At 61.8% G+C, this 111,005-nt stretch carries 110 protein-coding genes, 1 tRNA gene and 1 pseudogene (1 of these 112 running past the window's edge); 71 read left to right on the top strand and 41 right to left on the bottom strand.

All coding sequences use genetic code 11. The annotated features are described in order from the left end of the window. The 6 genes from dapB to QQK16_RS01120 all read left to right on the top strand — a co-directional run. Positions 1-328: the 3' portion of a 4-hydroxy-tetrahydrodipicolinate reductase gene (gene dapB / locus QQK16_RS01145; protein ID WP_284194590.1), read on the top strand. It extends 482 nt beyond the left edge of the window; only the last 328 of its 810 coding nucleotides appear in the window; the start codon falls outside the window, past its left edge; its stop codon occupies positions 326-328. Between the two features lie 149 nt (positions 329-477). Beyond that, positions 478-957 (top strand): ribonuclease E activity regulator RraA, encoded by a 480-nt coding sequence (gene rraA / locus QQK16_RS01140; RefSeq protein WP_284194589.1) that lies wholly within the window; start codon positions 478-480, stop codon positions 955-957. A gap of 71 nt (positions 958-1,028) precedes the next feature. Beyond that, positions 1,029-2,687, top strand: coding sequence for a response regulator (locus tag QQK16_RS01135; RefSeq protein ID WP_284194588.1), 1,659 nt, complete (start codon positions 1,029-1,031; stop codon positions 2,685-2,687). Between the two features lie 177 nt (positions 2,688-2,864). Next, a complete protein-coding gene (locus QQK16_RS01130; RefSeq protein ID WP_284194587.1) occupies positions 2,865-3,443 on the top strand; it encodes an RNA polymerase sigma factor in 579 nt (192 codons plus the stop codon). After that, positions 3,440-3,970, top strand: coding sequence for a hypothetical protein (locus QQK16_RS01125; RefSeq protein WP_284194586.1), 531 nt, complete (start codon positions 3,440-3,442; stop codon positions 3,968-3,970). The genes QQK16_RS01130 and QQK16_RS01125 overlap by 4 nt, the downstream gene beginning before the upstream one ends. A 10-nt stretch (positions 3,971-3,980) precedes the next feature. Then, positions 3,981-5,024, top strand: coding sequence for a hypothetical protein (locus QQK16_RS01120; protein ID WP_284194585.1), 1,044 nt, complete (start codon positions 3,981-3,983; stop codon positions 5,022-5,024). 30 nt (positions 5,025-5,054) lie between these two features. Here QQK16_RS01120 and QQK16_RS01115 read toward each other — a convergent pair whose 3' ends face one another. The 4 genes from QQK16_RS01115 to QQK16_RS01100 all read right to left on the bottom strand — a co-directional run bounded on the left by QQK16_RS01115 (position 5,055) and on the right by QQK16_RS01100 (position 8,825). Then, the gene (locus tag QQK16_RS01115) at positions 5,055-5,966 is read right to left on the bottom strand and encodes a GNAT family N-acetyltransferase (RefSeq protein ID WP_284194584.1); all 912 of its coding nucleotides are present in this window, start codon (positions 5,964-5,966) and stop codon (positions 5,055-5,057) included. Next, a complete protein-coding gene (locus QQK16_RS01110; protein WP_284194583.1) occupies positions 5,963-6,565 on the bottom strand; it encodes a DUF2087 domain-containing protein in 603 nt (200 codons plus the stop codon). The genes QQK16_RS01115 and QQK16_RS01110 overlap by 4 nt, the downstream gene beginning before the upstream one ends. Before the next feature lie 343 nt (positions 6,566-6,908). After that, positions 6,909-7,346, bottom strand: a complete 438-nt coding sequence (locus QQK16_RS01105) for a hypothetical protein (RefSeq protein WP_284194582.1) — start codon at positions 7,344-7,346, stop codon at positions 6,909-6,911. A gap of 90 nt (positions 7,347-7,436) precedes the next feature. Beyond that, entirely contained in the window at positions 7,437-8,825 is a 1,389-nt protein-coding gene (locus QQK16_RS01100) for an aminopeptidase P family protein (RefSeq protein WP_284194581.1), read from the bottom strand. Positions 8,826-9,112: 287 nt separating this feature from the next. Here QQK16_RS01100 and argJ point away from each other — a divergent pair, with 287 nt between their 5' ends. The 12 genes and pseudogenes from argJ to lipA all read left to right on the top strand — a co-directional run bounded on the left by argJ (position 9,113) and on the right by lipA (position 18,117). Next, a complete protein-coding gene (gene argJ, locus QQK16_RS01095) occupies positions 9,113-10,336 on the top strand; it encodes a bifunctional glutamate N-acetyltransferase/amino-acid acetyltransferase ArgJ (RefSeq protein ID WP_284194580.1) in 1,224 nt (407 codons plus the stop codon). Then, a complete protein-coding gene (locus tag QQK16_RS01090; protein WP_284194579.1) occupies positions 10,333-10,629 on the top strand; it encodes a hypothetical protein in 297 nt (98 codons plus the stop codon). The genes argJ and QQK16_RS01090 overlap by 4 nt, the downstream gene beginning before the upstream one ends. Further along, positions 10,619-11,461, top strand: a complete 843-nt coding sequence (locus tag QQK16_RS01085) for an ATP-binding protein (protein ID WP_284194578.1) — start codon at positions 10,619-10,621, stop codon at positions 11,459-11,461. The genes QQK16_RS01090 and QQK16_RS01085 overlap by 11 nt, the downstream gene beginning before the upstream one ends. Positions 11,462-11,495: 34 nt before the next feature. Then, complete coding sequence (locus QQK16_RS01080; protein ID WP_284194577.1) at positions 11,496-12,446, top strand: Nudix family hydrolase; 951 nt, start codon at positions 11,496-11,498, stop codon at positions 12,444-12,446. Beyond that, positions 12,443-12,862: a hypothetical protein gene (locus QQK16_RS01075; protein WP_284194576.1), complete on the top strand. Its 420-nt coding sequence runs from the start codon at positions 12,443-12,445 to the stop codon at positions 12,860-12,862. The genes QQK16_RS01080 and QQK16_RS01075 overlap by 4 nt, the downstream gene beginning before the upstream one ends. A gap of 209 nt (positions 12,863-13,071) precedes the next feature. Continuing rightward, positions 13,072-14,202: a D-alanyl-D-alanine carboxypeptidase family protein gene (locus QQK16_RS01070; protein ID WP_284194575.1), complete on the top strand. Its 1,131-nt coding sequence runs from the start codon at positions 13,072-13,074 to the stop codon at positions 14,200-14,202. Positions 14,203-14,235: 33 nt separating this feature from the next. Next, positions 14,236-14,703 carry a GNAT family N-acetyltransferase gene (locus tag QQK16_RS01065; protein ID WP_284194574.1) on the top strand — a complete coding sequence of 156 codons (468 nt, stop codon included), beginning with the start codon at positions 14,236-14,238 and terminating at the stop codon, positions 14,701-14,703. A gap of 51 nt (positions 14,704-14,754) precedes the next feature. Beyond that, positions 14,755-15,570: a D-amino acid aminotransferase gene (locus QQK16_RS01060; protein ID WP_284194573.1), complete on the top strand. Its 816-nt coding sequence runs from the start codon at positions 14,755-14,757 to the stop codon at positions 15,568-15,570. A 3-nt stretch (positions 15,571-15,573) separates the two neighbouring features. Beyond that, a complete protein-coding gene (locus tag QQK16_RS01055) occupies positions 15,574-15,843 on the top strand; it encodes a YbeD family protein (RefSeq protein ID WP_284194572.1) in 270 nt (89 codons plus the stop codon). Next, a pseudogene (locus QQK16_RS21205) lies at positions 15,840-16,220 on the top strand (GNAT family N-acetyltransferase); the annotation flags it as partial. The gene QQK16_RS01055 and the pseudogene QQK16_RS21205, both read left to right, overlap by 4 nt. A gap of 75 nt (positions 16,221-16,295) precedes the next feature. Next, entirely contained in the window at positions 16,296-16,970 is a 675-nt protein-coding gene (gene lipB, locus QQK16_RS21200) for a lipoyl(octanoyl) transferase LipB (protein WP_308446989.1), read from the top strand. A 175-nt stretch (positions 16,971-17,145) separates the two neighbouring features. Then, a complete protein-coding gene (lipA, locus tag QQK16_RS01045; protein WP_308446971.1) occupies positions 17,146-18,117 on the top strand; it encodes a lipoyl synthase in 972 nt (323 codons plus the stop codon). Between the two features lie 246 nt (positions 18,118-18,363). Here the strand turns inward: lipA and QQK16_RS01040 are convergent, their stop codons facing one another. After that, positions 18,364-19,500 (bottom strand): type III PLP-dependent enzyme, encoded by a 1,137-nt coding sequence (locus QQK16_RS01040; protein ID WP_284194570.1) that lies wholly within the window; start codon positions 19,498-19,500, stop codon positions 18,364-18,366. 156 nt (positions 19,501-19,656) lie between these two features. Between QQK16_RS01040 and QQK16_RS01035 the strand changes: the two genes are divergently transcribed. The 8 genes from QQK16_RS01035 (at position 19,657) to QQK16_RS01000 (ending at position 27,956) form a co-directional block, all read left to right on the top strand. After that, positions 19,657-20,946: an NAD(P)/FAD-dependent oxidoreductase gene (locus QQK16_RS01035; protein WP_284194569.1), complete on the top strand. Its 1,290-nt coding sequence runs from the start codon at positions 19,657-19,659 to the stop codon at positions 20,944-20,946. A gap of 257 nt (positions 20,947-21,203) precedes the next feature. Then, the gene (locus QQK16_RS01030) at positions 21,204-21,905 is read left to right on the top strand and encodes a hypothetical protein (protein WP_284194568.1); all 702 of its coding nucleotides are present in this window, start codon (positions 21,204-21,206) and stop codon (positions 21,903-21,905) included. Positions 21,906-21,930: 25 nt separating this feature from the next. Further along, positions 21,931-23,121 carry a transporter substrate-binding and LysM peptidoglycan-binding domain-containing protein gene (locus tag QQK16_RS01025; protein WP_284194567.1) on the top strand — a complete coding sequence of 397 codons (1,191 nt, stop codon included), beginning with the start codon at positions 21,931-21,933 and terminating at the stop codon, positions 23,119-23,121. Between the two features lie 9 nt (positions 23,122-23,130). Further along, entirely contained in the window at positions 23,131-23,985 is an 855-nt protein-coding gene (locus tag QQK16_RS01020) for a hypothetical protein (protein WP_284194566.1), read from the top strand. Positions 23,986-24,023: 38 nt separating this feature from the next. Next, on the top strand, positions 24,024-24,731 hold the full coding sequence (locus QQK16_RS01015) for a PspA/IM30 family protein (protein WP_284194565.1): 708 nt from the start codon (positions 24,024-24,026) through the stop codon (positions 24,729-24,731). A 15-nt stretch (positions 24,732-24,746) separates the two neighbouring features. Further along, a complete protein-coding gene (locus QQK16_RS01010) occupies positions 24,747-26,549 on the top strand; it encodes an ATP-binding protein (RefSeq protein ID WP_284194564.1) in 1,803 nt (600 codons plus the stop codon). A 9-nt stretch (positions 26,550-26,558) separates the two neighbouring features. Further along, complete coding sequence (locus QQK16_RS01005; protein ID WP_284194563.1) at positions 26,559-26,990, top strand: TerB family tellurite resistance protein; 432 nt, start codon at positions 26,559-26,561, stop codon at positions 26,988-26,990. Positions 26,991-27,134: 144 nt separating this feature from the next. Further along, the gene (locus tag QQK16_RS01000) at positions 27,135-27,956 is read left to right on the top strand and encodes a flagellin N-terminal helical domain-containing protein (RefSeq protein WP_284194562.1); all 822 of its coding nucleotides are present in this window, start codon (positions 27,135-27,137) and stop codon (positions 27,954-27,956) included. A gap of 5 nt (positions 27,957-27,961) precedes the next feature. On the opposite strand, the gene QQK16_RS00995 is transcribed toward QQK16_RS01000, so the two are convergent. Beyond that, on the bottom strand, positions 27,962-28,609 hold the full coding sequence (locus QQK16_RS00995) for a TetR family transcriptional regulator (protein ID WP_284194561.1): 648 nt from the start codon (positions 28,607-28,609) through the stop codon (positions 27,962-27,964). Positions 28,610-28,757: 148 nt separating this feature from the next. On the opposite strand from QQK16_RS00995, the gene QQK16_RS00990 reads away from it, so the two are divergent. Continuing rightward, complete coding sequence (locus tag QQK16_RS00990; protein WP_284194560.1) at positions 28,758-29,843, top strand: ferredoxin reductase; 1,086 nt, start codon at positions 28,758-28,760, stop codon at positions 29,841-29,843. Positions 29,844-29,854: 11 nt separating this feature from the next. Then, positions 29,855-30,931 (top strand): fatty acid desaturase family protein, encoded by a 1,077-nt coding sequence (locus QQK16_RS00985; RefSeq protein ID WP_284194559.1) that lies wholly within the window; start codon positions 29,855-29,857, stop codon positions 30,929-30,931. A 69-nt stretch (positions 30,932-31,000) separates the two neighbouring features. Here the strand turns inward: QQK16_RS00985 and QQK16_RS00980 are convergent, their stop codons facing one another. After that, positions 31,001-32,062: a S41 family peptidase gene (locus QQK16_RS00980; protein ID WP_284194558.1), complete on the bottom strand. Its 1,062-nt coding sequence runs from the start codon at positions 32,060-32,062 to the stop codon at positions 31,001-31,003. Between the two features lie 130 nt (positions 32,063-32,192). Between QQK16_RS00980 and QQK16_RS00975 the strand changes: the two genes are divergently transcribed. After that, the gene (locus QQK16_RS00975) at positions 32,193-32,636 is read left to right on the top strand and encodes an Lrp/AsnC family transcriptional regulator (RefSeq protein WP_284194557.1); all 444 of its coding nucleotides are present in this window, start codon (positions 32,193-32,195) and stop codon (positions 32,634-32,636) included. Between the two features lie 78 nt (positions 32,637-32,714). On the opposite strand, the gene QQK16_RS00970 is transcribed toward QQK16_RS00975, so the two are convergent. Beyond that, positions 32,715-33,989: a hypothetical protein gene (locus QQK16_RS00970; protein ID WP_284194556.1), complete on the bottom strand. Its 1,275-nt coding sequence runs from the start codon at positions 33,987-33,989 to the stop codon at positions 32,715-32,717. A gap of 147 nt (positions 33,990-34,136) precedes the next feature. On the opposite strand from QQK16_RS00970, the gene QQK16_RS00965 reads away from it, so the two are divergent. Then, positions 34,137-34,853 carry a transporter substrate-binding domain-containing protein gene (locus QQK16_RS00965; protein ID WP_284194555.1) on the top strand — a complete coding sequence of 239 codons (717 nt, stop codon included), beginning with the start codon at positions 34,137-34,139 and terminating at the stop codon, positions 34,851-34,853. 156 nt (positions 34,854-35,009) lie between these two features. On the opposite strand, the gene QQK16_RS00960 is transcribed toward QQK16_RS00965, so the two are convergent. Then, entirely contained in the window at positions 35,010-35,447 is a 438-nt protein-coding gene (locus QQK16_RS00960) for a T6SS immunity protein Tdi1 domain-containing protein (RefSeq protein WP_284194554.1), read from the bottom strand. 2 nt (positions 35,448-35,449) lie between these two features. After that, positions 35,450-37,051, bottom strand: coding sequence for an NAD(P)/FAD-dependent oxidoreductase (locus tag QQK16_RS00955; protein WP_284194553.1), 1,602 nt, complete (start codon positions 37,049-37,051; stop codon positions 35,450-35,452). Between the two features lie 253 nt (positions 37,052-37,304). Here QQK16_RS00955 and QQK16_RS00950 point away from each other — a divergent pair, with 253 nt between their 5' ends. Beyond that, entirely contained in the window at positions 37,305-39,515 is a 2,211-nt protein-coding gene (locus QQK16_RS00950) for a TonB-dependent receptor plug domain-containing protein (RefSeq protein WP_284194552.1), read from the top strand. 80 nt (positions 39,516-39,595) lie between these two features. Then, a complete protein-coding gene (locus QQK16_RS00945; protein WP_308446970.1) occupies positions 39,596-39,829 on the top strand; it encodes a DUF1289 domain-containing protein in 234 nt (77 codons plus the stop codon). A gap of 257 nt (positions 39,830-40,086) precedes the next feature. On the opposite strand, the gene QQK16_RS00940 is transcribed toward QQK16_RS00945, so the two are convergent. Further along, positions 40,087-41,202, bottom strand: coding sequence for an ABC transporter substrate-binding protein (locus QQK16_RS00940; protein ID WP_284194551.1), 1,116 nt, complete (start codon positions 41,200-41,202; stop codon positions 40,087-40,089). 93 nt (positions 41,203-41,295) lie between these two features. Beyond that, positions 41,296-42,516, bottom strand: coding sequence for a DUF805 domain-containing protein (locus QQK16_RS00935; RefSeq protein ID WP_284194550.1), 1,221 nt, complete (start codon positions 42,514-42,516; stop codon positions 41,296-41,298). A gap of 328 nt (positions 42,517-42,844) precedes the next feature. On the opposite strand from QQK16_RS00935, the gene QQK16_RS00930 reads away from it, so the two are divergent. Beyond that, entirely contained in the window at positions 42,845-43,009 is a 165-nt protein-coding gene (locus QQK16_RS00930) for a hypothetical protein (protein WP_284194549.1), read from the top strand. A 114-nt stretch (positions 43,010-43,123) separates the two neighbouring features. Here QQK16_RS00930 and QQK16_RS00925 read toward each other — a convergent pair whose 3' ends face one another. The 3 genes from QQK16_RS00925 to QQK16_RS00915 form a co-directional block, all read right to left on the bottom strand. After that, positions 43,124-44,218, bottom strand: coding sequence for a hypothetical protein (locus QQK16_RS00925; protein ID WP_284194548.1), 1,095 nt, complete (start codon positions 44,216-44,218; stop codon positions 43,124-43,126). Positions 44,219-44,312: 94 nt separating this feature from the next. Then, positions 44,313-45,716 carry a class II fumarate hydratase gene (fumC, locus tag QQK16_RS00920; RefSeq protein ID WP_284194547.1) on the bottom strand — a complete coding sequence of 468 codons (1,404 nt, stop codon included), beginning with the start codon at positions 45,714-45,716 and terminating at the stop codon, positions 44,313-44,315. A gap of 71 nt (positions 45,717-45,787) precedes the next feature. Next, entirely contained in the window at positions 45,788-46,555 is a 768-nt protein-coding gene (locus QQK16_RS00915) for a substrate-binding periplasmic protein (protein ID WP_284194546.1), read from the bottom strand. A gap of 156 nt (positions 46,556-46,711) precedes the next feature. Here QQK16_RS00915 and QQK16_RS00910 point away from each other — a divergent pair, with 156 nt between their 5' ends. Genes QQK16_RS00910 through QQK16_RS00900 form a run of 3 tightly spaced genes read left to right on the top strand, consistent with a single transcriptional unit; the run spans position 46,712 to position 48,212 of the window. Continuing rightward, on the top strand, positions 46,712-47,077 hold the full coding sequence (locus QQK16_RS00910) for a response regulator (RefSeq protein WP_284194545.1): 366 nt from the start codon (positions 46,712-46,714) through the stop codon (positions 47,075-47,077). Further along, positions 47,074-47,706: a chemotaxis protein CheX gene (locus QQK16_RS00905; protein WP_284194544.1), complete on the top strand. Its 633-nt coding sequence runs from the start codon at positions 47,074-47,076 to the stop codon at positions 47,704-47,706. Before QQK16_RS00910 ends, QQK16_RS00905 begins: the two co-directional genes overlap by 4 nt. Continuing rightward, complete coding sequence (locus tag QQK16_RS00900) at positions 47,703-48,212, top strand: acyl-CoA thioesterase (protein WP_439954221.1); 510 nt, start codon at positions 47,703-47,705, stop codon at positions 48,210-48,212. The genes QQK16_RS00905 and QQK16_RS00900 overlap by 4 nt, the downstream gene beginning before the upstream one ends. 34 nt (positions 48,213-48,246) lie before the next feature. Here the strand turns inward: QQK16_RS00900 and QQK16_RS00895 are convergent, their stop codons facing one another. Then, the gene (locus tag QQK16_RS00895; RefSeq protein WP_284194542.1) at positions 48,247-49,026 is read right to left on the bottom strand and encodes a zinc-dependent peptidase; all 780 of its coding nucleotides are present in this window, start codon (positions 49,024-49,026) and stop codon (positions 48,247-48,249) included. A 111-nt stretch (positions 49,027-49,137) separates the two neighbouring features. Between QQK16_RS00895 and QQK16_RS00890 the strand changes: the two genes are divergently transcribed. From QQK16_RS00890 to bufB, 3 genes are all read left to right on the top strand, one after another. Next, positions 49,138-49,569, top strand: coding sequence for a DUF3617 domain-containing protein (locus QQK16_RS00890; RefSeq protein WP_284194541.1), 432 nt, complete (start codon positions 49,138-49,140; stop codon positions 49,567-49,569). A gap of 166 nt (positions 49,570-49,735) precedes the next feature. Then, positions 49,736-50,023 (top strand): BufA2 family periplasmic bufferin-type metallophore, encoded by a 288-nt coding sequence (gene bufA2 / locus QQK16_RS00885; RefSeq protein ID WP_284194540.1) that lies wholly within the window; start codon positions 49,736-49,738, stop codon positions 50,021-50,023. Positions 50,024-50,164: 141 nt separating this feature from the next. Continuing rightward, the gene (gene bufB / locus QQK16_RS21195) at positions 50,165-51,877 is read left to right on the top strand and encodes an MNIO family bufferin maturase (RefSeq protein WP_308446969.1); all 1,713 of its coding nucleotides are present in this window, start codon (positions 50,165-50,167) and stop codon (positions 51,875-51,877) included. On the opposite strand, the gene QQK16_RS00870 is transcribed toward bufB, so the two are convergent. Together QQK16_RS00870 and QQK16_RS00865 are read right to left on the bottom strand one after the other, a co-directional pair. Next, on the bottom strand, positions 51,826-52,671 hold the full coding sequence (locus QQK16_RS00870) for a UDP-2,3-diacylglucosamine diphosphatase (RefSeq protein ID WP_308446968.1): 846 nt from the start codon (positions 52,669-52,671) through the stop codon (positions 51,826-51,828). The genes bufB and QQK16_RS00870 overlap by 52 nt on opposite strands. A 173-nt stretch (positions 52,672-52,844) precedes the next feature. Next, positions 52,845-53,423 carry a DUF5655 domain-containing protein gene (locus QQK16_RS00865; RefSeq protein WP_284194539.1) on the bottom strand — a complete coding sequence of 193 codons (579 nt, stop codon included), beginning with the start codon at positions 53,421-53,423 and terminating at the stop codon, positions 52,845-52,847. A 338-nt stretch (positions 53,424-53,761) separates the two neighbouring features. On the opposite strand from QQK16_RS00865, the gene QQK16_RS00860 reads away from it, so the two are divergent. The 5 genes from QQK16_RS00860 (at position 53,762) to QQK16_RS00840 (ending at position 56,547) form a co-directional block, all read left to right on the top strand. Continuing rightward, positions 53,762-54,586, top strand: coding sequence for a hypothetical protein (locus QQK16_RS00860; protein ID WP_284194538.1), 825 nt, complete (start codon positions 53,762-53,764; stop codon positions 54,584-54,586). After that, the gene (locus QQK16_RS00855) at positions 54,576-55,073 is read left to right on the top strand and encodes a hypothetical protein (RefSeq protein ID WP_284194537.1); all 498 of its coding nucleotides are present in this window, start codon (positions 54,576-54,578) and stop codon (positions 55,071-55,073) included. Before QQK16_RS00860 ends, QQK16_RS00855 begins: the two co-directional genes overlap by 11 nt. 70 nt (positions 55,074-55,143) lie before the next feature. After that, a complete protein-coding gene (locus tag QQK16_RS00850) occupies positions 55,144-55,365 on the top strand; it encodes a hypothetical protein (RefSeq protein WP_284194536.1) in 222 nt (73 codons plus the stop codon). Between the two features lie 50 nt (positions 55,366-55,415). After that, positions 55,416-55,748 (top strand): hypothetical protein, encoded by a 333-nt coding sequence (locus QQK16_RS00845; protein ID WP_284194535.1) that lies wholly within the window; start codon positions 55,416-55,418, stop codon positions 55,746-55,748. Positions 55,749-56,193: 445 nt separating this feature from the next. After that, entirely contained in the window at positions 56,194-56,547 is a 354-nt protein-coding gene (locus QQK16_RS00840; protein ID WP_284194534.1) for a hypothetical protein, read from the top strand. Between the two features lie 64 nt (positions 56,548-56,611). Here the strand turns inward: QQK16_RS00840 and htpG are convergent, their stop codons facing one another. Further along, positions 56,612-58,501: a molecular chaperone HtpG gene (gene htpG, locus QQK16_RS00835; RefSeq protein ID WP_284194533.1), complete on the bottom strand. Its 1,890-nt coding sequence runs from the start codon at positions 58,499-58,501 to the stop codon at positions 56,612-56,614. 351 nt (positions 58,502-58,852) lie between these two features. Continuing rightward, positions 58,853-59,866 carry an NADP-dependent oxidoreductase gene (locus QQK16_RS00830; RefSeq protein WP_284194532.1) on the bottom strand — a complete coding sequence of 338 codons (1,014 nt, stop codon included), beginning with the start codon at positions 59,864-59,866 and terminating at the stop codon, positions 58,853-58,855. Positions 59,867-59,996: 130 nt separating this feature from the next. Between QQK16_RS00830 and QQK16_RS00825 the strand changes: the two genes are divergently transcribed. Continuing rightward, positions 59,997-60,932, top strand: a complete 936-nt coding sequence (locus tag QQK16_RS00825; protein WP_284194531.1) for a LysR substrate-binding domain-containing protein — start codon at positions 59,997-59,999, stop codon at positions 60,930-60,932. A 99-nt stretch (positions 60,933-61,031) separates the two neighbouring features. Here QQK16_RS00825 and blaOXA read toward each other — a convergent pair whose 3' ends face one another. Continuing rightward, positions 61,032-61,829: a class D beta-lactamase gene (blaOXA, locus tag QQK16_RS00820; protein ID WP_284194530.1), complete on the bottom strand. Its 798-nt coding sequence runs from the start codon at positions 61,827-61,829 to the stop codon at positions 61,032-61,034. A gap of 168 nt (positions 61,830-61,997) precedes the next feature. Here blaOXA and QQK16_RS00815 point away from each other — a divergent pair, with 168 nt between their 5' ends. The 4 genes from QQK16_RS00815 to QQK16_RS00800 all read left to right on the top strand — a co-directional run bounded on the left by QQK16_RS00815 (position 61,998) and on the right by QQK16_RS00800 (position 68,704). Beyond that, positions 61,998-63,557, top strand: a complete 1,560-nt coding sequence (locus QQK16_RS00815) for a hypothetical protein (protein ID WP_284194529.1) — start codon at positions 61,998-62,000, stop codon at positions 63,555-63,557. Positions 63,558-63,677: 120 nt separating this feature from the next. Further along, on the top strand, positions 63,678-64,448 hold the full coding sequence (locus QQK16_RS00810; RefSeq protein ID WP_284194528.1) for a ParA family protein: 771 nt from the start codon (positions 63,678-63,680) through the stop codon (positions 64,446-64,448). Positions 64,449-64,469: 21 nt separating this feature from the next. After that, the gene (locus QQK16_RS00805) at positions 64,470-67,772 is read left to right on the top strand and encodes a PAS domain S-box protein (protein ID WP_284194527.1); all 3,303 of its coding nucleotides are present in this window, start codon (positions 64,470-64,472) and stop codon (positions 67,770-67,772) included. After that, positions 67,769-68,704, top strand: a complete 936-nt coding sequence (locus QQK16_RS00800; RefSeq protein WP_284194526.1) for a response regulator — start codon at positions 67,769-67,771, stop codon at positions 68,702-68,704. Before QQK16_RS00805 ends, QQK16_RS00800 begins: the two co-directional genes overlap by 4 nt. Positions 68,705-68,726: 22 nt before the next feature. On the opposite strand, the gene QQK16_RS00795 is transcribed toward QQK16_RS00800, so the two are convergent. Then, complete coding sequence (locus QQK16_RS00795) at positions 68,727-71,012, bottom strand: DNA internalization-related competence protein ComEC/Rec2 (RefSeq protein ID WP_284194525.1); 2,286 nt, start codon at positions 71,010-71,012, stop codon at positions 68,727-68,729. Between the two features lie 41 nt (positions 71,013-71,053). Between QQK16_RS00795 and QQK16_RS00790 the strand changes: the two genes are divergently transcribed. The 6 genes from QQK16_RS00790 to QQK16_RS00765 all read left to right on the top strand — a co-directional run bounded on the left by QQK16_RS00790 (position 71,054) and on the right by QQK16_RS00765 (position 76,964). Continuing rightward, positions 71,054-71,809: a class I SAM-dependent methyltransferase gene (locus QQK16_RS00790; protein ID WP_284194524.1), complete on the top strand. Its 756-nt coding sequence runs from the start codon at positions 71,054-71,056 to the stop codon at positions 71,807-71,809. Positions 71,810-72,108: 299 nt separating this feature from the next. Beyond that, entirely contained in the window at positions 72,109-73,509 is a 1,401-nt protein-coding gene (locus QQK16_RS00785) for an L-serine ammonia-lyase (protein WP_284194523.1), read from the top strand. A gap of 151 nt (positions 73,510-73,660) precedes the next feature. Beyond that, positions 73,661-74,020, top strand: coding sequence for a DUF4870 family protein (locus QQK16_RS00780; protein ID WP_284194522.1), 360 nt, complete (start codon positions 73,661-73,663; stop codon positions 74,018-74,020). Next, positions 74,017-74,469 carry a D-aminoacyl-tRNA deacylase gene (gene dtd, locus QQK16_RS00775; RefSeq protein ID WP_284194521.1) on the top strand — a complete coding sequence of 151 codons (453 nt, stop codon included), beginning with the start codon at positions 74,017-74,019 and terminating at the stop codon, positions 74,467-74,469. Before QQK16_RS00780 ends, dtd begins: the two co-directional genes overlap by 4 nt. Before the next feature lie 392 nt (positions 74,470-74,861). After that, positions 74,862-75,206 (top strand): hypothetical protein, encoded by a 345-nt coding sequence (locus QQK16_RS00770; RefSeq protein WP_284194520.1) that lies wholly within the window; start codon positions 74,862-74,864, stop codon positions 75,204-75,206. A gap of 366 nt (positions 75,207-75,572) precedes the next feature. Continuing rightward, positions 75,573-76,964: an MATE family efflux transporter gene (locus QQK16_RS00765; RefSeq protein ID WP_284194519.1), complete on the top strand. Its 1,392-nt coding sequence runs from the start codon at positions 75,573-75,575 to the stop codon at positions 76,962-76,964. Between the two features lie 58 nt (positions 76,965-77,022). Here the strand turns inward: QQK16_RS00765 and QQK16_RS00760 are convergent, their stop codons facing one another. After that, the gene (locus QQK16_RS00760; RefSeq protein WP_284194518.1) at positions 77,023-77,964 is read right to left on the bottom strand and encodes a hypothetical protein; all 942 of its coding nucleotides are present in this window, start codon (positions 77,962-77,964) and stop codon (positions 77,023-77,025) included. Between the two features lie 195 nt (positions 77,965-78,159). Further along, on the bottom strand, positions 78,160-79,089 hold the full coding sequence (gene cysK, locus QQK16_RS00755) for a cysteine synthase A (protein ID WP_284194517.1): 930 nt from the start codon (positions 79,087-79,089) through the stop codon (positions 78,160-78,162). A 237-nt stretch (positions 79,090-79,326) separates the two neighbouring features. Here cysK and QQK16_RS00750 point away from each other — a divergent pair, with 237 nt between their 5' ends. From QQK16_RS00750 to QQK16_RS00730, 5 genes are read left to right on the top strand one after another with little or no spacing between them, the layout of a single operon-like run. Next, the gene (locus tag QQK16_RS00750) at positions 79,327-80,550 is read left to right on the top strand and encodes a multifunctional CCA addition/repair protein (RefSeq protein ID WP_284194516.1); all 1,224 of its coding nucleotides are present in this window, start codon (positions 79,327-79,329) and stop codon (positions 80,548-80,550) included. Positions 80,551-80,602: 52 nt separating this feature from the next. Then, complete coding sequence (locus QQK16_RS00745; protein WP_284194515.1) at positions 80,603-80,947, top strand: phage holin family protein; 345 nt, start codon at positions 80,603-80,605, stop codon at positions 80,945-80,947. A 4-nt stretch (positions 80,948-80,951) separates the two neighbouring features. Further along, on the top strand, positions 80,952-81,329 hold the full coding sequence (locus QQK16_RS00740) for a hypothetical protein (RefSeq protein ID WP_284194514.1): 378 nt from the start codon (positions 80,952-80,954) through the stop codon (positions 81,327-81,329). A 17-nt stretch (positions 81,330-81,346) separates the two neighbouring features. Then, entirely contained in the window at positions 81,347-82,489 is a 1,143-nt protein-coding gene (locus tag QQK16_RS00735; RefSeq protein WP_284194513.1) for a 2-methylaconitate cis-trans isomerase PrpF family protein, read from the top strand. A 13-nt stretch (positions 82,490-82,502) separates the two neighbouring features. Next, positions 82,503-83,444, top strand: a complete 942-nt coding sequence (locus QQK16_RS00730; protein ID WP_284194512.1) for a 2-hydroxyacid dehydrogenase — start codon at positions 82,503-82,505, stop codon at positions 83,442-83,444. A 138-nt stretch (positions 83,445-83,582) separates the two neighbouring features. On the opposite strand, the gene QQK16_RS00725 is transcribed toward QQK16_RS00730, so the two are convergent. Both QQK16_RS00725 and QQK16_RS00720 read right to left on the bottom strand, forming a co-directional pair. Then, the gene (locus QQK16_RS00725; RefSeq protein WP_284194511.1) at positions 83,583-84,152 is read right to left on the bottom strand and encodes a glycine zipper 2TM domain-containing protein; all 570 of its coding nucleotides are present in this window, start codon (positions 84,150-84,152) and stop codon (positions 83,583-83,585) included. A 215-nt stretch (positions 84,153-84,367) separates the two neighbouring features. Further along, positions 84,368-85,882, bottom strand: a complete 1,515-nt coding sequence (locus QQK16_RS00720; protein WP_284194510.1) for a helicase HerA-like domain-containing protein — start codon at positions 85,880-85,882, stop codon at positions 84,368-84,370. 187 nt (positions 85,883-86,069) lie between these two features. On the opposite strand from QQK16_RS00720, the gene QQK16_RS00715 reads away from it, so the two are divergent. Then, positions 86,070-86,897, top strand: a complete 828-nt coding sequence (locus QQK16_RS00715) for a substrate-binding periplasmic protein (protein WP_284194509.1) — start codon at positions 86,070-86,072, stop codon at positions 86,895-86,897. A 90-nt stretch (positions 86,898-86,987) separates the two neighbouring features. Here QQK16_RS00715 and QQK16_RS00710 read toward each other — a convergent pair whose 3' ends face one another. After that, positions 86,988-88,235 (bottom strand): DUF1615 domain-containing protein, encoded by a 1,248-nt coding sequence (locus QQK16_RS00710; protein WP_284194508.1) that lies wholly within the window; start codon positions 88,233-88,235, stop codon positions 86,988-86,990. Positions 88,236-88,315: 80 nt separating this feature from the next. On the opposite strand from QQK16_RS00710, the gene QQK16_RS00705 reads away from it, so the two are divergent. From QQK16_RS00705 to QQK16_RS00685, 5 genes are all read left to right on the top strand, one after another. After that, entirely contained in the window at positions 88,316-89,299 is a 984-nt protein-coding gene (locus QQK16_RS00705; protein ID WP_284194507.1) for a serine/threonine protein kinase, read from the top strand. A 76-nt stretch (positions 89,300-89,375) separates the two neighbouring features. Next, positions 89,376-89,882, top strand: a complete 507-nt coding sequence (locus QQK16_RS00700; RefSeq protein ID WP_284194506.1) for a DUF1993 domain-containing protein — start codon at positions 89,376-89,378, stop codon at positions 89,880-89,882. 152 nt (positions 89,883-90,034) lie between these two features. Further along, positions 90,035-91,159 (top strand): sterol desaturase family protein, encoded by a 1,125-nt coding sequence (locus QQK16_RS00695; protein WP_284194505.1) that lies wholly within the window; start codon positions 90,035-90,037, stop codon positions 91,157-91,159. A 209-nt stretch (positions 91,160-91,368) separates the two neighbouring features. Continuing rightward, the gene (locus QQK16_RS00690; RefSeq protein WP_284194504.1) at positions 91,369-92,070 is read left to right on the top strand and encodes a DUF3592 domain-containing protein; all 702 of its coding nucleotides are present in this window, start codon (positions 91,369-91,371) and stop codon (positions 92,068-92,070) included. Between the two features lie 81 nt (positions 92,071-92,151). After that, positions 92,152-93,315, top strand: a complete 1,164-nt coding sequence (locus QQK16_RS00685; RefSeq protein ID WP_284194503.1) for an AAA family ATPase — start codon at positions 92,152-92,154, stop codon at positions 93,313-93,315. A gap of 64 nt (positions 93,316-93,379) precedes the next feature. Here QQK16_RS00685 and QQK16_RS00680 read toward each other — a convergent pair whose 3' ends face one another. After that, a complete protein-coding gene (locus QQK16_RS00680; RefSeq protein WP_284194502.1) occupies positions 93,380-94,930 on the bottom strand; it encodes a thioredoxin family protein in 1,551 nt (516 codons plus the stop codon). A 934-nt stretch (positions 94,931-95,864) separates the two neighbouring features. Then, positions 95,865-97,043, bottom strand: coding sequence for a PilT/PilU family type 4a pilus ATPase (locus tag QQK16_RS00675; RefSeq protein WP_284194501.1), 1,179 nt, complete (start codon positions 97,041-97,043; stop codon positions 95,865-95,867). A gap of 296 nt (positions 97,044-97,339) precedes the next feature. Here QQK16_RS00675 and QQK16_RS00670 point away from each other — a divergent pair, with 296 nt between their 5' ends. Continuing rightward, complete coding sequence (locus QQK16_RS00670) at positions 97,340-97,867, top strand: Crp/Fnr family transcriptional regulator (RefSeq protein ID WP_284194500.1); 528 nt, start codon at positions 97,340-97,342, stop codon at positions 97,865-97,867. Here QQK16_RS00670 and QQK16_RS00665 read toward each other — a convergent pair. After that, the gene (locus tag QQK16_RS00665; protein ID WP_284194499.1) at positions 97,864-98,511 is read right to left on the bottom strand and encodes an oxidoreductase; all 648 of its coding nucleotides are present in this window, start codon (positions 98,509-98,511) and stop codon (positions 97,864-97,866) included. The two genes, QQK16_RS00670 and QQK16_RS00665, sit on opposite strands and share 4 nt — an antisense overlap. Positions 98,512-98,514: 3 nt before the next feature. After that, positions 98,515-99,606: a threonine aldolase family protein gene (locus QQK16_RS00660; protein ID WP_284194498.1), complete on the bottom strand. Its 1,092-nt coding sequence runs from the start codon at positions 99,604-99,606 to the stop codon at positions 98,515-98,517. Between the two features lie 94 nt (positions 99,607-99,700). On the opposite strand from QQK16_RS00660, the gene QQK16_RS00655 reads away from it, so the two are divergent. Further along, positions 99,701-100,138, top strand: coding sequence for a DOPA 4,5-dioxygenase family protein (locus QQK16_RS00655; RefSeq protein WP_284194497.1), 438 nt, complete (start codon positions 99,701-99,703; stop codon positions 100,136-100,138). A 143-nt stretch (positions 100,139-100,281) separates the two neighbouring features. Continuing rightward, complete coding sequence (locus tag QQK16_RS00650) at positions 100,282-101,121, top strand: Tim44 domain-containing protein (protein ID WP_284194496.1); 840 nt, start codon at positions 100,282-100,284, stop codon at positions 101,119-101,121. Positions 101,122-101,187: 66 nt separating this feature from the next. On the opposite strand, the gene QQK16_RS00645 is transcribed toward QQK16_RS00650, so the two are convergent. Then, a complete protein-coding gene (locus QQK16_RS00645; RefSeq protein ID WP_308446967.1) occupies positions 101,188-101,421 on the bottom strand; it encodes a VF530 family protein in 234 nt (77 codons plus the stop codon). Next, a complete protein-coding gene (locus QQK16_RS00640) occupies positions 101,418-102,182 on the bottom strand; it encodes a hypothetical protein (RefSeq protein WP_284194494.1) in 765 nt (254 codons plus the stop codon). Before QQK16_RS00640 ends, QQK16_RS00645 begins: the two co-directional genes overlap by 4 nt. Before the next feature lie 132 nt (positions 102,183-102,314). On the opposite strand from QQK16_RS00640, the gene QQK16_RS00635 reads away from it, so the two are divergent. Next, positions 102,315-103,229 carry a pseudouridine synthase gene (locus QQK16_RS00635; RefSeq protein ID WP_284194493.1) on the top strand — a complete coding sequence of 305 codons (915 nt, stop codon included), beginning with the start codon at positions 102,315-102,317 and terminating at the stop codon, positions 103,227-103,229. 89 nt (positions 103,230-103,318) lie between these two features. Here the strand turns inward: QQK16_RS00635 and ettA are convergent, their stop codons facing one another. The 5 genes from ettA to QQK16_RS00610 form a co-directional block, all read right to left on the bottom strand. Next, on the bottom strand, positions 103,319-104,983 hold the full coding sequence (gene ettA / locus QQK16_RS00630) for an energy-dependent translational throttle protein EttA (RefSeq protein WP_284194492.1): 1,665 nt from the start codon (positions 104,981-104,983) through the stop codon (positions 103,319-103,321). A gap of 225 nt (positions 104,984-105,208) precedes the next feature. Further along, on the bottom strand, positions 105,209-105,973 hold the full coding sequence (locus tag QQK16_RS00625; RefSeq protein ID WP_284194491.1) for a hypothetical protein: 765 nt from the start codon (positions 105,971-105,973) through the stop codon (positions 105,209-105,211). 28 nt (positions 105,974-106,001) lie between these two features. Next, positions 106,002-106,760, bottom strand: coding sequence for a hypothetical protein (locus QQK16_RS00620; protein ID WP_284194490.1), 759 nt, complete (start codon positions 106,758-106,760; stop codon positions 106,002-106,004). 128 nt (positions 106,761-106,888) lie between these two features. After that, entirely contained in the window at positions 106,889-107,137 is a 249-nt protein-coding gene (locus QQK16_RS00615; protein WP_284194489.1) for a YfhL family 4Fe-4S dicluster ferredoxin, read from the bottom strand. Positions 107,138-107,308: 171 nt separating this feature from the next. Further along, positions 107,309-108,076, bottom strand: a complete 768-nt coding sequence (locus tag QQK16_RS00610) for a c-type cytochrome (protein WP_284194488.1) — start codon at positions 108,074-108,076, stop codon at positions 107,309-107,311. A gap of 224 nt (positions 108,077-108,300) precedes the next feature. Here QQK16_RS00610 and QQK16_RS00605 point away from each other — a divergent pair. Then, positions 108,301-108,377 (top strand) — tRNA-Arg (locus QQK16_RS00605). A gap of 58 nt (positions 108,378-108,435) precedes the next feature. Here QQK16_RS00605 and QQK16_RS00600 read toward each other — a convergent pair. The 3 genes from QQK16_RS00600 to QQK16_RS00590 all read right to left on the bottom strand — a co-directional run bounded on the left by QQK16_RS00600 (position 108,436) and on the right by QQK16_RS00590 (position 110,655). Further along, a complete protein-coding gene (locus QQK16_RS00600; protein WP_284194487.1) occupies positions 108,436-109,146 on the bottom strand; it encodes a peptidase E in 711 nt (236 codons plus the stop codon). Positions 109,147-109,152: 6 nt separating this feature from the next. Further along, complete coding sequence (mscL, locus tag QQK16_RS00595) at positions 109,153-109,605, bottom strand: large conductance mechanosensitive channel protein MscL (RefSeq protein ID WP_284194486.1); 453 nt, start codon at positions 109,603-109,605, stop codon at positions 109,153-109,155. Positions 109,606-109,737: 132 nt separating this feature from the next. Continuing rightward, positions 109,738-110,655, bottom strand: coding sequence for a porin (locus QQK16_RS00590; protein WP_284194485.1), 918 nt, complete (start codon positions 110,653-110,655; stop codon positions 109,738-109,740). Positions 110,656-111,005 lie beyond the last annotated feature (350 nt).

The following is a 111,005-nucleotide window of genomic DNA, read 5'->3' as shown; positions in this document are numbered from 1 at the left end:
GGTGGACGCCCCTTCCGGTACGGCACTGCGCATGGGTGAGGTAGTAGCCGATGCCCTGGGGCGCGACCTCAAGACCTGCGCGGTCTATGGCCGGGAAGGCGTGACCGGCGCACGTGATCCGTCCACCATCGGCTTTGCCACCGTGCGGGGCGGCGATGTGGTGGGCGACCACACGGTGATGTTCATGGCCGATGGCGAGCGAGTGGAAATCAGCCACAAGGCCAGCTCCCGCGCCACCTTTGCGCAAGGCGCCGTACGCGCTGCGCGCTGGCTGAAGCAGCAGCCGGCTGGGTTGTACGATATGCAGGATGTGCTGGGCCTGCGCTAAAACATGTTGGACTGAAGCATTGAGGGGCGATGGCGGGAAGTCGACACTTCTGTCGCCTGCCCAGCACGAGAGACAAAAAACGGGGAGCCATGTGCTCCCCGTTTTGCTAGGCTCCAGCTACCCCTTACATTTTGCATGGAGCCTGCGGCATGACCTTTCATACCACCGATATCAGTGATCATCAGGGCGAACGGGTGCAGGTGGCCGACCCCATCTTCCGCCATTTTGGCCAACGCGGACGGTTTGCCGGGCAGATTGCCACGCTCAAGGTATTCGAGGACAACAGCCTGGTGCGTGCTGCACTGGAAACCCAGGGTCATGGCCGGGTGTTGGTGGTGGATGGCGGCGGCAGCCTGCGCTGCGCCTTGGTCGGAGGGCAACTGGGTGAGCTGGCGGTGCAGAATGGCTGGTCTGGCATTGTGGTATGGGGCTGTGTACGTGATACGACCGAACTCCATGGCCACGATGTCGGCATCCTTGCGTTGGCTAGCCACCCGCGCAAGAGCGTGAAGAAAGGCGAGGGCAGCCGCGACCTGGTACTACACTTCGCAGGTGTCAGTTTTGTCCCTGGCCACTGGTTGTACGCCGACGAGGATGGCTTGCTGGTCGCGCCTGAACCCGTCATCTGATAACCCGGCCTGCGTGCCCTGGGCCGGCACGCACTGGCCCTGATGCGGCCCTTTGAAGCCAGGCAAACACCATGCATCAGCGTTCCCTTTCCGCCCTGGTGGCGGACCCATCATCCACCGTTAGGCTGTCCTTGCGCGCCATCTTGCAGGGTTGCGACGTGGGCCGCATTGATACCGCCTCGACCATCAGCGAAGCGCGCCGCCGATTGCTGGATGGCAAATACGATCTGGTGCTGTGCGAGTTCCATTTCGAATCAGAGGAGACAGGTCAGGATCTGCTGGAAGAGCTGCGCGAGAAGAAACTACTGCCGCTCTCCACGCTGTTCTTCATGGTCACCGCCGAAGCCAGCTACGCCAGGGTAGTGAATGTGGCGGAGGAAACCCCCGACGACTACATGCTCAAGCCGGTACAGGCAGGGGAGTTGTCGGAGCGGATAGAGAAGGCTTTCAATCGCCGCCAGGCGCTGATGGAAATCTATGAGGCGCTGAACGACAAGCATTACAACAAGGCGCTCAAGAGCGCACAGCAGATGATGGCGGTGAAAACGCCTTACCTGGGCGATATCGTCCGGCTGGCCGCCAATATCCTTTTCCGCTTGGGGCGGCTGGAAGAAGCGGCCACCATGTACAAGCGTATCCTGGCCACCCGTAATCCGGCCTGGGCCAAGCTGGGCTTGGCCAAGGTGGCCTTGCGCATGGGCGACAAGGCAACGGCCGAGGCGGCCATGCTCGATATCGTCAACCTGCATTTCCGCTACCTGCCGGTATACAACCAGTTGGCCGAGCTATATCTGTCGGAAGAGCGCTACGATGATGCGCTGGATATCACCGAGCAGGCGCTCAAGATCACGCCCAACAACCTCAAGCGCCTGCAGCGTGCGGGGCAGATAGCCTGGAGCCTGGGCGATACGACCAAGGCGGCCGAGCACCTGGGCCGTGCGGTGCGCTTGAATGGCAAGGCGGTAGACCTGGACTACCGCAGCATCTTCCACCTGGCCTTGTTGCAGTTCAACGCAGGCGGGTTGCCCGATGGCGCCAGCCTGGTCAAACAGCTGCTGGCCAAGTGCAAGGCCGAGGAGCTGGGGGTGGAGGGCCGTCGGGGGGAGTGGTATGCCGAGCTGGCGCAGGCGGCGGAATCAATCGCCCGCCGTGAGCCGCTGGCGGCCATTGATGTCATGCGGAAGCTGGCGACCCACTGGGATGCCCCGGATTTTGACTTTGCCTTTGCGCTGGATTACCTGGCCTTATTGGCACAATTGTATGCCGAGGATATCGCCAGCACGCTGATAGCCTGGATAGAGCCCATCGCCTTGCGGTTTGACAGCGGCCGCCATGCCGACCAGCTGCTGGTGCAGCCCTTGGTCAAGCACCCCAAGCTGGTGGGAGTGATCACAAGGGCGGGCGAGGTGATAGCCCAGACCACCAACCAGGCGGCCAAAATGATGGTGGAGGATAATACGCGCGCGGCGGCTGAGCTGTTGATCCAAGAGGGCCAGCGCACCCGCAACAACCGGCTGCTGGCGGCAGCGGCCAATGCCGCCGCAAAGAACTACCTGAGCTACAAGGAGCCAGCCTTCAGGCAGCAGGCCGAGACCTGCCTGGCCTTCATGGTGCCAGCCGACGACCAACTGACCTTGCGGCTGCGGGCACAGATGGGCAGCGTGAAGGTAGCCGATGACGCCGCGGAAACACCCGCCGCACCGACGCCGTCGGTAGAAGGTAGCGACTAAGCGCCGCTAACAAACCTATTGTGCGTGCTTGTGGGAGCTTGCCGTAGCCATGTACTGACTGCTGCACGCGCCATCGCCCGCACGCCTGGCAAGAACCACTACGCTGGAACTTTTTCGCCGCCAGCGCTGAATACGGGTAGAGGGTGCCGTGTCGGGCACCCATAACCCGAGCCCAAAGTGTCCGTCCTAGCCCATCCTACTGATGCCGAGCTGCACAACCGCCTGATGGCGGGCGACGAGGCGGCCTTTACCCAGGTCTATCGTCGCCACAAGGATGTGGTCTACCGCTTTGCGCTGATGCTGTGCGGCGCCAGCGGCCTGGCTGCCGATGCCACCCAGGAAACCTTCCTGCTGCTGATACGCGAGCCTGCCCGGTTTGATCCGGCGCGTGGTGCGCTGTCTGCCTTTTTGCTCGGTGTGGTGCGCAATCTGGTGCGACGGGGGCGCGACGACCTGGCTGTCGCGGCGCCAGACGAGGATGATTCGGTGCCTGACGGCAGCCACGACCCCACCCCGCTGGCGACACTGCTGGCAGGCGAGACACTCAACAGCCTGCACCAAGCCATTTTGTCCCTGCCGTTTGCCTACCGCGAAGCCCTGGTGCTGTGCGATCTGCAGGAACTGCCCTATCTCGATGCCGCCAACGTGATCGGCTGCCCTATCGGCACCGTGCGTTCGCGACTCAACCGCGCCCGCGCCAAGCTGGCTGAACTGCTGGCCGAACACGCGCCCTTGCGCCTGGAGACCACCTTATGACACCCGATGAGAAAACCCTGCATGCAGCCTATGCGCCGCTACGCCAGGCACTGGCCGCGACAGTGCCGCCTGCCGGCCTGGAGGCAGGTTTGCTGGCTGCCTTCCGCCAGCAGCATCCTCCCGTCAGCCGGTGGCAGCGGCTCATGCAGTGGCTACGGCAGGATAGGGGGCTATATCTGTCGCTGGGTGGGGGCTGTGTGGCCGCCCTGGCTGCCTTGATGTGGCTGCGCCCCATGCTGTGGAACGAGACACAGGCCTTGCAGGCGGCCCCTGCCGGCACTCTGGTGCCCACCGCCAGCACAGAGCTGACCACGGCTTTTTTCCCCCTGGGCGACCCTGCCCGTATCGAGGCCGCCCAGCATGCCCGCATGGTGAGAGTGTCCATGCCCCGGGCCTCGCTGGCGGCCTATGGCTTGCCAGTCAACCCGGAACTGGCCGACGAGGCCATCGAGGCCGACCTGCTGGTCGGCGACGATGGCGCTCCGCTGGCCTTGCGCTTTGTACGCGGTAAATACCAACTGATCTGAAAGGAATGCCATGACAACCCAACATCTGCCGCTGGGGCTGCTGCTCTGCCTGCTGGCCCCCCTGGCCCTGGCCGACGAGGTGGTGGAGGAACGTATCGTACTGGCCGGCGATCCAGCACCCACAGACGGCGGCAAGAGCACGATGGAGAAACGCATCATCATTACCCGGGTAGGTGGGGATGGCGTAGGCGCGCCACCTTTGCCGCCGCTCCCTCCGTTGCCGCCCACGCCGGAGATGATCAACCTGCACATGCCCGGCATGCCGTTTGCCGATGGCAATACGCTGGCCTTTGCCGGGAGCGAGTTCGGCTCCGCCGCCAACGTCAAGGGCGCACCCTACAGCGCCGAGGCCATCAGCGAGAAAGTACAGACCCTGCTGGATGGCAATCGCATCGTGAAGCGGTCGGTAACCCGCCTGTATCGCGATGGCGAGGGGCGCAGCCGGCAAGATACGCTGAACGACGATGGCACTGTCCGCAGCGCTTTCATATTCGACCCCGTTGGTGGCGCGCATTGGCTGCTGAGCCCAGCGCGCAAGGCGGCCACCAAGCTGCCTTTCCCCGCGATGCACAATTCGCGTGTCGAAGTGGGCCACCATGAGGCTGGGATGGAGGGCGCTGGCCAGGCCGGCAGGGAGGTGAGGGTAGAGCGCAATGTGGTGGTGTTGCGAGGCCAGGATGGCCAGGAGACGCGCCTGGAGCAGGGCAGCGAACCTGAATCCGGCGCAGCCCGCAAATCCCTGGGTAGCAAGGAGATGGAGGGGGTGAAGGTGGAAGGCAGCCAGTTAGTCCGTACCATACCGGCTGGCCGGATCGGCAATGAAAAACCTATCCAGATCGTGACGGAGCGCTGGTACGCACCTGAGCTGAAGGTGGTGCTGGCAACCCAGACCCGTGACCCCCGCAGTGGCGAAACCAGCTACAAGCTGACCAAGCTCAAGCGCAGCGAACCCGCCAGCGACCTTTTCAAGCCGCCGGCCGACTACAAGGTGCGTGATGTCATGGCCAAGCAACCCAAGGTGCCGGCTCCGCCCGCACCACCCAAAGCGCCTTGAATGCCAGCCGCCGTGGCGGCTGGCCTGGGGCTAGCAGAGGGATAGCTGATACACCGTGCGCCTGGGCAGGTGCTCGTACCCGCCCAGCCGCTCATGCAGTGCCATGGAGGCGCCGTTGCTGCTGGCCACCATGGCATGCAGATGGCTGACTCCCCGTCGCCGCAGCGCCTCGCCTGCTTGGGCATACAGCGCCGCAGCCAAGCCTCGGCCTTGCAGTGCCGGCATGACTCCGACGGCATCGACCTCTTCGCCGCTGACCAGCAAGAACGCCTGGTAGTGGCCCTGCTCATCGACCAGCACGCGGCTGACTGTCCAATCGGCAGCCGACCACTCCTCCTGCATGGCGGCCACGTCTGGCACGGGGGCGTTGGGTACCTGCTGGAAGCACTGGGCATAGCATGCACGCAGGGCAGGCCAGTCGATCTCGGCGTAGGGCAGGCTACGCAGCCCTGCTGGTAGCGTGGTGGTGCCGGCTATAGGCAGGGGGAGCGCCCAGTGAACGAACTCGAACACCGGCACGAAGCCGGCAGCCAGCAGTGCCGACTGCTTGGCCGATTCGGCGGCAAAGCTACCGATGCGTAGGCGTTTGGCGCCAGCCTCGCTCGCCACCGCGATGACCCGGGCAATCAGCAAGCTGGCTACCTCCTGGTCTGCCGCCAGTAGCGGTGCACCATAGCCGCAACCATCCTGCTCCACCCCCTGCAGCACCCAGCCAGCACAACCCACCGCCTGGCCACGGCGCCAAGCCAGGCAGGCATGCTGGCCATGGCCTCGTGCCACGTCGGTCAGCTCCTCGGCCAAGCCCGGTTGGGCATGGGGTGCCAGCAAGTCATCGCGCAGTTGCTGCAATGCCGGCAAGGCGGCTGCTTGCAGTGGGGTCAGGGTGATGGTGGACACGGTGGCGTTGTGGGGTCTGGGGCTGCAGAGTACCAGCGGGCTCATGCGGCGGCCCGCTGGCGGCAGAGCTGCATCAGCTCGCGTACATCGGCCGGCGGTGCCTGTTCCAGCCGGCGGTATCGGGCGCCATCGGGCGTGCGCTCCAGCAGGCGGTAGTTCACCAGCTCGCGCCGCAGCAGCACGTGGTCACCAAACGCCTCGCCCTGTCTGATGTAGTCATTCACTTCACGCTCAGTCATATCCTGTCGGGCCGGCAGGCGGGCCCAAACAGTCCAGAGCACGGGGAATTGTTCCGAGAACTTGCCCGGCCAGCGCAGCAGGCGCCCTTGCTCATCGAAATGGCGCAATAGCCGCTGGGTATTGGCAGGTGCCACCATCTTGCCCGCTACCAACCTGGGGCCGTTGAGTGGAGGAGCGGCGGCGGGAAGCGCGGCGACGGCCGGCGCGGCGGCCGCCGGTGCGGAGACTACCGCCTCGGCACTTTCGCGGAAATGCTGGAAGTTCTGATAGCCGGCAGCACGCGCCAGCATATTGAGCATCTGCAGATGGCCGGGTGGTGTGCTGGCATCTGCCCATTGCTTGACCAGCGAGCGGGCCAGGGAGGAGATATCGTCAGCGTAAAACGGAAAAACGGGACGAGACATGGTCGATTCCTTGTCGTCGTGCCTGCAGTCCAAGCTGCATGCCATGGTCGCCGTTGTGGCTTGGCACTCAGGTTTCGAGCCAAGCTGCGCCGAGAGGCGCATGGAGTGGTTTTGCCTGGCAGGTTTAGCGTGGTTCGCATGAACCGGCGACGCCTGGGTGAACTGCCGACCAGTGCGCAGGATAAACCGGAAGAGGCGCTTGACTCAAGCGTAGCGCTTAGAGCCGCTAACAAATACCTCTGGCGTTTTTGTGCGAGCTGGCCGTACCCACGTACTGTCTGCTGCGCGCTCCATCGCTCGCACGCTTAGCCAGAACCGCTACGCTGGGTTTTGTTAGCCGCTCTTAGTCCGTTTCATACCCAATGTGGATGGGGAGGTTGCGGCGCAGCATTTCAGTAATGACGGCTTGATTCACGGCCTCATCGTCAGAGGGTAGATGCGAAACCCCATTGATGCGGTGGATAGGTTGGTAGACGACATACGAGGCATCCTTGAGATGTGCGTTCAAACCCAGTTTTTTTGCTTTGTTATGAAGGCGCCGGGCCTCAAGATTGCCGTAGCGGCCGAGATCGAGTTCCCTTTCCTCTTGTGCCAAGGCTCTGACGGCTGCGGGGGCCATGGTGCTGAATTGAGGAAGTAAGCCACGTAAAGCGACCAACTCTTTGACTGATACGCCGGTTTCAGCAAAGCTGACAATGACATGTGCTTCGCTATGTATGCCTTGCGCCAATGCCCAGTCTCCGGACTCCCAAAGGTACGCTAGGTGGTTGATGTCAGGCACTTTGCATGTTCCGATAGATACGGTGGACAAGGGGTGGTTAGGCCACTTGTCCGCCGTAATTAAGGCAGATGCCGGCTGGTCTGATTCAAGTTAGGCACTCGCCAGCGCTTCAATCTCGGTAATGGTCTTGGGTATGGGTTTGCCCAGCACGCGCGCACCATCGGCTGTGATCAGCACGTCATCCTCGATACGTATGCCACCGAAGTCGGCGTACTGCCGCGCCACGTCGTAGTCTATCAAACCGGCATGGCGCTGCTCGGCTGCCCAGCGCTCGATCAGCGCGGGAATGAAGTAGGCGCCAGGCTCCACGGTCACGACCCAGCCTTCACGCAAGGGACGGCCCAGGCGCAGCGATTTGCGGCCGAATTCGCTGGCGCGCTCTACCCCTTCGCCGTAGCCCACCCAATTCTCGTTGAGCGCTTCCATATCGTGTACATCCAGGCCGATGTGGTGGCCCAACCCGTGCGGGAACACCAGGGCGTAAGCACCGCTGGCAACTACCTCGGCCGCATCGCCCTTGAACAGGCCGGTGGGGGCCAAGCCGCTGACCAGCACCCTGGCGGCCAGATCGTGTACCTCGCGGTAGGGTACGCCGGGTTTCATGGCATCAATGGCCGCCAGCTGTGCATCCAGCACGGCCTGGTAGACCTGCTTCTGCCGTTCGTTGAAACGGCCTGCCACCGGAATGGTGCGGGTGATGTCGCTGGCGTAGTGCAGCGGGCTCTCGGCGCCGGCATCGTTGACCACCAGATCACCAGCCTTGAGGGTGTAGCCATGGCCGTGGTTGTGCAGGATATGGCCGTCACGGCTGAAAATGACGGGGTAGGCCAGCGCACGGCCCTGGCTCTGCGCCAGGCCGGTCATCAAGCCGACCACCTCTTGCTCCTTTACCCCGGGGCGGGACGAACGCATGGCCAGCATATGCATGCGGTAGGCGACTTCCAGGGTGTTCTCCATCTCGGCGATTTCCTCGGCCGACTTGACCGAGCGCAGCGCGATGACCGCACGGGTCAGCGATTCGGATGCCGCATCGTCCACTGCTGCGACATAGAGCTGCAGCAGTTCCGCCAGCCAGACGCGGTGCTCGGCGCGGTAAGGCGGCAGATAGTGCACCTTGCGGCCACCATCGCGGGCGCGGCTCACCACGCCGTCGAGCTTGGACAGCGCCAGCGTCTGGCTGACTGCCACCGCCTGGGCCTGCTCGGCCAAGCTAGGCAGCGGGCCGGTCCAGACTATGCTGTCCAGGCCGCCATCGTCGCCAAACAGGGTGGCGCTGTCGGCCTCCACGTCTATCACGGCAGCCAGCCCCGGCAGGTCCAGCCCGAAGAAATACAGGAAGCTGGAGTCCTGGCGAAAGTGGTAGATGTTGTCGGTGTAGTTCATGGGGCTGTCGGCATTGCCTAGCAGCAGGATCAGGCCAGAACCGACCTGTTGGGCCAGTGCCGCGCGACGGGCGCGATAGATGTCGGGTGCGAACATGGGGCTACCTTGTGTAGAAGCGGAGCAAATGGGATGCGGCATGATAGCGCTCTGGCCGGGATGCTGCATGGGGATGGTCGGCCAAGTGGGTGAGATCGCCGCTGATAGCGCACAAACCAGGTAGGGGCTATCACTTGCGAACAATTGATACTGTTTCCGGTTGCGGCAATTACCCTAATTGCGCGTGCATTGCCTCGTTAATCCCCCTGTATTCCTGTAACAGCAACGGTACAATCATCGCCTTTTCGTACCGCAGCATTCGACTCAGAAAAGTCTAAGGAACCACCATGCCCGTCAACCTCACCGCCCCCGACCCCGCCAGCCTGCACGCCGTTCCCGGCATTACCCTGGGCATAGGCAGCGCCGGTATCAAGAAACCCGGCCGCAAGGATGTGCTGGTGATGCTGCTGGCAGAAGGTGCAAAAGTGGCCGGGGTGTTTACCCGCAATCGCTTTTGCGCCGCGCCGGTCCAACTGTGCCGCGATCATCTGGCCCAGGCTACGCCGCGTGCGCTGGTGGTCAACACCGGCAACGCCAATGCCGGTACCGGGTTGGATGGGCGCGAGCGGGCGCTCAAGGTGTGCGATGCACTGGCAGCGGAGCTGGGTGCCGAGCGCAGCCAGATACTGCCGTTCTCTACCGGGGTGATACTGGAGCCTCTGCCCTACGAGAAGATCGTGGCAGCGTTGCCAGGTGCAGTGGCCAATCTGTCGCCCGCCAACTGGGCCGATGCCGCCGAGGCCATCATGACCACCGATGTGGTGAGCAAGGCAGCCAGCCGGCAAGTACAGGTGGCAGGGCAGACCATTACCATCACCGGCATCGCCAAGGGCGCCGGCATGATTCACCCCAATATGGCGACCATGCTCGGCTATGTAGCGCTGGACGCCAAGCTGGCACAGCCGCTGCTGCAGGCCCTGGTCAAGCATGCGGCTGACCGCAGCTTCAACTGCATCACCATTGATGGCGACACCTCGACCAACGATAGCTTCATGCTGATTGCTACCGGCCAGACCGGCGCCGAGATCAGCGATGCCGACAGCGCTGAATACGCGCTGCTGCGTGATGCCGTGACGGCGGTGGCGCAGACCCTGGCACAAGCCATTGTCCGCGATGGTGAAGGCGCCACCAAGTTCATGACCGTGCAAGTGGAGGGTGGCCGTGACGAGAGCGAATGCAAGGCTGTGGGTTATGCCATAGGCCGCTCGCCACTGGTCAAGACAGCCTTTTTTGCTTCTGACCCCAATCTTGGCCGCATCCTGGCTGCCATAGGCTATGCCGGCATCGACGACCTGGATGTGGACAAGCTGGATCTTTATCTGGACGACGTGCTGGTCGCCACTCAGGGCGGTCGCAACCCGGCGTATCGCGAGGAAGACGGCCAGCGCGTGATGAACAAGGCCGAGATACTGATACGCGTGGTGCTGAACCGTGGCCCGGTGGCGGCCACGGTCTGGACCTGTGATTTCAGCTACGACTACGTCAAGATCAACGCGGACTACCGCTCGTGAGCCAGCGCAGCCTCGCGCCACAGATCATTACCGGGCTGGGCTTGATGCTGCTGACGGGCGCCTTGCTGCGGCAGGGGGTGGAGTGGGCCATGGTGGATGTCTGCCTGGACGGCGGCGGCGCTTATGACTATGCCCGCGCCGTCTGCCGCGAGCCCGGCTACAGTGCTGCCATACCCTCTTTGTGGCAACGCAACCCGGCCGTGGTGCTGCTGGCAAGCAGCGGTACGGTGCTGGCACTGCTGGGTGCTGGATTGATCTACCTGAGCCGCCGTGGAGGCGACGATGAATCTTGAGCAGCTGTTGGCCCGGCTGGAGGCCATACTGCCGCCAGCAGACGCCGCGCCCGATTGGTCTGCCACGGCTTTTCGCTGGCGCAAGCAGGCTGCCTTGGGCACCACTGTGGGCTGGCTGGAAGCCGTGCACCAACCGCATCGGCTGCGGCTGGCTGATCTGCAGAACATCGAACCGCAAAAGGCCGAGATCGTCCGCAATACCCACCAGTTCGTGCAGGGGCGGCTGGCCAACAATGTACTGCTGACCGGCGCACGCGGCACCGGCAAATCCTCGCTGGTCAAAGCCCTGTTGTATGAGTTTGCCGACCAGGGCCTGCGTCTGGTGGAGGTGGACAAGGACGATCTGTGTGACCTAGCCGATATCGTCGCCAAGCTGGCGCATCGCCCGGAGCGCTTTATCGTGTTTTGCGACGACCTGAGCTTTGAGGAGGGCGAGGGCGGTTACAAGGCGCTGAAGTCGGTACTGGACGGCAGTATTGCGGCAACCAGCAGCAATATCCTGATCTATGCCACCTCGAATCGCCGCCATCTGTTGCCCGAGTATTTTGACGAGAACAGACGTAGCCGCCATGTGGATGGTGAGGTGCACCCGGCAGATGCAGTAGAGGAAAAAATCAGCCTGTCCGAGCGCTTTGGTCTGTGGCTGAGTTTCTATCCCTTCAGCCAGGAGGAATATCTGGCTGCTGCGCGTCATTGGCTGGCCGAGTTTGGCCGGCATGAGTGGAACGAACCTCTGGAGCGTGCTGCGCTCAATTGGGCGCTGGGCCGTGGTTCACGCTCGGGCAGGGTGGCTTGGCAGTTTGCCCGTGATCGGGCAGGGCGCATCAGCTAGGGCGTAGCCGTCCATTACCTTTATCAGGGCAAAGATGACCGAAACCAAGACTACCCATGTTGCCGCCGGCATACTGATACGGCCTGATGGCCAGTTCCTGCTGGGCTCGCGCCCGGAAGGCAAGCCCTATGCCGGCTGGTGGGAGTTCCCAGGGGGCAAGCTGGAGGGGGGCGAGACGCCGCTGCAGGCGCTGGTGCGCGAGTTGCACGAGGAAATGGGCGTGACCGTTTCGGCGGCGCAGCCCTGGCTGGTGCAGACCTTCACCTATCCCCATGCCCATGTCAGGCTCAATTTCTTCAAGGTGACCGATTGGCAGGGTGAGCCCCACCCGCATGAAGGGCAGGCATTTGCTTGGCAGGTGCCGGGAGCCTTGACGGTGGACCCGGTGTTGCCCGCCAACACCCCCATCCTGCGTGGCTTGCAGTTGCCGGCGGTGTTGCCGTTTTCCAATGTGGCGGAATTGGGCGAGGCGGCCTGGCTTAGGCAGCTGGACCTGGCACTGGCGCAAGGCCTGCGCTGGCTGGTGCTGCGCGAGCCGCAACTGCCAGCGCAGGCCTACGCAGGCCTCGCAGCCGAGGTGCAGGCACGGTTGCAGCCCTATGGGGCTCGCCTGCTGGTGCATGGCCAACCGCAACGGGCGCACGACCTGGGCGCGGCCGGTGTGCATCTGCCTGCGCGGGTGCTGATGGAAACCACCGAACGGCCTGAGGGCTGGTGTGGTGCATCGGTACATAATGCAACAGAGCTGGCCAGGGTGGCTGAGCTGGGCCTGGATTACGCTGTGCTGGGGGCGATACAGCCTACACAGACCCATCCAGGCAGCGCTACGCTGGGCTGGGATGGCTTCGCCGCGCTGGTGGGGCAGGGCTGGCCCTTCCCTGTGTATGGCATTGGTGGTCTCAAGCAGGCCGATCTCGCCGCGGCACAGGCTGCAGGCGCCCAAGGCGTTGCCCTGCTGCGGGCCGCCTGGCAAGGGCTGTCATGAAGCACGCCGGCTGGTTATTGATGACAGTGGCCAGCCTGACGGCCCTGCTACTGCTGGCCAATCGCCTGCGGCCCGTGGCCCCGCCCTCGGTGCTGACGGCCAGTTGCGCTGATCTGACTCAGCCCTGCCGCATCCCCTATGGTACGCAGGTGGTGGAGGTCCGAGCCTTGCAGCTTCCCTCTGCCCTCAAGCCATTTCAGCTGGAGGTGCGCGGCCTGGCCGGGCCGATCACCGCTCGCTTTGGCATGGTAGGGATGGATATGGGCCCGATAGCGCTACCACTCAATGATGAGCCGGGCGGGGTGGCCGCAGCCCAGGTGGTGCTACCGCTCTGCGTACAGGGACGCCGCGACTGGCTGCTGTGGCTGGATAGCCAGGCCGGGCGGATAGAGGTACGGTTCGTGGCAGGGGCCTGATCCAGCCATCGGTGCAACTGGCACAACGTCCCGCCAGGTCCGCAGGGTGATACAGCCGGAACAACGCTGTGGCTGGGGAACATCGCCGCGCTGCGCGAGTCGCAACGGTATCGGCAATCTAATTGCGATTTCGGAATCGACCGCACCGGTTAGCGCGGGCGATTGCTTTATAATCCTGCGTTCTCGCATCATTCCGCCTTATATCCCGCATGAAAAATACCCTGATTGCCCTGGCCGTCGCCTTGTCCGTCCAGGCTGGTGCTGCTGCATTGCCCGTGCCGCCCGCCCCTGATCTGTCGGCAACTGCCTATTTGCTGCTGGACTTCAATAGCGGTACCACCCTGGCTGCCAAGGATGCCGACCGCCGTATTGAACCGGCCTCCCTGACCAAGTTGATGACGGCCTACCTGACCTTCCAGGCGTTGAAGGAAGGCCGCATCAAGATGGATCAGCAATTTACGGTATCGGAAAAAGGCTGGCGCACCGAAGGGTCGCGCATGTTTCTTGATCCCAAGAAGCCAGCCTCGGTCAGCGACATGATCAAGGGAATGATCGTGCAGAGCGGCAACGATGCCTGCGTGACGCTGGCCGAAGCCATCGCCGGCACCGAGGAAACCTTTGCCGGCATGATGAACCAGCAGGCAGCCCGGCTGGGCATGAAGAACACCCACTTCATGAACTCCACCGGCCTGCCTGATCCGCAGCACTACACCACAGCGCGCGACCTGGGCATCCTGGCAGCCGCCATCATCCGCGATTTTCCGCAGCACTATCCCATCTACTCGATGCGGGATTTCCGTTACAACAATATCTCCCAGCCCAATCGCAACCTGTTGCTGTACCGCGATCCACAAGTCGATGGCATGAAGACCGGCCACACCGACAGCGCAGGCTACTGCCTGGTGGCAAGCAAGCGCGACGGACAGCGGCGGGTGCTCAGTGTGGTGCTGGGTACGGATTCTGATGTGACCCGTGCCAATGAAAGCGCCCGCCTGCTAGGCTATGGCATGCAGTTCTTCGACGTGCCCAAGCTGTTCGCGGCCCGTCAGCCAGTGAGCCAGGTCAAGGTGTACAAGGGGGCCAGCAATACGGTGCCGGTCGGTTTTGATACCGATCAGTATGTGGCGGTGGCCAAGGGAGCCTCGGCCCGCCTGCAGAAACAGGTACTGCTCAAGCCGCATTTGACCGCGCCGGTGGCGGCAGGCCAGGTGGTGGGCAGCATCAAGTTGAGCGTGGATGGCCAGCCCTTGGCCGAGCTGCCGCTTAAGGTACTGACTGCCGTGCCAGAGGCTGGTTTCTTCGGTCGTAGTGTCGATAGCGTCAAGCTGTGGTTCAACTGAGCGCCTGTGCTGGACCGGAGTCATGGATAGGTCGTGAAAGCAGGGACAGACGCCAAGGTAGCTAAGCCGGGGTGGTCGCTGCGCCCGGTGGTTTTGGCCGATCAGGCGGGCTTGATCCGCCTATCGGCGCAATTGGGCTATCCCATTGAAAATCAGCTGCTTGGCCACAATTTGCAATTCATGCTGGCCAGACCAGACCACAGGGTGCTGGTAGTAGCCGATGCCCAGGGGCAGATACTGGGCTGGGTACATGGCTATGTGCGGGTGGTGCTGGAGGCGGAGCCGGCGGTGGAAGTGGGTGGCCTGGTGGTGGACGTCGCCTGCCGTGGCCAGGGGCTGGGGCGGGCGTTGATGGCCGGTCTGGAGGACTGGGCTCGCACCCAGGCTGTGGGCCGGATCACCCTGCGCTCTGGTATGGAGCGGCCCGAGGCACACTGTTTCTACCTGAGTTTGGGCTATACCGCTATCAAGCAGCAGCAGGCGTTTTCCAAGTCTCTCTAAGGGCTAGCAATGCTTTATCTGAATGGCCGGTTTTGCCGTGCTGAAGATGCCATGATCTCGGCGCTTGATCGCGGCTGCCTGTTTGGCGACGGGGTGTACGAGGTGATCCCTGTCTACTCGCGCAATCCGTTCCGGCTGGATGAGCATCTGGCCCGGCTGGACGCCAGCCTGGCAGCCATCTCGCTGCCCAACCCGCACACACCGCTGCAATGGGCAGAGCTGGTGCGCGAGGTGATACGACTGCAGGCCTACGATGATCAGTCCGTTTACCTGCATGTGACACGCGGCAATGCCGGCGAGCGGGATTTTCCCTTCCCTGCTGGCGTGGCCCCCACTGTGCTGATCAACCCCAGCCCGCTGGTCACGCCATCGCCCGAGGCCAAGGCAAAGGGTGTGCGCGCCATCAGTCATGCCGATTTCCGCTGGCTGCGTTGCGATATCAAATCGCTCAACCTGCTGCCCACGGTGCTGCTGCGCGAGGCGGCCAAACAGCAAGGCTGTGCCGAGTGCCTGATGTTCCGCGATGGCATGCTGTCTGAGGGTGCGGCAAGCAATGTATTTGTGGTGAAGCAGGGCGTGATCGCCTGCCCACCCAAGAACCATTTGATACTGCCGGGCATTACCTACGACCTGGTAATAGAGCTTGCGCGCCAGCATGGTGTACCCATGGAGGTACGCCCGGTGACCGAGGCAGAGGTGCGCAATGCCGATGAGCTGTGGATGACCAGCTCCACTCGGGAGGTGCTGGCCATCGTGGAACTCGATGGCCAGGCAGTGGGCGATGGCTGTGTCGGCCCCATGGCCAGGCAGTTGGACCAGTACTACCAGGATTTCAAACGCACCGTGATGCGGGCAGGAAAGGAATAGACGATGAGTGAACAGGATAAACCCCTGCTCGAGTTTCCAACGCGTTTCCCCATCAAGGTGATGGGTGCGCGGCATGATGAATTTTCGCAGACCATATTCGAGCTGGTACGGGTGCATGCGCCGGATATCGTGGCCGAGGATATCGAGCTGCGTATCAGTTCAGGCGGCAATTATGTGTCGCTGACTGTCACGGTGACGGCCATCTCGCAGGCCCAGCTGGATGAAATCTATCGCGCCGTGACCGGACACCCCATGGTGAAATACGTGCTATGAGTGCAGGCTTTAGCTTACGCCCGGCGCGGCCGGGAGCGGCCGCGGCACTTAGCGCCATTGCCCATGCAGCCAAGGCCCACTGGGGCTACCCGGCAGAATGGCTGGCGCTTTGGCGTGACGGATTGACCGTCACCGAGCCGGAGCTGGCTGCCAATTGGGCCGTGGTGGCCGAAACTGGCGGCGAAACGGTGGGTTTTGCCATGGTGGAACGGGTAGACGGCCTGGCCGAGCTGACCCATTGCTGGGTATTGCCGGGCACCATGGGACAAGGCCTGGGGCGCCAACTGCTGGCGGCTGCCAGGCAGCACCTGGGCCGCAGCGAGCCCTTGCTGATTGCCGCCGAACCCAAGGCTGAAACCTTCTATCACCGCTTTGGCGCCCGCACCATAGGCATGCTGCCATCCCAGCCCGAAGGCAGGCAACTGCCCTTGATGCTGCTGCAGGACGAGATCATGCTGGCCGGATCGACCGTAGCAAGCCGCTGGCTGGGGACGCAGGAATACATCCCGACCTGGCGTGCCATGCAGACCATGACCAGCCACCGCAATGGCAACACCACCGATGAGCTCTGGCTGCTGGAACACCCGCCGGTGTTTACGCAAGGCCAGGCCGGCAAGCCGGAACACGTGCTGCAAAGAAGCAATATCCCCATCGTGCCGATAGACCGTGGCGGCCAGGTGACCTACCACGGCCCAGGGCAACTGATAGGCTATCTGCTGATGGATCTGGGTCGCCGCAAGCTGGGTGTGCGCGAGATGGTGCGCCGTATCGAGCAAAGCATCATCGATCTGCTGGCAGACCACGGCATACGCGCCTATGGCAAGGAAGATGCCCCCGGCGTCTATGTGGATGAAGCCAAGATCGCTTCGCTGGGCCTGCGCATACGCGATGGCAAGTGCTATCACGGCCTGGCCCTGAATGTGGACATGGACCTGTCGCCGTTCAGCCAGATCAACCCCTGTGGTTACGCCGGTTTGCGGGTGATACAGCTGGCCGATTTCGGCATTCGGGAAACGCCGGCCTCGCTTGCGCCGCAATTGGCCGCTAAAATCAATGCCTTGCTGGGGCAGGAAGGTACTGCCTCGCCAGCAGACTACGCCCTGAGCGCCAAGCCGGCCGCTAGCTGAGCTGCTTATATAAGGGTGCAGCTGCAAGCTGCTTGGTCTACGCAAGGCGCAGCGCACATCTATCGTATCGGCCTTGCATGGCTGGGGGGCGAAGCGATACATCCTGTGCGCCATGTCGCGTTGCGATCCAGGGTGGCCTGCGGTCGTATCCATAACAAAGAAAGAACCCCCAAGCATGTCCTCGCCCGTCGTTACTACCCCGCCCGCCCGCGCCGAGCAAGGCGTCAAGCTCAAGGGCGAGGCCAAGACTGCCCGCATTCCCATCAAGATCGTGCCGCTGGACAAACCGCTGGAAAAACCAGACTGGATACGCGTCAAGGCGCCCAGTGGCAGCCGTTTTTACGAGATCAAGAACATCCTGCGCGAGCAGAAGCTGCACTCGGTGTGCGAAGAAGCCAGCTGCCCCAATATCGGCGAGTGCTTCGGCAAGGGTACGGCCACCTTCATGATCATGGGCGACATCTGTACCCGCCGTTGCCCCTTCTGCGATGTGGGCCACGGCCGCCCCAATCCGCTGGATACCAACGAACCGCGCCACCTGGCAGAGACCATCGCCGCACTGCGGCTCAAGTATGTGGTGATTACCTCGGTGGACCGGGACGACTTGCGCGACGGCGGTGCCCAGCATTTTGCCGATTGCATCAGCCTGACCCGCGAATTGTCGCCCGGCACCCAGATCGAAGTGCTGGTGCCGGATTTCCGCGGCCGGCTCGATATCGCCATCGATATCCTGACCAAGACGGCGCCAGACGTGATGAACCACAACCTGGAAACCGCGCCGCGCCTCTACAAGCAGGCACGGCCAGGCTCCGATTACCTGCATTCGCTCAAGCTGCTGAAGGACTACAAGGCGCTCAACCCGAATGTAGCGACCAAGAGCGGCATTATGGTGGGCCTGGGCGAGACCGATGAAGAGGTGCTGGAAGTGATGCGCGACATGCGCGCCCACGATATCGACATGATCACCATAGGCCAGTACCTGGCACCGTCGAACTCCCACCTGCCAGTGCTGCGCTATGTCACCCCCGACCAGTTCAAGGCATTCGAGGCCGAGGCCTACCGCATGGGCTTCAAGCATGCTGCCGTCGGCGCGCTGGTGCGTAGCTCCTACCATGCAGATCAGCAGGCGCATGACGCAGGTTTGTAATGCAGGCACCTTCGCTCAGCGCGACGATGATAGCGATAAAAGCGACTGAGTATGAGCGGTTGTATGGATAGTAAGGGAAGCCGCCGTTGGCGGCTTTCTTCTGCGTGAGGGTGTCCAGTGGAGTTACGACGACGTTTGACAACTTGACAGTTGCATTAGCGTTTTGAAACCGCCGTGCCTGGATGGTCTCAACGCGGTGCTAAACACAAGACGGCCCCCTGCAGTTTGCCTACCCCCGCAAGTCCGCTACACCACAATCACTTCAGGCAAGGCAAAACCGTTGAAGGTGGAGCCGCAGGCGTTGCTGTAGGCGCCGGCATTGCGTACATAGACGAAGTCGCCTTCGGTCAGGTCGGCTGGCAGGGGCTGGCTGCGGGTGCAGATGTCCATAGAATCGCAGGTGGGGCCGGCCACCACCCAGGGTACGATATCGCCCTGGCGGTCGCTGCGCATGTCGTATTCGATGCCGGTGGTGGTTTCCAGCAGGCCGTTGAACACGCCGGCGTCGAGATAGGCCCAGGGTTGGCCTTTGCGTACGGTCTGGCCGATGACGCGGGTTACCAGCCAGCCGGCGTCGGATACCAGGAAGCGGCCGGGCTCGGCCATGATGCGGATATCGTCGGGTACCGCGACGAGGGCGGCGTTGATGATCTCGGCAATCTGCCGTATCGATGGGATGGCGGCCCGGTGCTCGACCGGGAAGCCGCCGCCCAGGTTGAGCAGGCGGGGCTTGAGGCCCCGGGTGCGCATGGTGTCGAACAGTGCGACGGCGGCTTCTATGCCTATGCGCCAGTTGTCCGGATTGAGGCATTGCGAGCCGGCGTGGAAGGTGGCGCCGGCCAAGTCGGCGCCGAGCTTGACGGCTTCGTCCAGGATGGCCTCGATCTCCTCTTCGAACACGCCGAATTTTTCTGACAAAGGCGAGACCGAGCCTTCGTTGCTGGTGTGCAGGCGCAGGTAGAAGCTGGCGTCGGGCTTGATGCCATGCACCTTGCGCAGCTCGCTGACCGAATCCACTACATACCATTGCACGCCAGCCTTTGCTGCCAGGGCGATGGCTTCGCGCGCGCGCATGGGGTTGCTGAAGTACAGCGTCTCTGCGGGCACACCCAGGGCCAGGCAGGCATCCAGCTCGGCCGGTGAGGCGATCTCAAAGCCTGCACCTTCCTCGTGCAATACCGCCAGCACCGCCTGGGTGGGATTGCACTTGACGGCGTAGTGCGGCGTTACGCGGGGCAGCGCGGCCTTGAAGCGGCGGACTTTCTCGCGCAATACGTCGCTGTCCATCAACAGAAAGGGGCCTTGATAGCCGTGCTGCAGTTGCTGGCGCACCAGATTGAAATCGGCTTGGGGTTCGCGGTGGGGGTCAAAGCTGCGGCGCATGACTATCGTACTCGGTTTGCAGGACGCGGCAGTTTAGAGCAGCGGCCTGAATTGTTGTAGCGTGGCAGGGCACTGCTACGCGGCGGTGGCGACAGCGCAACGCTGCTTCGCCATAATGGCCGCCGCCATCAAAATGATAAGCAGGAGACACGCGGCATGTTTCAGCAGGGCACAGATTATCTGGATAGCTATTACAGCGTCAGCAGCCAGGAGCAGCAGGTGCGGCGGCCCCGCTTGGAGGGCGAGGTGGATGCCGACGTGGTCATAGTCGGCGCCGGCTTTACCGGCCTCTATACCGCGCTCAATCTGGCCGAGGCTGGCCTCAAAGTGGCGGTGATAGAAGCCAGCCGGGTGGGCTGGGGGGCATCCGGCCGTAATGGTGGGCAGATCATCCTGGGCTTTAGCTGCGATATGCCGCCGTTCGAGGCTGCATTGGGCCTGGCAGGCGCCCGCGAGGTATGGCGGCTGATACAGGAGGCGGCGGGCGAGATACGCGGCCGTATTGCCCGGCACGATATCGACTGCGACCTGGCCGAGGGGCATTTGTGGACATCGGTGCAGCAGCGGCGCGTGGGCCTGCTGACGGGTTGGCAGGAAGAAGCGGCCAGCAAGTGGGGTTATGAGGGGCTGCGCTTCATACCCAAGGCGGAACTGCCGCAGCATATAGGCTCCGATCGCTACCAGGCCGCCTTGCTCGACAGCAAGGGGGGGCACCTGCACCCGCTCAAATATGTACTGGGCCTGGCCCGGGCGGCAGAAGCCGCTGGGGTGCGTATTCATGAAGACAGCCAGGCCACTGGCTACGCCCGTAGCAGCAATGGCGTCACCGTGCAGACCCGCCATGGCCGCATCCAGGCCGGTAAGCTGGTGCTGGCCTGCAATGCCTATATCGATAAGCTGGATAGCCGCCTGCAGAGTAGGGTGCTGCCAGTCGGCACCTATATCATCGCCACCGAGCCGCTGGGCGAGACGGTGGCTAAGCAATTGCTGCCATCGGGCCATGCCGTGTCGGATAACCAGTTTATCCTCGATTATTTCCGCATGACGGCAGACCATCGCCTGCTGTTTGGCGGCAAATGCACCTATACCGGCAAGACCCCGCGCAATCTGGCGGCGGGCATGCGCGCCGACATGCTCAAGGTGTTTCCGCAACTGCAGTCGGCCAAGGTAACCCACGCCTGGGGTGGGCATATCGACATCACCATGCCGCGTACGCCGGACTTTGGCTGCGACGGTGATGTCTACTGGGCGCAGGGCTTCTCTGGTCACGGCATTGTGCCGACCTGCGTGGCAGGCCGGGTGCTGGCGGAGGCGATACGGGGCGACGACACCCATCTCAAGCTGTTTACCGCCTTGCGCAATCCGCCTTTTCCCGGTGGCGAGAAATTGGGCGCGCTATTTCAGGCCGTGGGTATGTCATATTACCGTTTGCGCGACTATTTCTAGGCGGGTTTTGCTGGCTGTGGGCGAGCCGGAATCTGCGGCCCATGCTGGATAGGCCTTAGATATCAAGCTGATGGTGCAGGCGGTGCTGTATCCGCGCCACCTTGCACTGTGCTTGGCCCCCAAGCCTGCCTGCGCAGGGGCGCCTTGTGTGGGGTGGGGGCTGTGCTAAGATTTTTTGTTGCATATAGGCAAGGCCCAGCGTGCATGCGCTAGCGATTGACTAATGCCCGAGCCGCCCAACTTTTCTGGAGAAAAGCGTGTCACTCAAGAGCTTTCTGATCAAAGCGAAATTGGTCGAGCCGGATCCGGTGGAGCCGGATGCCGCCCCCATGGCTGCCCCGCTTGATTTTGAACTGATGGGCACTAGCCGGGCGGTGCCTGAGCCCCCTGCAACCAAGCCGCCGGCAATACCGCAGGCGACGGCGGAAGGCGTGAGCAACCATATTGCCGAGAACACGCCGCTGGAATCCATCTACGCGGTATTTGGTGTGCCTGGTACTACCTTTCCGGCAGAGCGCCTGTTGAAAGTACTGGATGGCTTGCGCGCCATGGACCCGGTGAACCAGCGGGCGGCCGTTGCCGCGCTGGATGCGGCCGATGATTCCTGGGCGATTGAGGATGTGCTGGAAGACGCAACCCGTAAAGTCCAAGCCCTGAAAGCCCACTTGACCAAGCTGAATGAGACGGTGGCTGTGGTGCGCGAGCAGGAGCAGGTGCAGAAAGCTGCGCTGGCCAAGGACTATGAAGGGCTGCGTGCTTCGATTGCCGAGCAGATGGCCCAGTTGCAGGAGGCCGCCCAACTGGCCGCCGCAGAGAATGCCAGTGCCTTGGCGGCGCTGGAGGCCAGTACGCTGGCGGCAGTGAATACCAGCCAGCGCGAGCAGTCACGCATACAGTCTGAAATAGAGCGGCTTGATGGCATTGCCCGTCATCTTGGCCAAGCCGCCAACCCGCTTTGATATCCCTTATCCAAGGAATGTGAATATGAAACTGACCCCCCTGTCAAAAGGCCTGTTGTCGCTGATCGTGTTGGCTGGCCTGGGATCCGTGGGCTGGAACCTGTACAAGAACAAGGCAGCGGCACCTGCCGAAGCCGTGGATGCGGCTGCGGCACCTGCCAGCACGCCAGCGTCGGCACCCGGGGCGGATGCACCCGGGGCGGATGCACCCGTGGCGGCTGCCACGCCCGCACCGGTTGCCAGCCCTGCTGCACAACAGTCGGGGTTCAATTCCTATCGCAGCATTATCGAGAAAGGCGTGGTCCGCGTCAGCGTGCAGTCGCCCGCCAAGCCCTTTTTTGCGCTGGAGAACGGTGCGCCCAAGGGCTTCAATGTGGATTTCATGAAGCTGCTGTTTGCCCAATCGGAATTCACCAAGCAGCATCCCAAGATCGTGCTGGATACCGACCATATCGTCGACACCTATCCTGCAGTGCCGGAGCAACTTACCAAGAACGACAGCCGCGGCAACCCGGTGGTGGACATCGCCATCGATGGCCTGACCTTTGCCGACGGTGACCAGCCTGGGGTGGTCTACACGGTGCCTTATGTCAGCGACTTCGGCTATTCGCTGATCACAGCGGCGAATTCGTCGGTACGCGGCGTCAGCGACCTGGCCGGTAAAAAGGTAGGGGTGCTGCAGGGCGACCCGGATGCCAGGGCCTATGCCCAGCAGAATTTCCGTGGTGCGCAGATTGTCGAGCTGAGCGATGCCAGCACCAATGGCGAGCGTGACTGGATCAAGCGTGCCATCCAATCGGGCCAGGTGGATGCCCTGATTTATGACTACCCCTTCGGCGTGGCCGAAATTGCCGGCACCGACCTGGTGTTTGCGGTTGCCAAGCTGCCGCAATCGGATGTGCGTTACAAGATTGGTGTCCGCAAGGGCGATGCCGAGCTGCTGCAGAACCTCAATACCGCCATCAGCAAGGTCAAGCAGTCGCCCGAATACCTGGATCTGCTGCGCAAGTATTTCATCAGCAACAATCTGGGTCGTGTCGCTGGCGCCAATGGCAACGAGACGGTCTATGTGGTCAAGCCGGGCGATACCCTGTCCATCATCGCTACCCGCCTGCTGGGTAACAAGGCACGTTATGCCGAGATCGAGGTCCGCAACAACCTGCCCAATCCCGACTTGATCCAGGTCGGCCAGAAGCTGGTCATCCCCAAGGGCTGATGCGCTGCGATGAGTGATAACAAGCCAAGCTACTTATCGGATTTTCTGCAAAGCCCAGGCAATGTCAGTTTGATGCTGGGCGGGGTGGCCACGGCTGTCTTCCTGTCGTTTCCCTATGGCTTGCTGGGGGCGGCATTCCCCTTGCTGGGTACGCTGGCGCTGGAGTTCGTGGCCTGTCTGTTCGTGCCCGACATGACCACGTTCAGGCATTGGGCCGATACCCGGCGTGGCCAGCAGCATAGGGTGGAGCATACGCAGCGGGTGATGGGGGAGATACGCAGGCGTTGTTCCAGCCCCAGTCAGTTCCGCCAGTATGAGGAAGGACACCGGGCCATTGCGCAGCAGGTAGCCAGCCTGCTGGAACTGGCGGGCAAGAAGCCGGGCACGCTCAGGCTGGAGGATCTGGAACGCATTGCGGATGTGCCCAGCGAATACTTGGGCCTGCATCTGTCGCTGATGGTGATGGATGAGCGCACCAGCGCGATAGATCTCAAGGATATACATCGCAAGCTGGACCACATCGTCAACCAGATCGACGACCCCAGGCCCGGTAGCGATATCCGCCAGCTTGAACGGGCGCGGGACGAGTATGAGGCTTTGATTGCCCGGCATCAGCGCATGCTCAGCAAGCGCACGGCAATTGAGGCTGCCATCGTCGCCTTGCCCGACCAACTGGCCGAGATTTACCAGATCGTCATGGGCGAGAGCACACAGAACGATGGCGCACGCCTTAGCGGTGCCATCGCCAGCCTGCGTCTGCGGCAGGACATTGAGTCGGAGATTGCCGAGGATATTTCGGGCGCCATACCCAGCCCAACCACGAAACGCACGGGCGACGCCGCAAGCGTCCGCTCGGCTCGTTAGTCATAGCGCCTTACATTGAACAATCAGGAAGGAAAATCATGTCCGACATCAGCTTCTTCTCGCGGGTAGGCAATCTGTTCAAGGGTTTCATGTCTTTGTGGATACAGGATGTGGAAAAGGAGCACCCGGAGATCGCCTACCAGAATCGCATTGATGCCATGGTGTCCAAGTATGCCAAGCTCAAGGATGTCACTGCTGCCGTCCTGCGTCGGCGCGAAGACATCGATTCCTGCCTCAACAAGCAAGGCGAGGAACTGAAGCGGGTGGCGGCTGACCTGGAGGCAGCGGTAGCCACCGGGCAGGATGACCTGGCCGTGGTGCTGATACAGAAGAAGGAGGCGCTGGAGGCGTCGATAGCCTCGCTGTCGGTAGAGTTTGAGCAGTCGCGCCGCGATGCCGAGGAAGCCAAGTCCTCTCTCAACAGCATGAAGGCCGAGATCGCCAAGTTGAAGGACGAGCGGGATTCCATGCTGGCCAAGCTGCAGAGTGCGCAGGCCCGTATCCAGATTCAGGATCAACTGGAGGGGCTGTCGGTGGAGGCGGATGTACGGGCGCTGGATAATGTCCGCGAGCACATCAACAACACGGCGGCCCGCGCCAAGCTCGGCGCCGAACTGGCCGATTCGGACCTGGACAACAAGCTGGCACAGCTGCGGGTGTCCAGCGGCGCCATCTCGGCCCGCGCCACGCTGGAAAAGCTGAAGGAAGCCCAGGCCGCCAAGGCTGCAGGTAGCAAAACCCTCTAAGGCGGGAGCCGGATCATGAGCGCGGAACCGATCAAAATGCCGGCCTGGGCCGACATCCTGCGTGAGCGCTATCTGGCGGGCGAGGCCAATGTCTTTGTCCTGCATGGCAATGTGTTCGACAGCTACCCGCTGGGCAAGGACTACGCTGCGCTGCCCCGTGTGCTGGACAGCATGCTGGCCAAGAAGGACAGCCTGCTGGAGCTGAGCCTGGCCCAGGGGGTGAGGATAGTGCGCAGCCAGCGGGCCTTGCCCTCGCTCGATGGCCTGCAGGAGAAAGGCCTGGGTGGCGCCCTCCAGTACCTGGAGAGCCATATGCGCACCCACCACAATACGGCTGTGGTGGTGCCCTATGCCGAGACCCTGTTCCCGGCTGCCGAGACGCACCATCTGTCCTTTGAAGAGCGGGCTGCCGTCACTACCCTCCATCGCTGGTCTCTGGACGAGGCGCTGGGCAGGTCCGATGCAATCATCATCCTGGTGGCCGAGACACTGACCTCGCTGGCGCCCTCGCTGCTGAGCAATCCACGCATTATCGCCATCGACCTGGGTTTGCCGGACGAGGCTGCCCGCACCGAGGCCATCGCCCAATTCGCCCCGGCCTTGTCGGCCGAGCAGCGCACCCGCATTGCGGAGCAGACGGCTGGTCTGCGTCTGGTGCAGATATCCAGCATCGTCAGCGACCACGGCCGTGCCGATGGATTGGATGAGGCGGCGCGGCGCAGCTATATCGCCGGGCTGCTCGGTGAAAGTCCCGATGCTGCAAGCCGTGCCCAGGAGTTCGCCCGGGTGACGGCAGGCATGAGCAGGCAGGCCATCCGTGCCCTGATTGCACCGGCCACCCCTGAGGAACACGAGGAGGGTGAAGACGAGGTGATGGCGGTCATCCGTCGCCGCAAGCGCGAAATCCTGGAAAAGGAATGCTCGGGCCTGATCGAGTTCATCGAGCCCCGGCATGGCCTGGAAGTGGTTGGTGGCAATGCTGCCATCAAGACCGAGCTGGCACGCGTGGCCAAGGCGCTGCGAGAAGGTGACATACGCCGGGCGCCCATGGGGCTACTGGCAGTCGGCCCCATGGGGTCGGGCAAGACCTTTGTGATCAAGGCCTTCCTGAAAGAGGCGGGTCTCAACGGCGTCATGCTGAAGAATTTCCGCTCGCAATGGGTAGGTGCCACCGAGTCCAACCTTGAGCGGGTACTGGCCATGGTCAAGGTCATGGGGCCGGTAGCGCTGGTGATAGACGAGGGTGATCGCAGCTTTGGCTCACGTAGCGAAGACAGCGATGGCGGCACCAGCTCTCGCGTGATTGCCCGCTTGAAGACGTTTATGTCCGAACCTGAAAACCGTGGGCGCGTGCTGTTCATCATGATGACCAACCGGCCGGACAAGCTCGATATCGATATCAAGCGGCCAGGCCGGCTGGACGTCAAATTACCGTTTTTCTACGCCCAGACCGACGCCGAGCGGGTCGAAATTGTAGGCGCACTGCTGGCGCGGCACGGTATGTCCTGGGTGGCTACCGATGCACAGCGCCTGCAAGCCTGTACGCCGCTGGCCGGGTATTCCAATGCCGATCTTGAGGCCGTGGTGCTGCTGGCTGCGGCCAGCGTCAGCGACCAGGGCAGCAGCATCAGTGCCGAACAGTTCGAGCAGGCGGTGGCCGACTTCATGCCGCCGCAGGACAGGAATATGGTTCGTTACATGGAGTTGCTGGCGGCGCTGGAATGCTCACGCCGATCCTGGTTGCCCGCCCATCTGCAAGACCTGAGCACCGAAGCCATGCAAGCGCAGTTGCTACAACTGCAGCACATCATTCATTGAGGAGACTTCATGTTTATCGATCAAACCTTGCCCGCGTTTTCTGCCGAACAGGTCAAATCCAGCTGTCTGGCCATGTTGCAGGTGGCCCGCTCGCATGGCCTGCACCCGGCGGAATCAAGCCTGATCAGCGGCTTCTGGCAGCAGGCTGAACCCGCCCTGGGGGCGTTCGATGCCAATACCACCGAAGCCTTCGCAGCTGGGCTGTTTGCCTCGGCCGGGCACAAGCAGCTGGTATTGGACCTGTGCCTGGCCTGTGCCTTTGCCGATGGCCACTACAGCGCAGAAGAGAAGGTCGCGATCGCCGCTATCGCGGCCCAGTTGGGTTTGCCCGAGGCCGTGGTGCAGGAGCGGACTGCCGAGGTACGCGTGGCCTTCCTCAGCTCCCTGGCGCATCTCCCGGATGCGCAATCGGTAGCGGCGCTGGCCAAGGGCCTGGAGTAAAGGGCAGGCTCAGCCTGTGGGTGGGTAGCTTGTCGGCCATGGCGGCCGTTCAGGGTGCCTACCCGCTAGTCGGCTAGTTGCCACAGCCTGCAACTGGCTGGCCTAAGCTCGTTCCAAGCGAGATATTCAGCGGGGGAGCGAGCCATGATCAAGGGTATAGCCAGCAACCTGCCTGCGCTCAATGCGCAGCGCAATCTACAGCCCAGCCGTGATGCCCAGGGACTGGCCTTGGGGCAGTTGTCGTCGGGCAAACGGTTGACCAGCGCAGCGGTCGATGCCGCGGCCAGCGCCATCGTCGAGCGCTTTGCCGCGCAGATTACCGGTAGCAACCAGGCTGCGCGCAATCTGAGCGATGGGATATCGCTGGCGCAAACGGCCGAGGGCGCTTTGAGCAGCGTGGGCGACAATAGCCAACGTATCCGCGAACTGGCGGTGCAGGCCGGCAATGGCACCCTGAACGCGCAGGACAGGGCGGCCCTGCAAAGTGAGGCGGATGCGCTAAGCCAGGCCAGTGCCGATACCCTCTCCAGCGCCAACTTCAATGGCCAGGCCCTGTTCCAGGGTAATACCTTGCGCTTTCAGGCGGGGCCCAATGCGGGCAATGAGATCAATCTGGCACTGGGCGATCTGTCATCCGGCGTGGTGGCCAGTGCCGCAGGACGGGTTGATTTGTCCAGCCCGGCCAAGGCACAGCAGGCCTTGGGCCGCATCGACGCCGATATTGGCACCTTGAGCCAGCAGCGCGCCACCCTGGGCGCCGTGAGCAGCCGCTTTGGCGCCAGCATTGATGCCCTGCGCAACAGCAGCGAAAACCTGTCGGCGGCGAAAAGCCGCATTGGCGATACCGACTATGCCAAAACATCGGCGGATCTGGCCGCTGCCAATATCCGTACCCAGGCCGGCATTGCCATGCAGGCGCAGGCCAATGCCCAGCCGCGTGCGGTATTGTCCTTGCTTCGATCCTGACGGGGTCAGTCGCCGTCCGTGCGTGCCTTGATGCCACGCCAGTGCTTGGCGCCGATCAGGATAAAGCGCAGTTTGTCTTCCAATTGATGAGCCGGGCTGCGGCTGTCGGGCTGATCGGATTCATGCGGGTTGATCAGCTCGGGCAGGGTGGTGAATACCGTTTTCACCACCAGGCTGGCCAGGACTTCGTAGTCTTCCGGGCCCAGATGACTGAGCCGAGGGCTGAGTGCCAGGTCCGCCTCCAGATCGGTAATGAAATCACGCTGCATGGCGTTGATGGCCTGCCGCACGGCGGCTGAGCCGCCGTATTGCTCCCGCGCCAGAAACAGGAAGTGCTGGCGGTAGGCCACCACGTACTCGGCAAATATGCGTACCGAAGCATGGATGGCACCATATTGTTCCAGCTCATTGCGGCGAACCAGCCGTATGGCCTCGCGGAAGGTGGAACTCACCTGTTCGACCAGGGCGAGGCCCAGCGCGTCCATGTCGGGAAAGTGGCGATAGAAGGCCGCCGGCACGATACCCACCTGACGGGTGACTTCACGCAGACTGACGGCGCTGAAACCCTGGCCATCGGCCATCAGGGTCAGTGCGGCGTCCAGCAGGGCCTGGCGGGTCTGCTGTTTCTTTTCTGCGCGTATCAACAAAGTCATATACCCAAGGTAATCATGCAATTGCGCTGCAATGTAGCAGAAGGCGGCTACCTTGGGGCAGCCTGTAGAATATTTAGTGAACAACTGTTGACTGAGTTGCATTTGACTGGCATCTTGGTAAACACTTGTTCACTTCTCAATCTCAGACATGCCGCTTATCCCCGCTGCGCTCGTCAACCTCGCCCTGCCGCTGACACGTCCGCTGGCCGCCTTTCTGCGCGAGGACGTATTTGATTACTACGGCCGCCTGCTGCACCCCCAACTGCAATTGCGCCGGGTATTCGCCCGGCTCAAGGCCCGCCGGCTGGAGGGCGAGGCCACCGTGGTGCTGACACTATCGCCCAGCCGTAACTGGCGTGGTTTTCGCGCGGGCCAGCATGTGGCCGTGACGCTGGAGAAAGACGGCGTGCGGCATACCCGCCGCTACAGCCCCATGCGGGCAGCCAATGGCCGTATCGAGATCGCAATCAAACGCCTGAAGGAAGGCCTGGTCTCCAGCCTGCTGCACGAGGAGGCCGACTCCATCGGTTATCTGGAGATAGGCCAGGCCGAAGGCGACTTCGTGCTGCCCGATACCTTGCCGCCCCGTTTGCTGTTCCTGGCTGCCGGCAGCGGCATTACCCCCATCCTGGCCATGCTGCGCGAGCTCAAAGCCCGTGGCTATCAGGGCGAGCTGAATCTGCTCTATTACGGCCGCCACCGTAACCAAATGGCTTATCTGGACGAGTTGCGGGCCTACCCGGGCCTGCATCTGCATGTCTGCCTCACCGGGGAACAAGCCCAGGCGGGGGAGCAGGCTGGACGCTTCAGCGCCGCCCAGCTCGATGCCCTGGTACCCAAGGCCGAGGGCAGCGCGGTGTTCGCCTGTGGCAGCCATGGTTTTACCGAGGCAGTGCAGGCGGTATGGCAGCAGCGCGGTTGGCAAGGTCTGGCCTGTGAGTCGTTTACGCCGCCTACCTGGCACCTGGAAGACGATAAGCCGGTGACGCTGACCTTTGCCAGGGCACGCCGGCAGCTGGCTGGCCGTACCGGCGGCACCCTGCTTGAGCAAGCCGAGGCGCATGGCCTCAAGCCTGCCAGCGGTTGCCGCATGGGTATCTGCAATACCTGTACCTGCCAAAAGCGCGAAGGCGCCGTGCGCGACCTGCGTACTGGCGAGATTTCCACCAAGCCCGACGAAACCATACGGCTGTGCATCACAGCACCCGTGGGTAATGTCGTGCTGGATCTGTAAACGAGACCACCATGAGTAAAAGTCTGAGCTTGAACCCAGACCAGCTGGCGGCCTTCGGGGCCGAGCTAGATGCCCTGCGCAACCGCCACCTGGCCGAGCTGGGCGAGGCCGATGCACGGTATATCCGCCGTGTCCGTGCCAGCGTACGCATTACCGAGCTGGCTGGTCGGCTGATGCTGTTTGCTGGTTTTTTCCCGCCCACCTGGTGCCTGGGTGTGCTGCTGCTGGCTTTCTCCAAGATCGTGGACAATATGGAGCTGGGCCACAATGTGATGCATGGCCAGTATGACTTCATGAACGACCCGGAATTTTCGGGCAAGCACTTCGAGTGGGACCATAGCTGCACCAGCGATGCTTGGCGGCGCACGCACAACTACCAGCACCACACCTACACCAATGTGCTGGGCAAGGATCACGACATCGGCTACGGCACGGTGCGCATCTTTGCCGAACAACGCTGGCGGCCCTTCTACCTGCTGCAGCCCCTGTGGGCATTGCTGCAGGCGGTGTTCTTCGAGTACGCCATCGCGGTCTTCGACCTCAAGTTGGACCGCTATCTGCGGGGCCGCGCCAAACTGTCCGAACTCAAGGTCAAGGCGCCACCGGTGCTGCGCAAGCTATGGCGCAAGTTCATCAAGGACTATGTGTTCTTCCCGCTGATCGCCGGGCCGCACTGGCTGGCGGTGCTGGCCGGCAATGCGGTGGCCAACCTGCTGCGTAATCTGTGGACGTTCACCGTGATCTTCTGCGGCCATTTCACCGAGGACGCCGAAGTCTTTCCGCTATCCGTACTCAAGGACGAGACCCGTGGTGGCTGGTATGTACGGCAGCTACGCGGTTCCTCGAATCTCTCGGGCAGCCGTTGGCTGCACTTCCTGACCGGCAATCTCAGCCATCAGATCGAGCACCATCTGTTTCCGGATATCCCCGCGCGGCGCTATGCCAGCATGGCGGTGGAAGTACGCGAAATCTGCCAGCGCTACGGTCAGCATTACAACACCGGCAGCTTTGCCGGCCAGTTCTTCACCGTACTGGTGCGCCTGTTCCGCCACGCCTTCCCTAGCCGGCCGGCCATGCAGCCTGTTTGAACCCGGCAGTCACTGGCATGCAAAACGGCACCCCTGGAGGTGCCGTTTTGCATGGTGCAGCGAGATACCTTAGTTGGCCGGCTTGCTCAGGGCCATGGCTGCCATCTTGCGGGCTGGTTCGTCGCGTCCGTCCTTGGCCAGCTTTTCCAGGGCCAGCTTGTGTGCGGTGGTCAGGGCCTCCGCCGCAGGCACGGCCACGTCCGGTACTACACCCGTGCCTTCCCAGTTAGTCTTGCTGATGGGGTTGATGGCGCGGCCGGTGGGAACAAACACGCTGAAGTGCGCGTGTGCCCGATACCGGTCGCCGGGATGGGCGCCGCCGCCAGTGGTTTCGCCGACGAGAGTGGCGCGCTTGAGGTTCTTCAGGTTGTAGCTGAACTCCTCGGCTGCCGAGAAAGTACGCTTGGCGGTCAGCACATAGACGGGGGTGTCAGCCATGCGGGCACCTGGCACATGGGCATGGGTCCAGTACTGGGTGGTTTCATTCTGTGGCCGGTAATAGAGGTCATTCAGGTGTACCGGGGTGGTGCCAAACAGGTAGGAGGTGATCCATTGCACCATCTCCGGGCTGCCGCCGCCGTTTTCACGCAGGTCTACAATCAGCGCTTCGCTGTTGGCCAGCAGGTTCATGGCGGCGGTGGCCGTGGCGCCTCCGACCGAGGGGTCTTCAAAGCCGTCCAGCTTTAGATACCCTACATTGCCCGGCAGCCGCTCAATTTTGCTGAAACCATAGTTATGTGCACGCGCCTGGCGGGCATAGCGTGCCAATTCCTCGGCCGACTCACTGGCCGTGGTGCGGTCGTCGGCAATGGGTTCGTGCCGATAGCGGGCATTCAGGTGCTTGTCGCGGCTCAGGGCCTGCATGTCGGCGGTCAACTGCTTGGCAAACTCGGTGGCGCTGGTGAGCTTATCGTATTCGCCACGCTGTTGCCGCGCCTTGAGGTCTTGCACCAGCTTGCTGGCCATGTCGGGGAAGACATAGTTGTCACCCAGGTACTTGATGGTATTACTGATGACTTCCTGGCGTACCTTGGCGTCTATGGTCATGTCGGGCTGTGCGGCTTGCAGGTCGGCGCTGAGCAGGCCGGTGGCCAGCAGGCCGGCAAACAGGGTGCGTTGTGAGCGTTGCATGGAAGTCATCTGGGTTCTCTATCTTCTATTGTAGGATTGCTGCTGAGACCGCCAATCTTATCGAGGTGCGCGCGGAGATTGGTGAGTATTTCTGTGGTGTTTTGAATATTTAACAGTGGAAAAATCTGCGATGGATAAGCTGGACAGAGATATTGTTGATCTGCTGCGACGAGACGCTCGGCTGACTTTCCGCGAGCTGGCCGAGCAGGTACACCTGAGCGCCAATGCGGTGGCGGAGCGCGTGAGACGGATGCAGGCGCAGGGCATCTTGCAGGGCTTTCATGCACGGGTGGACATGGGGGCGCTGGGTCTGCCGCTGGAGGCGCTGATCGATATCAAGATGCGACCCGATACCTCGGCAGCCAACTTCGAGGCCGTGATACAGACCATACCGGGTATCGTGGAGGCGACGCTGCTGACCGGGGCTTTTGACTATATGGTGCGCGCAGCCTGTGCAGACCAGCAGGATCTGGTACGGCTGATAGAGGCGCTGCGTGAACGTGCTGGCGTACAGGAGACCTACAGCCGACTGATTCTGAGCCAGGTGCCGGTCAAGGGCAGATTGGGCCGCTAGGCCCTTGCTGCTGGCCCACGACATCATGGGCCAGCAGGGTGCAACCGTCGGTCGAAGCTGTGACGGTTGCTATGTGTGTCAGGGGGTGACCAGTCCATCCATGCGGATGACCTCGAAGTCAGCGCCCTTCACGCTGCCTAGCTCGCGCACCAGTTTGTCATTGTTCCAGCGGTCATCAGGCGCACCGCTGACATACCAGTTGCTGCCGTTGTCCGCCACGATCATGCCGTAGGTTTTCATGGCCTGCAGTATGGCCCGGCTCTCGGTGCTGAAACTGGCGGGTATCGCATAGCTGGCCTTGAGCCTGACCCGCATACCCATGGGCGCTCGATTGGGGTCGGTGCTACTGGCGGCCCAGTGGGTGGCTGGGGGAACATAGGCGCGTCGAGACTGGTTCACAGTAAAGCGCAGCGCATGGCGTATCGTGCCGCTGGCGGCTTCATCGTACCTCACCAAGCCAGGAAAGATGGGCAGGCCGGCCGCATCGGCACTGGTCCAGCCGGGCTTGCCGCCGGGGCGTACGGTGTTGGAATCCAGGTGGAAAACAGCGCCGGCATCGGCGTTCCAGCTGCCGTCGCTTTGGGGGAAGGCGCGATACAACTCATACAGGCGGTTGTTGTCCTTATCCACGACCAGCACATGCCTGTCGCCATCGAATGCCCCGCCATCGGGCCGCTTACCCTCGATAGGTGCATTGCCCGGCACCGGATACGGGCCAGGGTCGCTTTCGTCGCCATAGGCAGTGAAGCGGATATTGACCTTGGCCTGGGTGCCGGCGACCACCACATACGGTATGCCTATGGGCGCGCCTTCATACAGGCCGGCACCGAAGTCTGGATGCAGGCCGCGGGTCAGCCCTATGGTGGTAAGGATGTTGGTGGAGTTAGGGTCTACCGGTGCGGCCGAGATATCCTGGTTCCAGGCATTGCTGGCCGGGAAGGGGAGGCTGCCGTTCAAGGCTGCACCTATGCCCAAGCTGGCCGCCGCCATGCTGCCATAGCTGCCATTGCTGTTGCCGCTACCCACGGTGACGGTGGTGCTGGCCGTGATGGTGCCGGCGGCATTGCTGGCAGTGAGCGTGTAAGTGGTGGTGGTGACAGGTGCAACGGCAACACTGTTGCCACTGACCAAGCCCACGCCAGGCGAGATGCTGAGGCTGGTGGCATGGCTTGATTGCCAGCTCAGCGTGCTCGATTGGCCTGCGGTGATATTGGCCGGCGTGGCGCCGAAAGACTGGATGCTGGGCTGGCTGGCACCAGGCGTGGTGGTTCCGCCGCCGCCATCACTACCGCCGCCGCCACCGCAGGCGGCAAGTCCAAGCAAGAGCGGTAGCAGGTAGTGAGTGCTATTCATGACGTTGTCCTGAGTTGTTTGGCCCGATGATAAGCAAACCTGACCCGTCGCGCATGTAAATAGCACCGAAAATCCGCTGTCCGGACGCAGCACAACGGCGAGATTCATACCAGAATGAGATGACGGGTCGGAATCGAGCCGTGGTTGATGGAGAGCATGGTGCTGATACCGCTATTGATGGCGACGCTGGCCACGCCTGCAGAGACGGTGATCTTTTACTACGAGACCCGTCCGCCACTGACCTATGTCGAGGGCCAGGGCCTGGGCGGATTGGTGGGCGGCCCAGCCTATGCGGCGATGCAGGCCGCTGCTATCCCCGCCAGCCTGGTAGAAGCACCCTTTAAGCGCCATATGGCGCTGATAGAACAGAACCGGGAGCGGGCCTGCGCCATCGGGCGTTTCAAGACACCGGAGCGTGAGCGGCTGGGCAAGTACAGCCTGCCCATCTACCGCGACGGCAGCTTTGTGGCCATGGTACGGGCGAGCGACCATCGTATGGGCAATGGCAGCAAGCTACTGGCGCTATTGGGCCGGCGTGACATACGGGTGGTACTGAAGGAGGGCTATTCCTATGGCCCCACGCTGGATGCGGCCTTGGCACAGATGCAGGCACAGCGAATCAACACGCCGGACACAGGTAGTGGCATTGTCCGCATGGTGGCAATGAATATGGCCGACCTGACAATCGCCGCCGAGGAGGAAGCGCTCACGCTGCTGGCCGAGCATGACGAACAACGAGGCGTTGTGACCGTACGCCGCTTCGGCGATATGCCCCCAGGCGAGCTGCGCTACTTTTTTTGCAGCAAGCAGGTGCCGGACAGCGTGATGGACAGGCTCAATGCGGCCCTGTCGCCGCTCAAGTAAGGAGCGCGGGTTATACAAGACCTGCAGTAAGTGGGGTGTGCTTGCGCCACCACAAATCGGACATAGGCTCCGGGCCAGGGCGGGGGTGTCCGTCAGGTATGGATTTCCTGGCTACTTTGGCTCACGGTTGCGGATTACGAAAATCGATGCTGTTGCTTACTCAGTAATCCTGAGATTGACGTTCGACCCATCTGGTAGGTCTTTGATCTGATATGCAATGTGGCCTGAGGCATGTATCAGCTCTAGAAGCGGCAGTGTGCCGAGATTGGTCCGATCGTAAAGGCCGCCCAATACGCCGGGAATCTTCAGGCAGTATTTATGGCCATTGTTTAGCTCGCCCAGCAATGACCTTGCTTCATTCACGAGGGCTTGCATGTACCAGTCATGCAAGAAATCCTGGTCCAGTGATAGCTTCTCGAGTTCGGTGGCATTTGACGCGACAATTTCACAGTAGCCATCCTCAGGGCAAAGTCGCCAGTAGCAGCCATCGTCATCGCGCAACATCAAATTACCGAAAGCATTCTCACCAACCAGCTCAATTGGTCGAATGCCGGTCCATCCCCATGCCGCTTCAACCGCGCCCAGTATGGACATGGCTAGCCCTTCAGCACGCTCAAGGCCAACGCTTCTGCCACCTTGATGCCATCCACGCCGGCCGAGAGTATTCCGCCGGCGTAGCCTGCGCCCTCGCCGGCCGGGAACAGGCCACGGACGTTGAGGCTCTGGCAGTCCTCGCCTCGGGTAATACGAAGGGGGGAAGAGGTACGGGTCTCGACCCCGGTAAGGACGGCGTCGTGCATGTCGAAGCCCTTGATCTGCTTGCCGAAGGCCGGCAGTGCTTCGCGTACGGCCTCGATGGCGTAGGCGGGCAGGGCGGTATCGAGATTTCCCAGCTTGACCCCGGGCTTGTACGAGGGTTCCACGCTGCCCAACTGGGTAGAGGCGCGGTTGGCGATAAAGTCGCCCACCAGTTGGCCTGGCGCTTCGTAGTTGCCGCCCCCCAGCACGAAGGCGCGGGATTCCAGCTCGCGCTGGAACGCCACGCCGGCCATGACCCCGCCGGGGTAGTCGTCAGGGGTGATGCCGACCACGATGCCTGCGTTGGCATTGCGCTCATTGCGCGAATACTGGCTCATGCCATTGGTGACCACACGGTTGGGTTCTGAGGTCGCCGCTACCACCGTCCCGCCAGGGCACATGCAGAAGCTGTAGACCGACCGGCCGTTGCTGGCATGGTGTACCAGCTTGTAGTCGGCTGCGCCCAGCAGGGGGTGTCCGGCATGCTTGCCGAAGCGGGCCTGGTCGATCAGCGACTGTGGGTGTTCGATGCGGAAGCCGACCGAGAACGGCTTGGCCTCCATGAACACGCCACGGTCATGCAGGACCTGGAAGGTATCGCGGGCACTATGGCCCAGTGCCATGACGACATGGTCGGTACGCAGCTGTTCGCCGCTTTCCAGGACCAGTCCGCGTATGGCACCGTCTTCGATCAGGATATCGGTTACTTTTTGCTCGAAGCGGACCTCGCCCCCCAAGGCCGTGATGGTCTCGCGCATTCTTTCGACCATGCCGACCAGGCGGAAGGTACCGATGTGCGGCTTGCTGACGTAAAGAATCTCGTCGGGTGCGCCAGCCTTGACGAATTCGGCCAGTACCTTGCGGCCCAGATGGCGCGGATCCTTGATCTGGCTGTAGAGCTTACCGTCGGAGAAGGTACCGGCACCGCCTTCGCCGAACTGCACGTTGGATTCCGGATTGAGCACATTCTTGCGCCACAGCCCCCAGGTGTCCTTGGTACGCTGGCGCACCTCCTTGCCACGCTCCAGCACGATGGGGTTGAAGCCCATTTGCGCTAGCAGCAGCGCGGCAAAGATGCCGCAGGGGCCAAACCCCACTACCACCGGCCGGTGCTGCAGGTTGGCAGGCGCCTGGCCCACGAAATGGTAACTGGTGTCGGGCGAGGGGCCGATCTTGTTATCGCCGGCCATGCGCTTGAGTAGGGCGGCCTCGTTGGCGACCGTGATATCCAGGGTGTAGATCAGGGTCAATGGATGACCACGGCGGGCGTCGTAGCTGCGCTTGAACACCTCGAATGCCAACAGCTCGGCAGGCTTGATCTTGAGCCGCTGGGCAATGGCTGCCGGCAAGGCTTCGGGAGCATGGTCTAGTGGCAGGCGGAGTTCGTTCAGGCGCAGCATGGTGTTTCCAGTCGGGAAGGCAAGTTCACGGCAGGGTTTGGCCTGCCGGTTCAGCGTAATGCAAAGCCGCCGGACACGAGGCCGGCGGCAACACCCTCTATTGTAAGGCATCCTTGGGTGAAGAGCCTGATATGAACTTTCAGCCGCTATCGTGTTGATGCCTGCAAGCACTGCGCCGTCATGGTGAGTTTGCCTACAAACCGCCATGGTGTTTATGGCATAGTGCGCGCCCCAGCACTGCACGAAGAAAAACATGAAGCAACACCGTCGCATGTCCCGTCGCCAGCACCTGTCGCGCCTGCTGGTGCCATGCACCCTGGCTTGGTCGGCCGCGGCAGCCGATGTCGGCGAAGGTGCGCTTGTGCCGCCAGCGCAACCGCCTAGCGAGACCTTGATCGTGAGTGGCAAAAAGGCGGGGGAAACCGATCTGCGTCGTCAGTCCACGGCAGGCAAGATCGTGGTGGGCCGGGAGGAGATCAGCCGCTATGGCGATAGCGGGCTGGGGGATGTGCTCAAGCGCTTGCCAGGACTGAGCGTCTCGGGCTCGGGCCGTAGCCTGCAGGTACGCATGCAGGGCATGGGTAGCGCCTATACCCAGATACTGATCAATGGCGAGCCGATAGCCCGTGGATTCTCGCTGGATACGCTGACGCCTTCGCAGATCGAGCGCATCGAGATACTGCGCGCGCCCACCGCTGAATACAGCGCCCAGGCCATGGGCGGCATACTCAATATCGTGCTGCGCGAAGGCAGCCGCAAGCAGACGGCAGAGCTGAGCTTGCGGGGCCGCTATAGCGAGCAGGATCACTATGCCCAGCCCCAGTTCAATCTGCAGCGCTCGGACCAGTTGGACCGGTTGGGCTACACCGTGGGTGCCCTGCTGCGCCATTACGACCAGACCGAGCACGACACTTGGCAGCAGATGCAACGCTACAGTGCTGCCGGGCTGCAGCAGCAGGATGAGCTGACGCTAGATCGCTATAGCGCGCGCGGCGTGTTGTTCAATCTGATGCCGCGACTCAACTGGCGCTACGGCGAAGGCGATAGCCTGAGCCTGCAGATGCTGCTGTCCCACAATGAGGATAAAGGCCAAGGTGAGGTGCAGCGCCGGTCTTTGCTGGCGGGTACGGCGCCTGACTATGATGGCTCGCTGGGCAGTGTGGACTGGCGTTGGGGGCGGGCGCAGGGCACCTTGATACGGCAGATGCCGTTGCTGGATGGTGGCAAGCTGTCGCTGCGCTGGATGGTCGGACAGGGCAGTAGCCATGAGGACAACCGGCGGGTGTTCAGTGGCGTGCTACCGCCTGGCACACCGATGGTGGTCCACGAGAGGCAGCACAATCGTGACGTCAGGCTGGCGCACAGCGGAAAATGGTCGCTGCCCTTGAGCGAGGCTGAGCACAAGCTGGAACTGGGTTACGAGACCGAGTGGAAGCAACGGCGAGAGCACAAGACCCGACTGGCGGACGGGGTGGACATGGACGCGGGGCTGGGGCGTGAGTTGACGGCCTCGACCTGGCTGTTGGCTGCCTATGGGCAGGATGAGTGGTCGGTGAACGAACAATGGTCCATCTATGCTGGCCTGCGTTGGGAGCAATTGGTCAGCCGCAGCCGCGATGCCCAGGCCAGCCTGGACCGTCGTAGCCGCGTGCTGAGCCCCAGCCTGCAGACCTTGTGGCGATTGCCGCAGAGCAAGCAGGACCAGCTACGCTTTGGCGTATCGCGCAGCTATGCCGTGCCAGACCTGGGCAGCCTGCTGACCAAGCCACGGCGGGTGGACGACAATACCGAGCTGACGCCGGACCTGGCGGGCAATGCGGCACTCAAGCCGGCACTGGCCTGGAAGTTCAATGCGGCCTACGAGCACTATCTGAGCAAGAACGGCATGCTGAGCGCTGCCCTGAACCACCAGCAGATACAGGATATGGTACGGCAACGTACAGGCAGGGAAGGGGAGCGCTGGGTGCGCCGCCCCTACAACCTTGGCCGGGCCAGCCTGACAGGCGTGGAGCTGGAGGCCAAGTTTACGCTGGCCGAGCTGATGGAACAGGCCATACCCCTTGACCTGCAACTGGCCTATAGCCGCTACTGGTCGCAGGTACACGACCTGCCGGGGCCTGACAATAGACTGGAGGATCAGGAAAGCGAACGCCTGAAGCTGGGGATGGATTACCGGCTGGCGTCGCTGCCCTTGACGCTGGGGGGCAGTTACAACTGGTCGCCCGGCCAGATGGTGCAACTGGAGGCCGGTACCCGTCGCCGCAAGGGTCGCGAGCGCTCGCTGGACATGTATGCGGCGTGGCGGTTCAGCCCACAGGTGCAACTGCGGCTGACCGCCAACCAACTGGGTGCCGGTGACGCACGGCAGACCGAGTCACGGCAGACCGAGGCGGGCCGGAGCGAGCAGCACAGCGTGGAGCGTAACGCGGCCTATTGGTCGGCCACTCTGGAACTAAAGTACTGATCGGAAAACTGTTTAGGTCTGCAGGCCGGAGAGGGCATGGGGTAGAATGCGGCTGCCATGCTTACTACCCAGGTCCACTGATGTCCGCTCGTCCCGATTCGCCCTGTGTGGCACGTTGTTCTACCGCCCTGGGGGACGAAACCTGCATGGGTTGCGGCCGCAGCTTTATCGAGGTGGCGCAATGGGTGGCCATGACGGATGCCCAGAAGGAGGCCGTATGGCAAAGACTGACGGCCTACTGGGCCGCCCGTGGCGAGCCGCCACCCTGGCTGGCGCGCGGCCGCAATGAGTCAGAAACATTGAATTGGGACTGAGAGCCTGTTATGAACTTAAGTCATTGACTGTTGATGTCGGGCTGTGCGGGCGCCAGGGAAACCCTGGCGCTATGCGTTAAAGCAGCCTGATACAGTAGGCTCTCCGCTGATTTAATCCACACCCTCCGCCCTCGCTCGGCGACGGAAGTCCACGTTGCACGGTGCGTGGAGAGAACCTCGCTGGCGCTCGACATCACTTTGCAGTATGTGGGTGCGGCTAGCTTGCACCACAACGGCAGAAGTTTTTGTCAGCGCGCTTAATTGACCAGCCGCCCGCCGCTGGTAAATACCGCCAGATCCACCAGGCTCAGCGCCCGTCGACGGGTGCTGTCCAGTTGTAATCGCACTCCCCCCATATCGCTACGGTAGCTGGCCAGGCTCTGGTGCAGCTTGAACGGGCTGGCATCGCCACCGCTCTTGCGCAAGGCATCCACCAGCATGCGTGCCGCCATATAGCCTTCCATGGAGGCATAGCTGGGCGGCTCGTCGCGGTATTTCTTGAGGGTGCCGACAAACTCGCGTGCCACGGCGGAGGTCGGATTGTAGGGTGAGGGCACCAGGGCGCTGATGGCTACCCAGCGAGCCGCCTCTGGCCCCAGGAACTCCTGCAAGGTCTGCGGATTGATCCAGCTCAGGGCGTAGAAAGCGGTACCTGGGCGGCGCTGCTGGTAGGCCTGCACAAAGGCAGCCGAGGCAATGGTGGGCGCGGCCAGGATGATGGCCTGTGGATTGATGCTCGCCAGCGTATCGGCCGCGCTGTCTACCTCCAGGCTGTTGCTGGCCAGCCTGACCCGCCCCACCAGCTGGGTCTTGCTGCCTTGCAACTGCTGAATAATTTCCACGCCGGCAGCTCGGCCCAGGGCATCGTCGCCAGTCACCAGGGCAATCCGGTTCAGGCCCGAGCTGGTGGCAATGCGGCTGATCTTGGCCAGCTCGTCGGCAGAACTGGCACGCAGGTAATAGACCGGGTTGGCTGAGGGCAGATTGATGCCCACATAGGGGGCAACCATAGGTATGCCCTGGCTGGCAATGCTGCGGTCGGCCAGCACGGCCTTGACGTTGTCGGCACCAAAATAGCCGAACAGGGCGGCAGGCGCATACTGGGCCACGCCCTTGCGGCTGAGCGCCACGGTATTGGCCTGTTCTCCCTTGTCGTCTTCCACCACCAGCTTGACCTCACGTCCAGCGATACCGCCTTTGGCATTCAGTTGGTCCAGGTAAACCTGGGCGCCGGTGACAAAGTCGCGGCCGGTGTCGCCATTGGGGCCGGACAGGTCGGTTACCTGCAATATATGGATGGGGTTACCTGCAGCCATGGGCTGCAGGTGTATCAGGGCCAGTATCACGCCGGCCAGCAGTAGAGGAGTGCGCATGCCAGATCACCTTGCAGATTGCGAATGGTGACAGTGTGGCGGGCAAATATTGTGGCCTGATGAAGGAAGCGCTAATAAAGCAGGGCGAGGTACCTATTCTTCTGCTTCTGCTTCTGCTTCTGCTTCTGCTTCTGCTTCTGCATTGCGCATGCGCGTGAGCACTTCCTGTACGGCTGCCTCGCGGTCTGCCTCGCTCAGTTCGAGATTGTTCTGCTCTGCTGCGGCATCCACCATCTTGCGCGCCAATTCTTCCTGGCTGTCCGTGGAATCGGCCGTCACTTCGTCCGCAGTCTCTTCTATTGTGGCAGGCGTCACACCGGCCTTGAACGGGCTGCGGGTAAAGCCGCTGAACCCAGAGGAGATCGTCAGCAAGATGGCTACTGTGGCACCTGCGATCACCCAGGGGCCGTTCGGTTCATTGGGGGCGCCGTAGTCATTGGTATCGGCATTGCCGGGAACAACCCATAAGGCTAACGAGCCGATGAGGATGATGGCATACACCACCATGGCCGCCTTGGGCGAGCCGGTGATCAGCATCAGGCCGCTGAGCGGGAACAGCAGCAGCCATTTGCCGCTGAGGCCGATATCGTGCAGCCGCAATGCCATATAGCGCAGGCCGAATATCGGCACCAGGACGACCATCGCAACAAGGGCAACCCAGCCCAATGCCAAAGCGCCCAGGATGGCGGCGAGCACCAGGGGAAACAGGAAGGCCGTGCTGTAGGCGATATAGCGCAGGCGGTTGAGGCGGCCTTCAAAGCTGAAAGAGAAGAAAGCCGGGGTACGCGTTTCTTCCTGCTGCTCCTCCGTTCGGCCTGGCTGCCGCCGATACGGGTTGCCATCGGCGGTATCGCGCGCCGTGGGCTTGGGTTCGCGCGCGGCAGCCATCATCCGTGGCATGTCGGCGCCGCATTCACGGCAGAGCGTACGCTTGGGCTGCACAAACTGGCAGGAGGGACAGGTGATGGTTTCCACCTCAGGCACCGGCGCTGCCGCTACGGGCGGTACTGCCGGCGCAGGTGATGGCTCGGGCGCCAATGGCGCGACAGGTGCCAGGCTCAAGGGCGCCGTGGTAGGTGCCTGTACCACTGGGGCGTGTAGCACTTCCACGCCTATCTCTCCCAGTACCTGCTGATAGCGCGGTAGGGCAGCAATGGGCAGGGCCTTTTTGATTACCGTGGGCTGGCCTGCCAGCATGGCCTGGGCTTTTTCCTCACTGACCTTGAGCAGCTGCGCAAGGGCGGCGACGGCGGTAGCGTGTTGATAGCCCGGCAGCAACAGGCCGCTGAGTGAGAGTTGAACGTGGTCGGACATGGCGGAGCGAGCAGGTGAATAAACAAACGAGCCGCGCATCATCCCTGTCTATGTAGAGGCTGGCAAGCTTGTTCTGCACCGGTTGGTACGCCCACTGGGGTGTTCTAAGTATTTGATTTGCCTGGCTTGGTTATGACTTCGTCATTGGGCGTTGCTGATGGCGGATTTTCCGGGGGGCGCCAGACATTTCGTCGGCACTGTACGTCATTCGCGCCTGTCTAGCTGCACTTGGTCGCAAGCCGGTCGCGACTTGCCGGGCACTCAGCCACTATGCCAACCATGCAAGGCGGGCTGGGGCCTGCCAGATAAACCAACCAGGAGTCATACCATGCAACGCAACCAATTGAACGACCTGTTCCAGTCCGGCCTGATTCTGGGTCTGCTGGCCTTGTTCAGTGTCGCCATCGTGTCCGATCTGCGCCAGCCTGCAACCCAGCAGGATGCCGCGCAGCAGCAAGTGGCGCAGACCGCCAAGGCGGCTCGCCATGCTTGAGCCACTAGCGATAGTTTCCCCACCGGGGCCGGGCGGCAGAACTCGATGCTTGCCGCCAGCCCACTGAGCAGCCCGTGAGTTCCCTCACGGGCTGTTTTGTTTTGCGGCCAGGGGTTAGGTGGTGATCTGGAGCTCTTCGGCCTGCTCGCGCAATTGTCGGTAGTGCGCCAGCAGCGTGCGGCGATCCGATGAGACTGCTTCGTCCGTCAGCGCACCGCAGGCACGCAGGGTGTCATGGTGCTGGGTGACAGCATCCAACAGCCAGTCGCATCGGGCCAGGGTACGGGGGGTGCAGGTCTGGCCGCGTAGATCGTCATCCAGGTCCAGCCGGTGCGAACGCCAGCCTTCTTGCCAGTACAGCGCCTCCAGCTCGCCTTTGAGCGCCTGGCGCCAGTGCTTGATGATGGCATCCAGCCAGTCGCGCACATCCAGCGTAGCGCCTGCTGCGTTCAAGTCCGCGCGCAGCCGTAGATAGCATTCCAGCGCAATTTCCTTCTCCAGCCGGAATGCCGCCAGGGTGGCATCCTGCCCCTGGGTCTGTTCCAGTTGCAGCAACCAGGCAAAGTAGTTGCGGGTCTCGAAGCGCTCGGCCAGGTGGTGCTGGGGCACATCGTTGCCCATGCCGGCCGAATTGAACTGGCGCAGGGGATCAAACCGGTACATATAGCCAAAGTCGAACAGCCAAAGCTGTCGGCCGTCATCCAGCAGATTGCCTGGGCAGTAGTCCCATTCAAACAGGCCATGGCGTAGCAGCTCGGCACCGCTGTCGAACAACTGCAGCAGCCTGCGTTCGTCCCACTGCTGCACCGTGCCGCCCTCTATCCACGGCGAAACGATGATGCCATGGGCCAGCGAGCCATACAGCGTTGGTACCATGCCGGCAAAGCCGCCGTGGCGGGCCTGGATTTCGGCAATGTCACGCCGCCGCTGCAGCTCATTCAGGAACGAAGTCTGGCCGTCCAGGTTTTGCACCAGGCATTGCGGCCGGGCTTTCTTGATGGCATAGGCCACGCCACCCTGCTCTAGGTGATGCACCCAGGCGGTAAGGCCAGACGATAGCGTAGCCAGCACCCCGTCATCGCCGGGCACCAGTGCTGCCAGCTGGGTCGGGTTGCGTGGGCAGAGGCCGGGATGGCCGAGTTCAATATCCTGGCCGCTGGCGATAAAGGCCAACTGGGCCTGGTGGCGTAGGCTGTCTAGGGTAGGCATGCCGGGCATGATACCGGGGTAGTCATAAACTACCGAGTACAGGCCCAGCTTAGCTCATCGTCACCCAGTGATGGCTGGAGTCCACCACAGGCGCTCAATTCGTGCTGGGGCGCGTCATTTCCAGCGGCACCATCCATTCGGCGTACTGCTGCTCGGTCAGGTAAGCCAGGGCCAGGGCGGCGGCCTTGAGGGTGGTGCCCTCCTTGTGGGCCTTCTTGGCGATCTCGGCGGCGCGGTCGTAGCCGATATGACGGTTGAGGGCGGTGACCAGCATCAGGTTCTTGTCGAGGTTTTCATTGATGCGCGCCAGCGCCGGGGCGATGCCTATGGCGCAATGCTCGCGGAAGGCATCGCAGGCGTCGCTGAGCAGGGTGATGCTCTCCAGCACGTTATGCACCATGACGGGCTTGTAGACGTTGAGCTGGAAATTGCCCTGGCTGCCGGCAAAGGCCACGGCGGCATCGTTGCCGTACACCTGTACGCACACCATGGTCATGGCTTCGCACTGGGTGGGGTTGACCTTGCCGGGCATGATGGACGAACCCGGTTCGTTCTCGGGTATGGTCAGCTCGCCTATGCCACAGCGCGGGCCGCTGGCCAGCCAGCGCACATCGTTGGCCATCTTCATCAGGCCGCCGGCCAGGGTACGCAAAGCGGCCGAGGTATTGACCAAGGCGTCGTGGGCTGACAAGGCAAAGAACTTGTCGGCAGCAGCGCGGAAAGGGTGGCCGGTCAGCTTGGCGATGTGCGCGGCGGTGCGATCGCCGAATTGCGGATGGGCATTCAGGCCCGTGCCAACGGCGGTGCCGCCGATGGCTAGGTCGTATAAGCCCGGCAGGGCGCTTTGTACGGTGGCGAGGCCAAAATCCAGCTGTGCCACCCAGGCGCCGATCTCCTGCCCCAGGGTAATGGGCGTGGCATCCTGCAAGTGGGTGCGGCCGGTCTTGACCAGGCCGGCGTGCTGGGCCGCCTTGTCGGCAAGTACATCGCGCAACTGGCCTACGGCGGGAAACAGGCGGCGTGCCAGCTCCTCAACCACCGTAATATGCATGGCTGTAGGGAAGGTATCGTTGGACGACTGGCCGCGATTGACATGGTCGTTGGGGTGCACGGGCTGCTTGCTGCCCAGCGTGCCACCGGCCAGCTCGATGGCACGGTTGGCGATCACCTCGTTGGCATTCATGTTCGATTGGGTGCCGGAGCCCGTCTGGAATACCACCAGGGGGAAGTGGTCATCCAGTTTGCCCGCGATGACCTCGTCGGCTGCCGCCACGATCAGCCGGGCCGGTTCGGCCGCCAGTTCACCCAGTTCGGCATTGGCTTCGGCGGCGGCACGCTTGAGCAAGCCCAGCGCACGGATGACTGGCCGCTGCCAGCGAAAGCGGTCCACACCGATAGGAAAATTATGGATGGAACGCTGGGTTTGCGCCCCCCAGTATCGGTCGGCGGCGACGTCAACGGCGCCCATGGAATCGGTTTCGGTGCGATGCTGGCTCATGCGGGATTGTCCTGAAAGCGTACGCGAGAAGCCCCACCCAGTTAGGGGTGTAGGGCTAGATGAGAATAATTCTATTGTATTGCGCCAGCGTAGTCACCCCGGCGCAGCGCGTCGTAGCTGATGCCCAGTTCTGCGCGATAGCTTGCATCCAGCTCGCCGCGTTTGATACGGGCCTGTACCTCTTGTTCATAGCGCTCGAACAAGGGGGCCAGGTGGGGTTTGTAAAAATGCTGCTGCGGTTGTGCGGCAATCAGCGGCGGCAACATCCGTATCTTCAGCTTCTTGCTTTTGGCAACCTGGCGCATCCAGATCAGGTCGTCGAACATGACGTCTACCCGGCGCGCAGCCAGCTGGCGTACCCCATCTATGGCGTCCCCCACCATGACACTGTGCCAGCCGAGGTAGCCATGTATGGGCGCAGGGTAGATATAGTCGGTCACCATGGCGACCCGCAGGCCGTTGAACTGTGCCAACTGCTCATAGCGCTGCAGGGGTGATTGCTGCGGCACCCAGGCACCCACTAGCCAGAACTCGGTGGGAATATTGGTGGCCAGCCAGTGGGCGGGCAGAGCTTCCTTGTCGCCAAACAGCATGATGTCGATGCGGCCTGCATGGGCTGCTGCCACACAGCGGCTCTGGGTGGCCGATTGCAGCTTGAGGCTTAGGCCCATGTCGTTGAATATCTCTCGCATCAATGCCACCGTGATGCCGTAGTGGCCCCGCTCCGGGGTATAGGCAGCATAGGGCGCCCAGTCATCGAAGCAGACGGTGAATTGTTCACGCGCCTGGGCTGATGCCAGGGTAAGCCAGAGAAGCAATAACGCGGCAAGGCGACGCATGGTGGTGTGCGATCCGTAATTCCCGTTATTGAGGTTTAGTGTGTTTGCCGACAATTGGCAGTATTAAATGGTTCCGGCCGGTCTTGCTGGCTTGCTATGGTGTATGCACTATGATGCAAGTATCGCAATTGTTGCCCTATCAGAAAGTGTCTGCCCATGAGCAAGCCGGTACTGATTGTCGACGATAGCCGCGTGTCGCGCATGCTGGCGCGCGCCTATCTGGAGGAGATGCGCCCTGGCTGGGTTTTCTTTGAAGCAGCCAATGGCGACGAGGCCATCGCGGTGGCTGAGCGTGAGCCCATAGAGCTGGTGACGCTGGATGTGAATATGCCCGGCATGTCCGGCCTGGCTGCTGGTGAACGCATCCTGCAGATACGGCCGGGTATCCACGTGGTGGTGCTGACGGCCAATGTGCAGAGCAGTGTGCGGCAGCGGGCCGAGACCCTGGGCATGCACTTTCTGCAGAAACCGGTGACCGAAGCCACCATTACCCGTTTGCTGGAGTTGGTGGAGGGCGAATGAACAACTACCTCAGCCCGCTGCAGCATGATGCGCTATGCGAGATTTTTAATATCAGCGTAGGGCGAGCTGCGGCTGCCATGAGTGGATTGGTGGGCGAAGAGGTCAGCCTGTCGGTGCCGGCCATGCGGTTTTGCCGGCTAGCTGAATTGAATGACCGTATAGGTTGGGCGCAGTGGCGCCATGTGGATGCCGTGGCTCAGCATTTTGCCGGCAGCTTTGATGGCGATGCCCTGCTGATGTTTGCCGACGACGATGGCGAAGAAGTGGTCCGCCTGATGCTCAATTCGCTGAAGCAGCCGGTGGATGTCGAAGCGCTGACCAAAGATGCTCTGGCCGAGGTAGGCAATGTACTGCTGACCGCCTGCCTCTCTGCCCTGGCCGATATCATGGCCGAGGATTTCGATTACTCGCTCCCCAGCCTTTGCAGCGGTAAGGGGGTAGATGTGCTGCTGCAGCGGGGGGCCGAGCCGGAATGCCAGGTACTGTTCCTGCACATACAGTTTCTGCTCGAAACCAAACGCATTGAAGGCTATCTGGCGTTCTTGCTGGGTGTCTCCTCGCTGGATGGCTTGCGCAACGGGGTCGACCGGTTCCTGGGGCACCTGGGGGCGGCGGTCAATCACGGATGAGCGACGCCATGCGCCCCAATGAATTGAGCATGACGGTGCTGATGACACCGGACATGGCCAATTTCTCGGGCAACGTCCATGGTGGCGCCATACTCAAACTGCTTGATCAGGTGGCCTATGCCTGCGCCAGCCGCTATGCCGGCAGCTATGTGGTGACGCTGTCGGTGGATCAGGTCACCTTTGCCCAGCCCATCCATGTGGGCGAGTTGGTCACCTTTCTGGCCAGCGTCAACTACACCGGCCGCAGCTCCATGGAAATCGGCATCAAGGTAGTGGCCGAGCATGTGCGCCAGGGCAGCGTACGCCATACCAACAGCTGTTTCTTTACCATGGTGGCGGTAGACGACGACGGTAAGCCCGTTGCAGTGCCACCGCTGGCACTGGATAGTGCCGAAGCCCGTCGGCGCTATAGCGAGGCCCAGCTCAGACGTCAGCACCGGCTGGATTATGCCGAGCAGCGCGAAGCCATGAAGCAGGGCACCAGCCAGGCCAAGGCCCCGGGTTGATCAGGCTACGCCCAGGCGTGCTTGGCCGGTTCGCCTACCAGTCGTTCTCATCCAGGCCTAGTACCGGCAGGCGCATGCCAGGGTCCTGTCGGTAGAACTGGCGCAATTGCTCGTAGATGGCCGGGTACTCGGCATGCAGCAGGTGCGGCAACTCAAAGAAGTATTCGGATAGCACGGCAAAGAACTCGGCCGGATTGGTCGCGCCATACGGGTCGATACGTACCGGCTCGCCGTAGTCCACCCTGCGGCGAAAATCCTGATAGCCCCGCTCGAAGGCACGGCTCCAATCGGCCTGCACCATGCCGGCATGCAAGGGCGGAAAACCATCGGCGCGGCCATTGAGCATGTCGAGCTTGTGGGCACACTCGTGTATCACCACATTGCGGCCATCCAGTGCCGGCCCCTGGCGGCTATCGGGCCAGGAAAGCAGGATGGGGCCATCGCTACGCGCCATGCCCGACACATTCTGCGCCCCCTCATGCATCAGACCCTGCTCATCGCGCCAGGCCTCGCGGCTGACAAAGGCGCCGGGGTAGATCACCACGTCGTGCCAGCCCTGGTAGGCCGTATCGTCGAGATTGATGATGGGCAGGCTGGCCTGCGCCGCGATGGTCAGCAAACGGTTCTGGCTCAGCGCAAAGCCATGCGCCCCACTGATGGCCTTGTGGCTCAGGAAGTGCCGCATGCGGTCTTCCAGCCTTTGCCACTCCTCTGTGCTGAGGCCTTGCAGCAAAGGCATCTGCCGGCCTAACTCCGGCCAGGCTGGGTTGGCCAGCGGGTCATGCTCGGGTTTGCGACTGAGGAAGTTAAACATGGTGGTATCGGTAGTAGTAGTACCGATCAGATGCAGCCGTAGTTGCCAAACACAAGAGGGGTCTACACTGGTGGGATACCGCCATCGCTGGCCTACTGTATGGAGCATGTCATGTCGCGTCTCGCCCGCAATACCTGCCTGATCCTCTTCACTGCTGCCGTCTGGGCCAACCCCACCATCCGGCCCGGCATGTGGTCCATTACCAGCAAGATGAATATGGAAGGCATGAAGGTCAATATCCCCCCGACGACCGTCAAGCAATGCATGAAGCCCGAAGATGCCCAGAACATGAGCCGCCCTAGCATGCCCAAGAGCCCGGATGGCAAGCCGCCGGCCTGCACCATGCTGAGCAACAGCATGACAGGCAACACCATGGTCTACCGCATGAAATGCACAGGTGCCCAGCCCAGCGAGATCAGCGGCAGCATGACCTTTGGCACGGACAGCTACAGTGGCAAGACCACCGTGGACAGCATGGGCCCGCAGGGACGGATGCGTATGAATACCGAGTTCAGCGCCAAGCGTTTGGGCGACTGTAAATAGCTGCAGTGATTATTGTGAAAGTCTTTGTAAGAAATGCATGGGCGGCTAGACCAAGGTGCACGGTGGATGCGTTCGGGCTCTGCCGGCAACCCCGGCTAATCAGCGTTGCCGACTCAACCCGATACCGCGCCGCCGATACCTCCCTACCTTTTCTCAGGAGCACAGCATGAACGCACGTACCCTCAAATCGGCCACTTCCTTCGCCCTCGCCGCAGGCGCCTTGGCACTGGCCGCTGGCGCCATGGCCGCCGATGCCCCCAAGGGCTCGTCCGGCAAGGCCGTTGCCGCCAACGACAAGGTGCACTGCTACAACGTGCACGACTGCAAGGGCAATAGCGACTGCAAGACCGCCGAGCATGGCTGCAAAGGCCAGAATGCCTGCAAGGGCCATGGCTTCAAGGCCGTGACCGCTAAGGAATGCCTCAGCAAGGGCGGCACCATAGGCGACCTGTAATAGGCCATGCCAGGCACCCGGCCCCTGGCTGCCAGACGGCGGCATGGCCCGGGTGCAGCGCACCAATAGCGCGCATTGCCTGCGCTGCGGCTGCCTGGCGGTTGCCGTAGCGATCTTCCTCTACACCGAGTTTCTGCCGCCATGTCCAAACCACCCCACGCCCCAGCCGGTTTTGGCCTGGGTTTGCGCACACCGCATTACCGGGATTTCCTCGAGTCTCCCCAGCGGGTCGACTGGCTGGAGATCATCAGCGACAACTTTCTGGTCGAGGGCGGCAAGCCGCTGGTGATGCTGGAGCGCATCAGGCGTGACTACCCCATGGCCATGCACGGCGTTGCCATGGCCATAGGCAGTGCGCAGGGGCTGGACAAGGTCTATCTGGCCCGCATCAAGCAGCTGGCAGACTGGCTGGAACCCATGTGGGTGTCGGATCACCTGTGCTGGACCGGTTTCGCCCCCCATGTGCTTCACGATCTCTACCCACTGCCCTATACCGAAGAGTGCGCCCGCCTGCTGGTGGCGCAAATACGGCAGGCCCAGGACATGCTGGGGCGCCGCCTGGTGTTGGAGAATGTCTCCAGCTATGTAGGCTACCGGGCCTCGCAGGTACAGGAATGGGAGTTTCTCCACCATGTGCTGGTCGAGGCCGATTGCGAGCTGCTGCTCGATGTGAACAATGTCTATGTCAGCAGCGTCAATCACGGTTTTTCCGCCCAGGCCTATCTGCAGGGCATCCCCGTGGACAGGGTGCGGCAGATCCACCTGGCCGGCCATTCGCGGGTGGATGAGCACATCATCGATACCCACGATCATCCCGTCGCCGCCCCGGTCTGGCAGCTCTATGCGCAGGCTTGCCAGCGCTTTGGCCAGGTGGCCACCATGATAGAGCGCGACGACAATATCCCACCCCTGGCCGACTTGCTGCAGGAGCTGGACCAAGCCCGCGCCATTGCCGCCGAGCACTGCAGCAGTAGCAGTGCCGTGGTGCCCGCCTTGCCCGCGTGGCAAGCCCAGGCTACCCAATATGCCGATTTGTTGCAGATCCAGCAGCAGGTGGCTGCACAGGTGCTGGACGATGTCTTACAAGGCATACCGGACTGCATCACGCCTGACGGCATCCTGGCGGGCGAGACGGGGATGGCGATCTACCACCACGCCTACCGGGCACGCCTGCTGGAAGTACTGGCGGATAGTTATGGCAAGACCGAAGCCTATCTGGGCAGCGAGCTGTTCCAGCAACTGGCGGCGCGCTATATAGCGGCCCAGCCACCCCGGCAGCGTAATCTGGGGCGCTATGGCGCGGGCCTGGCCGATGTGCTGGCGCAGGCTTACCCCGACAATCTGGAGCTGGCCGATCTGGCACGGCTGGAATGGGCCTTGCGCACCGTGTTCGACGCGGCCGACCAGGCCAGTTGGGACAGGCAGTCCATGGCGGGCGATGATGCTGAAGCCTGCTTGGGCCAGCCTGCCATCGTGCACCCTACGGTCAGCCTGCTGCCGGTACGCAGCAATGCCCTGGCCATCTGGCAGGCCATAGACGCCGACGAGGACGTACCGGAGGCTGAACGCTGGCCCCAGCCTCGCCAGATACTGGTCTGGCGCAAGGGTCTGCAGCCGCACTTTCGATCGATAGGCGAGGCGGAGGCGGCTTTTCTGATGACGCTGCAGCAGCAAGGCTGCAGCATTGCCGAACTGGCGGACGCCTGGGGCGGCACCCCGGCACTGCCCGACCCCGCTTGCCTGGCAGCTTGGCTGGCAAGCTGGTGGGATGACGCGTTGTTGAGCCGCACCGTGCCCAGCGATCAGGCCGGCGTGTCCGCTACGCCCACAGCCTCCCTGGTTGACCTCGCCTGAGCGGGCTTGGCGCCCAGCTGCTGCCAGGTCACAATCTTCAGCTCCCCCTCATAGGTCTCTACCAGGGCGGTCAGGCTCTCTACCCAATCGCCATCGTTGCAATAGAGTATGCCGTCGATTTCGCGCATCTCGGCCTTGTGGATATGGCCGCAGATCACGCCATCCAGCCCCCGTGCCTTGGCCTCGCGCGCCACGGCCTGCTCGAACTGGCTGACAAAGTTCACCGCCTTCTTCACCTTGTGCTTGAGGAACTGCGATAGCGACCAGTAGCCCAGCCCCAGCTTGGCCCGCACATGGTTGAACCAGCGGTTGAGCTTGAGCGTGACGGTATAGGCATGATCCCCCACGATGGCCAGCCAGCGCGCGCACTGGATCACCCCGTCGAACAGATCGCCATGCAGTACCAGCAGGCGGCGGCCATCGACGGTGGTATGGATGACCTCATCCTGGATATCGATACCGCCAAATGCCAGGCCGATGAACTGCCGCACCACCTCGTCATGATTGCCGGCGATATAGACCACCTGGGTGCCCTTGCGGGCCTTGCGCAGTATCTTCTGGATGACATCGTTGTGCTCTTGGTTCCAGTACCAGGATCGCTTGAGCGCCCAGCCGTCTATGATGTCGCCGACCAGATACAGATAGTCCGAATCGTTCTGCTTGAGAAAATCTAGCAGATAGGATGCCTGGCATCCTGCCGTGCCCAAATGCACGTCGGATATCCAGATACTGCGGTAGTGGTGGCTGGCGGGCTCGCTCACGGTCAGGCCAGGTAGTTGATCTCGACCCAGCATGCCCCGCTAATGTGACAAGGCGTTGACGCGACTCTGTGCCTTGCCGGAAACCTCGGCTTCCAGGCAAGGCAAGGTGGGGGGCAAACCGCGATGCAGCATGTGTTTGATATGAAAAGATAAAATCCGGTCTGGAAAGCTGTTTCGTAACACGTTGAGGCTGCTGACAGCGCCCTTCAGCCCGCACTGTCGTAGGCCTGCCGCAACCAACCCAGCAGCGCCTCATCCACTTCCTCCGGCTGGCTCAGCCTGACCTTGTACTGGCACATGCCACCCGCAGGCAGTGCCTGCAGGCGCTCGGTCGGGCTCAGACTCTTGTGGTTGATGCCGACCTCGACACAGGTCTTGGTCGCCGGCCCCACCATGGCAAACTGTTTCTTGCGCCGCAGGCTGACATAGGTCTTCTTGGGCGCAGTCTCAAACTCGCCAAAACTGGCCAAGGCCGCCATCAGCTTGTTGTGTATGGGCCGTAGCACGGCTTTCGGCCCGCTGTAGAGGCCATCGAGCACTTCATCCCCCGACAAGCCCTGGGCCGCCGCAGCGCTCCCGCCATCAGACTGCAGCGCATGGTGCACCAGGGTATTGGCATCGCCATACCCCAGGCCCAGCTCACGCTGCAGCATATCGCGCAGCTCGCCATGCTTTTTCAGGCTGCTCTGCCGCACCAGCGCCACCAGCTCATCCAGGCGCTTGCCGCTGCGTTGCTCGATATTGGCCAATTGCGTGGCCAGGGCCTTGGCGGTATCGCTCATCATGGGCTCCTGTCTGGGGTGTGATTCCAGCTTAGTGTGTGGTTGCGGGCGTGTAGGGCCAAAGTGTGGGCGGGGATAGCGCAGGCGCCAGAAAGCAGGCGCGGGCCATACAAGTTTTTTGAACAGAGGTGCTCCATCGAGGGCAGAATCTGGTTGTTAGTGGCCACCCATTCTGGAGCTCGAAATCAGTCCGTTGATCGGCCGAGCAAAACTTATGGGTATTGCCAACTCAGCGATTGGATTGTGGTACTGGCTAGCCTTGTAGGAGCGTGTGCTGTATCCAGGGCGGTGATGGTTGTAGTGTTAAATAGAAAGATTAATGTGATGGCGCCGGGGTTAAGATGAAGGAAGATTTGATTTTGTATCGTGAGCTTGCGTTTCCAATCGAAGCAATTGGCCTGGCTACGGGAGTTATTAGAATACCAAATGGCTCTGACGAACAGCCGGCACGGTGCTACGGCTATCCTCCGGCGCTCATCCCATTTTGGAGTAATCCTGATGGTATGATGTACACAGGCTTGTGGAAGCATTGGTTTGGTACTAGAAAGCCAACATTTGTTCAAAGCTATGTAAATGTATTTTACCGCTCAACTGAGGTTGCTCGTACCTTTGAGCAGCTTTCTTGTTATTTGTTGCTGAATGAGATTTCCATTTTTGACGTTAAGTCTGCCGAAGTAAAACAGCTTGCAACGGAGCTTGGCGTAAAAAATATTGAACTGATTGAGGATATCTCATTGGAGACTGGTGATGATCCGATGGCGCTCCTTCAACTGCGCGAATTCCTGGTTGATGCTCCACTTAACTGCGTTCCCGATGAGCGTACTTACACTGGTGACTTTCCGTGCGGCACAATGACTCTTACCGAGGAGAGTATGTTAGGTACGTGTTCCTTGGAGTTGGGTGAGGCACTCGAAGAGAAAATCCGTAGGCAAGAAAATCGGCCTTTATGGTACAGTGGTATAAATAAGAGCCAGTTATTTTCCCGCTACATGGATGAAGGTCGATTGTCTGACGCCTGGTTTGCTCTCAATTCTAACGGCTGGCTTTTTGAAGATATTTACAAGGCGCTGGAAAAGCTTGCGTTGGCGCATGAGAACCCATCCTTTCACGCAATGGTTAGCGCATGGTGCTCAAAGGAGCAGGGGCGTTACAAAGTTGGCTACTAGTAAAGCAATGGGGCCAGGTGTCAATACTGTTTGGTTGGAGATGAAGGGGTTGTTGGTGGAGAAAATTTCATATGAAGAAGCTATTTCAATTGTTGAGATGACCTATTGTGTTGAGGCTATTAGGCGCGGTGAGGTGGAGGTGGCTCTAAGCTTTTTTCTGCCAGAGTCGCCTCCTGTTCCGGGTTGGCATTGCTTTAATGATGCGGATATCTTCACTTCTATGGGGGTTGAATCGAGTGGCGATGTGTTGATAATAAGCGAGTATTCCTATATGGAGGGTGTGGCTTTTTTGGTCGGGTGCGGAGAGCTGTTTTCAATGGTTTCTAGTTATGTTGAAAGCTATTCGGAGCGTTTGTTTAATAATGGCGACGTACTTTTCTTTTTGCTAAAGGATAGAAAGGTGGTTTTTGTTCATCATGAAGGTGTGTATTCTGTGGTGCCGGATGTCGATATAGAAAAGGCGGTCACAGCGTATCGAAGTAGGTGAGGTTCCGCAGCGTCTCACTAGCCTGCTTATCGTGAGCGGGCGCCAAGATCATTACTATTCGGACTGGTTTATGACAGAGCTCACAATGCTTTCATGGAAACATGGGTTGCAGACGGTATCGCTGATTAAGGCAGTAAAGCAATACTCTACGGGATCTCTCGTCAAGGCGAAGGGGGAGATTGAACGGCTTTTAGCAGGTGAAGCTGTTGTGCTGAGTTTTGCTTCAGAGGCATTAAGGAATGAGTTTCAGGCTAAGGCTGAAAGTTATGGGGTGGTGTTTTTGCTGGGCTAGTTTAGGCAAGGGCGGCATTTCTAAATAGGTATAACTTTTGGGAGGGTGAAATGAAAAAATTTCACGAAATTTGCTTACATGCGTCAACTGTCCGCGATGTACGCCTAAGTGATCGGGCTATCCTTTTATCAGTTGAAGAAATCAAGGTTGATGGTGTAAGCAGTTCTGTTGAAGTGGAATTCTGCGGGGTTCTGGGGTTGACTCGTGATGGTGTTGATACGGGGGATTTTCTAATGGAAAGCCCAGACGGTGAGATATTAACTCTTTTACTCAATGAAAGCGGTGGGGAGCTGGTAATTGAATGGAACGATTTTTCGGTAGGAATGACTGAGGTCCACTTCTATAAGGTGCGTTGTGAAGGTGTCATTGTGCGCACTCTATGATACTGCAGAGAGATTGATACGATCTGCCAGGGAGCTAGCGAAACTTGCACTCTGTTCTAGTTGCATGTGGCGGTTCACAAATTCTAGGGAGCGGACCAGGGGGGGCTGTTATTTTTATCCCCAAGCTGCCTAATTAACCTTGACGTGGCAAAGGATGCTAGCATCCAAGACTCTTCAATCTATGACAGTTCCGTTGCCTGATTCATTCGTTTTGGGTGTGCCCCCCATTCCAGCCCCCAAAATCCCTTGTCATCAATCTGAGTTGAGCACTGCCCCTGCACCCACCCGGTAGTCGATCCCGTGCACCCAATGCAGGCCGCTACGCGCTGCCCCATTGGCACAGAAACAACACAACAAGCCACTTCAACTCACCCACGGGTGCTTGATGTGGATTTGAAGTGGTATCTTATTGGTTCTTTCTGTCCCGCCACTACGGATACTCACCATGCGCTACGCCATCCTGATTGCCGGCCTGCTGTGCAGCAGTGCCTTTGCCGCCGAACCCACCAGCAGTGCTGCCACGCCGGCAGCATCGGCCAAGCTTGACTGCGTGCAGCCGGAGTTCCCTGGCGCCAAGGCCAAGCCGGCCAAGATCGAGGCGTTCAACAAGCTCTATCAGGCTTATGGTGACTGTGTGAATGCGTTTATCCAGAGCCAGAATGCCATCGTGGCGGCGGCCGAGGCGCAGCGAAAGCTGGAGCTGGAGAAGGCCAATGCGGCCATTGATGCCGGTAATGCGGCGACGGCGGCCTACAAGGAATACGCGGCGCGGATAGAGCTGGCCAGCAAGGGCAAATAGGCCATAAGCGGCGCATATAAAAAGCGCCCGCGTGGGCGGGCGCTTTATCTGGAGCGGGGATGGGTCAGGCCGACATGGCCAGCATCAGGCCGTTCAGGCGCTTGACGAAGCCTGCCGGGTCTTCCAACTGGCCGCCTTCGGCCAGCAGGGCCTGGTCGAACAGGATGTGGGACCAATCGCCAAAGCGCTCGCCACCCAGCTCGCTCTTGAGCTTGGCCACCAGCACATGGTCGGGGTTGATTTCCAGAATGGGCTTGCTGCCACTGATGTTCTGGCCGGCTGACTTGAGCAGGCGCTCCATATTGCCGCTCATGCCATGCTCTTCTGCCACCAGGCAGGCTGGGCTGTCGGTCAGGCGGTGGGTCACCCGCACTTCCTTTACGCTGTCGCCCAGCACTTCCTTGACCTTGTCGGTCAGTTCCTTGAAGTCGGCGGCCTTGGTCTCCTGAGCCTGCTTCTCGGCTTCGTCTTCCAGCGCCCCCAGATCCAGCCCGCCCTTGGCCACCGAGGCCAGAGACTTGCCGTCGAATTCGGTCAGCGAGGAGACAAACCACTCGTCCACGCGGTCGGATAACAGCAGGACCTCGATACCCTTCTTGCGGAAGATTTCCAGGTGCGGGCTGTTCTTGGCAGCGGCAAAGGAGTCGGCTGTAACGTAATAGATCTTGTCCTGGCCTTCCTTCATCCGGCCCAGGTAGTCCTTCAGCGATACAGACTGCTCTTCGCTATCGCTGGCCGTGGTGGCAAAGCGGCACAGGCTGGCAATCCGCTCGCGGTTGCCCATGTCCTCGCCGACGCCTTCCTTCAGCACGCGGCCGAATTCTTTCCAGAAGGCGGCGTAGTCGTCGGCACGGTTTTCGGCGATGTCCTCCATCAGGCCCAGCACCTTCTTGACGCAGCCTGCCTTGATGGTGTCGATATCCTTGCTGTGCTGCAGGATTTCGCGGCTGACGTTGAGGGGCAGGTCATTGGAGTCGATTACGCCACGCACAAAGCGCAGGTACTGCGGCAGCAGCTTCTCGGCGTCTTCCATGATGAATACACGGCGCACGAACAGCTTCACGCCATGGCGGCGCTCGCGGTCATACAGGTCGAACGGGGCTCGCTTGGGCAGGTAGAGCAGCTCGGTGTATTCCTGCCGGCCTTCCACCTTGGCGTGGCTCCAGGCCAGCGGTTCTTCCCAATCGTGCGAGACATGCTTGTAGAAGGCCTTGTATTCCTCCTCGCTGATGTCGTTCTTGCTGCGTGCCCACAGGGCCGAGGCCTTGTTGATGGTTTCCAGCTCGTCCGAGACGATGACTTCGCCGTTCTCGCCGTAGCTGTTGCCTTTCTTCATGCGTATGGGCAGGGTGATATGGTCGGAATAGCGCTTGATGATGGACTTGAGGCGCCAGTCATCCAGGAATTCGTCTTCGCCGTCCTTCAGGTGCAGCACGATTTCGGTGCCACGGCCGGCTTTTTCCACGTCTTCCAGGGTGTATTCGCCAGCGCCTTCGCTTTCCCAGCGGGTGGCGGCGGTCTCGCCGGCACGGCGGGTGGTCAGGCTGACGCGGTCGGCCACGATAAAGGCCGAGTAGAAACCCACGCCGAATTGGCCGATCAGGTTGGCGTCCTTCTTGGCATCGCCGCTCAGTTGCTCGAAAAAGGCCTTGGTGCCGGAACGGGCGATAGTACCGATATTGTTCACCACCTCCTCGCGGGTCATACCTATGCCGTTGTCGCTGAGGGTGATGGTGCGGGCATCGCGGTCGAATGTCACATCGATGTGCAGGCTGCCGTCGTTCTCATACAGCGCGTCGTTGTTGAGCGCTTCAAATTTGAGCTTGTCGCAGGCGTCGCTGGCGTTGGAAACCAGTTCGCGCAGGAAGATTTCCTTGTTGGAGTACAAGGAGTGGATCATCAATTGCAGGAGTTGCTTGGTTTCTGCCTGGAAACCGAGGGTTTGCTTGCTCATAAGAAATTCACCTTGTTGATAACAGGGTTTTGGGACTGATGAGTCAGCAGATGGGGGCGGCGGCTGTGGTTTCAAGCACCCTGTTGCGGGGTGCGCGGCATGGCATGAGCGAGGGGCAGCCACCCGGCACGCCTATCAGGTTACTGCTTGGGCATGGTGGGGTGTGAGTCGCGCTAATAACCTTGCCACTCACCCCACACTCTAAGTCCAGCTTCTCTCTCTAATGCTATATGTATTTCTCATGGTATGGACTGCACACAGACGCTTGAAGCCGCCCACCCGGCCCAGTGCTACTGCCTTGGGCGGGCGCTTGCCGCGCTTTTCCTCCCCCTGGCAACAAAGGTACAGGGCTTATGCTGCAGCTGGTTTGACCTCGATCACGATCTTGCCGCGTGCACGGCCGCTCTGGCTGTGCAGCAGGGCCTGCTTGGCCTGGGCCAGGGGGAAGACACGATCTATGACGGGTGCCACCAGGCCGGCTTCCACCAGATCGCTGATGCCGCGCAGCTGCTGGCCGTCAGGCTGCATCAGCAGCATGTCCCACTGCACCTTGTGCTGGCGCGCTAGCTTGTCGTTGCCGCGATTGAGCCAGCCAAACAGCCAAGGCATGAAGAAGGGCAGCTTTTGCTTGCGGGCCCAGGCTGCCGTGGGCACCCCCAGGATGCTGACCAGCATGCCGCCGGGCTTGAGTACCGAGAAGGAGCGGCGCTGGTTGTCGCCCCCCAGGGTCTCCAGCACCATGTCGTAGTTGCTGAGTACGGTATCGAACTGCTGTTGCTGGTAATCCACCACGGTGTCGGCGCCCAGCGAGCGGACCAGTTCGACATTCCTGGCGCTGGTGGTGGTGGCTACCTTGGCCCCCAGGGCACGGGCGATCTGGATGGCGATGGTGCCTATGCCGCCGGCACCTGCATGCACCAGCACCCGCTGGCCGGCCTTCAGGCTAGCGCGGCCGAATGCTTGCCAACTGGTCAGGGCCACCAGGGGCAGGGAGGCGGCCTCGGCGTGGCTGAGGCGTGCAGGCTTGTGGGCCACGAACTGCTCATCCACCGCCACCAGTTCGGCAAAGGTGCCAAAGCGTTCGCCATCCACCCGCGAATACACCGCCTCACCAGGCAGGAAGCCATAAACCTCGCTACCAACGGCCTTGACCACGCCCGATACATCAAAGCCCATGATGTAGGGGAACTGCAGCTTGCGTACCGCCTTCAGCTCGCCCTGCTGCATCTTGAAATCGATGGGATTGACGCTGGCTGCGTGCACTTCGATCAGCACGTCGCGTGGGCCCACGACGGGTGCGGGCATGTCGCGCAGTTCCACGACCTCTTCGGTCTTGCCGTAACGGGTTACCACGATGGCTTTCATGTTTCGCGTCCTTATCTGGATGTGCGCAGCGTTGCGCTCGATAGGGCGTATCCTATATTTGCACCACTAGTCGAACTAGACGGCAATATTGGGAAGTATTGTTCTATTGATGAAGCAAGTGGGCCAGGCCATGCAAACAGCAGATCTCAATGACTATCGCTATTTTGCCCAGGTGATCGAGGCGGGTGGTTTCTCGGCAGCGGCCCGGTTGTTGGGCATACCCAAGTCGCGCTTGTCGCGCCGGGTGGCCGAGTTGGAAGCCGGGCTGGGCGTGCGGCTGATACAGCGCAGCACCCGCAAGCTGACCCTGACCGATGCCGGCCAGCAAGTGCTGGTGCACAGCCAGGCCCTGCTGCGCGAGGCCGATGCGGCAGCCAGGGTGGCCGCCAGCCTCAAGCAGGAACCCAGCGGCCTGGTGCGTATCAGTAGCCCCAGCGTGCTGGTGGATTCCGGCCTGGGACGGGTGTTTGCCGCGTTTTTGCAGGCCTATCCCAAGGTGGCGCTGGAGACGGTCTTGACCAGCCGGCGGGTAGACCTGATCGAAGAGGGCGTGGATGTGGCACTGCGGGTGCGGCCCAGCTATGACGAAGACCTGCAATGGCCCACCTTGCGGTTGGCGCAGTACGGCACCTGCCTGGTGGCCAGCCCACAACTGCTGGCCGGCTATGCACCACCACGGCAGCCGGACGACCTGCTCCAGCTACCGGCGCTGGGCGCCATCGAGGCGGATCGCCGAATCCATTGGCGCATGCGGGGGCCGGGCGGCGTGCCCACCGAGATCATCCTGCCACCGCGCTTGGCCAGCGAGCACTTCGGCCTGCGCCACCGTGCCTTGATAGATGGGCTGGGTGTCTCCATGATGCCCGAGCCCTTGGTGCGGGCAGATTTGCAGGCGGGCCGGCTGGTCGAGGTGTTGCCGGCCTGGCGCTTCCCTGTGGTCAGCCTGCAGGCGGTCTACGCCAGCCAGCGCGGCCTCTCGCCCGCCGTCCGTGCCTTGCTGGATTTCCTGCTGGCACAGCTGGAAGCCGACCAGTCCTGGGAGATGCTGGGGCATGAATTGCCGTAGCGGTGCTGAGCGGCATATCAGGCCGAGCTTGTGCACTGGCCTGGCACGCAGGAGGCGGCAGGGCTGCGATGACTGCTGCCCGCTGGTGATAAAACGACGTTACGGCAGCAGGCCCAGTGCCTTCAGGCAGGCCTTGCCCAGCGGCATGCGCTTGGGTGCGTCCTCCAGCGTGGGCATGTCGATATTCAGCGCATAGCCGTATACCTTGTCGCCCCGCTGCAGATAGCCCACCCACCAGCCTATGGCCGGTTTGCTGTTGGTCGCCCAACCAGTCTTGCCATAGAGCGTGTAATCGGCGGTCTTCTCCAGCTGCATGATATCGCGGGTCATGCTCATGGCCTTGGCCGAGAAGGGCAGTTGCCCCAGGCCCAGGCGGGCAGTAAAGCGGGCCTGCTGCTCGGCGGTGATGGCCAGTGGGCCATCCAACCAGAAGCGATCGACCACCGTGCCGATATCGCCGTTGCCGTAACCCACTGCTTTGACATAGGCCTGCAGGCGCGGCTGGCCGATGCGGCGAGCGACCTCCTGGTAGATAGGCACGTTGGATAGACGCATGGCATCGCGCAGATGCATGTCACGCTCCCAGGCTGGCAGCCACTGGGGCTTGCCGCCATAGGGCAGGATCTCGTCGGCATCGCGTACCGCACCACTGTCGAAGGCAGCCAGGCTGTTGAATATCTTGAAGGTGGAGGCCGGCGTATAGGCCGTGGCGGCGCGTTTGGGGTTGTATACCGTCAGCTGGTCGGCGCTGGCGTCGTACAGCACAAAAGTGCCTTTGAGGCCGGCAGCGTCGAAGTGCCGCTGCAGGGCATCGGTTTCGACGACACCGGCCGCACGCGGCGCCTGGCTCAGCAGCAGGCAGCTCATCAAGGTCAGTAGGCGTAGTGGGTAAAGCATGGTGTACCTCTTAGTGGTGGATGGGTAGCCCCATGCTAAGAGGGCGGCTAAGGCAAATTGAGCGCATCGGGCGTCACTGTGGCCACGACTGTAACGTCTGTAACGCAAACTTGGTTGGCTGGCTGGCAGGCCGCACAATGGCGGGTCTTGCTGGAAAACCGGAACACCATGTCGATTGCCCTGACTGTAGAACTTGCTGTACCCCAGACTGTAGGCGGGCAGCGTGCAGCCCACCAGTCGCTCTGGCTGCTGGCCCGACTGTGCCAGGCTCGGCAGGGGGGCGAGCCCGGCGGCCTGGTACGGTTGGCGGAGCTGCGCCAGCAGTTTCCCGCTGCGCGCAGCTTGCGCATGCTGGTGAGTCGCGCCTACCGCGATTTTGCCCGCTGGGGCATACGGGCAGGCTGGGGTGATGACAGTAGCCGCGATCCGCGTTTTCTTAATCCCGATGGCCGCAGCCAGGGGCCATTCTGGTTGCCGCAGGCCGAGGCGGAGAGGCTGTGCCTGACGGTGGAAGGCCGGCAGGCAACACCGGGCGAGGTGGCCGATTTCCTGGGGCAATCGCGCCCTGCCGCCCCGTCCGCCAGGCCGGCAGAGCAGGGGGTGGAGTTCTGGCTGACCCTGGCCGCTGCGCAGCAGGATTTACGTCAAGGCCGTTTGCTGGCGGTGCTGGATGCCAGTGGCGGCCGGCAGGAGCGAGGCGCGCTGGCAGGGTTCAAGGCAGCATCGGGGCTAGCTGGCAATGGCCTGCAGCAGGCCTTGGCTGCCCTGGGCGAAGCCAGTGCCTGGCGCAGGCTGGACGACCTGGGAGCGGCTAGGCAATTGCTGGCCCAGTTGCGCCGGACGCTCAAGAACGATGGCGCAGGGGAGAGCGGCTACCTGGATGCCATGGAGCATATCCTGTCGGCCTGGGTGGCCTGGGGCCAGCGCGAGGCGGAGCAGGCCGAGGCCATACTGCGCGAGATGCGCCAGGTAGAGCCCAGGGCGTCGGTCGTCCGCCACCACCCCCGCATCCGCTTTGAGTGGTACAACCTGGCCGCCCTGATTGCCCGAGCCAGGGCGCTTGCCGGGCAGGGGCCCGATCTGGCCCTGCGCAAGCAGATGGCGCAACAGGCACTCGATCATTTTGCCCGCGCCCTGGAAGCAGCCTTCGAGTTTGGCTCATTCGATGCGGCGCAGCAGGTGGCGGCCAATACTGGCATGGCCATCTGGCTGTTTGCCGAGGAAGGTCTCTGCGGCGAGCCACAGACGGCCAGCCCAGCCGCCATGCGCTGGCTGCTGCTGAGCGAATGGCTATGCCGCTGTGCGGGCAGTGGCGCCCTGTCGGCCTGGAATGCCATCTACCTGATGCGTATTGCCCGAGGCCATTGCCCCCGTACCGAGTCGCCCTCGCTGGCGGCTTTTCGCAACTATCAACCCTTGGTACCGGAAACCATCCTGGCGCAAGCCGGCCAGCTACCCTGGCTGGATGCGCAGGCGCTACTGCCTGTCAGTTGGCTGGCCCTGGCCGAGTCGCTGCTAGCGGCACAGCAGGAAAACCGCGCACGCTACAGCCTGCTGCAACGCTGTGGCTTGCGCCTGGAGCATGCCTGGTATGCCCTGCATGGCGGTGCCGTGGCGGCGGCACAGGCTTCGGTGCAGCAATTACAGCGGGAGCTGGACGGCCTGCCGGCGAGCGACCGCGCCTACTTTTGCGAGGCGCTGTCGCGGCTGCCTACCCGGTGTGCATAGCATCGGCGACCAAAAAGCCACACCCGTCTGCCTGACTGCCACAATGATAGGCAGGTCCTTCACTGCTGCGCTGCAGCAGGCTGATAGAATCCAGCGGAATCAATTACTTCGGAGCAGGCCATGAAGCGGGTCATTTTCAACCAGAAAGGTGGCGTCGGTAAGTCCACGATTGCAGTCAATCTGGCGGCCATTGCGGCACACCAGGGACGCAAGACGCTGCTGATCGATATCGACCCGCAGTGCAACTCCAGCCGCTACCTGCTCGGCGATGCCGCCAAGGAAATCAGCCCCACCCTGGCAGAGTATTTTGAGCAGACGCTGAACTTCAGCCTGTTTTCCAAGCCAGCCAGCGCCTTTGTCCACGCCACGCCGTTCGAGAACCTGTTCCTGATACCCTCCCACCCGGAAATCGGTGAGCTGCAGTCCAAGCTGGAATCACGCCACAAAATCTACAAGCTGCGCGACACCCTCAATGAGCTGGCGAAGGAATACGATGAGATCATCCTCGATACGCCGCCGGCCTATAACTTCTTTACGCAGTCCGCCTTGATCGCGGCGGAAGGTTGCCTGATCCCGTTTGATTGTGATGACTTCTCGCGCCAGGCACTCTATACCCTGATGAACAATGTCGGCGAGATACGGGCTGACCACAATCCAGCGCTGATCGTGGAAGGCATCGTGGTCAACCAGTTCCAACCCAGGGCCAGCCTGCCACAGCGGCTGGTCAACGAATTGAAGGAAGAAGGCCTGCCGGTGCTGGACAGCAAACTTTCCAGCTCGGTGAAGATCCGCGAATCGCATGATCGAGGCTTGCCTATGATACATCTTGATGCGCGTCACAAACTCAGCCAGGAATTCCTGGCATTGTTCCAGGAACTGCAGTCGGCCTAGCCGTACTGCAGCGCAGCCCTGATGCGGCGTCGTGCCGCCCTGGCGGTCGCTAGCCTGCTACTGGGATTCGCCTTGACGGCGGGCCTGGACGCTTGGCGCGCCCGCCATATGGAGAGCCTGGCATTCAGCCATTTTCAGGGCGAGGCGATAGAGCGGGTGTCCAATGCCGAGTACGGCATGCGGCGTGCGAAAGAAGGCATTGAGGGCATGCGTGCCCTGTTCAAACTCAATCCTGACCCCTCCCCCGAGCAGTTCACCCTGCTGGCTTCGGCGCTGCAGCGCACGCCGGGGGTGGATACCCTGCTGGCCGCCGAGCCGGTAGGGGGCGAAGCCAGGGCAGCCTTCGAGGCGCGCTGGCGCCGCCTCTACCCGGATTTTTCCCTGCGTTTCCGCAACGCACTGGGGCAGCAGGTGCGCTCGCCCGCGCGGCGTGACTACCTGCCCATCGTCTATGGTGCCCTGTCGGTGCCATCGCAGTTCAGCATAGGGCTGGATCTGGCGGCAGACCGGCAACTGGCGCCCACCTTGTCGCGCTTGCCTGTGCATGAGGTCCGCCTGTCTGCGCCTTACCGCGCTGCAGGAGGGCGAGTGGCAGCGCTGCTGCTGGGCTGGCAGGGCGAAGAGCAACCTCCGCGTCTGCTGGGTTTGGCCATTACCCCGGCTGACGTGGCCTTGAGCCTGCCGCAGAACAAGGCTATCCAGGATGTCTGGTTCGATGTGACTGACCCCACACGGGCCGAGCCGCTTTACCCGGCCGAACTCAACAACGCCGCGCTGCCATTGCGTCTGCTGGCCAGCCGCGATGTCAACCTGGGCGGGCGGCAGTGGCGGCTGGAGGCAAGGCTGGTGGAATCAGCCCTGGCAGAAGCCCGCACTCAGGGCCGCGAGCCCTTGCTGCTGCTGGGGGGGCTGTTGTCCCTGCTGGCGGCGGCGCTCGCGATGCGCAAAGTCAGTCCGGAGGAAACCGAGCTGAGCCCGCTGGAGCTGGAGAACCGCAGCCTGCAGCAGGAACTCACCCGTGCCCGCACTGCGGCCAGCGAGGCTCGGCGTGATGGCCTGCGCTTGCAGACCATATTGGACACCACCAGCGAGGCCATCTTCCTGATTGATGACCAGGGCCGCATCGAGCGCTTCAACCGGGCGGCCGAGCGCCTGTTTGGCTATGAGATGGATGCCGTGCTGGGGCTCAACATCGGCATGTTGCTGCCCTCGGTGCAACGCAGCCGGGGCGACGAGTTGCCGACCCTGCGGTTGGACCAGGATCGGCTACTGGGCAGCCGCGAGTTGTTGGGGCAGAAAAAGGATGGTGCCGCCTTCCCGGTCGAGCTGTCACTCAGCCAGTTCACCCTGGGCGACAGCCATTATTTTGTCGGGGTGATCCGCGATGTCAGCGATCGGCGCCGGGCCGAGCGCATGTTGTTCGAGAGCGAATACAAGCACCGGGCCATTCTCGACGCCGCACATATAGGTATCTATGTGCTGCAGGACGACCAGCTGCGTTATGTAAACCCGGCTTTTGCCGCCTATTTTGGCCACAGCCCGGTCGATTTGATCGAGCGCCGCAGCCTGTACGACCTGATTGCCAGTGCCTGGCGCGAGGCGCTGGCGGTGGCGATCTCGCCCGAGCGCTCGGGCGGCAAGCCAACCGAGGTGCTGATGCAGCGCCCCGACGGCAGCCGCTTCTATGCCCTCATCACGGCCAAGCCCATCCTGTTCGACAATCGTCCTGGGCTGGCGGGCTCGCTGCTCGATATCAGTGAACGCAAGGCGGCTGAAGAGGCCATGCTGCGGGCCGAAATCCGCAATGTGGCGATTCTGGAGGCTATTCCCGACCTGATGCTGCAGCTCAACAACACCGGCGTGGTGGTGGATTGCCGGGGCCGTGCCGGCAGCGGTGAATTCGGTTTGTCGCGCGAGGTGGTGGGCCAGCATTACCGCCGGCTGCCGGGCGAGTTTGCCATTAAGCTTGATTTTGCCCTGACCGACGGTTGGCCCGCCCGGGTGCGCAGTTTTGAATACAGCCTGCCCTTGGGCGACGGCGACCGCCAGTTTGAAGCGCGTGTCACTCCCGCCAGCGAGGGCGAGTGGCTGGTCATGCTGCGTGATATCAGCGACCGGAAACAGATCGAGGCTGAGCTGATACGCCACCGCGATCATCTGGCAGACCTGGTGCGCGAGCGTACCGCTGAGCTCAATACCCTGTTTACCGCCAGCCCGCTGCCCACGGTATTCCTGGGCCAGCGCAACATACTAGAGGTTAACGCCGCCTTCGAGCTGCTGTTCGGCTATACGCGCTCTGCCCTGATAGGCCAATCCATCCGCATGCTTTTTGCGGATGATGGGGCGTTCGAGCGGCTATCGAACGAGGCCTACCTGCCCATGGTGGGGGGCAACGTGGTCACCCTGGAAGTCCGCTACCGGGCGGCAGATGGCCGGCTGGTGCTGTGCGAAGCGTTCGGCAAGGCCATCGACCCAGCCGACCCGCTGGCGGGCTCCATCTGGATCTACCAGGACATCGGCGAGCGGCGGGCCGGCGAAGAGGCCATGCGGGTGGCCAAGGATCTGGCCGAGGCGGCGAACATGGCCAAATCGGAATTTCTGGCCAATATGTCGCATGAGCTGCGCACGCCCATGCACGCCGTTTTGAGTTTTGCCGAGTTGGGCGAGCGGCGTGCTACCGAGGTGGCGCCAGACAAGCTGGCACACTACTTTGGTCGCATACGCCAAAGCGGCCAGCGTCTGCTGCAAATATTGAATGACCTGCTCGACCTCTCCAAGCTGGAAGCCGGCAAGATGACGTACGACATGCAGCCGCTGGAGCTGCCACCCATCGTGCGCGAGGTGGCCAGCGAATTCATTCCGCTGGCGCGCGATCGCGGCCTGCGCATCCACATCACCTTGGTGGACGATCTGCCAAGGGTGAAAGGGGATTCGCTGCGGTTGATACAGGTGCTGCGCAATCTGGTTTCAAATGCCGTCAAGTTCAGCCCCGAGGGCGGGAATGTCACCCTCAGCGCCTGGCAGGAGGGCGGCTGCATACAGCTGGCCGTGGATGACGAGGGCGTGGGCGTTCCGCCGGATGAACTGGCCACCATCTTCGATAAGTTCATCCAGAGCTCCAAGACCAAGACCGGTGCGGGTGGCACAGGCCTGGGACTGGCCATCTCACGCGAGATCATCGAAGCCCACGGTGGCGGCATACGGGCAGAGAACCGGCCTGATGGTGGCGCGCGTTTTGTGGTGAGCCTGTTGATCGCTAATCCCGAACTACAATGGGATGTAGACTATTCCGCCGTACGCAGCGGACCAGGAGGAAATCCATGACCGGTAGCAACAAACCCCAGCCTACCCTGCTGCTCGTCGATGATGAGCCTTTCAATCTGGAAATCCTGGCCGAACACCTGACCGAAGCCGGCTATGCCGTCGAGTTGGCATCGGATGGCGAGGAAGCATGGAACTGGCTTACCCGTGCCGGCGACAGCTTTGATGCCGTGCTGCTGGACCGCATGATGCCCGGCCTCAATGGCATGGAGGTGCTCAAGCGCATGCAGGCCCACCCGCAGCTTTCGGGCCTGCCGGTGGTGATGCAGACGGCGGTGGGCTCGCCCGAGGCCGTGCGCGAGGGCATGGAGGCGGGCGCCTACTACTACCTGACCAAGCCATTCGAGCGCGACATGCTGCTGGCGATTGTGGCCGCTGCGGTGGCACAGCATCGCGCCCGCCGCTCGGTCAAGCAGGCCGCTGCCCAACCGCTCGATGGCCTGGCCATGCTCTGCGAAGCCCGCTTCCAGCTGGGCACACTGGATGAAGCACAACGGGTCGCCGCCTTGCTGGGCAAGCTGACGCCAGCACCAGAGCGTACTGTGCTGGGCCTGACCGAGCTGATCGTCAATGCCATCGAACACGGCAATCTGGGCGTGGGCTATGCCGAGAAGAAAGCCATGATGCAATCTGGCCGCTGGCGCGAGGAAATTGAGGCCCTGCAACAGCAGCCCGAACATGTAGGCAAGCGAGTGAAGATCGTAGCCCGCCGACAGGACGGCAGATTGCTGGTGGAGATTGAAGACGAAGGCGATGGCTTTGACTGGAATCGCTTCCTCGACTTCGACCCCGCCCGCGCATTCGACCCCAATGGCCGAGGCATCTCCATGGCCCGCGCCATGAGCTTTGAATCGCTGGCCTACCAGGGTGCCGGCAATGTGGTGATTGCTACCATCCTGCTGGCGCCACCGGAACAGCTTGCGGGTGGGCTTTGAGTGGGGAGTGGCCTCAGCCAGGTCAGTGCCAGTACCGCCGTTTGATCTCCCGCCAGCTGTTCACCGCCAACCCATCCGGAGCAAAGTCCAGCCGTACCGCGCCGTCCACGTCGCTGCGCAGCACCTTGGCACCTGCGGCCTGGTAGCGTGCCACCACGGCGGGTCTGGGATGGCGGAAGTGGTTGCGATAGCCTGCCGTGGCGATGGCCAGGCGGGGTGATACGGCATCGATGAAGGCAGGGCTGGAGGCGGTGTCCGAGCCGTGGTGGGGTATCACCAGCACGTCGGCGGTCAGGTTCTGCGCCTGCCCGACCAACAGAGCTTCTTCCTTCATGCCGATATCTCCGGGCAGCAAGAGGCTGCCACCTGGCCCGCTGATCCTGAGTACACAGCTGTTGGCGTTGTCGTCGCCCGCCATGCCGCCATCCGTTTGTGGATGCAGCATGGCGAACCGTATGCCATCCCATACCCACTGCTGGCCAGCCCGGCAGGGTAGGTGAGGCGGAATGGGGCGGCCTGCGGGCAGCTTGTTGGCGGCCAGTGCAGTGCCGACGATGCGGTTAACGCCGACCTCCTGCAGCACCAGTGCGGCACCGCCGGTGTGGTCGCCATCGTCATGGCTTAATACCAAGGCGTCCAGCATCTTGATGCCGCTGGCGCGCAGGGCCGATGGCACGGTACGGCCACCTCCGCCCTCGGGGCCGGTATCGAACAGCAACGCATGCCGGGGTGTCTCTACCAGCACGGCCAAGCCCTGGCCCACGTCATAGACGGTGGCGCGGAAGTGGCCTTGCGGCATTGCCTGGTGCAAGGGCAGCAGCAGGGGCAGGAGCAAGGCGCAGCAGGCCAGTTTGCCCGGTGCGCCTCGTGGCAACAGCAGAAGGGCCGTGGCCAGGGCGGCGGGTAGTATCAGCCAGCCTGCCGGGGCGGCCTGGGTCCATTGCAGGCGGCTTTCTGCCAGCGGCGAGATCAGCCAGAGGGTTTGGGTCAGCAGCCAGTGCGCCAATTGCAGCAACAGGCCTGTAGGGTCCAGCGCACCCAGCAGGGACAGCGGGGTAACGACGCTGCTGATCAGGGGTATCGCGATGGCGTTGGCCAGAGGCGAGGCCAGCGGCAATTGCTGGAACAGCAGTAGTAGCAGTGGCAACGAGCCCAACGTGGCGGCCCATTGCACCGCGCCCCATTGCAGCAATCGCTGGCGCCAGCCCTGCGAATGGCCGTGGCGGCCAGACAGCGCCCAGAGCATGGCGCCCACGGTCAGATAAGACAGCCAGAAACCGGCAGACAGCACCGACCAGGGGTCGAGCAACACCGTGGTGCCCAGCGCCAGGGTCCAGATGGTGGAGATGGACAGCGCGCGATGGCTGGCCAGGGCGATGGCCGCCACTACCAGCATGTAGAGCGTACGTTGGGTCGGCACCGAAAAACCGGCCAGCACGCTATAGGCCAATGCCCCCGCCACGGCGGCGATCAGGGCGGCCTTGCGGGCGGGCAGTTGCAAGGTGAGACGGGCGGAGCGTCGCCATAGCCAGCCGACGGTGGCTCCGAGCAGCCCAGCGACCAGGGTGACATGCAGGCCGGAGATGCTGACCAGATGGGTAATGCCGGTCTGCCTGAACAGGCGCCATTGATCCTGGCTGATGCCTGACTGCTCGCCGATGACCAGGGCGACAATCACGCCGGCAAAGGGCTGCTCCGGCAACTGCTGCTGTATGCGCTGCGCCAGCCAGGCGCGGCTGCGGTGCAGCAGCGAGCCGGGGCCTTGGTCATGGGCATCCAGCAGGCTACGATGGCGCTTGGCGATGCTGCCGGTGGCGCCTATGCCTTCGCCCAGCAGCCAGGCCTGGTAGTCGAAACTGCCGGGGTTCAGGCTGCCATGGGGGCGCTTGAGCCGCACGGTCAGGCGCCAGCGTTCGCCTGCATGCCAGTCTTGGGCTGGGCGGGCGTAGTCGTTCAGCAGCAGCAAGGCCGGCACCCCGGGCGGTGCCTGGTCCACTGCAAAGCGCAGGCGCGGGCCGTACTGGCTGGGCTGGGGCAGACCGGCCACCACGCCCTCGATCTGCAGTGGCTTGAGTTCCAGGCTGCCTGGCAGTTGCTGCGCCAGCCTGATATCGGCCCGCAAGGTGGCGTAGCTGGCACCTAGCCCCAAGGCAGCCAGCAGGCATAGGCCTATTCGCCAGCGCGGCTGACGCCAGGCACAGGCCGCAGCCACGGCGGCCAGCAGCAGGCCCGGCCATAGCGGTGGCAAGGCTGCCTGAAACTGCAGCCAGACGACACCCGCCACGAATGCGATAATGACCAGCCGCATGGCTCTCCTTGTACGGCCGGTAACGGCCCAGACCCTATCCTATGCTGCCCCCATTGTTTTGTTCCAGTTCCGAGCGCCGTGACCATGCCCAACAGTTGGCGGCGCACTACGGTTTTGTGCTGCTTGATGCCTTGCCAGAGCAAGGTCACGCCCTGGTACTGGATGCCCATAGGCTGGCCTTGTGCAGCCTGGGCAAGGGCGCACCGGGCCCGGTCTTTGTGGATTTTGTGGGTGGGGCGGCAGATTGGCGGCGCAAGCATGGCGGTGGACGGGGGCAGGGCGTAGCCAAGGCTTGCGGCCTGAAGGGCGGTAGCACGCCACATGTGCTGGATGCCACCGCTGGCCTGGGCAGGGATGCCTTTGTGCTGGCCTCGTTGGGCTGCCAGGTTGACATGCTGGAGCGATCGCCGGTGGCGGCCAGTTTGTTGGCCGATGGCTTGCTGCGGGCACAGGCCAGCGATGAGGTGGCCGCCATTGCCAGCCGCATGCGTCTGCACCACGGCATGGCCAGCGAGTTGATGCAGGCCTGGACGGCCGCCCGGCCCGAGGTGATCTATCTGGACCCGATGTTCCCGGAGACCAAAACCAAATCGGCGCTGTCCAAGAAAGAGATGCAGACCTTTCAGCAGGTAGTGGGGGCCGATGCCGATGCCGATGCCTTGCTGCTGCCGGCAAGAGCACTGGCAACCGGCCGGGTAGTGGTGAAGCGGCCGCGCCATGCGCCGCTGCTGGCAGGCGCCAAGCCCAGCTATAGCCTGGAGGGCGATAGTGTGCGGTTTGATATCTACCTAGGGTAAGTCCTAATAGGGACGTATCCTGTGTCCTCGGTCTCTGTCCTTGCTCGCTATCTGGTATTTATTGATGATTTGAATCAATGGCTTATTGTTTTCCTGGCACAGTGGGGACGGCCTCGCCAGGGCGAGAGTTGCGGGGCAAAACTGGCGCTGCCGGGTTGGCCGGCTCGGGCCGATGGTGGGCGGCGGCAAAGCTGCGTGCATCTGTAGTCTGCCACGATTAGACTACGCGCGACCCAGGCACCGGCACCCCGGTGGCACTACCAGAAAATGACCGCCAAGCGCGGCGTGGAGACATCAGTATGGCTATCAGCGTTTTTGATCTGTTCAAGGTCGGCATCGGGCCGTCCAGCTCTCACACCGTAGGCCCCATGCGTGCAGCGAGGCAGTTCATGCAGCGGGTGGAGCGCGAAGGCCTGCTGCCCAAGGTGGCCAGCATACGTGCCGAGCTGTATGGATCGCTCGGGGCTACCGGCAAGGGTCACGGCTCGGATACCGCAGTGATACTGGGCCTGCTGGGTGAGGAGCCGCAGCTGGTGGATACCGATCAGGTGCCCGCCATGGTGGCAGCCATACGCGCCAGCAAGCGGCTCAAGTTGCTGGGTAGTCATGAGATCGAGTTCGACGAGCCGCTGCATCTGGTATTGCACAAGCGCAAGACCCTGCCATACCACCCCAATGGCATGATCTTTAGTGCCTACGACGCTGAGGGCAGCGAGTTGGAGCGGCGTGCGTATTACTCGGTGGGGGGCGGCTTTGTGGTGGATGAGCACGCGGTGGAAGGCGGTTTTACCCCACCGACGGCCGAAGTGCTGACGCATCCCTTTACCACCGGCGCGCAGTTGCTGGCGCTGGCCGAGCGCCATGGCAAGCCTATCAGCCAGTTGATGCTGGAGAACGAACTGGCCTGGCGCAGCGAGGCCGAAGTCAGAACCAAGCTGCTGGACATCTGGCAGGTCATGCATGCCTGTGTGGAGCGTGGCTGCCGTACCGAAGGCATCTTGCCCGGTGGCATGAAGGTGAAGCGCCGCGCCTATGATATGTACCGGCAACTGGCCGGCAAGCCCGAGGCGGCACTGCGTGATCCGCTAACGGTGCTGGACTGGGTCAACCTCTACGCCCTGGCTGTCAACGAGGAAAACGCCGGTGGTGGCCGGGTTGTGACGGCGCCTACCAATGGGGCGGCGGGTATCGTGCCGGCCGTGTTGCACTATTACGTGAATTTCGTGCCGGGTGCCAACGAAGACGGCATAGTCCGCTTCCTGCTCACCGCAGGCGCCATCGGCATCCTGTTCAAGACCAATGCCTCCATCTCCGGTGCTGAGGTCGGCTGCCAGGGCGAGGTGGGCTCGGCCTGCTCCATGGCGGCAGGCGCCCTGTGCGAAGTGCTCGGCGGTACGCCGGCACAGGTGGAGAATGCTGCCGAGATCGGCATGGAACACAATCTGGGCCTGACCTGCGATCCGGTGGGTGGCCTGGTGCAAGTGCCCTGTATCGAACGCAATGCCATGGCGTCGATCAAGGCCATCAATGCGGCGCGCATGGCCTTGCGCGGCGACGGCACGCACTATATCTCGCTGGATCGGGTGATACGCACCATGCGCGATACCGGGCGCGACATGCATGTGAAGTACAAGGAAACCGCACGAGGCGGCCTCGCCATTGACATCGTTGAAGTGCCGGTCAACGTGGTGGAATGCTGACCAGGCGGTTCGCAGCCGGTGGGACATGCATTTCATTCCCGCCTGGCGGTAACCCAGGCCATTGCTGGCGCTGACTGTCGCGGAAGCACTGCAGCGCCGGCCAGCTTTGATAAGCTGGAGCCTGCTTGATCAACAAAGGGGAGCAAACACCATGTCACAAGTCCTATTGCCCGACGAGGCCGAACGTTCAATGAAGAATCTGGTGCTGGCAGTCTATATCCTGCTGGCCGTCTCCTTGATGACCGCCATACCTACTGGCCTGATCGGCGTCATCATTGCCTACGTCAAGCGTGACGAAGCCAGGGGAACCTGGCTGGCCGAGCACTTCCGCTGGCAGATCGAGATATTCTGGTACTCGCTGGCAGGCTGCATCCTCGCCAGCCTGCTGTTTGTCACCCTGATCGGTATTCCGCTGGCCATCATCGTGGGTGCTGGTACCTGGCTGTGGATGGTCTACCGTCTGGTCAAGGGCTTCCTGCGCCTGAACGACAACCGGGAGCCGCAAGCTTGAGGGTAGTGCTGCAGCGCGTCAGCGAAGCAGCCGTTGCGGTCGACGGCCAGACCGTCGGCCGCATCGGCCCCGGTCTCCTGTTGCTGGTGGGGGCCGAGGCCGATGATGGCGAGGCTGACATCGGCTGGCTGGTACAGAAGCTCTGCAAGCTGCGGGTGTTTGGCGACGAGCAGGGGGTGATGAACTGTTCCCTGCTCGATGTCGGTGGAGAGGTGCTGGCTGTCAGCCAGTTCACCCTGTTTGCCAGCGTCAAGAAAGGCAACCGCCCCTCCTGGAGCCGCGCTGCGCCGGGGCCGGTATCGCAGCCGCTGTTCGACCGCTTTGTCGCAGCCCTGTCCCTGGCTTTGGGGAAACCCGTCCCCACAGGCGTGTTTGGCGCCGACATGCAGGTCAGCCTGGTCAATGACGGCCCAGTCACGCTGATGCTGGATAGCCGCGCGCCCGAGTAACCTCTCACACCGCCTGACCGCCGCCGCTTGCTGCAGACCATGGCGGCGCTGGCGGTAAACACCCGTTGACGTTGCGGGTGTAGTCGTAATACATTGCAGACCTTGGCGCCGATTTGACCCTCAGCTTGCGGGCGCTTGATAAATGCGGCTAAAGCGTGGTCAGCGTCAAGACGGTCCAGTACCGCATGCGCTCCAACCCGCTAGCCTCAGGCAGCGGGTTTTTTGTTTTTCGGATCAGGCGTTTGCCTGGCCCTATGCAGCCAAAACAGCAGTAAACGCGCCGATTTAATCGACAACTTGCGGGGCGCGTGACGGTAAGCCGTCGAACCTAACCCGCTAAAGCGACGCCCGGTGGCCGGGCACGCTGTCGTAACACGCTTCTGGAGCCCACCATGTTTGATTGTCTCGATACCTCCGCGTCCGCTTACAACACCTACGGCAGTGACCGCACCGTCTTGCACGACGCCACCATTGATGCCCGCACCGTGTCGCAACAACTGGCACGCCGCCATGCTGGCCGCAACTGGCTACGCCTGAGCGCAGGCAAGGGCCAGCAGACCTTGCTGGCCAAGGCACGTGAGGTAGCGCTGTATTTTGAGGCCCAGATAGAACGTCTTCCGGATGGCAGCCTGCTGATACTGGACCTGTCCCTGAACGAGACCCTGGCACTGAGCGAGCGCTTTGGCCGGGAGCTGTCCCTGGAAGCCAGTATTGCCGGGCAGGGCCACTACAGCTAAGTCCTTCTGCCTTTGCACCGTCACGGGGCGATTAGAGCCTGTTCAAGGTCTTTTCGCCGCGTCGTTCGCAACCTTGCCGGATGAAGGGCAAGGCGCAAGCCGCGCAGCGGTACGGGTACCGTCAGCGGCTTGCAACGCTGCCATTCGCCGGCAAGGCTGCGAACCCGAAGGGCTGAACTGGAAAATGGCCATTCACTGCGTTGTGGCGCTTGGCAATAACTTGTTATTGCCTGCGCACCACGCCTTGTGCCTGGCCATTTTCCAGATTAGCCCAGCGGGCCGGCGCGAGGCGAAAAGATCTTGAACAGGCTCTTAAGCCAAGGCGGGCTAGAATGGAAGACCGTGTTTGCAGATCCGGTTTGCCCCATGCCCTTGAAACGCCTTACTACGCCAGCCATCAAGACTGAAGCCGCCGCGCTCTGGCAATTGGCCTGGCCCATGCTGATAGGCCAGTTGGCTACCGTTGGCATGGCCGTGGCCGATGTGGCCATGGCTGGCCATGCCAGTGCCGAGGATCTGGCGGCAGTGTCGCTGGGTGCCTCGGTCTGGTCCATCATCATCGTGACCCTGATGGGGGTCATGATGTCGGTCAATCCTACCGTGGCCCATCACGTGGGGGCGGAAGAGCATCACCTGATACCGCATGTGGTGCGGCAGGCGCTGTGGAAAGCCTTGGGTGTGGGCGTGGTGGCCTTGCTGGCAGCCCAGGCTTCGGCCTTGATTTTCGATGTGATGCAGCTGGATCCTGCGGTGCGCGACATGGCCAAGGCTTTTGTGCAGGTGACCAGCTTTGCCCTGCCTGCCTTCGCCTGCTACCGCGTGCTGTATGGCTACAGCGCCAGTCTTAACGAGACCAAGCCCATGATGGTGATTGCCCTGTTGGCACTGGGCATCAATATCCTGCTTAACTGGCTGCTGATCTACGGCAAGTTTGGCCTGCCCAGATTGGGCGGCGTGGGGTGTGCCTGGGCCACGCTGGTTTGCGTCTGGTTTAACCTGCTGGCGCTGCTGTGGTGGATGAAACGGTCGCCGGTCTATCGGCAGACTTGGCCGTTTACCCGCTACGAGGCGCCGCACGGGCCGGAGATACGCAAACTGTTGCAGATAGGCTTGCCCATAGGCGTGACCTATTTTGCCGAGTCCAGCGCCTTTGGCCTTATCGCCCTGCTGGTGGCCGAGTTCGGTGCTGCCGAGGTGGCAGCGCACCAGATTGCCCTGAACTTTTCATCGCTGGTGTTCATGGTGCCGCTGAGTCTGAGCGTGGCCTTGATCACCCGCATAGGCCACGCCCTGGGCGAAGGCGATCCGGCCGCGGCGCGCTTCAGGGCCTGGGTGGGGGTAGGGGTGTCGCTGGCCTTTGCCATGGTTTCGGCCACCTTTATTGCCCTGTTCAACCACCAGATTGCGGCTGCCTACACCAGCGATGCCGCCGTGGCGGCGACGGCAGCCCATTTGCTGATCTTTGCCGCGCTGTTCCAGCTGTCCGATGCCACCCAGGTATCGACCAGTTCAGCTATCCGGGGCTACAAGGTGACCCGCCCGCCCATGGTCATTCACATGGCGGCCTTCTGGGGTTTCTCGTTGCCGCTGGGCTGCATACTTGGCTTGGCACCAGACTGGCTGCCGTGGCAGCAGGAGCCGATGGCAGCGCAAGGCTTCTGGATATCGCTGGTGGTGGGGCTGACCGTGGCTGCGCTGGGATTGACCTGGTTCCTGGATCGATTGTCGCGACGCCGCCTGTTACGGCATGCGCCATAGCAAAACAAAAGGCCCGTGAGGGCCTTTTGTTTTGGGGGATGCAGCAAGCCCGGAACCATCAATACATGGTCATGACCAGATGGCTGCCCAATACCTTGCCACTTTCGTCGACGGCCACCATGCTGAAGCCATTGCCGATGTCGCGCACCAGCAGCTTGTCGCCTTTTTCCAGGCCGCCGTAGTCGTGGGTAGACTTGGCGCGGCTATCAGATGAGGCACCCACGCTGCCTATGCCAGTGCTGATGGACCAGGAGGTCTTGAGTGTGTTGTAACCGCTGGTAAGGGCGGCGGTATCGCCCGCCATCACCACCGATGCCTTGGACGTGCTGTGCTCGTAGTAGGTACCGGTGTTGGAGGCGCAGCCGAAGCTGCCCGTGCGGCGTGCACCTTTGTCGAAGATGGCGGTGTTGCTGCCGTTGACCTGCTTGATCAGCAGAAAGTCTTCGGTATCCAGATTGCCGCCTACTTCAACCAGATCGTGGTGTTTGAAACCATAGTCACCATAGGTGCTGACAAAGCCATAGCCCTTGTTAGGGTCGAAGTTGGCTACGGTCTGACCCTTCAGATAGGGGTTGTCGGCCTGCAGTGCCGTCTTGGCCCACACCACGGTGAAGTTGGTCCAGACATTGGTGACAGTCCAGTCGGACAGTGACTTGGTGGCAACATCGCTGAGGCCACCATATTCAACGCCGTCCACCACCCGGGTAGAAGCCTGGATGTGCTCAGAGAACGTGTCGGAAAGCTGGTAGACCTGCTTGCTGCAACGACTTTGCGAGGCCAGGGTCAGGGTGGCTGGGTCATAGACAAAGCTCAGGCTGACCGGGTCCCACTTGAAGCGCAGGCTGTAATTACCGTAGCCGGGGACGTGGAGATTGTTGACCTGCAGGCTGTCCTTGCCGGCAAACTGCACTGCAGCGCCGGTACTGTCGATGGCGATGTCGGCAGCCGCAGTCAGGCTGGTGGCCAGGCAAAGTACAGCGGTTATCTTGTTGAACTGCATACGGCATCCTCCTTATTAGATGAGGCACGTATCTTAGCCTTATGTCGTCATCATTGGAGGCGTATTGGAGTGTGAATATGACACTTAACTGGCGCAAGCAACAAAGCCGTTTGTGGCTACATTGATGCGGTTTTCAGCCTGTGGATAAGTTACTGGGGTGGCGGCATGGACCTCCCTTGCCGCCACGACTTTCCATCAGTCTGTCAGTCCCTGGAACAGGGCGGTCGACAGATAACGTTCGCCAAAGGACGGGATGATCACCACAATCAGCTTGCCGGCATGCTCTGGTCTGGCGGCCACCTGCAGGGCGGCCCAGACGGCGGCGCCGGAGCTGATGCCCACCAGCAGGCCTTCTTCAGTGGCCATGCGCCGGGCGGTGGCAAAGGCATGCTCGTTGGCCACGCGGATGACTTCGTCGTAGCTGCTGGTATTGAGTACGGCCGGTACAAAACCTGCGCCTATGCCCTGTATGGGGTGGGGGCCCTTGGCGCCGCCGCTCAATACCGGGCTGGCATCCGGTTCCACTGCAATGGCCTTGAAGCCGGGCTTGCGGCCCTTGATGACCTCGGCCACGCCAGTAATGGTGCCTCCGGTGCCCACGCCCGATACCAGGATATCGACCTGGCCATCCGTATCGTTCCAGATTTCCTCAGCCGTGGTTTCGCGATGGATCTTGGGGTTGGCAGGGTTTTCGAACTGCTGTGGCATATACCAGCCATTGCTTTCGGCCAACTCCCTGGCCTTGTTGACGGCACCGGTCATGCCCTCTGGCCCCGGTGTCAGCACCAGCTCGGCACCATAGCCACGCAGCAGGGCACGCCGCTCCTTGGACATGGTTTCGGGCATGGTCAGCACACAGCGGTAGCCCCGGGCCGCGCACACCATGGCCAGGCCTATGCCAGTGTTGCCCGAGGTAGGCTCCACCAGCGTGGCGCCCGGCTTGAGTGCGCCGCTGGCCTCGGCGGCGTTGACCATGCTGACGGCGATACGGTCCTTCACACTGTGTGAGGGATTGAAGAACTCCAGTTTGGCGACCACACGTGCCCCCAAGCCCTGGGTGACACGGTTGAGCTGCACCAGCGGGGTGTGGCCTATCAGTTGGGTAATATCGTGGGCAATGCGCATGGAGGACTCCTGTAGGGGTAAGTGGCGGCCACTTGATGATCGGGCGGGCGCCTGCCTGGTGCGTGATTTTAGGCCAGCGACCGGGCAGGGATACAATAAGCTTGCAAGCCAGTTGGCGTGCTTGGGGAGGAATGCGCTTGCGTGTTGTTTCCCATGGCTGCGCTGTAGATGGATATGCCAGTTGTATCAATGCTTTACTGCTGCCTGGGGGCAGCACTTGCCTGAATGAGAAGCACCATGAAGATATATACCGTGGGTGGCGCAGTGCGCGACCAGATGCTGGGTTTACCGGTCAAGGATCGCGATTACGTGGTCGTAGGCGCCACCCCTGACGAGATGCTGGCGCAGGGCTACAAGCCGGTGGGCAAGGATTTCCCGGTGTTTCTGCATCCCACGAGCCATGCCGAGTACGCGTTGGCCCGCACCGAACGCAAGTCCGGCCACGGCTACAAGGGCTTTACCGTGTATGCCGCAGCCGATGTGACGCTGGAGGATGACCTGGCCCGGCGCGACCTGACCATCAACGCCATGGCCGAGGACGAGGATGGCGAACTGGTGGACCCCTATGGCGGCCAGGATGACCTGGCCCGCAGGCTGCTTAGGCATGTGGGGCCGGCTTTTGTGGAGGACCCGGTACGGATACTGCGGCTGGCCCGCTTTGCGGCGCGCTTCGGTTTTGAAGTGGCACCCGAGACCATGAAGCTGTGCCGCGAGATGGTTACCATGGGCGAAGTGGATCATCTGGTGCCTGAGCGGGTGTGGGCCGAGATGGCCAAGGGCCTGATGGAGGCGCAGCCATCGCGGATGCTGATGGTGTTGCGTGAGTGCGGTGCATTGGCCAGGCTGATGCCAGCACTGGACGCCTTGTTTGGCGTACCCCAGCCTGCCCAGTGGCACCCAGAGATCGATACCGGCGACCATGCCATGCGGGTGCTGGACTACGCTGCCAGCCAGGGCTGGCCGCTGGATACTCGCTATGCCGCCCTTTGCCACGATCTGGGCAAGGGCACGACGCCCGAGGCGGAATGGCCCCGCCATATCGGGCATGAGGAGCGGGGAGTGGCACTGGTGGAGCAGCTGTCGGAACGCCTGCGCGCACCCAATGATTGCCGGGATCTGGCTTTGATGGTGTGCCGCGAGCATGGCCTGGTGCACAAGGCCCAAGAGCTGCGCCCCGCCACCGTGATGGAACTGCTGGCCCGTTGCGACGCCTTACGCAAACCGGAGCGCTTTGTCCGTATGCTGGATGCTTGCGTGGCAGATGCCCGTGGCCGACCCACCTTCGAGACGGCAGCCTACCCCCAGCATGCCTACCTGCTGGCTTGCCGCGATGCCGCCGCCGCTGTGGATGCAGGCGCTTTGGCGGCAGCCACCGAGGACAAGGCGCAGATACCCGAGGTGGTACGACAGGCGCGTATTGCCGCCATAGCCGAACTGCGAAAAGCGGCCGAGGCAGCTTGAAGGCGAGCGGCACCGCCTGAATGAAAACGTATGGGAGAGGGAGGAAAAGACGATGAAGCTGCTGGCGGTTTGGGTAATCAATGCGCTTAGCCTGTTGCTGGTGGCGTATCTGCTGCCCGGCATCAAGGTAGACAGTTTCCTGTCGGCACTCTGGATTGCGCTGGTACTAGGGCTGGTCAACCTGCTGATACGGCCGGTACTGCTTTTGCTGACGCTGCCGGTCAACTTTCTGACCCTGGGCTTGTTCACTCTGGTGATCAACGGTTTTTGCTTCTGGCTGGTGGCCGAGGTGCTGAAGAGTTTCGCCGTCAGCAGCTTTGCCATGGCCATAGTCGGCGCTGTGGTGTACAGCGTGTTCTGCTGGCTGGCAACGCGGCTGTTCTTAGAGAAGGACTGACAGCATGCCCGTGCTGACCATCAGCAGTCTGCCGGTCGAGGCCGATATCCCCGGCATCCTGGCCGAGCTGAACCAGGAACTGGCTGCCGTGTTTCAATGCGAGCCACAGCATGTCTGGTCCTGCTGGCATGTGCTGCAGCCGGGCCATTACGCGGTCGGTGGGCAGGTGGCGCAGTCGCAGCCAGTGGATAGCCATTCTCCGCTGGTGCGGCTGCTGGCCTTCGAGGGCCGGCCTGCCGAGACCAGGGAGGCCGCCATGCGGCTGACCGCCGCATGCTTGGAGCGCGCGTTGTCGCTGGCGCCCGGCAATGTCTTTGTCGAGTATGTCGAAGGCCGTGCCGGCTATATCCTCGATGGTGGCAACATCGTCGAGCACCGTTGATCCTCGCGGGAACCACCATGCCACTCCATCGCCTACCCGCCACGCTGATGCGGGGTGGCACCTCCAAGGGGGTGTTCATTCGTGCGGATGCCTTGCCTGCCGATATCACACTGCGCGACCGCCTGCTCAGCCGGTTGATAGGTAGCCCCGACCCCTATAGCCGGCAGATCGATGGCCTGGGAACCGGAATATCGTCCACCAGCAAGGTGGCGCTGATCAGTACCTCTCGCCAGCCAGGTTGTGATGTGGACTATCTGTTCGGCCACATCGCAGTGGAGGGTGGGGAGATAGACTGGTCGGGTAGTTGCGGCAACCTGTCGGCCGCTGTCGCGCCGTTTGCCTTGCTGGAGGGGCTGGTGGCGGGGCCGCATGATGGCGTGGCCACGGTACGCATCTGGCAGGTCAACACCGGCAAGGTGATCGTGGCCGAGGTGGCCATGCGAGATGGCCTGCCATGCCAGGAGGGGGAATTCGGCATGGATGGCGTTGCCTTTGCCGGGGCGCCGCAGCAATTGGTGTTTCTGGACCCGGCCGGCGGGGCATCGGGCGCTTTGTTTCCCACTGGCCGTCGCATCGACAAGCTGAGCTTGCACCCGCAGCGCGAGATCGACGCCACGCTCATCGACGCCGGCAACCCCCTGGTGATACTGCGGGCTGCCGATTTGGGGCTGACCGGCCTGGAGCAGCCGCAGGACGTCAACACCGATGCCAGCCTGCTGGCGCAGCTGGAGTCGCTGCGCGCCCAGGCTGCCGTGGCCATGGGGCTGGCGGCAACACCTGCCCAGGCCAGCCGTGAACGGCCCAGCAATCCCAAGCTGTGCTGGATCGCCCCGCCGGCCGGGTTTACCGCCGTCGATGGCAGGGTGTTTGAGGCCGGCCAGCTGGATCTGCTGGCTCGTATTGTTTCCATGGGCAAGCTGCACCACGGCTTCACCGGCACCGGCACCATAGCGCTGGCGGCGGCAGCGGCCTTGCCCGGCACGCTGGTCAGTGCATTGCTGGGCCAGCCCTTGATATCTCGCTCCTTATGTTTCGGTCACCCCAGTGGGGTGAACCAGATAGTCACCGTGCTGGACGGTGAACAGGTGGTGGCCTCCCGCCTGACCCGCAGTGCTCGCGTATTGATGCGCGGCGAGGCCTGGGTGCCACTGGCTGATTGAACTGGATGCCTATATGACTGCTGCAAACCCCTTGTTTTATCTGCATACCCCGAATAACGGCGAACGCTGGCAAGCCTTGTTTGCGGCCGAGCTACCTGATTTCGATGTTGTTGCGGCGCCTGCCGAGGTCGACCCGGCCCGCGTACAGTACCTTGCCACCTGGCGACCACCCGAAGGTCTCTTTGGCCGCTTTGCCAACTTGCGCGCCGTGTTCGCCTTGGGGGCGGGCATAGACCGCTTTCTGCAGCGCAGCGACCTGGCTCCTGGGGTGGCGCTGGTGCGGTTGACCGATGCCGGCATGGCACAGCAGATGTGCGAATACGTGCTGGCCGGGGTGTTGCGCTACCAGCGTGACCTGGATTGCTATGCCCGCCAGCAGGCGGATGCACAATGGCAACCACTACCGGGCAGGGCCGCAGCCGACCTGCGTGTGACGGTGCTGGGCCTGGGCGAGATAGGTGGTGCAGTCGCCCGTACCCTGGCCTTGCTGGGCTATGCGGTGGCCGGTTGGAGCCGCAGCCCGCGCGAGCTGGCAGGTGTGCGCTGCCTGCATGGCTGGGACACCCTGCCCACCCTGCTGGCCGCAACCGATGTGCTGGTCAATCTGCTGCCTAACACCCCCGAAACCCATGGTCTGCTCAACCATGAGCGCCTGGCCGGCTTACCCAAGGGTGCTGCCCTGATCAATGCCGGGCGCGGCGAGCAGCTGGAAGAATCGGCGCTGCTGGCCTTGCTCGATGCAGGCCATCTGCGAGGGGCACAACTTGATGTATTGGGTCAGGAGCCACCCGGCAAGGAACACCCGTTCTGGCACCACCCGGCTATCGTGCTGACGCCGCATATTGCGGCTGCCACGCTGCCTGGCCCGTCGGCCCGCCAGGTGGCCGGCAAGTTACGCGCACTGTTGCGTGGTGAGACAGTGCCCGGTCTGGTGGATCGCGAGCGCGCATACTGAGCGTCTGCTACGGACTTCAGTCAGGGCTGGGCGGTGAGGGCTGGGTGGGCGCCAAGTTAACCTTGGCGCTCCACACGCAAAAAAAAGGGGCGCACAAGGCGCCCCGAGCAGGGAGTTACAGAGAAATCAATCGGTGTATCAGTTGCTTACAACGGGTGCGGTGTCAGGCGGGGCCGTGACGGCGCTGAGCATCAGTTGGCCATCCTCTACCGGGATACGGTTGCTGGTGGGCGGCTGCGCCATCCGGATCACCGCCAGTTTGTCGTCCAGGCGGTATTGCACGTCGTAGCCGCGCAGCTTGTCTTCGGTACGCAGCACGGTCTTGCAGCGTTGCTCGCTATGGCTGACGCGGTCTTTTTCCTGCATGTTCTTCTGTATGCGATTACCGGCGTAGCCACCGCCCAGCACGCCGATCACGGTGGCGGCTTTCTTGCCATTGCCTCCGCCTACCTGGCTGCCCAGCGCACCACCCAGCACACCGCCGATGACGGTGCCGGCAATTCGATGTTCATCCTTGACCTTGGCCTGGCGGCTGACCTGCACCTGCTGGCAAACCTGCACGGGCACCTTGACGGTCTCGTGTACCGCAGCGACCTGGACGACGTCAGCGTAATCCGGGCCCTTGATTGCCTGGTAGCCGGCTGCGGCGCCCAGTGACAGCGCAGTGGTGCCGCCGATGACTATCCCGGTGAGCATGGACTTGTTCATCCCGCATTGCTCCATCACATTGGCTGATAGGGGGCATTGTGACCATGGCTGGCTGAATGCAAGCTGAACTGATTATGACAAATGAAACAAGGCGATAGGGATATCGCCTTGTATTGATTGAGATTGCTTGAGATCTACGTTGTGGGCTGGGTTGTTATCCACAGGGTGGCCGCAGCGGGCCTCAGGCAAGTACCTGTCGCGGGCAAAGGCAAGGTTTAACGCTTGCGCCCACCGACGATGGAGCCCAGCACACCACGCAGTATCTGCCTGCCGACCTCGTTCGCCATGGTGCGTGCCATGCTCTTGGCCGCGCTCTGAACTACCCCATCATGCTGGCCGCCACGCGGGCCGGTACGGCCAAACAGGAAAGCGCCCAGCCCATCCAGCAGGCCACCGCCCTCTGCTTCGGCAGGTGCAGCCTGGCCGGTCGACCCGGCCTTGGCCGCAGCGGCACCATCCTTGCTGCCGCGTAGCTTCTCGTAGGCCGATTCCCTGTCCTCAGCAGCTTCATAATGGCCAGCCAGTACCGAGTTGGCGATCAGGGCCTGGCGCTCTGCCGGGCTCAGTGGGCCGAGCCTGCAGGCCGGCGGCACCACGAAGGCGCGCTCGACCACATTGGGGCTGCCTTTGGCGTCCAGGAACGACACCAGCGCCTCGCCCACACCCAGTTCCATGATGGCCGCTTCGGCATTGAAGGCTGGGTTGGCACGTAGGGTTTCTGCGGCCACCTTGACGGCCTTCTGGTCGCGCGGGGTAAAGGCACGCAAGGCGTGCTGCACCCGGTTGCCCAGCTGACCCAGCACGGTCTCGGGTATGTCCAGCGGGTTCTGAGTGACAAAGTACACGCCCACCCCCTTGGAGCGTATCAACCTGACCACCTGTTCCACCTTCTCGACCAGGGCGGGCGGTGCATCGCTGAATAGCAGGTGAGCCTCGTCGAAAAAGAATACCAGCTTGGGTTTATCGAGATCGCCGGCCTCTGGCAGCTGCTCGAACAGTTCGGACAGCAGCCACAGCAGGAAGGTGGAATACAGCTTGGGCGCATTGGTGAGCTTATCGGCAGCCAGGATGTTGACGACACCATGACCCTGGCCATCGGTCTGCATCAGGTCGGCGATATCGAGCATGGGCTCACCAAAGAACTTGTCGCCGCCCTGGGTCTCCAGTGTCAGCAAGCCGCGCTGGATGGCCCCAACGCTGGCGGCCGAGATATTGCCGTATTCGGTGGTGAACTGTTTGGCGTTCTCGCCCACGTACTGCACCATGGCACGCAGGTCTTTCAGATCTATCAGCAGCAGGCTGTTGTCGTCGGCAATCTTGAAAATCAGCTGCAGCACACCGGCTTGCACCTCGTTGAGGTTGAGCAGGCGGCCCAGCAGCAACGGCCCCATGTCCGAAATGGTGGCGCGCACCGGGTGGCCGGCCTCGCCATAGACGTCCCACAACATGGCAGGGCAGGCGGCATAGTCCAGCTGCATTTCCAGCTGCGCCAGCCGGGCTGACAGCTTGGGGTTGTCGCTGCCGGCGGCGGCAATACCCGCTAGATCACCCTTCACATCGGCCATGAATACCGGCACACCTGCCCGCGAGAATCCCTCTGCCATGCGCTGCAGGGTCACCGTCTTGCCGGTCCCGGTGGCGCCGGTAATCAGGCCATGGCGGTTGGCCAGGGCGGGCAGTATCTCAATGGGCGTGGGGCCGGCTTTGGCGATCAGCAGGGCTGCAGTCATGGGATGTCCTGTAGAAAAGTATGGGCAGGGGGCAAGCATGCCCGCTTGGGCAATTACACTACCATGCCACCCCGACGGCAAGCCACGCCGATGGCCTGTGCTGGCGTTTGCGACGCTGGTGCGAAAAAATCATGAACAGGCTCTAAACTGCAAGGCAACTGCCCCAGCATGCCGAGGTTGTATTGCTATGACCGGTCGTTACCTGCCACGCGTTGACACCAGGGCAACGGTGCACAGTCTGTGCCTGCTCGCAGGCCTGTTGCTGGCGGCCATGCCAGCCCTTGCTGCGGATGAGCCTTGCAAGCAGTTGCTGATCTCGGGCAACCCCGAATACCCACCCTATCTGTGGCGCGACCCGGCTGACGAGAGCCGCCTGATAGGCGCCAACGCCGAAATGATGCAGCTGCTGAGCAAGGAAATTGGCGTGCCGGTTAGCGTCAAATATGCCGGCCCCTGGGGCCGTGTGCAGGAGGAAACCCGTCACGGCAAGGTGGACATGATCGCCGGCGCCTTCTTTACCCTGCCCAGGCTGGAGTACATGGACTACTTTCAGCCGCCCATCGCCACCACCCGCACTGTGATCTGGACCCAGGACACCAAGGGTATCAAGTACCGCAAGTGGTCGGACCTGAGCCGGCTCAAGGGTATTACCGTCATCAACAACAGCTTTGGCGAAGCCTTCGATACCTATGCCAAGAAGCACCTGGATATCTACAAGGTAGCCAGCGTGGAGAGCGCACTCAAGATGCTGGGGCTGGGGCGGGCCGATTACGTCATCTACGAGGAAGCCCCCGGGCTTGCCTATGCCGCCAAGCTGGGGGTGCGCGGGCTCAAGGCGGCGACTGTGCCCATCACCAATGAAGATCTTTTCCTGACCCTGTCGCATAAATCGGTCTGCAATACCGGCGAGATGCGCGGGCGCATTGCGCGCGCCATGCATAAGCTGGCACAGGACAAGGTGATGGAGGAACTGCTGGCGCGCAATATCCAGTTGTGGCGCAAGCAGGCGGACTAGCGAGCCGCTGCTGGCGAGACGAAATCAGGGCAATAGTCCGCACCAGCTTGAGTTGCCAGGGGGAATGCAGTCCAAGCACTGTGCCGCTCTTCAGCTAGCGACCTTCGCCAAACAACGCTGGTATCGCCAATCCACACGCTTGGCAAACCACTCGGTGGTCAGCTTGCGGCTGATTTTGGGGCTCGATAGCCGTATCTGCGGTGCGATGGCGCGTGGCAGGGGCTTGCTGGCAGCAGTGTCCGCCAGGGCAAATAGGCGCTGGTAGAGAGGGCTCTGGCCGAAGTTGTTGGTTTTTTCCAGCAGCAGGTCGCGCTCTATCTCGGCTGGGCTGAGTTTGAGCTTGCCGGCCAGGGGGCGGATGGCTTCCAGCGTGCTGCTGGGCTGTTTGCTGGGGCGGCCAGCGCTGTAGCGCAGCAGGTCGCCGTCCAGGTCTATCTTACGCTTGCTGAGCTTGGCGACGGCTGCCTGGAAAGCCGCATTACGGCTGGAATAGCGGCCGGCGTTATAGTCGGCGAAACGGAAGAACAAGGTATCGTAAGGCACCTGGTAGTGCAGCAGGTTGGCAATGCCGAAGTAGATGCCGCCACGGCGGGTAAATACTTCGCGCCGCATACTTTCCCTGACCGGGTAAGGATAAGGCCAGGCGCGGGCGTGGCTGGTGGCAAAGTCGATGCTGACCTGCATGGGGCCGCCGGTGCGTACCGGATTCTGGCTGCTGAGCGAGACGCCGAAACTCTCGGCTTCGGCCGACATTTCCTCGTACAGTAGATTCATCTCGCGCTCGGTGCGGAGTTTGTCTATGCGACTGCGAAAACTCTGGCCGTTGCTGGATTTGACCTTGAGTGCGGCGGTCACCAGGGGCATGGGTATGCCTTTTTCGTCGGCCTTCAGTTCTATCTGCTTCCACACCATCTTGCCCAGGCCGGGCACCACCGGGTCGGCCTCCCAGCTGGATTCCTGCTCGATGACCGAGGTGGCGGCGCAGAAATACTCGGCGGTATAGGGTATGCGCAGGGCTTCGAAGGCGGCAAAGATATCGTTGCTCCAGCCGGCCCTGTCCTTGATCTTGTCCGGCATCAGCCGGTTCAGCAGGGCGCGGCCCTGCTTGGGGTTGCTCCAGGCTGGTGCCGTGGCGGCTGGCGCGGTGGGTGCCACCACATCGGGCCTTGCCGGCGGCGGTGGCGGTGTAGGTGGGGCCTGCGCAATGGCTGGCTCGTTGCTGACAGCCGGCTGTGCTGCCACGACGGGGGCCGGCGCTTGCTGCGGATCGAGGGTGCTGGCGCAGGCGGCCAGCAAGAGGCTGGACAGCAGGGCGGTATAGAGACGCAAAGTGGACACGTTGGCTACTAGCTAAAGATATATGCAGGCGCATCCTACGATATGCCAGCGTCGACGGCGAGCCTGCGTACAATAGCGGTATGTCACTACCCCCTCCTTACGAAACCCTGACTCCTGATTGCCTGCTGACGGCGGTGGAGAATCTGGGCCTGCCTGCCAGTGGCAGCCTGCTGGCACTCAATAGCTATGAGAACCGTGTCTACCAGCTGGGCATGGACGATGCGCCGCCGCTGGTGGTGAAGTTCTACCGACCAGCCCGCTGGACCGACGCCCAGATCATCGAAGAGCATGACTTCGTGGCAGCGCTGGCGGCCGAGGAGATTCCGGTAGTGGCGCCCATGCAGATCAATGGGCAGACCCTGCACCATCACGCGGGTTTTCGCTTTGCTGTGTTTCCCCGCCGTGGTGGCCGTACGCCAGAGCTGGATGATTCGGCCGTGCTCGAGTGGATAGGCCGGTTCATGGGGCGTATCCACGCCATGGGCGCGACCCGGCCTTTTACAAGCCGGCCGACAGTGGATGTCGCCAGCTTTGGTGATGAATCCGTGGCTTGGTTGCTGGCCAGCGATTTCATTCCGCAAGACTTGCGCGAGGATTACCAGGCGCTGACCCGCCAGGCGCTGGATGGCGTGCGCCGCTGTTACGATAGAGCTGGGGCAGTGGCAAGCCTGCGCCTGCATGGCGATTGCCACGCCGGCAATATCCTTTGGACCGACGCCGGCCCGCATTTTGTCGACTTTGACGACGCCCGCATGGGCCCGGCCATACAGGATCTCTGGATGTTGCTGTCGGGCGAGAGACAGGATCAAGTCAGGCAACTGGCCGACGTACTGGCGGGTTATGAAGACTTTTGTGACTTCAACCAGCGCGAGCTGCATCTGATAGAGGCACTGCGTACCTTGCGCCTGCTGCACTACAGTGCCTGGCTGGCCCGCCGCTGGGACGACCCGGCCTTTCCTGCGGCCTTTCCCTGGTTTGGCACGGCGCACTACTGGAGCCAGCGCATGCTGGAGTTGCGCGAACAGGTAGCGCAGATGGAAGAACCGCCGCTATGGCCTGTTTGAACGATGGGCTTGATGTTTGAACATCCGGCGCCACTTACTGGCTAGCTGACTCTTACCCACCCACCGGAGCCTTGCCGTGAGCCTGTCCATGTACCAAGCGTCTATCCCCGTCTTTATCCGCATGCTGGGCAACCTGTCTGCGATACTGGACAAGGGGGCCAAGCACGCAGAAGCAAAGCAGTTCGACCCCAGTGTCCTGGTCAACAGCCGCCTGGCACCCGATATGTTCCCGCTGGCGAGACAGATACAGATCGCCACTGATGGCGCCAAGGGCTGTGCGGCGCGCCTGGCCGGCATCGATATTCCGGTGTTCGAAGACACCGAGACCACCATAGATGAGCTGCAGGCGCGGATAGCCAAGACCGTGGCCTTTTTGCAAAGCGTCAGCGCAGCGCAGATCGATGGCACTGAGGAAAAGCTGGTTACCCTCAAGCTGCGTGGCCGTGAGGCGCAGTTTGCCGGGCAGGCCTATCTGCTGAACTTCGTGCTGCCCAATTTCTATTTTCACGTCACCACCACCTACGCCATCCTGCGCCATAACGGCGTAGATATCGGTAAGCCAGACTACCTGGGATCGTACTGACAAATAGCAGGCTGGGCACCCTCCGGTACCCAGCCTGCGTGGACTGCCGCCTGCGGGAACGACAGAGCCGGGGCGGGGCCAGCGCCGGACCTTCCCAGTGATCGTCATTGCTACCGTTTCCAGATGTAGCCGGTTTTGGCATAGTCGCGGCCATGCTAAAACATATCAACCAGTTGGCTGAATCCCACGGGCAGCTACAAAAGGGCCGTGGCCTGGTATCCGGTGTCGTGGCCCTGTGCTTGGGCATACTGTGTTTCCTGGGCGTGCTGGCCTTCCACTTTCCTGCCTACCTCACCACCCCCGAGCTACGCCAGAACTACGATGTGGCCACCATACGGCAGATCATGTTCTGGGCCATGGTGGTAGCAGGCGGGATATCGCTGGCCAACATCGTGTTGGGCCGGGTGCGCTGGCTTTCTGCCTGGGCCTTTGGCTTTGTGGTTCTCACCGCCTTGCTGGGTGGTCACAAGGTACCGGTCAGGGACTTTGCCGACCACACGCCCTATATCGGTCTGGACTGGTTCATTCTCGATCTGCTGGGCTCCAGCCTGATCTTCATCTTTATCGAGAAGCTGTTCCCGTTGCGGCGCGACCAGCCAGTGTTCCGGCCTGAGTGGCAGACGGATTTTCACCATTTCATCGTTAACCACATGGTGGTGGGCTTTGTGCTGCTGGCCACCAACTTGCTGGTACACAAGCTGTTTGGCTGGGCTACCTTCAGCACGGTACAGGATGCCGTCAAGGATCTGCCCTTCGTGGTCGAGCTGTTCCTGATCGTGCTGGTGGCCGATCTGATGCAGTACTGGACCCACCGCGCCTATCATGAAGTCCCCTGGCTCTGGCGCCTGCATGCGGTACACCACAGCGTCAAAAGCATGGACTGGCTGGCGGGATCGCGCCAGCACATACTGGAGCTGCTGATCACCCGTACGCTGGTGCTGGGCCCCATCTTTGTGCTGGGCTTCAGCAAGGAGGTCATCGACGCCTATATCGTCATCGTGGGCTTCCAGGCGGTGTTCAACCACGCCAATGTCAGTGTGCGGCTGGGGCCGCTGCGCTATCTGATCGTCACGCCCAACTTCCACCACTGGCATCACAGTCAGGATCAGGAAGCGCTGGATCGCAACTATGCAGCGCATTTTGCCTTTATCGACTACCTGTTCGGCACGGCGGTCAAGAGCGACCGGCCTTGGCCCAGCGAGTATGGTGTGCTCGGAGATTACGTACCCAACGGCTTCTGGCAGCAGTTCAAGTTTCCCTTTACCTGGAAAGGTTGAGCGCCTTATATCAGCTCAAGCCATTCGTGAATGGGCGAGATGCAGCAGGCGCCAGGGCGCCCTTAGACAGCAGGCACTTCCCTGATTGAGCGCCCCCCCTTCCTTGGTGCCGCCTGTACTGCCAGAGGTTATTGGCACCAAGCGACCTATCCGGCTGTATGGCCTTTCACCCTCTATGCTTCAGCCAGACAGGTTGGCTAGGCTGGCATATGGCACAAAATCTCAAGCGTTCCTGGTGGCAGCGTTTCTGGCGGGGAATTGCGCCCGGCATCCTGATGTCCTGCTGCTTTGTCTTGCTGGGGCTGGCTGCATTGGGGGTGTCGTTCTATCCCATAGTCCAGCATCTACGCGCCCAGCACTGGCAACCCGTACCCGGGGTCTTGCAGGCGCTCGACTACATCAAGGCCGAGGGCAGAACCGGCAGGGCAGATCTATATCGGCTGGAAGGTAGCTACCGCTATCGCTGGCAAGGGCGGGAATATGGTGGCAGCCGTATCAGCTTCAGCCTGGTCAGCGACAATCTGGATGACGGGTTTCGCGAGCGCATTGCTGCGCGCCTGGGGCCGGCAGGCAGCCCCATCACCGTACTGGTCAATCCTGCGCGGCCCACTGAATCTGTTGTCATAGCCGACATACGCTGGCTGGAGTTTGGCCTGACCTTGCTGGGGGCCGCCATGTTCGGCCTACCGGGAGCCGTATTGCTGCGTGCGATGCTGCGCAAGGGGCCGGTCAGGGTGCTGCCGCCGGGGCAGGTATCGTGGCCTCTGGTACTGGGTTTGTTGGCGACGGCACCGCTATGGTTGCTGCTTGCCTGGCTGCTCTGGCGGGATGATCACCCCGTTTGGGCATTGGTATGCACCTTGCCGGTGATGCTGGCATTGAATGGGCTTAGAGTCGGCTTGCACCGTTGAACACTACCGCTACGCGACGGAACTAGGCGAGGGGTGCCGCGATCCACTACCATCCCCTCCTCCTACTGCCTATCGCATCTCATGCTGACTACGCTAGCCATCTCCAACTATCGCTCCCTGCGCAACCTGGTGTTGCCGCTGGGGCCGTTGAATGTGATCACCGGCGCCAATGGCAGCGGCAAATCCAGCATCTATCGTGCCCTGCGCCTGTTGGCCGAAACAGCACAGGGGCGTGTGATACCGGCATTGGCGCGGGAAGGTGGTTTGCAATCGACCTTGTGGGCTGGGCCGGAGACCATTACCCGTGCCATGCGGCAGGGGGATCAGGCCATAGAGGGGACGGTGCGCAAGGATCCCATCCGGTTGCGGTTGGGCTTTGCCGGTGAGAACCTGGGCTACTTGATAGAGCTGGGTCTGCCCATACCGCGCGAGACCGCCTTCGGGCTGGACCCTGAAATCAAGAGCGAGCAGATCTGGACCGGGCCGTTTCTGAGGCGGGTGTCGCAGTGGGTGGACAGGCAGGGGGCCTTGGTCCGGTCCAAGGATGAATCCGGCAACTGGCAGGTCATCAGCACCCAGCTCTCCAGCTTCGACAGCATGCTGATGCAGCTGGCCGACCCACGCCATGCGCCTGAAATGCTGCAATTGCGGGAGCAGGTGCGGGGCTGGCGCTTCTATGACCATTTTCGTACCGATGCCGATGCACCGGCGCGGATTCCGCAGATAGGGACGCATACCCCGGTCCTGAGTGATGATGGCCGCGATCTGGCAGCGGCCATGCAGACCATATTGGAGATCGGAGATGCCGAGGGTCTGGCGCAAGCAGTGGATGATGCTTTTCCCGGCGCAACCATCTCGGTGGGCAATCACGACAGCCGATTCGAGCTGAACATGCAGCAGTATGGCCTGCTGCGGCCCTTGCGCATGGCCGAGTTATCAGATGGCACCCTGCGTTATCTACTGTGGGTGGCGGCGCTGCTGACGCCCAGACCGCCAGCGCTGCTGGTGCTCAACGAGCCTGAATCCAGCTTGCATCCCGACCTACTGCCCGCGCTGGGACGGCTGATTGCCAAGGCGGCCAAGCACTCGCAGATCATCGTGGTCACGCATGCCAGCCGCCTGATCGCCACCTTGGAGCGGCAGGCTGGCTGCCAGTCCATTGCCCTGGAGAAGTCACTGGGCGAAACCCAGGTGTGTGGCCTGCATGAACTGGAACGGCCGCCCTGGCAATGGGCGGCCAAGTAGGTGGAGCACCTGAGGAGAGGCCGGTTTGCCTGCTGTCCGTACAGCCGGCAAACCAGGCGGCCTATCAAGCCTTGGCAGGTTTGAGCAAACCCTGGCAGACAGCTTTTTGCGGGTCCTTGCCTGGCAGTTTGCCGCAGACCCCTTCCAGCTGCGCCAATACCCGTTTGGCACTGGCCTGGTGGGCTTGATCCTTGTTCCAGGCATGGATCTTACCGACCAGTTTCTCCAGTGAGCGCCGGTTGCGCTCATAGAAGGCGTTCTTGGTGCCGGCTACCTCGGTCAGGATGTTGGTGGCGGCTTTTTCTATCCGCACTTCGTCCTGGGGAGCCAGTTCGACCAGGCCGCTGACGTAGCTGACACCCCATTGCAGCCGTGTAGCGGGGCCTTCTGAGGCGTTGTAGGCCTTTTCATACCAATCCACCGCCGTGGCCTTGTCTCCACGCTTCTTGGCATTGCTGGCCAAGCTGAGCATGAAGTAATAGGGTGAGTGTGAACGTTTGAGTTCGGCGTTCAGCAGCTTGTCCGAGTCATCGAGCAGACCGGCGCTGCTCAGGGTATAGGCCGCAGTGTTGATAACCGCCTGGCGCTCATAGCCATTGGTGGTGCCGGCATCGGCCTGGGCTACGCGCTTCTTTACCTCGCTTAGCAGTGGCTCGGGCAGGTTGCCCTTGGGGCTAAGCAGGCGCGCCAGCGCAACCTGGGCCGTCACGGCGCCCAGCTTGTCATTGGCCGACAGGCTGGCATCGCCGGCCAGGCTTTGCAGCGACTTGTTCCAGCTGGCCACGAGTGTGGCTTGCTCGGGCGTGCCGCTTGCCGTGAGCAGCTCAATGATCTCGCCTGCGTAGTTCACCAGCACATCAAAGTTGGCGCGCGACTGCTTGGGGTCGGCCAATACCTTGTTCAGCGCCAGCAGCGCGGCTGCCTTGTCGATAGGTGGGGCCTTCTCGGCGTTGGCGGCTGCCGCCAGGGCCTTGAGCTGCAGGCGGGCGGCAGTGGGGCCTTCACTGGCAGGGACGGATTGGGCCAATTTGAGCAAGGTGGCGGGCAATTTGTCTTCTGCGATCAGCTGCGCCTGGTCAGTATCCCAGGAGTAATCGGCCAGCAGCTTCCAGTCATCGCTGCCCAGCTTGCTCCCTTTGAGCGCTGCGGCCAGGGTCTGCTTGACCGGACGTGCATTGCCCAGGGCCATCTCCAGGGTATTCAGATACCGTTCGAAGTCCACTTCGCCTGGCAGACGGGTGATCTCGGTGCCGTCAGGCTTGAACAGTATCATGGTGGGGTAGCCGCGAACCTTGTACTGCGCACCCAGCTTTTGCGCCCCGGGCTGGTCGCCATCAAGGTAGACCGGGATGAACTGACGGGTGCGATCGATAAAGGCCTGCTGGTTGAAGATGGTGGCCTTGACCTGATTGCAAGGCGGGCACCATACCGCACCCCAGTACAGAAACAGCGGCTTGCCGGTAGCACGGGCCTGGGCAAAGGCGGCGGCGACATCACCCTGCTGCCAGGCGATGCCGGGAGGCAGCTTGTGATCGGCGTTGGCGGGCGGTGTGGCGGCATAGGCACTGCTGCCAGCGATCAACAGGGCAGCGATCAGGGTGAGGCGGCGCTTCATGGGCGTCCTTATGCAGAATGGTGTGATGCAATCCTACCGATGTTTCCACCTGGAATAAACGCTACGCCGTGCCTGTGGCTGATTCGTGGGCTGCAAGTCACACCTTGGCGGCATGAGTGGGCTCAATGGGCGATGGCCGGCGAGCGGGGGTAGAGGTGGGTCTCAATCAAGGGAGTGCCGCTGCTTGAGCTTGCCCATACGGTAAGCACCCGGGTTTCCCGGGGGCCTGTACCAAGGGTATCGGCGCTGTACCGCTTGTGATTTCATCGCAGGCGCCCTCGAGCGTATTGAGGCTCCCCGCTGGCGGGCGGGGGTAGGGGTGGGGCTCAATCAAGGGAGTGCCGCTGCTTGAGCTTGCCCATACGGTTAGTACCCGGGTTTCCCGGGGGGGCTGTACCAAGGGTAGTGACCCTGTAGCGCTTGTGAGTTCATCGCAGGCGCCCTCGAGCGTAGCGAGGTTCCCCGCAGGCGGGCGGGGGTAGGGGTGGGTCTCAATCAAGGGAGTGCCGCTGCTTGAGCTGCCTCATAAGGTAAGCGCCCAGGTTTCCCGGGGGGCTGAACCAAGGGTAACGGCGCTGTACCGCTTGTGATTTCATCGCAGGCGCCCTCGAGCGTATTGAGGCTCCCCGCTGGCGGGCGGGGGTAGGGGTGGGGCTCAATCAAGGGAGTGCCGCTGCTTGAGGTTGCCCATACGGTTAGTACCCGGGTTTCCCAGGGGGCCCTGTACTAAGGATATTGAACCTATACCGCTTGTGAGTTCATCGCAGGCGCCCTCGAGCGTAGCGAGGTTCCCCGCCGGCGGGCGGGGGTAGGGGTGGGGCTCAATCAAGGGAGTGCCGCTGCTTGAGCTTGCCCATACGGTAAGCACCCGGGTTTCCCGGGGGCCTGTACCAAGGGTAGTGAACCTGTACTGCGTGTAAGTCCCACAAGGCACTCAAACAACAGCCAGCCCATCGTCGTCCTCTGGCGCCTGCTCTGCCACCAGGCTCAGGTGATCCAGCCCATCGGTGACCTTGCCACCGTCGTTGGCCTTGCTCTCCAGCTTGATCTTGAGCCGGAGCTCGTTGACGGAATCGGCATTGCGCAAGGCCTCTTCCATGGTGATCTTGCCGTTCTCATACAGATCGAAGAGGGCCTGGTCGAAGGTCTGCATACCCAATTCCTTGGACTTGGCCATGACGGCCTTGATACCGCCTACGTCGCCCTTGAAGATCAGGTCGGCCACCAGGGGGGTGTTGAGCATGATCTCGATGGCCGCCACCCGACCCTTGCCATCGCGGGTGGGAATCAGCCGCTGCGAGACAAAGCCCTTCATGTTCAGCGACAAATCCATATACAGCTGCGGGTGCCTCTCCTCCGGGAAGAAGTTGATGATGCGCTCTATGGCCTGATTGGAGGAGTTGGCATGCAGCGTGCCCATGGCCAGGTGGCCGGTTTCGGCAAAGGCCATGGCGTATTCCATGGTTTCGCGGTCACGTATCTCACCGATCAGGATGACATCAGGCGCTTGTCGCAAGGTGTTCTTGAGCGCAGCGAACCAGCCCTTGGTATCGCGCCCCACCTCGCGGTGGGTGATCAGGGAGTTCTTGGCCTTGTGCACATACTCGACCGGATCCTCGATGGTGATGATGTGGCCGAAACTGTTCTCATTGCGATAGTCGATCATGGCGGCGAGGGTGGTGGACTTGCCAGAGCCGGTACCGCCTATCAGCAGTATCAGGCCACGCTTGGACATCATCACGTCCTTGAGTATGGGGGGCAGCCCCATCTCGTCGAAGTTCGGTATCTTGGTAGTGATGGTCCGTAGCACCATGCCCACCTGTTCCTGTTGCACAAACACATTGACCCGGAAGCGGCCGATATCGGGCGGCGCAATGGCAAAGTTGCATTCCTGCTCGCGCTCGAATTCGCTGCGCTGCGCCTCATTCATGATGGCGTAGGCCAGGGCGCGGCTATGCACACCAGTGAGCTTCTGGCCGCCGACTGGGGTCATCTTGCCGTTGATCTTCATGGCGGGCGGAAAGTCGTCCGAGATGAACAGGTCGGAGGCGTTCTTGGTCAGCATGGCCCGCAGCAGGTCGTGCATGTATTTGTGGGCGAGTTCAGGGGTCATGGCATAGCCTCGGGCCGGCGCAAGCGTTAGGGCAGGTGGGGAATCTCGGTGCATGGTTGTTGCCGTGCGGCCAAGGTTCCGGAATGGCCGCATCCATTGTTGCCGCCACAACACAGGTGCAGGGCAGGGCAGTGGCATTCGACGTGACGGGGCCTTCAATGGCTATAGTGAATCTGCGACCTGACTACAAGCCGCATGGCTACCGCCTGTAAGAGCCTGCTCACGATTCTTTCATCCCGGCGAAAGAATCGTGAACAGGATCTAAGCGCCTGTGTTGCCTCAAGGAGACCAACGCCATGGTGAACCGCGTATCGCCCACCGTCCCAGCCAATGACTACGAGTTGGCGGGGGCCGGCAATGAGTATCTGGCCGAACTGCGCAATGAGTTCGGGCAATCCACCCTGCTGAAGATCTTTGATGTCGCTGCCATCGAAATACTGGCGGACTACATGCAGATATACCGGGTCTCGGCTGGCAAGCGATTGCTGAAGGAAGGGGAGCGCAGCGACTTTGCCCTGTTGATACTGTCGGGGGCCGTGAGCGTAGTGAAGTCGCACGAGGACGGTAGCCAGCATCAGATTGCCATGGTGATGCCGGGACGGCTGATAGGGGAAATGTCCTTGATAGACGGCGAGCCCCGGTTTGCCAGCTGCGTGGCCGCCACCAATACCTTGATCGCAGTGTTGAGCCGCCGATCCCTGCTGGACCTGCTGGATGAACACCCCAAGCTGGGGTCCTTGCTGCTGATGCGCCTGACGGCCTTGGTTAGCCATCGCCTACGGCTTACCAGCGCCAAGCTGGTCGAGAAAATGGCGGCAGCCTAGCCCGGTTGCTGCCGCGCCAATTGCCGTATCTCGGCCGATTCGATGATGCGTACGCCCGTGCCAAGCTGCTTGGCACAGGCATGCATGGCCAAGGCGACATCCGCACCGGCTATGGGCTTGAGGCGGGATGGCAGCAAGCCGCCGAGGCTGGCGGCAATCTTCTCACCCAGGCGGAACTCGGGCCGCTCGCCTATCAGCACCGAAGGACGGAACAGGCTGAGCCTGGGGTAGCCCAGGGCTTGCAAGCCGGCTTCCATCTCTCCTTTAACCCGGTTGTAGAAGACCCGTGAGCCGGCATTGGCTCCCAGTGAACTGACCACCAGGCAATGCTGGGCGCCCCGCTCGCGCGCCAGGCGGGCAATGGTCAGGACGTAGTCCAGGTCGACCCGGCGGAAGGCAGCTTGCGTACCGGCGGTCTTGATGGTGGTGCCCAGGGCGCAGAACACGGTGTCGATCCGGGGCAGCGTGATGGCATCCAATTGTTCATAGTCCACCAGCATTTCGACCAGTTTGCCCTCGGTGAGCCCAGTGGGGCGGCGCAGCAGGGCATGCACCTGGCCATAGGTCGGGTCGTGCGCCAGCAACTGTGCCAGATGGCGGCCTATCAGGCCGGTGGCACCTGCAATCAGGGCGGTTTGCTGCATGGTTCAGCCTTGCGCGAGTTGGGCAAACAGGGGAATCAGTATCGCGTTGTCGATCTCCAGCAGGCGATCGCCCACATACAGTTCGGTATAGCTCCAGCCTGGCACGTCGGTGGGACGCATGCGGTTGATCAGCCAGATACCGCTGTCCTTGGCGATGGCATCGCGCCTGTCCAGCAGGACTTCGGGTTCGGCATCAAAATACAGATGCAGCATATTGGTATGCGGCGTGGCAGGGTTCACCCGCAGGCCAGGCAAGCCTGCCAGCCCGTGTGCCAACGAGCATGTCCGTTGGTAGAGGGCATCCATCAGGGACAACCTGGCATCCAACTGCATGGCGGCCGAGGCTATCATGGGGCTCTGGTGCATCAGGGTGCCGCCCAGGCGACGCTGCCATAGCCTGGCCTGCGCCACGAAACCCGCATCACCAGCCAGTACGGCACCGGCTATGCCACCCAAGCCCTTGTAGGTAGAGACATAGACCGAATCGAAGCCGGCTGCGATATCGGCATAGCTTTTGCCATAGTAGGCACGGCTTTCCCACAGGCGGGCACCATCCATATGCAGCGGCAACTGCCGCTGCCGGGCCAGGGCCTGCAGTGCCATCAACTCGTCCCATGCCGGTAGCTGGCCACCGGCCTCGCGTATGGGTAGCTCTACCAGCAGGCAGGCCAGGGCTTGCTTTACGTCAGCCAAGTCGGTTGCGGTCATGGGGCGCAGGCGGTCGCCTACCGGTACGGCATGCAGCCTTAGCAAGGCGGCATGGGCTTGTTCCTCGTGCAGCGCCAGGTGGCTGGTCGGGTGCAGGCCGATACGCGGCAGGCCGGCCTGTTCTGCCCATATCTGGGCGGCGATCAACTGCGCCATCACGCCACTGGGCATGAAGACGGCTGCGGGCTTGCCCAGCAAGCCCGCAATCTTCTGCTCGAAGCGCTCGATCAGCTCGCCGCTGCCGTAGTTGTCGTGCTCTACCTGGTGGGTCTCGCACCAGTCTGCCAGCGCGCGGAACTGCTCGGCCGGGCTGGGGCTATGGAATCCGTTGATGTGGTGGCGACATTGCTGTTGCAGCAGCTTGCGTTCGTCGGGCGTCAAGGGCATGGGTGGCGGGCCAGGGTGGGAAGCTGGCAGTTTGCCCGATTTCGACCTGCGCTGTCGTGCGACAATCGGGCAGCCTTGTTATCGTGATACGCACATGTCCACCACCCTCAAGCCTGCGCCTGTGCAGGCACTGACAACGATATTCCACTACCACGCCCATGTGTATTTCGACGCTGCCACGCGTGAGCAGGCCTTGCTGCTGCGTGAACGGGTGGCGCAGCGTTTCGCGGTGGATATGGGGCGTTTGTTTGAGCAGGCCGTGGGGCCGCATCCCTGCGCCCAGTATGAAATCGGCTTCGAACAGGCCTTGTTCGGCAGCCTGGTGCCCTGGTTGATGCTAAACCGCTTGGGGTTGCCGGTGCTGGTGCACCCCAATACCGATGCTGAGCTGGCTGACCATGTGGACCACACCTTGTGGCTGGGTGGGCCACTGGCCTTGCGGACAGACAGCCTGGCCGTATCGTTGCAGGTACTAGGGCAGGCGGCGCCAAGACCGGTCGTGATCAACACGGCACCGTTGCAGGATAATTGAGTCGGGGCTGAACTTATCAGTTCAGGATACGGTCTGACTTGTCCAATCGGCATTGCGCCACCATCTTGGTATGAGGACGGGTATCATTCCTTCTTGCCACGCTGGGCGTGGCCACTCAATCAAGTCGAGGAGTTTGCAGCGAAATGAAGTCACTTTTGGTAGCCCTGTTCGCATTCTTTGTGAGCTTTACCGTGCTGGTACCAGAAGCCGAGGCCAAGCGCTTTGGCGGCGGCCGTTCGTCCGGCATGCAGCGCAATACGGCGCCACAGAAGGACGCAACACCCCAGCGCCAAGGCCAGGGACAGCAAGCTGCGCCGACCACCCCCAAGCGCAATTGGATGGGCCCGATTGCCGGCTTGGCAGCAGGCCTGGGCCTGGCGGCACTGTTCTCCCATCTGGGCATGGGTGAAGGCATGGCCAACTTCGCCATGATTCTGTTGCTGGCTGCGGTGGCCTTCTTTGCCATCCGCTTCCTGATGCAACGCATGCGTCCAGCGACGGCCACCCCTGCGCAGTTTGCTGGCGCAGCCGGCACTGCAGCGCCCATCCCTGCGCCTATGGCTTTCCAGGGCCAGCAGCAATATGCCAGCGTGACACCCAGCAGCACTATGCCGGCCGACTTTGATCGCGAAGCCTTCGTCCGTGTGGCCAAGCTGAACTTCGTCCGCCTGCAGGCCGCTTATGATGCAGCCGATCTGGACGATATCCGCGAGTTCACCTCGCCGGAGATGTTCGCCGAGATCAAGATGCAGATCAGCGAGCGCAAGGGTGCTGCCAACCACACCGACGTGGTTGAAGTAAATGCTGACGTGATCGATTACGCCCAGGAAGGCCGCCGCGATATCGCCAGCGTGCGCTTCTATGGCCTGATTCGCGAGAGCCAGGATGGCGCTGCCGAGCGCTTCGATGAAACCTGGCACCTCAGCCGCAACAACGATGGCCGTCAGGGCTGGGTAGTGGCGGGTATACAGCAGAACAGCTGATCAGAGGATAGTGAGCCAGAAAAAATGGGGAGCTGATCGCTCCCCATTTTTTCTGGCTAGCTGACGCTATGCCGTGGGCTTGGGCTGGCTGCGGGCGTACTTTGCATACAGCGTCTCAACCTTCTCTCGCGCCCACGGGGTGCGGCGCAGGAAGGTCAGGCTGGACTTGATATTGGGATCGACCAGAAAGCAGCGTATGGCAATCCTGCGTCCCAGCTCCTCCCAGCCATAGTGGGCGACCAGCGCGTTCAGCATGGCTTCCAGAGTGATGCCGTGGCCGGGGTTGTTGGCTTGTGTCATGAGCTCTTGCCTTGGTTGAGTGCGGCCTGTGCCTGCTGCAGCCATTGCTTGTTCAGCGACTTGGCATGGCTGTGCCAGTGCCGGCTGTCTTGTACGATTTCCTGATAGAGATGGCTGGCACGCGCTTGGTCAGCGGGATGGTCATGGCCGCTCAGCCAGTCTGCGTAGCGGCACTTGGGTTCCGGGTCGCTAGCCACGACCAGGGCTGCTTCAAAGGCATCGCGAGCCGATTCCTGGCCTAGTGCGGCCAGCGTACGCGCATGCAGCAAGGCTGGGGCAGGTTGGCGGCGGCTGTCGGGCTGGACCTCGAACAGGGTTTGCAGGCTAGTGGCCGCCGGCGCATACAGCGCATTGTCGAACTGGGCGCGGGCCAGGCCTGCCAGCACGGCAGGGTCACGGGCAAAGGGGCCTTGGGCGGCCTCCTGATAGTGCTGCAGTGCCTCGGCTACGGCACCCGTCTCCATCAGGGCGGCTGCCAGCCGCAGGCGCTTGTCCAGCGTGGGTGTCAGGTCGAATGCCTGGCGGGCCTCGCGCAGCTCGCGGTTGGGGTCGACCAATTGCTTGATGACTTTTTTGGCAACCCGGCCACCACGGGTGTAGCGCAGTTCCGGCAGGTAGATGGCGAAGAAGTAAACAATGCTGCCCAATAGCGGGAACATGAACAGTATCATCAGCCAGTACATGTTCTGACGGCTGCGTATGGCATGGATGCCGAAGTACAGGGCGACGATGAAGTGCAGCCCTAGGCCGAGTATCGGCATGGTAAGTCCTCTTGCTGGAATGCATGAATCTGATTTGGCTGGGCATTTTACCCGCCCTGGGCGTGCGGCGGGCTACTTGCGCATTTGGGTTTGCCGGTTAGACTGCCGCCTTCTTCAGCGAGGAAGCAATACTTGAAAGCGCCTTTACCCTTACGCGATGGTGTGGCCCCCAGCTATCTCTGGCTGCCTGCCGGGCAGTGGCCGGACTTGCTCAGCTTTTTGGTGCAGCGTTTTCCGCATGTGGCGGAAACCGTGCTGCGTGGGCGCCTGGAGCGGGGGGAGCTGGTGGATGAGGCGGGTAGGGCACTGGCATGCAGTAGCGCCTACCGGCCCGGTAGCCGTATCTGGTATTACCGCGAAGTACCTGCGGAGACACCTGTCCCCTTCGAGGAGGTGATCCTGCATCGTGACGCGCGCCTGCTGGTGGTGGACAAGCCACATTTCCTATCGGCCATCCCGGCAGGACGCCATCTGCGCGAAACCCTGCTGACCCGATTGCGCGACAAGCTGGACCTCCCCGAGCTGACTCCGGTACACAGGCTAGACCGGGAAACCGCCGGGGTGATGCTGTTCTGCCTGCACCCTCCCAGTCGTGGCGCCTATCAGAAGTTATTCGAGGCCAGGCAGGTGGAAAAGGTCTATGAGGCCATCGCGCCATTCCGCCCTGATCTGGCACTGCCCAGGGTGCATCGCAGCAGGCTGGAGGAGGGCGAGGGCTTCTTTGCTATGCGCGAGGTGGAGGGCGACGCCAATAGCGAAACCCGCATCAGCCTGATTGGGCGCCTGGGGGAACTGGGCCACTACCGGCTTGAACCCCATACCGGCAAGAAGCACCAGTTGCGGGCGCATATGGCGGCCCTGGGCATACCCATACTGCATGACCCGTGGTATCCGGTGCTGACCGAGGGCAAGGGAGATGATTTCAGCCAGCCGCTCAAGCTGCTGGCGCGGGAGATTCGATTCGTGGATCCCTATGATGGGCGTCACCATAGTTACCGTAGCATTCGCAGCCTGACTGAGGACAAGCCGCAGCCGGCTGCTGTTTGAGCCGCGTGGCTGCCTTGGCTGGCGTCGTGCACTGAAAAACCAACACCCCGCTTGTGGCGGGGTGTTGATCTATTCAGGAGGTACGCCGATCAGCGGCTGATGGGCTTGTAGCGTATGCGCTTGGGTTTGGCACCTTCCTCACCCAGCCGGCGCTTCTTGTCGGCTTCGTATTCCTGGTAGTTGCCGTCGAAGAAGGTCCACTTGGAGTCGCCTTCGCAAGCCAGGATATGGGTGGCAATACGATCCAGGAACCAGCGGTCGTGCGAGATCACCATGACCGAGCCGGCGAATTCCAGCAGGGCGTCTTCCAGTGCGCGCAGGGTTTCCACGTCGAGATCGTTGGACGGTTCATCGAGCAGCAGGACATTGCCGCCAGCGATGAGGGTCTTGGCCAGGTGCAGGCGGCCGCGTTCGCCACCGGACAGGTTGCCGACGATCTTCTGCTGATCGCCACCCTTGAAGTTGAAGCGGCCCAGATAGGCGCGGCTGGGGGTTTCGTACTTGCCGACCTGCAGGATGTCACGGCCTTCAGCCACTTCGTCGAACACGGTCTTGTCGTTGCCCAGGGCGCCACGGCTCTGGTCCACGTAGGCCATCTTGACGGTAGGGCCGATCTTCACGCTACCGCTATCGGGCTGTTCCTGCCCCGCCAGCATGCGGAACAGAGTGGATTTACCGGCACCGTTGGGGCCGATGATGCCGACGATGGCACCAGGCGGCACCTTGAAGCTCAGGTCGTCGATCAGCAGGCGATCACCAAAGGCCTTGCTGACGTTCTCGAACTCGATCACTTCATTGCCCAGGCGTTCGGCGATGGGAATGAAGATTTCCTGGGTTTCGTTGCGCTTCTGGTATTCCTGCGAGTTCAGCTCTTCAAAGCGGGCGATACGGGCCTTGGACTTGGCCTGGCGCGCCTTGGGATTCTGCCGTACCCATTCCAGTTCCTTGTTCAGGGCCTTCTGGCGGGCCGATTCCTGCGACTCTTCCTGCTTGAGGCGTGCTTCTTTTTGCTCCAGCCAGCTGGAGTAGTTGCCTTTCCAGGGAATACCGTGGCCACGGTCCAATTCCAGTATCCACTCGGCAGCATTGTCGAGGAAGTAGCGATCATGGGTAACGGCCACCACGGTGCCGGGGAAGCGCACCAGGAATTGCTCCAGCCAATCCACCGACTCGGCATCAAGGTGGTTGGTCGGCTCGTCCAGCAGTAGCATGTCGGGCTTGGACATCAGCAGCTTGCACAGCGCCACGCGGCGTTTTTCGCCACCGGACAGCTTGCCGATATTGGCATCCCAGGGCGGCAGGCGCAGGGCGTCGGCGGCGATCTCCATCTGGGTTTCAAGATCCTGGCCGGCGGTCGAGAGTATGGCCTCGCAACGGGCCTGCTCTTCGGCCAGCTTGTCGAAGTCGGCATCTGGCTCGGCATAGGCGGCATAGACAGCTTCCAGCCTTTGCTTGGCCTCGAAGATCTCGCCCATGCCGGATTCCACCTCCTCGCGCACGGTCTTGGTCGCGTCCAGCAGCGGCTCCTGGGCCAGGTAGCCGATCTTGATGCCAGGCAGGTGTTGTACTTCGCCCTCGAATTCCTTGTCCGCGCCCGCCATGATCTTGAGCACGGTGGACTTGCCCGAGCCATTCAGGCCCAGTAGGCCTATCTTGGCGCCAGGGAAGAAGCTGAGGGAGATGTCCTTGATGATTTGCCGCTTGGGCGGTACGACCTTGCTCACGCGGAGCATGGACATTACATATTGGGCCATGAGGAATCCAGTTGGGTGCTATGCGGAAAGTGGCGCAATTCTAGCAAACCCATGGCAAGGCCGCGCTGACTTAGCGCTGGTCATGAACTTAATTCGTAGAACGGTTGAAGCGCATCCAACGGGCGGGCAGGGGATAGTCTAGGAATTCAGGCTGCGCTGACGCCCGGTAGCTGCTCTGTCCATCTCCAACCGGACATCCCTTGCGTGCATGCCAGGCTCTGACAGTCAGCTGCGTTGGCGGGCCGCCCGGAGCAGTGCGTCGGCGGGGTCCAGTACCTGGTTTAGCGGGCGCTGGGGTTCCCTCAAAGTGGCTGGGCTGGCTCCCTCAAGTAGTTCACGTGTCAGCTGCTCCAGCCCGGCTAGGGGGCGCCAGCGTTCCCCCTGCGCTTCTTCCGGCCAGATGCGGTTGCCATCGAAAACCAGGGCCAGCTGCGGTGTAGCGTGGGCATCGCCCTGGGGAGCCAGGCCATGTGCCAGCCGGCCTGGCCCCAGCCGTCCAATGACGCGCTGATAGGCCCGCAGGGCATCGCTGCAGCGGATAAAGCCAAAGCCTGCAGCCAGTCGGCGGTACTGGTGCGCCAGGGCGGGCCAGTCATCGAATAATTGCTGTATGGCGGTCTCACGCCGATCGAATGGCAGGCTGGGCTGGGTGGCAATGCCGGCCAGCAGGCGGAGCGGGGGCGGTAGGCCGATGCCGCTATTGCGGCAAACCTTGCCGAGGTTGCCGGCCAGTGCAGGCAGGGTGGCACGCAGATTGGCAGCGACCTCGTCAAGGTTAAGACGCCCGTCACTGTCGGGTGACACACCCCAAAGCCCATAGTCGGCGGGGCCATGCTGCAAGGCAGGGTCCGGCACGGCTGGATGGGCTGCCATGGCCTGGCCCAACCAGGTCTCAAATCCTGGTGCGGGTTCGCGACTGAGCAGGGGGTAGGGCTGGTGCTTGTCTGCGCCGGGCGAGTTGGCAACAGGGTGGATATAGGGCGGCTGCATTAGGTCAGCTCACACAAGTGCCGCAAGGTCATGGTGCTGCCGCGCTGCTGGATTGGATGGGCACTAGGCTATGGCCATCTGAGTCTGGCGTGTCTTCGCTCGCTTGGTCGTCGGTAGCGGTGGCGGAAGTACCGGCTTTGCTGGAGACCGCAGCCATCAGGCTATTGAACAAGGCTTCTTCATCCTTGGCATAGCGCTGGGCGGCCTCGGCCAGTTCCCAGGCAAACTCGGCTTCGGTCTTGACGGGGCGCCAGCCTTCCGGACCTAGCTCGGCGGTCTCGACCTTGAAACCGTTGTAGCTGACCGACAGGGGCGGGGCTGGATGATCGCGGCGGTAGCGCTCGACAACAGCCTTGGCATGGCGCGGATCCTTGGCGTTGTCCGTGAAATGCTGGGCTGCGGCGGCAAGGGCTCCGGCACGGGCGACTTCCGCGCCCGACAGCACCAGGCTGATTTGATTGGCCAGTTGGGGCTCAGCCTCCAGCATGGCGTGGAATGCTGCTGCGCGATGATCATCGCGCAGCACTATGCCTTTGGCGCCGCCTTCCATCCGGAGGTCGGGCGGCACCCGTATACCGTACTGGCGCAGCTTGGCGGGCAGGGTGGCAGTCAGGTCGGCCGCAGCTTGGGCTGGGTCGGGCAGGCTGAGACTGCCCAGCCTGCTGGCCTGGGTGGCAAGTTGGCCCGCCAGCTCGCCGGCAAAGCCTTGGTGCTGCGCTAGCGGGGCGACAGGTGGTCGGTTGGCAGGCGGTTGGTTAGCAAAGTGGCCTACTATAGGACTGACCATGATTTCCTCCTGTATTTTCCTATACAGGAAGCAAACCTTGGGCCATCAATGCGTTACAGCCCCTAGGGGCTGTATCAAGTTCGGTATCCAGTGGGGCAGCATGGCCCCTGGCGCTACCCTGTTGGAAATCAGGCCTGGGTGATCAGCAGGTACTTCTGCTGCAGCGCTTCCTGGCTTTCTTTGCGGTCAGGGTCCAGCGGGATGCAGTCTACCGGGCAGACCTGCTGGCACTGCGGCTCGTTGAAATGCCCCACACATTCTGTGCACAGGTCAGGGTTGATCTCATAGATCTCCGCCCCTTGCGAAATGGCATGGTTGGGGCATTCCGGCTCGCATACATCGCAGTTGATGCATTCATCGGTAATCATCAGTGCCATGGTAGGGTCTCGGCTAGGGCAGTCGGGGGCGGATTGTATCACTGCCCCCATGACAGACATTAGAGCCTGTTTCTTTAAGTAAATTCCTGGCCGACAGTCGGTTATGTATCGAGTCGGCAAATGCAAAGCGGCGCACCTGCAGGTGCGCCGCTCTGTGCACAACGTCCTTGCTTACTTGGACGCGTTGATCAGGTACTCGGCCGCCGCGTGGAATTCCTCATCGGAACCACTATAGCCACCCTTGGCGGGCATGGCGCCCTTGCCCGCAGTCGCAATCTTGATGGCGGCTTCGGTGCCATCCTTCAAGCGGGGCGCCCAGGCGGCCTTGTCGCCGATCTTGGGTGCACCTGCAACACCAGCATCATGGCAGGCCATGCAAACGCTGGCATAGATTTCCTTGCCCTTGGTGGCGGGGTCTACCTTGCCGCCCGCCGCCACGGCGCCTGCGCCAGCAATCGGGGGTTCAGTGAACTTGCCGCCAGCGGCATTGCCCATATAGGCAACAGCGCGCGCAACTTCATCATCGGTCAGGTCGGCCGCGCCGCCCTTGGCAGGCATGGCGCCCAGGCCCTTGTTGGCATGCTCGACCAGCTTGGCAAAACCTTGGGCGATACGTGGCGCCCAGGCGGCGGTATCGGCAAACTTGGGGGCACCAGCCAAACCTGCACCGTGGCAGGACAGGCACACATTCTCATATACCGCTTTGCCGTTACGGCTGCCGGGTGGGCCGGATTCGTCCAGTTTGGCAACACCGACAGGCTGTATGCGTGCGATCACCGCTTCGTTGGTCATGGTCGGACCGCCAGCATCAACCTGCATGCCACTGTTGGCCAGCTTGGCGATCAGGACCAGGAACAAGACCAGGCCGACAATCGACAGCAGGACAATGATGATCAGGGACTTTGCCGAGAAATTTTCTCCGGCGTGCGCTTCGCTCATGCTGCCATCCTTTTTTATGCGCTGTATTAAACCAGTACGGGAAAAACCCCGCGATTATAGCGGGGATTGTGGCCGCTCACCAATCCTGGCGCTGCATCGTCGGCGGCATGCCACAGCAGTGCTGCGCTCTGGCAGAGATTAGCGCGGGAAAAAATACACTGTACCCACTTCTGTCGGCTGGACGTTGGGCGCCAAAACCGCTATTCTTGCCGGCCTCTCAGCGTGCGTCCGTAGCTCAGTTGGATAGAGTGTCAGTTTCCGAAGCTGAAGGTCCCTGGTTCGATCCCAGGCGGGCGCGCCAACAGATACAGCAAAAAGCCAGCTAAATGCTGGCTTTTCTGTTTTCTGCACCCCCTATTCTAGGGCTGCATGTCCCCCAGGTAGCGAGTGGGCAGGGCGATCTCTTGCAGGCTGCCATCGGCTTGCCGCTGCAGATGCCATGCTCGTGCCAAGGGGCGTGATGACACGGCCGCGTGAAATTGCTCGTCAATGAAGTGCAGCGCGGCACCGTCATCGGCTGCCCAGCTGTCCGGCATGCTGCCGCTGGCTACCTTGTCCTGCAGGGTAGGACGACGCAAGGCCTCGCCATCGTAATGCGGACAGGCGCCACCCGGTAACCAGCCCAGGCCTTGCAGCGCAGTCAGCGGGCCGGGGATAGAGTCTGTCAGCCCCTGCTGGAACCAGCAGATCATGCCAGCGCTGATCCCACCTATGACCGTGCCTTGCTCATAGGCGCGCCGCAGCAGGATATCCACTCCCCAGGTGCGCCATAGGGCCAGCATGGATAGCGTATTGCCGCCACCTACGAAGATGGCATCCTGCGCAAGCAGAAAGCCCTGCAGGTCTGCCGTGTGGGGCTGGAACAGGGACAGGTGGCTGGCGACGCAGGGGTAGCCAGCATGGGCGCGATAGAACTTCAGCTGGTAGCTGTCGGCATCGCCACTGGCCGTGGGCAGAAAGCAGATGCGCGGCGATGTCTTGCCGGCGGCCGCCAGGAAGTACTTATCCAGTAGCGGGGAAGGCTCCATGGAAAAACCACCGCCGCCCAGCACGATCAACTGCCTTGCCATCCGGCATCAACCCAGTTGCGAGGTGCAGCAGGGGCAGCGCGTTGCTTTGAGTGGAATGGCGCTGTAGCAGTAGCTGCATTCCTTGCTGCTGACCTCTGCGGGTGCGGGTATCTCTTCGCGCTTGAGCTTATTGAGGGTGCGTATCAGCAGGAAGACAGCAAAGGCGACGATGGTGAAGCTGATGACTGCGTTGAAGAAGACGCCCAGGTTGATGGTCACTGCACCGGCATCCTGCGCGGCCTTGAGCGACTCATATGGACCGGCGGCCTTGGTGCCCTCTTTCAGCAGGATGAACAGGTTGGAGAAATCGACATTCCCCAGCACATAGCCTATAGGGGGCATGATCACGTCTTTGACCAGCGAATCGACGATTTTGCCAAAGGCGCCGCCGATAATGACGCCAACGGCCAAGTCGACGACATTGCCACGCATGGCAAATTCCTTGAATTCCTTAAGCATGGTAATCCCTCGGTGATGAAGCGTTTACCCTAGGCGAGGCATTGTTCTTGCGTCATGCGCCGTGGGTAAGGCGGCTGAAAAGAAAACAGGCAGCCTGAGGCTGCCTGTTTGCTCATGCCAGCACGTGAGTGCTTAGAACGAGTGTGCCAAGCCAACGATGAAGCTGTTGTCGTTCTTTACGCCAACATAGTTGCTGGTGTATTCGGTCAGGATGGTGGTGCGCTTGGACAGGCTGTAGTAGAAGCCAGCGGTCACTTGATCCTTGGTCTTGCGATCTTCGTCATAAACGATGCCGCCCAGTTGGACCGAAGCATTGCCCATGGTGTAGCCGACCAGCAGCAGAACGTCGTCGTTCTTGCCAGCAGCGTCGTCGGTGTGTTGCACGGCACCGCCCAGGTTCAGATCGCCAATGTTGGCGGAGGCACCGACCAGGTAAGCGTCGTTGGCCTTGGCGCCGCCGGGCTTGTTGCTGTTCACAGCACCGAACACTGCAAAACCTTGGCCGGAGAACTTCACCGAGGCGCTGATTTCGTTCGAGGCGTTCTTGCCAGCAGTCTTGTCTTCACCAAAGCTGTTGTTCACGGCAACGCTGACCGGACCAAACTCGCCGTCGTAACGGATCGAGTTGTTGGCGCGGTAGTTGCTCATCGAAGTGTTGGTCAGACCCAGCGACTCATTGAAGTAGAAAGGATCCAGTTCTTCGGTAGCCAGGGTGTAGGGGGTCTTGCCGCGACCCAGACCCACGCTGCCGAAGTCACCCTTCAGGCCAACCCAAGCTTCGCGCGAACCGAAGCTGCTGGCGGGGGCGCTGTCCGGGCCGATGCCGGTTTCGACTTTGAAGAAGGCCTTCATGCCGCCGCCCAGGTCTTCTTGACCCTTGAAGCCGATGCGCGAGGAAATGTTGGAGACCTTCAGTTGGTCGGTACCAGCGGTGGTGATGTTCAGGCCCAGGTTGACTTGACCATACAGAACCACTTCGTTGTCGGCAGCCAGGGCTGCAGGGGCGGCCACAGCAGCGGCAACGGCCAGAGCGATGAATTTCTTGTTCATTGCGTCTTCCTTATCAAGGTTGGAAAAACGGTGTTGCAAAAGATGCTCGCTACTTGCGAAGCGAATACATTACGGGCGAATGATAGGCGGCACGCACTTGTGTAAGCAATGCGGTGCTATCAATGCTGCCAGAAAGGGTTTATCGCTGTTTGATGATGCGCAACATTTAATGTATTGATTTATATGGGTTTGTTGGTGATGTTGTGAATTATCCCTAGGTTGCGGCAATGCAACACAAAACCTGGCTATTGGGGAAATCCTGTCTGCGGGATTTGCGTCCAGCATAAGGCTGTGGCACTCGCGGTTAGAGGAATTGCTTAAAAATTGAACAGCTTTGCGCTGCCATCGGC

This window comes from Chitinimonas prasina (assembly GCF_030160395.1).
In the GTDB taxonomy this organism is placed as follows: Bacteria; Pseudomonadota; Gammaproteobacteria; order Burkholderiales; family Chitinimonadaceae; genus Chitinimonas; species Chitinimonas prasina.
This window is presented reverse-complemented; position numbering and strand designations above follow the sequence as displayed.

Excerpts from the sequence above, each read along its gene's own strand:
- QQK16_RS01100 (WP_284194581.1), bottom strand. The coding sequence starts at position 8,825 with ATGTTCGCACCCGACATCTATCGCGCCCGTCGCGCGGCACTGGCCCAA.
- QQK16_RS00735 (WP_284194513.1), top strand. The coding sequence starts at position 81,347 with ATGCCACTCCATCGCCTACCCGCCACGCTGATGCGGGGTGGCACCTCC.
- QQK16_RS00765 (WP_284194519.1), top strand. The coding sequence starts at position 75,573 with ATGCCCTTGAAACGCCTTACTACGCCAGCCATCAAGACTGAAGCCGCC.
- QQK16_RS01135 (WP_284194588.1), top strand. The coding sequence starts at position 1,029 with ATGCATCAGCGTTCCCTTTCCGCCCTGGTGGCGGACCCATCATCCACC.
- QQK16_RS00690 (WP_284194504.1), top strand. The coding sequence starts at position 91,369 with ATGGCACAAAATCTCAAGCGTTCCTGGTGGCAGCGTTTCTGGCGGGGA.
- QQK16_RS01075 (WP_284194576.1), top strand. The coding sequence starts at position 12,443 with ATGAAGCACGCCGGCTGGTTATTGATGACAGTGGCCAGCCTGACGGCC.
- QQK16_RS00590 (WP_284194485.1), bottom strand. The coding sequence starts at position 110,655 with ATGAACAAGAAATTCATCGCTCTGGCCGTTGCCGCTGCTGTGGCCGCC.
- QQK16_RS00770 (WP_284194520.1), top strand. The coding sequence starts at position 74,862 with ATGTTTGATTGTCTCGATACCTCCGCGTCCGCTTACAACACCTACGGC.
- QQK16_RS00960 (WP_284194554.1), bottom strand. The coding sequence starts at position 35,447 with ATGTCCATACTGGGCGCGGTTGAAGCGGCATGGGGATGGACCGGCATT.
- QQK16_RS00610 (WP_284194488.1), bottom strand. The coding sequence starts at position 108,076 with ATGAGCGAAGCGCACGCCGGAGAAAATTTCTCGGCAAAGTCCCTGATC.
- QQK16_RS01000 (WP_284194562.1), top strand. The coding sequence starts at position 27,135 with ATGATCAAGGGTATAGCCAGCAACCTGCCTGCGCTCAATGCGCAGCGC.
- QQK16_RS01070 (WP_284194575.1), top strand. The coding sequence starts at position 13,072 with ATGAAAAATACCCTGATTGCCCTGGCCGTCGCCTTGTCCGTCCAGGCT.
- QQK16_RS00785 (WP_284194523.1), top strand. The coding sequence starts at position 72,109 with ATGGCTATCAGCGTTTTTGATCTGTTCAAGGTCGGCATCGGGCCGTCC.
- QQK16_RS00745 (WP_284194515.1), top strand. The coding sequence starts at position 80,603 with ATGAAGCTGCTGGCGGTTTGGGTAATCAATGCGCTTAGCCTGTTGCTG.
- QQK16_RS00760 (WP_284194518.1), bottom strand. The coding sequence starts at position 77,964 with ATGCAGTTCAACAAGATAACCGCTGTACTTTGCCTGGCCACCAGCCTG.
- QQK16_RS00905 (WP_284194544.1), top strand. The coding sequence starts at position 47,074 with ATGAACAACTACCTCAGCCCGCTGCAGCATGATGCGCTATGCGAGATT.
- QQK16_RS01015 (WP_284194565.1), top strand. The coding sequence starts at position 24,024 with ATGTCCGACATCAGCTTCTTCTCGCGGGTAGGCAATCTGTTCAAGGGT.
- QQK16_RS00925 (WP_284194548.1), bottom strand. The coding sequence starts at position 44,218 with ATGCCTACCCTAGACAGCCTACGCCACCAGGCCCAGTTGGCCTTTATC.
- QQK16_RS00995 (WP_284194561.1), bottom strand. The coding sequence starts at position 28,609 with ATGACTTTGTTGATACGCGCAGAAAAGAAACAGCAGACCCGCCAGGCC.
- QQK16_RS00830 (WP_284194532.1), bottom strand. The coding sequence starts at position 59,866 with ATGAAAGCCATCGTGGTAACCCGTTACGGCAAGACCGAAGAGGTCGTG.
- QQK16_RS01010 (WP_284194564.1), top strand. The coding sequence starts at position 24,747 with ATGAGCGCGGAACCGATCAAAATGCCGGCCTGGGCCGACATCCTGCGT.
- QQK16_RS00930 (WP_284194549.1), top strand. The coding sequence starts at position 42,845 with ATGCAACGCAACCAATTGAACGACCTGTTCCAGTCCGGCCTGATTCTG.
- QQK16_RS00665 (WP_284194499.1), bottom strand. The coding sequence starts at position 98,511 with ATGCAGCAAACCGCCCTGATTGCAGGTGCCACCGGCCTGATAGGCCGC.
- QQK16_RS00670 (WP_284194500.1), top strand. The coding sequence starts at position 97,340 with ATGGTGAACCGCGTATCGCCCACCGTCCCAGCCAATGACTACGAGTTG.
- QQK16_RS00840 (WP_284194534.1), top strand. The coding sequence starts at position 56,194 with ATGCGCTACGCCATCCTGATTGCCGGCCTGCTGTGCAGCAGTGCCTTT.
- rraA (WP_284194589.1), top strand. The coding sequence starts at position 478 with ATGACCTTTCATACCACCGATATCAGTGATCATCAGGGCGAACGGGTG.
- QQK16_RS01055 (WP_284194572.1), top strand. The coding sequence starts at position 15,574 with ATGAGTGAACAGGATAAACCCCTGCTCGAGTTTCCAACGCGTTTCCCC.
- QQK16_RS00890 (WP_284194541.1), top strand. The coding sequence starts at position 49,138 with ATGTCGCGTCTCGCCCGCAATACCTGCCTGATCCTCTTCACTGCTGCC.
- mscL (WP_284194486.1), bottom strand. The coding sequence starts at position 109,605 with ATGCTTAAGGAATTCAAGGAATTTGCCATGCGTGGCAATGTCGTCGAC.
- QQK16_RS01085 (WP_284194578.1), top strand. The coding sequence starts at position 10,619 with ATGAATCTTGAGCAGCTGTTGGCCCGGCTGGAGGCCATACTGCCGCCA.
- QQK16_RS00705 (WP_284194507.1), top strand. The coding sequence starts at position 88,316 with ATGTCACTACCCCCTCCTTACGAAACCCTGACTCCTGATTGCCTGCTG.
- QQK16_RS00895 (WP_284194542.1), bottom strand. The coding sequence starts at position 49,026 with ATGTTTAACTTCCTCAGTCGCAAACCCGAGCATGACCCGCTGGCCAAC.
- QQK16_RS00615 (WP_284194489.1), bottom strand. The coding sequence starts at position 107,137 with ATGGCACTGATGATTACCGATGAATGCATCAACTGCGATGTATGCGAG.
- QQK16_RS00620 (WP_284194490.1), bottom strand. The coding sequence starts at position 106,760 with ATGGTCAGTCCTATAGTAGGCCACTTTGCTAACCAACCGCCTGCCAAC.
- lipA (WP_308446971.1), top strand. The coding sequence starts at position 17,146 with ATGTCCTCGCCCGTCGTTACTACCCCGCCCGCCCGCGCCGAGCAAGGC.
- QQK16_RS00945 (WP_308446970.1), top strand. The coding sequence starts at position 39,596 with ATGTCCGCTCGTCCCGATTCGCCCTGTGTGGCACGTTGTTCTACCGCC.
- QQK16_RS00970 (WP_284194556.1), bottom strand. The coding sequence starts at position 33,989 with ATGAATAGCACTCACTACCTGCTACCGCTCTTGCTTGGACTTGCCGCC.
- QQK16_RS01060 (WP_284194573.1), top strand. The coding sequence starts at position 14,755 with ATGATCTCGGCGCTTGATCGCGGCTGCCTGTTTGGCGACGGGGTGTAC.
- QQK16_RS00655 (WP_284194497.1), top strand. The coding sequence starts at position 99,701 with ATGTCCACCACCCTCAAGCCTGCGCCTGTGCAGGCACTGACAACGATA.
- bufB (WP_308446969.1), top strand. The coding sequence starts at position 50,165 with ATGTCCAAACCACCCCACGCCCCAGCCGGTTTTGGCCTGGGTTTGCGC.
- QQK16_RS00650 (WP_284194496.1), top strand. The coding sequence starts at position 100,282 with ATGAAGTCACTTTTGGTAGCCCTGTTCGCATTCTTTGTGAGCTTTACC.
- QQK16_RS00625 (WP_284194491.1), bottom strand. The coding sequence starts at position 105,973 with ATGCAGCCGCCCTATATCCACCCTGTTGCCAACTCGCCCGGCGCAGAC.
- argJ (WP_284194580.1), top strand. The coding sequence starts at position 9,113 with ATGCCCGTCAACCTCACCGCCCCCGACCCCGCCAGCCTGCACGCCGTT.
- QQK16_RS00795 (WP_284194525.1), bottom strand. The coding sequence starts at position 71,012 with ATGCGGCTGGTCATTATCGCATTCGTGGCGGGTGTCGTCTGGCTGCAG.
- QQK16_RS01110 (WP_284194583.1), bottom strand. The coding sequence starts at position 6,565 with ATGTCTCGTCCCGTTTTTCCGTTTTACGCTGACGATATCTCCTCCCTG.
- QQK16_RS00725 (WP_284194511.1), bottom strand. The coding sequence starts at position 84,152 with ATGAACAAGTCCATGCTCACCGGGATAGTCATCGGCGGCACCACTGCG.
- QQK16_RS00850 (WP_284194536.1), top strand. The coding sequence starts at position 55,144 with ATGACAGAGCTCACAATGCTTTCATGGAAACATGGGTTGCAGACGGTA.
- QQK16_RS00980 (WP_284194558.1), bottom strand. The coding sequence starts at position 32,062 with ATGCAACGCTCACAACGCACCCTGTTTGCCGGCCTGCTGGCCACCGGC.
- QQK16_RS00870 (WP_308446968.1), bottom strand. The coding sequence starts at position 52,671 with ATGCTGGGTCGAGATCAACTACCTGGCCTGACCGTGAGCGAGCCCGCC.
- QQK16_RS00695 (WP_284194505.1), top strand. The coding sequence starts at position 90,035 with ATGCTAAAACATATCAACCAGTTGGCTGAATCCCACGGGCAGCTACAA.
- QQK16_RS01025 (WP_284194567.1), top strand. The coding sequence starts at position 21,931 with ATGAAACTGACCCCCCTGTCAAAAGGCCTGTTGTCGCTGATCGTGTTG.
- QQK16_RS00975 (WP_284194557.1), top strand. The coding sequence starts at position 32,193 with ATGGATAAGCTGGACAGAGATATTGTTGATCTGCTGCGACGAGACGCT.
- QQK16_RS00910 (WP_284194545.1), top strand. The coding sequence starts at position 46,712 with ATGAGCAAGCCGGTACTGATTGTCGACGATAGCCGCGTGTCGCGCATG.
- QQK16_RS00660 (WP_284194498.1), bottom strand. The coding sequence starts at position 99,606 with ATGCCCTTGACGCCCGACGAACGCAAGCTGCTGCAACAGCAATGTCGC.
- QQK16_RS00780 (WP_284194522.1), top strand. The coding sequence starts at position 73,661 with ATGTCACAAGTCCTATTGCCCGACGAGGCCGAACGTTCAATGAAGAAT.
- QQK16_RS01005 (WP_284194563.1), top strand. The coding sequence starts at position 26,559 with ATGTTTATCGATCAAACCTTGCCCGCGTTTTCTGCCGAACAGGTCAAA.
- QQK16_RS00740 (WP_284194514.1), top strand. The coding sequence starts at position 80,952 with ATGCCCGTGCTGACCATCAGCAGTCTGCCGGTCGAGGCCGATATCCCC.
- QQK16_RS00600 (WP_284194487.1), bottom strand. The coding sequence starts at position 109,146 with ATGGCAAGGCAGTTGATCGTGCTGGGCGGCGGTGGTTTTTCCATGGAG.
- blaOXA (WP_284194530.1), bottom strand. The coding sequence starts at position 61,829 with ATGCTTTACCCACTACGCCTACTGACCTTGATGAGCTGCCTGCTGCTG.
- QQK16_RS00915 (WP_284194546.1), bottom strand. The coding sequence starts at position 46,555 with ATGCGTCGCCTTGCCGCGTTATTGCTTCTCTGGCTTACCCTGGCATCA.
- QQK16_RS00955 (WP_284194553.1), bottom strand. The coding sequence starts at position 37,051 with ATGCTGCGCCTGAACGAACTCCGCCTGCCACTAGACCATGCTCCCGAA.
- QQK16_RS00790 (WP_284194524.1), top strand. The coding sequence starts at position 71,054 with ATGCTGCCCCCATTGTTTTGTTCCAGTTCCGAGCGCCGTGACCATGCC.
- lipB (WP_308446989.1), top strand. The coding sequence starts at position 16,296 with ATGCTGGCCGGATCGACCGTAGCAAGCCGCTGGCTGGGGACGCAGGAA.
- QQK16_RS00810 (WP_284194528.1), top strand. The coding sequence starts at position 63,678 with ATGAAGCGGGTCATTTTCAACCAGAAAGGTGGCGTCGGTAAGTCCACG.
- QQK16_RS00815 (WP_284194529.1), top strand. The coding sequence starts at position 61,998 with ATGTCGATTGCCCTGACTGTAGAACTTGCTGTACCCCAGACTGTAGGC.
- QQK16_RS01035 (WP_284194569.1), top strand. The coding sequence starts at position 19,657 with ATGTTTCAGCAGGGCACAGATTATCTGGATAGCTATTACAGCGTCAGC.
- fumC (WP_284194547.1), bottom strand. The coding sequence starts at position 45,716 with ATGAGCCAGCATCGCACCGAAACCGATTCCATGGGCGCCGTTGACGTC.
- QQK16_RS00800 (WP_284194526.1), top strand. The coding sequence starts at position 67,769 with ATGACCGGTAGCAACAAACCCCAGCCTACCCTGCTGCTCGTCGATGAT.
- QQK16_RS00845 (WP_284194535.1), top strand. The coding sequence starts at position 55,416 with ATGAAAAAATTTCACGAAATTTGCTTACATGCGTCAACTGTCCGCGAT.
- QQK16_RS00865 (WP_284194539.1), bottom strand. The coding sequence starts at position 53,423 with ATGATGAGCGATACCGCCAAGGCCCTGGCCACGCAATTGGCCAATATC.
- QQK16_RS01120 (WP_284194585.1), top strand. The coding sequence starts at position 3,981 with ATGACAACCCAACATCTGCCGCTGGGGCTGCTGCTCTGCCTGCTGGCC.
- QQK16_RS00985 (WP_284194559.1), top strand. The coding sequence starts at position 29,855 with ATGAGTAAAAGTCTGAGCTTGAACCCAGACCAGCTGGCGGCCTTCGGG.
- QQK16_RS01115 (WP_284194584.1), bottom strand. The coding sequence starts at position 5,966 with ATGAGCCCGCTGGTACTCTGCAGCCCCAGACCCCACAACGCCACCGTG.
- QQK16_RS01080 (WP_284194577.1), top strand. The coding sequence starts at position 11,496 with ATGACCGAAACCAAGACTACCCATGTTGCCGCCGGCATACTGATACGG.
- QQK16_RS00935 (WP_284194550.1), bottom strand. The coding sequence starts at position 42,516 with ATGTCCGACCACGTTCAACTCTCACTCAGCGGCCTGTTGCTGCCGGGC.
- QQK16_RS01125 (WP_284194586.1), top strand. The coding sequence starts at position 3,440 with ATGACACCCGATGAGAAAACCCTGCATGCAGCCTATGCGCCGCTACGC.
- QQK16_RS00990 (WP_284194560.1), top strand. The coding sequence starts at position 28,758 with ATGCCGCTTATCCCCGCTGCGCTCGTCAACCTCGCCCTGCCGCTGACA.
- QQK16_RS00900 (WP_439954221.1), top strand. The coding sequence starts at position 47,703 with ATGAGCGACGCCATGCGCCCCAATGAATTGAGCATGACGGTGCTGATG.
- QQK16_RS00640 (WP_284194494.1), bottom strand. The coding sequence starts at position 102,182 with ATGCCGATACTCGGCCTAGGGCTGCACTTCATCGTCGCCCTGTACTTC.
- QQK16_RS00715 (WP_284194509.1), top strand. The coding sequence starts at position 86,070 with ATGACCGGTCGTTACCTGCCACGCGTTGACACCAGGGCAACGGTGCAC.
- QQK16_RS00950 (WP_284194552.1), top strand. The coding sequence starts at position 37,305 with ATGAAGCAACACCGTCGCATGTCCCGTCGCCAGCACCTGTCGCGCCTG.
- QQK16_RS00720 (WP_284194510.1), bottom strand. The coding sequence starts at position 85,882 with ATGACTGCAGCCCTGCTGATCGCCAAAGCCGGCCCCACGCCCATTGAG.
- QQK16_RS00730 (WP_284194512.1), top strand. The coding sequence starts at position 82,503 with ATGACTGCTGCAAACCCCTTGTTTTATCTGCATACCCCGAATAACGGC.
- QQK16_RS00675 (WP_284194501.1), bottom strand. The coding sequence starts at position 97,043 with ATGACCCCTGAACTCGCCCACAAATACATGCACGACCTGCTGCGGGCC.
- QQK16_RS00750 (WP_284194516.1), top strand. The coding sequence starts at position 79,327 with ATGAAGATATATACCGTGGGTGGCGCAGTGCGCGACCAGATGCTGGGT.
- QQK16_RS00940 (WP_284194551.1), bottom strand. The coding sequence starts at position 41,202 with ATGCGCACTCCTCTACTGCTGGCCGGCGTGATACTGGCCCTGATACAC.
- QQK16_RS00825 (WP_284194531.1), top strand. The coding sequence starts at position 59,997 with ATGCAAACAGCAGATCTCAATGACTATCGCTATTTTGCCCAGGTGATC.
- htpG (WP_284194533.1), bottom strand. The coding sequence starts at position 58,501 with ATGAGCAAGCAAACCCTCGGTTTCCAGGCAGAAACCAAGCAACTCCTG.
- cysK (WP_284194517.1), bottom strand. The coding sequence starts at position 79,089 with ATGCGCATTGCCCACGATATTACCCAACTGATAGGCCACACCCCGCTG.
- QQK16_RS01040 (WP_284194570.1), bottom strand. The coding sequence starts at position 19,500 with ATGCGCCGCAGCTTTGACCCCCACCGCGAACCCCAAGCCGATTTCAAT.
- QQK16_RS00965 (WP_284194555.1), top strand. The coding sequence starts at position 34,137 with ATGGAGAGCATGGTGCTGATACCGCTATTGATGGCGACGCTGGCCACG.
- QQK16_RS00685 (WP_284194503.1), top strand. The coding sequence starts at position 92,152 with ATGCTGACTACGCTAGCCATCTCCAACTATCGCTCCCTGCGCAACCTG.
- ettA (WP_284194492.1), bottom strand. The coding sequence starts at position 104,983 with ATGGCCCAATATGTAATGTCCATGCTCCGCGTGAGCAAGGTCGTACCG.
- QQK16_RS00645 (WP_308446967.1), bottom strand. The coding sequence starts at position 101,421 with ATGACACAAGCCAACAACCCCGGCCACGGCATCACTCTGGAAGCCATG.
- QQK16_RS00805 (WP_284194527.1), top strand. The coding sequence starts at position 64,470 with ATGCGGCGTCGTGCCGCCCTGGCGGTCGCTAGCCTGCTACTGGGATTC.
- bufA2 (WP_284194540.1), top strand. The coding sequence starts at position 49,736 with ATGAACGCACGTACCCTCAAATCGGCCACTTCCTTCGCCCTCGCCGCA.
- QQK16_RS00680 (WP_284194502.1), bottom strand. The coding sequence starts at position 94,930 with ATGAAGCGCCGCCTCACCCTGATCGCTGCCCTGTTGATCGCTGGCAGC.
- QQK16_RS00860 (WP_284194538.1), top strand. The coding sequence starts at position 53,762 with ATGAAGGAAGATTTGATTTTGTATCGTGAGCTTGCGTTTCCAATCGAA.
- QQK16_RS01020 (WP_284194566.1), top strand. The coding sequence starts at position 23,131 with ATGAGTGATAACAAGCCAAGCTACTTATCGGATTTTCTGCAAAGCCCA.